Genomic DNA, 115343 nt, shown 5'->3' on the forward strand with positions numbered 1-115343 from the left:
ACCCGCACCGTTTCATGTCGCCGAAGCGGTGGTCCATTTGCGTACAAAGAAGTTGCCTGATCCTGCCGTGATCGGCAACGCGGGCAGCTTCTTCAAAAACCCCATCGTCGATGCACCGCAAGGCGAAGCACTGAAGCGTGAACATGCGGGATTAGTCGCCTGGCCGGGCAACGATGCGCGCTGGAAGCTTTCCGCAGCATGGCTGATCGAAGCCGCGGGGTTCAAAGGTGAGCGAGACGGCGATGCCGGCATTTCCAATCGGCATGCCCTGGTGCTGGTCAATCACGGCAAAGCTACCGGCCAGGAACTGTGGACTTTCGCACAGCGCGTGATCGACGGTGTGCAGGCGCGCTTCGGTGTGCGGTTGGAGCCGGAGCCGATGGTGATCGGCCCTCGCTAACCCCATCAACGGCTACCCTCTTGATCGGGGCCGTTGTTGCCTTTACGGAATTCAAAGCCATGCTTTGCCAAGATCAGGGTTCTACCCTGGTCACGGAAGGTATTGCGTCATGAGCATCCATAATGTCGCCGATGTCCTGGTTGAAACCCTTGCTCAAGCCGGTGTGAAGCGCATACACGGTTTGGTCGGCGACAGCCTCAATGGCATTACCGAGTCGCTGCGGCAACGCAAGGATATGGAATGGATCCATTACCGACATGAAGAAGCCGCTGCTTTTGCCGCCGGAGCAGAAGCGCAGCTTACGGGTCAACTGGCTGTTTGTGCCGGGTCGTGTGGACCAGGCAACCTGCATTTGATCAATGGTCTCTACGACGCCCACCGTTCGCGCACACCGGTGCTGGCCATTGCGGCTCATATTCCCTCCTCCGAAATCGGTAGCGGCTATTTCCAGGAAACGCATCCGCAGAACCTGTTTCAGGAATGCAGCCACTATTGCGAACTGGTGAGCAGCCCTTCGCAGATCCACCGTGCCGTAGAAATTGCCATTCGCACGGCGGTCGGGCAGCGCGGTGTTTCCGTGCTGGTCATTCCTGGCGACGTTGCGCTGTCCGAGTCTAGCGGTCCGGTAGCATCGACCATCAGCTTGCTACCCCAAGCACCGAAAGTCGTGCCGGCGGATGCACAACTCGACCAATTAGCCGCCCTGCTCGGCAGCGGTCGCAAGGTCACGCTGTTCTGCGGACGTGGTTGCGCCGGTGCGCACGATGAAGTGATCAAACTGGCCGAAACGCTCAAGGCACCGGTTGTGCATGCGCTCGGTGGTAAGGAACATGTTGAATGGGATAACCCTTACGACGTCGGCATGACCGGTTTGATCGGTTTCAGCTCCGGCTACGAAGCCATGATGAATTGCGACACGCTATTGTTGCTCGGCACCGATTTCCCCTATCGCCAGTTCTTCCCCGACGACGCAAAGATCTGCCAGATCGACCTGCGCGCGGAAAACCTCGGACGCCGCTGTCGCCTCGACCTTGGCTTGGTCGGGGACGTCGGCGCCACACTCCATGCACTGCTGCCGCGCTTGAAGGCGGCTAGCGACGACAAGCATTTGAAGAGCAGTCTGGAGCGCTACAGCAAGGCGCGCGAAGGACTCAACGATCTCGCCGTCGGCAAAGCGGGCAGCAAGCCGATCCATCCACAATACGTGGCCAAAGTGGTCAGCGATGTCGCCAGCGAGGATGCCGTATTCACCTGCGACGTCGGTACACCCACCATCTGGGCTGCACGCTATCTGCATATGAACGGCAAGCGACGCCTGCTTGGCTCCTTCGTCCACGGCTCAATGGCCAATGCCATGCCGCAAGCCATCGGTGCACAGACCGCGTATCCCGGCCGGCAAATTGTCAGCCTGTCCGGCGATGGCGGCTTTGCCATGCTGATGGGTGACCTGCTGACCCTGGTGCAGCATCAGTTGCCGGTGAAAATCGTGGTGTTCAATAACGGCACGCTTGGCTTTGTGGAGCTGGAGATGAAGGCATCCGGATTCCTGCCAACCGGTGTCACGCTGGACAACCCCGATTTCTCGGCGGTTGCCCGCGCGTCAGGTATCTATGGCGTACGCGTGGAAGATCCGGCTGATCTGGAGAAAGCGGTGCGCGAAGCCTTTGCGCACAATGGGCCCGCATTGGTTGACGTCGTAACCAACCGACAGGAGCTGTCCATGCCGCCGAAGATCCAGCTGGAGCAGATGAAAGGCTTCAGCCTGTGGGCGCTTCGCACAGTGATGAATGGGCGTGGCGATGAGTTGGTTGAATTGGCGCGGAGCAATTTGCGGCGTTGAACCACATAACCTCTCATCTTGTCGCACCGTCATTCCGGCGAAGGCCGGAATCCACGCTTCGCACTGACCATGGATTCCGGCCTTCGCCGGAATGACGGCGTGGTGGCTACGTAGGCTGCGCCAGCCAAACTACGTGATCACTCACCGATCAGCCGATGCCAACGCGTCGCAAAAATTTCCCCAGCACGTCCACACAAACCTTGATGCGCAGCGCATAGGTCATCCCGAAATAAGCGATGCCATAGGTTGACAGCACAAACATCGCCGTAACGATCGGTCCACGTAGCGGCAAATAATGCTCGACCACGCAAGCTGCCAGCGCGGCAAAACCCGCAGCTCCCCACAACTTCATCATCATCACTGCCGACACGCCGGTGACGCCGATACGTTTGTTCAATTTTTGGCGCAGCAGATGGAACTCGATCCAGCCCGCCACACCTGCCGAAGCAGTAAGCCCCACCGCACCCCACTGCGGCGAAATGCCCAGCATTCCAGGCAACAGCAAAGCGCTAGCCAAACCGAGCACCGCGGTAAAAAACAAACGGACGATGGCGAAGCGCAGCGGCGTGCGCGTATCGCGCATGGCGTAATAGGTCGAGGCGTAAAGCCGACCAAAGGTCGATGCCAGCAAACCCACGCCGGAGCCGGCCAGGATTGCCCATACATAATACGAATCCTTGCTGGTAAATGCGCCGGACTGATACAGCGCCGCCACCACCACGTTACCGAGTGCAAAGAACGCCATCGACGAGGGCACGATAAAGAACGCAATGCGTTCCAGACCGTTGTTCAATCGTGTGGACAGCTTTGCGGCGACGTCTTCATCGACGTCTTCGCCAACCATGCGCGATAGCGTGGGCAATTCCGATGCGGAAATCGCCATGCCAAACAGGCTAACCGGCAGCAGGTTGATCGATGATGCGGTGGTCATGCCGGCAATCGCGCCGCTGCCCAACAAAGTGGAAATGGCCTGATCGACAAACGCGCTGATCTGTACGACACCACGCCCAATCGCCACGCCAAGAAAACTGCCACCTACCTGCCGTACGTGCATGCTGCGCAGATCAAGCTTCAGCCGCATGTTCGGCGCCAGCTTCAATACCGGCCCCAGCTGTACCAGGAACTGCAACAGGCAACCCAGCACCGTACCCCACGCCAGATACACGATCAGATGATTGGCATCCAGGTGACGAAAGAACAGCATGGTCAGGATCATGGAGAGATTCCAGACCACTGGCGCTGCATAGGAAAGGAAGAACTTATGATGGCTGTTGAGTATTCCGAGACACCACGCCGACCACACCAGGATGCCGGTGCCCGGAAATAGAATCCGCACGATCAGAATCGTCAGTTCGCGCTTCTCGCCGGTATAGCCTGGTGCGATCAGCCATAGCAAATAGGGCGTCGCCAGCACACCCAGCGCCACGATCACGGAGATGATCAGCGCCAGAGCAGCAGCAATAGCGCCCGCCAGGCGATCCGCTTCTTCCTGCTTGTGCTGGGCCAGCAACCGGGCATACACCGGGATAAAGGAGGCCGAAAGCACGCCTTCCCCGAACAGGTTCTGCAGGAAGTTCGGCACGCGTAGTGCGGCGCTGAAGATATCCGCCGCATCGGAAAGACCGAAATAATGCGAAAACACCCGTTGCCGGGCCAGGCCGAACAGGCGGCTGCAAAGGATACCCGCGCCTACCAGCAAGGCATGTCCGCGGCCTGCCTCTTTCGTCATACCTGCTCTATGCGCCGGAAAAACGGCAAGGGTAGCATTTTGCCTGCGTATTGCCCCTCTCCCCTTTTGGGGAGAGGGGAAAAACCACTTAGCGGCGAGCCTTGGACAGCAGGCGCAGCAATTCCATGTACAGCCAGACCAGGGTGACCATCAACGCAAACGCCCCGTACCACTCCATGTACTTGGGTGCACCTTGCGCGGCGGCGCGGTCGATCATGTCGAAATCCAGCACGAGGTTCAGCGCGGCAAGGCCGACCACCAGCAGGCTGAAGCCGATGCCCATGGCGCCGGTTTCATGGATGAAAGGAATCTGGATATGGGTGAAGGCGCGCAGCGCGATATCCACGATGTACAGCAGCGCAATGCCGCCAGTTGCGGCGACCACACCCATGCGGAACTTGTCAGTCACCTTGATCCAGCCGGAACGGTATGCCATCAGCATCACTGCCAGCACACCCACCGTGAGCATCACAGCCTGCAGCACGATGCCAGGGAAACGCAGATTCATCACTGCTGAAATGCCACCGAGCGCGAAGCCTTCGGCAATGGCATAAAGCGGCGCGGTGATGCCCGACCAGCGTTGCGCGAAGCTGGTCACCAGCGCCAGCACAAAGCCAACCAGCAAACCGCCCCACATGAAGGGACTGATGGCGGCAAGAGCTGCCGACATATCGCCGCCTGCGGCGATGTCCGCAAAGCGCTGCCAGGTCCAACCTCCCGTGATCACCGCAAGCACCAGCAACAGGGCCGTGCGCACGATCGTGCCGTTCATGGTCATGCGTTCGCCCGTGACGGGCAGTCCCTGGAACGCTTTTGCGCGCAATACCGGATTACCTGATGGCATGGTTATTCCTTTCCTTGTGGTGGTTCAAATACGCATGGATCGAAGCAACGATCCTACCCAATAGACCGATAGCGGTTCGTTAACGCGGCCTGACCTGATCGTCGATCACGATGTAGTGGCGCTCACCACGCAGCGGATCGAAATACACCGCCGTCAGCTGCCCACTGCCGGGGTCGACAAAACGCTCCCCCGTGTCCTTCCAACGCGGATCCGGCCCGGTACGCAGCAAGGGCTTGTAGCGCCAGCGTTCAATCGCCAGCCCCACCACCAAAAGCAGGCCACCGAACAGCAGTTGCGGCAACAACGCCACCATCACCCCGGTCAACGCGGCAACGAGCGCTCCGAGCAACAGCAAGCCGCCCAATGCGTACAGAATAATTGGCAACATGAAGAGGCGGCTCACGTGGGAGGATCGAGCACAACCGCCGTGCCGTAAGCTACGATTTCACTCATGGTCTGGCCGATTTCGGCCGAATCGAAGCGCATCATCACCACCGCGTTGGCCCCCATCACCTTCGCATTGGAAACCAGCCGATCCAGCGCATGGCGGCGCGCTTCTTCCAGCATCTGGGTGTATTCATGGATCTCGCCGCCGACGAGTGAGCGGATGCCCGCCATCATGTTGCCGCCGATACCGCGGCTGCGCACCACCACGCCAAACACCTGGCCCTTGACCTGCACGACCTGATGTCCAGGCACGTTTTCGGTTGTCACCACCAACATGATTGTGTTCCTCCCCCAAGCTATTTAGACGTTTCGTCCACGATACCCCCCACCCGAGTCAACCGGTAGTTGCACCGCACCAGCTTCCGACACGTACGCCGGCACCGGGCACTATGGCACCATCGGGCGGTCTACTGTTGTCCACATAAGGAACCCGAAATCATGTCGAGACCCTTCAAGACATTGGCATGGAGCGTGATGCTTGGCATGGGGCTGGTCGCCACCAGTCTTCCGGCCCTGGCCGATGCCCCCGCATCGCAAACCGTTGCCAATAGTGATGGAAAGGTTCTACACGCCACCCTGGACAACGGCCTGCGCGTGGTGATCGTGCGCGAAACGCTCTCACCCATGGTCACTACCCAGATCACCTATCTGGCAGGCGGGTATCACACACCTGATGGTTTTCCCGGTACCGCGCACGCGCTGGAACACATGATGTTCCGCGACAGCCAGGGCATGACCGGCGCGCAGCTCAATGAAATGACCGGCAAGATGGGCGCGGAAAACAACGCCTTCACCACCAACGACGCCACGCAATTCTACTTTGTGGCGCCATCGAACTATCTCGACATCCTGCTGCATATCGAATCTACCCGTATGGAAGGTGCGCTGCTGACCCAGAAGGATTGGGAGCGTGAGCGCGGTGCGATCGAGCAGGAAGTCTCGCGCGATATTTCCGATCCGGGCTATCTCGCCTTCCAGAAGGCCGAGCGTATTCTCTATGCCGGTACTGGCTACGCCGAAGACGCACTCGGTACCCGTCCGTCCTTCGACAAAACCACCGCTACAGACCTGCAAACGTTCTACAAGGACTGGTACGCGCCGAACAACGCGCTGCTGGTCATCGTGGGTGATGTCGATCCGCAGAGCACGCTTGCGAAAGTGAAGGATCTCTTTGGCAAGATTCCGCAGCGCAAGCTGCCCGAACCCGCTCCGCTGAAACTGCAGCCAATCAAGCCGGAAACGATTGCCACCACCACGCCACAAGGCACCGGTTCTGTGCAGTTCCTCTATCGCATGCCCGGCATGAAGGAAAAGGACAACGCCGCAGCACAGGTTCTGCTGGATGTGCTCAACAACGCGCGCAGTTCGCTCAACGCGCTAGCCGTGCAAGGCAAAGTACTGAGCGCCGATGCACAGTTGCAACCCTTCAGCCAGGGTGGCGTTGGTGTGATCGAAGTCGGCTTTCCCAAGGGTGGCGATGCAAAGCAGGCGCAGGCCGATCTGGATGGCGTGATCAACGCTATTCTGAAAAATGGCGTACCGGCGGATCTGGTCGAAGCTTCCAAGCAATCGGAAATCGCCCAAGCCGAGTTCAACAAGAACAGTGCCGTATCGCTGGCCAGCGCGTGGTCGCAGGCCATCGCGTGGATGGGCCTGGGTTCGCCGGAAGAGGCCGAAGCACAGATTCGCCAAGTGACCGTGGACGACGTCAATCGCGTCGCACGTGAATATCTAAAGCCTGACCAGCGCGTCACCGTCGTACTCACCTCCGACAACAACGGCCAACGCCCGTCGGATAGCGCCGGTTTTGGTGGCTCCGAATCCTTCGCCGGCAATGACAAGCTCGACGCACCGCTGCCGGCATGGGCTGCGGAAAAACTCAGCAAGCTGGAAATGCCGCGGTGGACGCTGGCGCCAGTGCAGATGACGCTGGATAACGGCATCCATCTCATCGTGCAGCCGGAAACGATCAGCAAGACGGTCACCGTGCTGGGTCATGTCGACAACAACGCCAAACTGCAGGAGCCCGCCGGGCAGGAAGGCGCGGCTCGCCTGCTGACTACACTGTTCGATTACGGCTCGACCACACTTGATCGTGATGCCTACCACAAGGCACTGGACGATATTGCCGCCACCGAGAGCGGCGGCACCGATTTCGGCGTCGCCGTGCTGAGCGAACATTTTGATCGCGGCGTGCAATTGCTGGCCGACAACGAACTGCATCCCGCCCTGCCCCAGCAAGGCTTTGGTGTGCAGCAGGAAACGCTCGCGCGTACGCTGGCCGGCGAAATGCAATCGCCGCAGTACAAAATGATGAAGTCCCTGATGGAAGGCTTGCTACCTAAGGGCGATGCGGAACTGCGCCGCGCCACGCCTGACACGGTCAACAAGCTGACCCTGCAGAACGTCAAGGATTACTACGCGAAAACCTACCGCCCGGATCTCACCACCATCGTGGTGGTCGGCAACGTCACACCGGAGCAAGCCAAGGCCACGGTCGAGCGCTATTTCGGTCAGTGGAAAGCGGTGGGACCGAAGCCGGATGTGATCTCCAAACCGGTGCCTACCAATCCGGCCGGTTATACCGTGGTCGAAAACCCCTACGCATCGCAGGATCAGGTGCTGATGGGCCAGATGCTTGAGCTCAACATGCACAACCCGGATCGCTATGCGCTGCAGTTGGGCAATGATGTGCTTGGCGGCAACGGCTTTGCCTCGCGCCTGATGACCGATATCCGCGTAAAGCATGGTTACGCCTACGGTGCAGGTTCGGGCATGCGCTTCGACCGTTCGCGTTCGATCTTCTTCGTGCAGTACGGCAGCGATCCGGACAAAGTCGCCGCCGTTGACGGACTGGTACGTCAGAACCTGATCGACATGCAGACCACGCCGGTCAAGGACGAAGAACTGACTAACGCGCGCCAATATGAAATTCGCTCGATCCCGGTCAGCGTCGCCAGCATCGACAGCATCGGGCGTTCGTTGCTGAATTGGGCTTGGCACGGCGAGCCGCTCGACCAGCCGATGGTGGCGGCCGAGCACTTCCTGACGATGACGCCTGAGCAGGTGCAGGCGGCGTTCAAGAAATACCTCAAGCCGCAAAACCTGACACAGGTGGTGCAAGGACCCGCGCCAGCGAAACACTAAGTTGAAAAGAAAACGGCCCGCAGATGCGGGCCGTTTTTCTCTATGCCTTGGCAAGCTTTCGTGCCGGTCGTTCCAGATTCGGCAAGAACACCGCCAGTACGCCAATCAACGGCAAGTACGCGCACAGCGAATACACATAGTCGATGCCATGCGCATCGGCGACACGCCCAAGCACCGCGGCGCCTATGCCACCCATGCCGAACGCAAAACCGAAGAACAACCCGGACACCATGCCGACACGTCCTGGAATCAGCTCCTGCGCATAAACCAGAATCGCGGAGAATGCCGAGGAAAGGATCAGACCGATCACCACCGTCAGCACACCGGTCCAGAACAGGTTGGCGTGTGGCAGCGCCAGCGTGAACGGTGCCACGCCCAGGATCGACACCCAGATCACCCACTTGCGCCCGATCCGGTCACCCACCGGACCGCCGATCAGCGAACCGGCCGCTACCGCGAACAAGAACACGAACAAATGCATCTGCGCGTTCTGCACTGACACACCGAAGGTATGCATCAGGTAGAACGTGAAATAGCTGCTGATGCTGGCGAGATAGAAATACTTGGAGAAGATCAGCAAGCCGAGGATGGACATACACATCACCACCTTGCCGCGGCTGAGCGCTTCACTGGCCACATGACGCACCACTTTGCTGCGGCTGACATGGTGCAGGCGATACCAGCGCCCCACCTGCAGCAGCACCACCATCGCCAACAGTGCCGCGAGCGAGAACCACGCCACGCTGCCACGGCCATGCGGCACGATGATCCAAGCCGCCAGCAGCGGCCCCAGCGACGACCCCGTATTGCCGCCAACCTGGAACAGCGATTGCGCCAGACCATGCTGACCGCCCGAGGCCAGGCGCGCCACACGCGAAGATTCCGGATGGAATACCGACGAGCCGGTGCCGACCAGTCCGGCAGCCAACAGCAGCACCGGAAAGTTCGGCGCCACGGCCAGCAACAGCAGACCGCACAAGGTGAAGCCCATGCCGACAGGCAACGAATACGGCATCGGCTTGCGATCCGTGACCATGCCAACCAGCGGCTGCAACAACGATGCCGTCACTTGGTACGTCAGTGTGATCAGGCCCACCTGGCCGAAGCTCAAGTTGAAGCCGCTTTTGAGAAGCGGGTAAATGGCCAGAATCAACGACTGGATCATGTCGTTGAGCAAATGGGAAAAACTGATCGCACCCAGGATGGTGAAATCCGTGCGTTGCGCGGGGACGCTGGGCTGCGCACCCGACGGCAGAGAAACCGATTCGGCAGAATTGGACATACGTACTCGGGATGGGGACACGGGCGAGATTGCCTCGCTGATGAGGCCACCTTAAAGTAGCCGTCTTCGGCCTGCATACACTATTGGGTCAACTTCTGTAGAAATCGGGCCAAACGAAGGTGCCGCCATCGTGCGAAATACCCGCGTTTCCACCTACGAAGACACGCCGCGCGACGTGCTCGCCACCGGCAACGAGTACGTTTCCGGCACGCTGCTGCCCAGCCACACGCACAAGCGCGGCCAATGCCTGTATCCCACCGCCGGCGTGCTGACCATTACCACGACCGAGGGCAGCTGGGTCGTGCCGCCCCGCCGCGCCCTGTGGATCCCACCCGGCATACCGCATACCGTGCAGATGGGCGGGCCCACCTCACTGCTCAGCGCCTACCTGCTGCCTGAGGTAGCGGCCAAAGCCACCTTACCGGAGCACTGCACGGTGATCAGCGTATCGCCCCTGCTCCACGCTTTGCTGTCCGAGGCCGTGGATCTGCCCGCCGAATATGCGCTGGGCAGCCGTGACGAACGCCTGATGCACCTGCTGGTGGATGAAATCGCCGGCATGCCCGCCCTGCCCTTGAGCACCCCGTTGCCGCAGGATCCCCGTCTGGCGCGCTTGTGCCGGGCATTGATGCAGGCGCCATCGCTGGAAATCGATATCGACACCATGGCGCACAAGGCCGGTATGAGCCGCCGCAACTTCACGCGCCTATTCCGCGAGCAGACCGGCATGAGCTTCAGTAGCTGGCGGCAGCAGGCCTGCCTTCTCGCGGCGCTATCGCGGCTCGGGCGCGGCCAATCCGTCACCCAGGTGGCGATCGAATTGGGCTACAGCAGCACGAGCGCTTTTACTGCAGCATTTCGGCGTACGCTGGGAGCTGCGCCAAGTCATTACCTGCTTCCCCAGGATGCTGCATGATGGGCTCACATTGAGGAGTCCAGATGTCACACCCGCGTCAACGCATTGCGGCAACATGTCAAAGCAGTGACCCGGCCGCACGGATACCGCGTCGCCGCCCACTGCCCGTCACCCGGATAGTGCACCGATGAGCAAACGCAACGATCAAGACGCCATGTCCGCAGCCAGCGCCACCGCACCGGAAATCACCGCAACGCCTGCCGTCGACCTCAGTGACAAGGCGTATTACATCCATCGCGAACTGTCCCAGTTGCAGTTCAACAACCGCGTGCTGGAACAGGCGCTGGATGAACGCACGCCATTGCTGGAAAGGTTGAAGTTCCTGCTGATCTTCTCCAGCAACATGGATGAATTCTTCGAGATCCGTGTGGCGGGCCTGAAGGGACAGCTAGCATACGGGCATGAGATCGTCGGGCCTGATGGCATCACGCCGAAACAAGCGTTGGTCGAGATCAGCGATATCGCGCATCGCCAGATCGCGCGCCAATACGCGATACTCAACGAACGCCTGCTGCCGGAACTAGACCAGCATGGCATCCGCATCGTCCGTCGCGAAAGCTGGACGGTGGTGCAGAAGCGCTGGGTGCAGCGCTACTTCCGCCAGGAAGTGGCACCGATGATGACGCCGATCGGCCTGGACCCTACCCACCCCTTCCCGCTGCTGGTCAACAAAAGCCTCAACTTCATCGTAGAGTTGGAAGGTGTAGACGCTTTCGGCCGCGATTCGGGCTTGGCCATTCTGCCGGCGCCGCGCGTGCTCCCGCGCATCATCCGTCTGCCGGAGGATGTGTGTGAAGGCGGCGAGAACTACGTACTGCTCTCTTCCATCATCCATGCACACGCCGAGGAACTGTTCCCTGGCATGGAAGTGCGCGGCTGCTACCAGTTCCGCTTGACTCGCAACGCGGACCTGACCATCGATCCGGAAGAAATGGATGACCTTGCCCGCGCACTGCGCGGCGAGCTGTCTTCACGCCGCTTCGGTGATGCGGTGCGCCTGGAGGTGGCAGACAACTGCCCCAAACTGCTGACCGACTATCTGCTCAAGCAATTCGGCCTGACCGAAGCGGAGCTGTACGAAGTGAACGGGCCGGTGAATCTCACGCGCCTGTTCGGTATCGTCAGCCGTAGCGTGAATCCGCAATTGCAATATCCACCTTTCGCGCCAGCCATTCCGAAAGCCTTGAAGAAGGCCGAGGATCTGTTCCAGGTGATCAGCAAGCAGGACGTGTTGCTGATGCATCCCTACGAATCTTTCGCGCCGGTGGTCGATCTGGTGCGCCAGGCCGCCAAAGATCCGGCCGTGCTCACCATCGAACAGACGCTGTATCGCACCGGTGCCAACTCCGAGATCGTCGACGCGCTGGTCGAGGCTGCACGAGCGGGCAAAGAAGTGATCACCGTGGTCGAACTGCGTGCTCGCTTCGATGAAGAATCCAATCTCAGCCTGGCCACACGCCTGCAGCAAGCTGGCGCCGTGGTGATCTACGGCGTGGTCGACGTGAAAACGCACGCCAAGCTGATGCTGATCCAACGCCGTGAAGGCGACAAGCTACAGCGCTATGCGCACCTGGGAACCGGCAACTACCACAGCGGCAATGCGCGTCTGTATACCGATTACAGCCTGCTGACTTCCGACGCCGGCCTGTGCGAAGACGTGCACAAACTCTTCAGTCAGCTCACCGGCATGGGCAAGCTGCTGAAGATGAAGAAGCTGCTGCACGCACCGTTTACCTTGAAAAAATCGTTGCTGGAGTTGATTGCCCGCGAGCAGGCGCATGCCGAAGCGGGCAAGCCCGCGCACATGATCATCAAGGTCAATGCGCTTACCGATGCCAAGATGATCCGCGCGCTATACAAAGCCAGCGGCGCCGGTGTGAAGATCGACCTGCTGATACGCGGCACCTGCTGCTTGCGCCCGGATATTCCCGGCGTTTCGCAAAACATCACCGTTCGTTCGATCGTTGGCCGCTTCCTTGAACACAGCCGCGTGTACTGGTTCGCCAACGACGGGGACGAACGCATGTATCTGGCCAGTGCCGACTTCATGGAGCGTAATCTGGATCGCCGCGTCGAAACTGCCTTCCCGATCGAAGACCGCAAGCTGCGCCTGCGCATCCGCAAGGAGCTGGACCTGTATCTGACCGACAACACCACGGCATGGCAGCTCCAGGCAGATGGCAACTACGCGCGGCTGCAGCCCGTTGATGGCCAAGCGCCACATGATGTGCAGCGGCAGTTGCTGGAGAAATATTGCGGGATTGGTGTCGCTGCGGTGCGTTAGAGCACCTTTTGCTTATTGCCGCCTGCGCAAGCTGCTCATTCCCTCAGGCCGTCATTCCCGCGAAAGCGGAAATGACGGCTATTGGAAAGTGTCGGCCACAAATTGGGGAAAGCGCTACTGCCCCACGAAACGGCGCACCCACGCCACATAGCGATCAACAAAGCCCTGCAGGAATTTCCAGGTACCTTCCACGCTGATATGTCCTTCTGCGTCGATCAGGCCCTCGGTGAATTTCAGGAACACTTCGGGCTGTCCAAGCAAAGGTACATCCAGATAAGCCAGCACATTGCGCAAATGCTGCTGCGCCAGCGCCGTACCCGTGGCGCCGATCGAAGCCCCGAGGACTGCACCGGGCTTGCCAGCGAACGGACTGGTGCCATAGGGACGCGAGGCCACATCCAGCGCATTCTTCAGGACGCCCGGTATGGAGCGGTTGTATTCCGGCGTCACAAACAGCAGCGCGTCGGCCGCCTTGATCTGCTGCTTCAGTCCCTGGCACGCCGTCGGATAATCGTGATCGAAATCCTGGTCGTAGAGCGGCAGGTTATCGATCCGGACATGCTCGAAAGAAAAATCCGCTGGCGCCAGACGCTCTACGGCACGAGCCAGCCGACCGTTGCACGAATCCTTGCGAAGGCTGCCCACCAGTACCGCCACCTTGATACCTGCCATACATCCTCCTGAATGATGAACCTGACCTAGCCTGTCACACCCGGTCACGGCATGGCAAAAAGATGCACCGCCCGTGCGCAATTTCTTGTGATGCGCCTTTTTACAGCCTTGTGACGCGCTGGCACGCCCCCTGCATGTCGATGGAAATGCATGACAAAACATTCCACCACGCCTCCAGAGGTTCACAATGGCGGTGTCGTTGGTGATCAGGGGAGCCGGCGATCATGCGGACCGATGCAGGCAGCCGGGCAAGGGCTACGCCGTCTGTCATACGCAGACGCGGTGGCCACTTCAGGAAAAGGGGCTGAGGTGACTAGGGACGTTTTGCTATTGAAAGGCTGGCGCGAACGCCGATGGCTGGCAGCCATCTTGCCGGTGGCTTGGCTGCTGTGGTTCTCGCTATTGCATGCCAGTACCGGTTCACCGCTGCATGGCGCCTGGCGCGAGGCAACGCGCGGTGACACACCGGCACAGATCCTCAACGCCTTCAAACATGGCGCACTGAAATCCTTCAATCCGTCGATGCTCCAACTTTTCCCGCGCGATGCGCTGGGCAGCTGGGTGGTACTGCAACCGGAGCCACCCAACACCAATGAAGAACGCGTGCTGTCGATCTACCCCGCGCCAATGGGTTCGGTCACCTTGTTCGATGCCAACGGTACTACCCGCACGCTGGCGCTTGATGACTTCACCGCCCCGTTGCATGGGCACGGGCGGCTCGCTTTTCGCTTGAACGTCGATCCCGGACAGGTGGAGCCCATCTTGCTCAAGTTCGAGCCCAGCGGCACCCTTTCGGCGCCGGAACGCTTCGAATTGCAGGACCTGGACGATTACCTGCAAGCAGACGCCGATTGGTTGACCTTCGCCACCGCGTGTTTTGCGGTAATGGTCGCCATGGCGGTGATGGCTCTGTGCTTCGCCGTCATGCTGCGCGACATGACCTTCGCCTGGTATACGGGTTACATGCTTTGCTACGTCATCGTACAAAGCATCCAGACGGGCTTCCTGTTCCATCCGCTGGGGCTCAGCTGGCTGGCTGGATCGGAATTGCTCGTCGGCGCATCGGCGACTGCACTTTCCGTGTCGTTTGCATCACTGTTCGTCAGCCGCTTCTGCGACCTGCCCCGCTACGCTCCGGTGCTGCGCACGCCCGTCGTTGGGCTGGGCATCGCCATGCCGTTGATCGTGCTATTGCGTTGCAGCCAGATTCCCGAGCTGATGGAGATGGCCAGGACGCTGGTCAATCCGGTACTGATTCTCGGCGCAATCTTGCTGCTGTTCACGGCGGTGATTACGGCGATGCGCGGGTCACGCCCGGCCTGGTTTTTTCTGCTTGGCTGGACGCCGTTGCTGGTGTTGACGGCCATGACCAGCGCACAGATTACCGGCGCCCTGCCCAAACTGGATTGGCTCAATGACGCCAGCATCGCGATGGGAGCCTTTGAAGCCATCGTGCTCTCGTTGGGTCTGGCCGATCGCGCGCTGACCATGCGCCGCGATCGCGACAATGTGCGAGTCCTCGCCGACCGCGATGCACTGACCAATCTGCTCAACCGTCGCGCGTGGACCGAGGCCGCCAACAGCATGCTGGACGATGCCATGGCACAGAACCAGCCGATTGCGCTGCTGTTTCTGGATCTGGATCACTTCAAGATGCTCAACGATCGCCAGGGCCATGCCGCCGGCGATCGCGCGTTGACTGCAGTCTCGGAAGTATTGAGCAGCGAACTGCGTCCCAGCGATCTGCTGGGTCGGTACGGTGGTGAGGAATTCGTTGCCATGCTGTACGGCGTGACCCAGGAACACGCCATGCAAGTCGCGACGCGCCTGTGCCGCCGCGTCCATCGCCTGGAAATCGCGGTCGACCAGAAGGACCTGGTGCTCAGCGTCAGCATCGGCCTGGCCATGCGCAGTTTGGGCGATACGCTGGAGTCGTTGATCGAGCGGGCCGATCAGGCGATGTATTACGTGAAGCTCAACGGGCGCAATCACGCGCATGCGTTCGAGCGGCGTGCGGAGATGAGCGGCACGTATCGGCGGCCGCATTCGACGCACGAGAGGGAACGCTGACGCAACCTGCATTCAGTGGCTTTGTCGATGCGCCATTGCGCTTCGCCGTCACTCCCGCTTTCACGGGAATGACGGCGAAGCAAAAACCGGCGTTACGCCATGTTGAATGGCTTATGCTTTTTTGACCGTCAGTTTCTTCGCCGCAGCAACCACTTCCGCATCGCCCGGCAGCACCAGGAATGCTGCACCCGCCAGCGGTGTATAGGTATCGGAGCCCACGACGCGCTCCAGCGGCGTGCTACCCAAACCGGCTTCAACGATAGCGGTAATCACGCCTTCGCCAACGCCTGCGCTCTTGCGCCCTTCATCCAGCACCAGAATGCGCTTGGCGTGCTTGGCCTGCTCCGCAATGAACGCATCATTGAGCGGTGCAAGCCAGCGCAGATCGACCACGCGGACTTTCCAGCCCAAATCCTTTTCAATGGTCTTCGCTGCGCGCAACGCCATAGGCACGCCGTTGCCGAAGGTGAAAATGACCAGATCGTTCGCGTCGTCGTGGTAGACACGCCCTTCACCCAACGTCATCGCTTCGCCCGGCGCCGGATACGCGAACTGCCATTGGCCATCGCCGGCTTCGTAGAGGTCTTTGGTCATGTACAGCGCGATGGGTTCCAGATACGCGCAGACACGGCCATCGACTTTGGCCAGCGCAGTGAGCGTGCGCAGCATGGTCGCCGCGTCATCGCCGCGGCTCGGGCAACCGACAACCAGACCCGGAATATCGCGCAGGGGAGCAATCGAATTGTCGTTATGGAAGTGGCCGCCGAAACCACGCTGGTAACCCAGCGAAGCCACGCGCATCACCAGCGGATTGCGGTACTGGTTGTTGGAGAAGAACTGCAGCGACGCCGCCTCGCCACGAATCTGGTCGCAGGCGTTGTGGAAATACGCCAGATACTGGATTTCCGGCAGCGGCAGCATGCCCATGTTGGCGTAGCCCTGAGCCAGACCAAGGATCATGGTTTCGTCGAGCAACGTGTTGAACACACGATTGCCCTTGAACGCCTTGAACAAGCCCTTGGTGACCGTATACACGCCACCCTTCTGCGCGACGTCTTCGCCGAACAGCAGGGTTTCCGGATACTTGGCCATCACATCGTGCAGCGCCTGGTTGATCTGGATCGCCAAGTGGCGTGGCGGCTGCTTTTCCGGCAATTTTTCTTCACCGCCGAACACAGCGATGCGCTTGTCTTGATAATCGGTGCGCTCCGCTTCGGCCTTCACCTTCTCCGGGGTATAGGGCGCCAGCGGCGTCATCACATCATCAAGACGATCAAGCTTGGGACGGCTGTCGGCTTCTTCCGCCGCAGCAAAGCAGCGCTTGCGGATGGTTTCGTTGAGCGCCAGCAACTCATCCTTGCTGTACAAGCCCGATTGCAACGCGATAGCGGCCGAGCGCAGCAGTGGATCGGAGGATTCCACCGTGACCAGCTCTTCGATGCTGCGCCATTCGATTTCAAAATCGGTACCCGCGTGTCCCATGATGCGGGTGGTCTTCAAGTGCAGGAATGTCGGGCGACGCGTGCTGCGGCAGTGTTCCACCGCGCGCTGCACCTGCGCGTAGCCTTCGGCCAGATCCAGGCCGTCCGCGAAGAAGTAATCAAGATCCGGGCGATGCTGGAAGTTGTTCGCCACCCAGCCGCTAGGCGTCTTCACCGAAATGCCGATGCCGTTGTCTTCGCACACGAACAGCACCGGTGCAGGCAACTTCTGATAAGCCGTCCACGCGGCAGCATTGAACGAAGTTTGCGCGGTGGCGTGATTGCTGGAAGCGTCGCCGAACGAGCAGATCGCGATGGAGTCTTCCGGGATCGGAAGCTGATGACCGATGCGGCGGCCTTGTTCAATCGCAATCGCCGTGCCCAGTGCTTTCGGCAGGTGCGAAGCGATGGTCGACGTTTGCGGCAACACCCAAAGCGGCTTGCTGCCCCACACCTTATGACGGCCGCCGGAGGCCGGATCATCCTTGCTAGCCGCAAAGGACAGCGCCGAATCCATTACCGGATCCATGCCCGGCAACTTGCGGAAACGCTCCGCCATGAAGCCGCCGGAACGATAGTGCAGGAACGCTGGATCCGTGTGGCGTGTGAGGCGTGCCACCATCGCGTTGCCTTCGTGGCCGGAGCTGCCGATGGTGTAGAACACTTTGTTCTGCACGCGCAGAACGCGCGCCATCAGGTCGAGGTGGCGCGAGATCAGCTGCGATTCCAGTAGCTCGCGAAAACCCTGCGCATCGAGTGCGCTGCCCGGCAGGATGGGATCGTCCTCGTGCGGCTTGGCGCGTACCTCCCCTTGCCAAAGCTGCACGAACTCGGTGAAGTTCTGATCGACGATCTCGGCGCGGTTGAAGCCCTTGTGGCGGGCGGCGATAGGCGTGGCGGACATGATGGCGAAGTTCTCGGTGAAAGACGTGCCGCGCTAAAGCGCGGAATGGGAAATTATCGAGGGCGGCAGCTGACTGCTGCCCGTGTGGCCGGCGGCGGTTTTATAACGCACGTAACAACTCCGCGCGCTGCAGGTCCTTGGGGCGGCCAAAACGCTCCAGAATGTGGATTTGTTCGGCAGCCGCGGGGATCGGCACCGGAATACCCGCGCAGTTGACATGAACGATCTCGTCGACGCGTATCGGTTGCCATCCGGCGGTCTCACGCAACTCCAGACCGCCCATCACCTCGACAGGCATGCCGGGAAAACGGAATCGCGCGAAACGCGAGCGGAAACGATCACCGGCAGCAGGCTCGTAAACGCCATCCAGACGCTCGTGCCACAGGGCAATCAGCCCTTCGGCGTCATCGACGCTGGTCAGCAGATCCAGGTCGCCCACTTCGACGTTTGCGCCAGCCAGGGCCGCGGCGGCACTGCCAATAACCACCCAGGCATCGCGGCAGTGCTCATGCAGCAGCGGCACGGCGGCCGCAATCGCCTGATCCAATGCCGGCATGCGCAGGTTCACTTGCGCTGCATCCACTGCTCGCGCGTTTGTGCCCAGATGCCAACCGTGATGTTTTCATACGGCGGCGGCAATTGCGCTGGACCACGCAACTGCGAGCCAAGACGCTTGGCCAACTCCTGCGAGGCATAGTTGTCCGTGTTGATGGAATGAATCACTTCACGCCAGCCAAGATGCTCGAAAGCCCAGTCGATGGCCGCGACCGAACCTTCGTAGGCGTAGCCTTTGCCCCACGCTTCGCGCACTAGCCCCCAGCCTACTTCGGTGCCGGGCCACCCTTCCGGATGCCAGGGGCCGAGACGGCCGATCCAGCGCCCGCTGGCTTTTTCGATCACGGAGAACATCGAAAAACCCTGGATCATCCAGGCGCCAGCCAGCGAGAGAAAACCGCGCCAAGCCACAGCGCGCGTTTGCGGGCCACCGATGAAATGCGACGCTTCATGGTCAGCCATGTTGGCGGCGTAGGCGTTGAAGTCTTCCTGGATGGGCGGACGCAGGATCAGACGTTCGGTTTCGATGCGGATATCGGGAATCGACAAGGCTTGATTCCTAGGCCTATGCCAGCTTGAGAAATCGGAACGGTGCTGCATTGCCTCTTCTCCTATGGCGGGAGGAGAGGCCAATGGCAGCACCCTTTATCAGAACGCGTTGATGCCGGTCAGTTCACGGCCCACCACCAGCTGATGCACCGTCTCAGTGCCTTCATAGGTGATAACCGATTCCAGGTTCAATGCGTGGCGAATCGCGGAGTGTTCGACCGTGATGCCAGCGCCGCCGAGGATGTCGCGGCATTCGCGCGCGATATCGATGGCCGTGCGGCAATTGTTCCACTTGGCCAGCGACACCTGCGTGGGCTCCATCTTGCCCGCATCCTTCAAGCGGCCGAGCTGCAGCGACAGCAACTGCGCCGTGGTGATGCGGCGGGCCATGTCGGCCATCTTCAGCTGAACGGCCTGGTTGGCGGCCAACGGGCGGCCGAACAGGATGCGTTCCTGGGTGTAATCCAGCACTTCCTTCAGGCAGGCCTGAGCAGCACCGATGGGGCCCCAGGTGATGCCGTAACGAGCCTGCGTCAGGCAGCCGAGCGGGCCCTTGAGACCTTTTACGTTCGGCAGGCGGTTCGCATCGGGCACACGCACGTTGTCGAAGAACAGCGCGGAAGTCACCGACGCGCGCAAGCTCATCTTTTTATGCACTTCCTGCGCGGTGAATCCCTTGGTATCGGTGGGGACGATAAAGCCCTGAATACCGTCTTCGGTCTGCGCCCACACGATCGCAATCTGCGCGATGTTGCCGTTGGTGATCCACATCTTGGCGCCATTGATCACCCAATCGCTGCCATCTTTCTTGGCATGGGTCTTCATGTTGGCCGGATCGGAGCCGCCATGGGGTTCGGTCAGACCGAAGCAGCCGATCACCTCGCCCGCCGCCATTTTCGGCAGGTAGTGCATCTTCTGCTCTTCGTTGCCGTAGGCGTAGATCGGGTACATGCAGAGCGAGCTCTGCACCGAAGCGAAACTGCGCAGGCCGGAATCGCCGCGCTCCAGTTCCTGGCAGATCAGACCGTAGCTGACGCCGTTCATGCCGGCGCAGCCGTACTTTTCAGGGATGGTGGCGCCCAGCAGGCCCAGGCTTGCTACGTCCGGAATCAGTTCCTTGGGAAAACGGCCCTGGTCGAAACAGTCGCCGATGATCGGCAGCACTTTTTCATCGACGAAACGGCCCACGGTGTCCTGCACCATGCGCTCTTCATCGGTGAGAAGGGAACGGACGTCATACAGGTCGAGCGGGTTCAAGCGGGCTGCCATAGAAGTTCCGGAAACGATCGGGGAGCCCGGCATTGTAGCTGGGGCCCCATATTCCGGTCATGCCGGGCTGCAGCAGCCGTCAGGCTGGAGCCAGCCCGGCTGTGGGCGCGGGCTTAATCCGCTTGCGGGACGGAGACTTACGCCTTTTCCCTGAGAATCAGCGAGGCGCCCTTTTCCGCCACCATCATGGTGGCCGCGTTAATGTTGCCCGAGGTGATATTGGGGAAGATCGAGGCGTCGACCACACGCAGGCCCCGCAGGCCGTGGACCTTAAGGTGCTTGTCGACCACCGATTTTCGCGGATCGCTGCCCATCGCCGCCGAACCGCACAGGTGATAGATCGACCCGCAGTTTTCCCGGAAATAACTGAGCATGGCTTGATCATCCTGCACGCTTGGCCCTGGCAGCGTTTCCTCCACGGTGACGGCATCCAGCGCCTTGGTCGCCATGATGCGGCGGATCAGCCTGCTGCCCTGAATGGCCTCGACAATATCTTTGTCGGTGCTGAGGTAGTTAGGATCGATCAGCGGCGCATCTTCCGCACACTTGGATGCAATGCGCACGCTACCGCGGCTGGTCGGGCGGCAGGGGTTGAAGCACAACAGGAAGCCCGGATACGGCTCCGGCTTGATCGTGGCCTTGCTGCTTTTGGGAATCTGGTACGACAGCGGATTGAAGTACAACTGGAGATTGGGATGTTGTTGCGCGTCGTCGCCCCGGAAGAATCCGCCCGACTGATTAACGCTCATCGCCAGCGGACCGCTGCGGTTTAGGTAGTACTGCAATCCCACCTTCATCTGCCCGAACCAGGAACGCAGCTCATCGTTGAGTGTGGGAACGTTAGCCTTGTAGTAATAACTGACGCACAGATGATCCTGCAGATGTGCACCCACTGCGGGCAGGTTATGAACGGTGGGAATACTGTGCTGATCAAGCAGCAGCTTGTCGCCAACACCCGACAGCTGCAGGATCTTGGGGGTGCCGACAGCGCCGGCGGCGAGAATCACTTCACGATTGGCGCTGAAATCCTGCTGCTGACCTTGCTGCGTCGCACGCACGCCCATGGCGCGGCCTTCGGCGTCAAACAGCACGCGTTCGACTAATACCTCTGTTTCAACACGCACATTGCTGCGCTTCATCGCCGGATGCAGGCAGGCGAAGCTGCTGGAACTGCGTTCGCCGTGACGGGTGTTGAGATCGTAGATCCCGGAGCCTTCAAACTGCGCACCATTGAAGTCCCGGCTGCGCGGATAGCCAAGCTCATCGCAGGCGGCGAGGAAGGTATCGCAGATCGGGTGTGTCTTGCCGCGCATCGAGCTGATGTGGATCGGGCCGTGCCCACCGTGGTACTCGCTATCGCCTTCCGGGTGGGTTTCCAACTGGCGAAAATACGGCAGCACATCGCGCCATGCCCAACCGTCATTGCCACCGGCGGCCCAATCGTCGAAGTCATGCGCCTGACCGCGCACATAGATCATCGCGTTGATCGAACCCGAGCCACCCAGCGCCTTGCCGCGCGGCGCATACAGCTTACGGCCGCCAAGCTGAGGCTGTGGTTCGGAGTAGTACATGTAGTTGTACTGTGAGTTGTAGTACAGCTTGACAAAGCCGCCCGGCATTTTGATCCACGGGGAGTTGTCCTTGCCGCCAGCCTCCAGCACCAACACTGAGTATCGGCCCGACTCACTGAGCCGATTGGCAAGGATACAACCGGCAGAACCGGCACCAACAATGATGTAGTCGTATGTCATGGATGAAAATGCCGGAAACGTTTGAGGGAACACTCAGCCGCGGGCGGGCGAGTGATCTTTGACATCAGCAGGATTTGGCGCCATCTGCAGATGCAGGCGTTCACCGTTGTAAGGCGAGTGCTTGCGCACGACGTCCATATTCAGCTCGACGCCCAGACCCGGCTCTGTCGAGGGAATGATGTAACCGTCCTCCCACTGCAACGGCTTCTTGAGCACTTCGGCATGGAAACCGTCCCAGGTGCCAATGCTTTCCTGGATCAGGAAGTTCGGCGTGCAGGCTGCGAGCTGGAAACTGGCGGCAGCACCAACAGGACCGTTGTAGAGATGTGGCGCGATCTGCGCGTAGTACACCTCGGCCATGCTGGCGATCTTCTTCGCTTCGAGCAGGCCGCCGCAGCGGCCAACATTCATCTGCAGAATCGATGCGCCGCCGGCCTGCAACAACTTGAAGAATTCGTACTTGGTGGTGAGGCGCTCGCCAGTCGCAATTGGAATCGAGGTCTTGGTTGCAACTTGCGCGATGGCCTCTTCCTGGCCCGGAGGTACGGGCTCTTCGAACCATAGCGGGTCGTACTTCTCCAACCGCTTGGCCAGACGAATCGCGGAAGATGGCACCATCTGACCGTGCGTGCCGAACAGCAAATCACAGCGATTACCCACCGCATCACGAATCTTGCGACAGAATGTTTCGCAACGCTCAAGCACATCGAGCGAGATCTGGTGACCGGAATACGCGGTGTACGGGCCAGCGGGATCGAACTTCACCGCAGTGAAGCCCTGCTCCATCGCACGCACTGCGTATTCCGCGGCCAGATCCGGATCGCTGTAGTCGTACTCGCCTTTGCTGTTGACCGGATACAGGTAGGTATAAGAGCGCAGGCGCTCGTTCACCTTGCCACCCAGCAATTCGTAAACCGGTTTGTTGGCGGCCTTGCCGATGATGTCCCAGCAGGCCATCTCCAGGCCGCTGACCACACCCATCATGGTGAGATCGGGACGCTGGGTGAAACCGCTTGAATACGCCTGGCGGAAGAAACGTTCGACGTGATGGGGATCGTGATCGAGCAGATAGCGTTCGAACACATCCTCGATGATCGGCACCATGGCCTTGGGATGGAAGGTGGCGGCGTAGATTTCGCCCACGCCCTCGATACCATCGTCCGTTCTCAGCCTCACGAAAAGCCAATACATGCCACCGATATGCGGCGGCGGCACGGCAACAACGTGTGTTTCCAGAGCAACGATTTTCATGCGGACTCCCTTCGATTGATGCGCTTTTGCAGAGTGCAAGCGGCGATGACGCCGAGCACGCCCACCACGGCGATGTACGAGTAATAGAGTTGGTAGCCGAGTGCGCCACCGAAATGCTGAGTCAACCATCCATTGAGAAGCGGAACGTAGGTATCCGGTGAATAGCCGATGACCGACACGATGCCGATGGCCAGGCCGGTCACACGAACCGGCACGTTGCATACATCGAGAATGGCCCAGTACAGGCCTCGTATCGCGTACGCCATCAAACCCACGAATATCACGAAGCCTGCTGCGACCACCCCACTCTTCAACATGGGCGCTGCCACCAAACCGATGACCCCCAGGGTCGCCAGAGCGATCGCGACGGTAAGCACGCGCAGGTTGGTAAACAAATCACCCAGCCAACCGCCGCCAATGCCTCCGAACGGCCTTGTCCAGAGTTTGATCGTGGTGATACCCGCTGCGGCAGCCGCGGCGAATCCGAAACCGTCCAGCTCCAGATAGGCCGAAAAACTGTAGGTCACCACAAACAGGTGATAACCACAGAAGATGATCGCTGCCATCAGCCACAATTCCGGGATCTTGCTGAGCATCGCCAGATCACTCAGCAGGTTGCCGCGCTTGGTCTGCGCGACTTCGTCGAGCTGCCTTGGCGCAGAGGGACTCGGCAGAATGGCCACAATCAAACCCAGTGTCAGGCACAAATACGCGTACACATGGATGACGTGCTGGAATCCTTCCCCGAGTGTCTGACCTTCAACTTTCGTGTAATGGGTAAACAGCTTGTAGACAAGCGTCGCCAGCGTCGCCTCGACCAAGCCTCGACCACCGTCCAGAAAGCCAAAGAAGCGCCCCTGCTCTTCCTTGGTCGCAAGACTTTTGAGCCGCTTCAGCAAAGCAGCCCAGAACGTGAGTCCTGTGGTGAGTCCAAATCCGATAAAGATCAACAGCAGATAACGAAAGCTTGGAAATGTCGCGTACCACAAAGCAAGCGCGCCGGTGCCAAGGAGCGAAAATGAAATCAGCACTTTTGCAGGCACCCGGTCGGCAAGCCAGCCACTGGGGATATAGCTCAGCACTAAAGCCCAGCCCAACCCTGAGTACAGGTATCCGAGCTGCATATCGTCAATGCCAAGCCCCACCAGCATGCTGCTCTGATAAAGCTGACGCAGATACAGCACGGGATAGATGGCGCCCGCCGCGATCACCAGCAGTGCAAGCTGGCTATAGCGATAAAGCTTGCTGCCCTGGCCCACCGAATCGACCTGTTCGGCCACGTTCTTTTTGATTTTTGCATCCATGATCAATACCTCATGACCACAAGGCGGGTCTGGGTGAACTCGAGCATCCCGTGCTTGCCGTCATCGCCGCCGAGACCGGAACGCTTCCAACCGGCGTGAAAACCCTGATACGGATCGGCCGGCGTGCGATTCACGTACAGTTCGCCCGCCTCAATGCGATTGGCAACCTTGAGCGCCGTGCGGTAGTTCTCGGTGTAGAGCACGGAAGAAAGACCGAACTGATGGTCGTTGGCCATCTGCAGGGCTTCATCCAGCGCGTCGTAACGAAGCACTGGCAAAACCGGTCCGAAGATCTCTTCCTGCACGATCTCCATATCCTGTCGGCAATGGCTCAACAGCGTGGCCGGGTAGAAAAAGCCACTGCCTTCCGGCATCACGCCACCAGCCTCAAGCGATGCACCTTCGGCTATGGCGCGCGTGACCTTTGCATGCACTTCACGTCGTGCGCGATCGCTGACCAGCGGCCCCATGCGCGAAGGATCTTCGGCGCGATCGCCGATACGGATCGCGGCAAACTTTTCGCGCAACAGTGCGAGAAAACGATCATGCACGCTGGTGTGCACATAGACGCGTTCAATGGCGGTGCACAGCTGGCCGCAGTGCGTGGCCTTGGAGGCCGCAATCGCACTGGCTGCTTGCTCCAGATCTGCATCCGGCTCGATGATGGCCGGCGTCTTGCCACCAAGTTCCAGCGAAGGCTTGGCGATATTTGCCTTGCAGTACTCCAACACCGCTCGGCCGACACCCACGCTGCCGGTAAGCGTAATCATGCCAACGGCTGGTTGCGTACAAAGCAACGCCGCCTTTTCATGCTGCATGGCTACGACGTTCACCACGCCCGGCGGCAAACCTGCCTGCTCAACAACCCGGGCGATTTCGAATGCGCACAGTGGTGTGTTGTTGCTGGGGCGTACGACCACGGTGTTACCGGTGATCAGTGCCGGCGCAATCTTGCGCATCAGCGTGTAAACGGGATAGTTGAACGGAATCAGGCAAGCAACGACACCGATCGGTTCGCGTTGCAGCAGGATCGTCTCGTCCGCGCTATCGCTGGGAATCACCTCACCTTCGATGCGGCGTGCCCATTCGGCGTGATAACGGGTAATTTCCGCTGCGTAGACAGCTTCGTTGCTGGCATCGGCAAGACTCTTGCCTGATTCACTGGCCAATGCCGCTCCAATGGCTGAAGCATTGGTCACCATCGCATCTGCCAGCTTACGCAGATAGTTGGCGCGCTCAATGGCAGGCAGCCGGCCCCATTCGCGTTGCGCGCGTGCGGCAACGGCAACGGCATCCAGCACCTGCGTCGGGCTTGCCGCATCGATTTCGGCAATGCACGCGCCGGTAGCCGGGTTGTATACGGGGATCGGGGGTTCACCGCCCGCATCGACGAATACGCCGTCGATGAAATTTCGTTCGTTGCGCATAGATGTTTCCAACAAAAGTGGTCCAGCGATCGAGTCAGACAGACCCGCAGAGCGCGAGCTCAAGAAGTCGCGCCCAAACTCTTAAAAAGTGATGAATGGATAAGGCGTCTGTCTGCGGGCGATCGGCTTTCGAGAACCAAAGCGACAAGCGCCACAACTTCCGCCTTGTCACGTCAAAAGTAGTAGCCGATGTTCAAGTACAACTTGCCTCGCCAGCGGTTGAGTCCGCCCGCGGCAAGACTTTGTGTGTAGCTGCTGCCGCCGATATAGGGATCGTTGCGCCCGTTGATCCACTCAAGGTAGATGCTGAGCGGCTTGAGCGAGAACGACGTACCGAGGATGTAACGCTGCGAATTGTGGAAGGCTGGATTGGACTTCTCGTACAAACTGTAGGAGTTGTAGAACGTCAGGTTCTTGATCCAGCCACCCAGAAAACTGTCGGCAAAGGTGTAGCTAAAATTGCCGGCATAGAAGTTGCCGCGCGTCGCCAGATTGAAGGTACCGTCGTAGCCACCGACGGTGATGGTCTGCTCGCCGTTGGGATTCCTGGGTGCCATCTGCTGGCGGGCATATTGCAGCTTGGTGCCCCAGCCATTCTTCGTTGCGGCATAGTGAACGGCGTACGCGTTGCGCCGGCCGTAACGCTGCGTGTCGTAGTTATAGAGGCTGGAAGTGAGTAGCGAGAGACCTACCTCACCCTTCCAATTGCCGAGGCGCGTCTTGCGCGCCAAGCGTCCGACGAACACATCGCGCTCTACATTGTGAGTGCCGCCCGCTATTCCGGGATCGGCTGGTGTTACCACTACGGAATAGGTCGTACCCCGACTGGTTCCTTGTCCCGACCACGCCTGGCGTGCGTAGTAACCGACCTGCAGGTTCCAGTCATCCGTGTTCTGGGTGTATTTACCACCCAGCATATAGATGTCTTCCATGCCGACGAGATTGCCGAGCGTTTCATAGAATGTGCTGCTGTAGAGCGGCTGCAATCCGAATGGAACCTTGTTCAGGCCAAGCTCAACTTGATGCTGAGGATCGAAGCGATAGCCGATCCATGCATATTCGATGAAGCGGATATCGCCGAAATGGTGCACGTACTGATAGGGATACTCGGCCCCATAAAAACGATAGCGTGCTGCACCGATCCAACTGTCGGACGTATAGGTCGCGCGCAGCATGACGGTGTCTAGCCCTATGTTGTGGATGTTGCGCTGGGACTCCTGATCTGCTCGCACGCGGACGGCACCGCCAAGATCCCAGTTCTCATCCACTTTGACGGCCAGGGCGGGAGCGCTCAGGGCGAGTAGCGACGTAAACAGCAAGCCCGCGTAATGTCCCGGTAATCGTCCTTGGTGCATGGTGATGGCATCCGTTGCTTGGCTGAGACCGCCGCGACAGCGGGCGGTACCCTGTACTGTCGCCAGTCGGCATGTGCTGAGCCTCTCCCCCGGCAAAGCGCACATGAGCAACAAGACTCATGCTTTGCAGTGCAAATAGTCCGCTTCGGCAGGGCATTGGCTAATGCCTTTAGAGACTATCCATGCACATGAATGCGAAGCTATGGGACTATCCTTAAAATCCCCACTGCCCCTTTCGATACGCTCCTTGTTCAATGGACATGACGCCCCAACGCCTCAAGCTCCGATGCTTCATCGCGCCACATCATCACTTCCCGCCTCATCACTTCCCGTCGCGAGTCGGACTGGAACCCTCATGATTAAGGGTGTGCTGCTTGGCTTCGCCAGTTTTGCCGCGTACGCGATCAGCGACGCCTTCGTCAAATCGCTGCACGGCTCCATCCCGCCTTATGAATCGGTGTTCTTTGGTGCATTGTTCGGATTGACTGCGCTTCCCTTCATCATGAGCAAGGGCGATCGCTGGCGCGATGTGGTCGTGGCAAAGCGGCCATCCCTGTGGTGGGTGCGCGCGACGGCGGGGGCGATTGGCAATATTGCTTCCGTCACGGCCTTCACGCTGCTACCGATGGCGGAAGTGTTCACGATGATCTTTCTGATGCCGATCTTCGTGACGATCCTGTCCGTGCTCTTCTTGAAGGAACACGTTGGCTGGCGGCGCTGGCTCGCTGTGTTCGTCGGCTTTGCTGGTGTGCTGGTGGTGTTGCGCCCCGGCTTTCGCTCGCTCGGTGTGGGGGATATCGCGGGCTTGGTCTGCGGATTGTTCGCAGCCGCCTCAGTGGTAGCGCTGCGCGTCGCAGGGCCACATGAAAAGCGCATCAGCCTGTACGGCGCGGGTGTCATGGGGCCACTGATCATCGGCGGATTGCTGATGATTCCCCATTTCAGCTGGCCGAACTGGCACGAATGGGAATTGTTGGCCGGTTACGGATTGCTGGCCGCGCTGGCCGGCGTGCTGCTGATGTATGCCACGCTGATAGCACCTGCCAATCGGGTCGCGCCCACGCAATATAGCCAAATGCTCTGGGCTATCGGATTCGGTTATTGGCTGTTCGGTGACAAGCTTGACTACCCGATGCTGATAGGCATCGTGATGATTCTCGGCGCGGGTCTCTTTACTTTGGTCCGCGAAGAAAAGGTCACCTCATGGTGGAAACGCACCAAGATGGTTTGATATGACAGATCGCTTACGGGGCCCTACCCTCTCAAACAGCAGGCTGTTAAAAAACACGCACATCACAACTTCATTTGCAATATGTCTAATCGCAGTGCAGTCATTGCAGCCAGACCTTCAAGATAATAGGTTGGCCTGCTGTTTTTTTAAAAGCAGCCTGAATGCATTACGCAGCAATTAAGCGTGCCAAAAGCCGGAAATGGTCGAATTTGTGTCAACCGTGGAAGCCATTAAGCGTTGAAAACGACATTGACCGTCGTGCTGACGGCCTATTATCCGCTTGACGCGGAATGGTTTTGGACAACTGAAAGCGTTCCTGCAGACTCGGAGCGAACATCTGGAGATGGTTATGAGTGCCGACACCCAGCGAACAGCCGGCCACTTTCGCAAGAAGCGCGGCACCCTGATTGCCGTCGTGATTGTGGCAGCGATTATTCTGCTGATCCTTTTCCATCTCATTTTTGGAGGCAAACCCGCTCGTAACGGTAATCCTCCGCAGGTGGTCAGCGCCGCAACAGCCACGCTTGGCAGCATGCCGGTGATCCTGAACGAGCTCGGCACGGTCACCCCGACCGCCACCGTGACCGTATTGCCCCAGCTCAGCGGCTATCTGACGGAAGTGGGTTACCAGGAAGGCCAGGATGTAAAGAAAGGCCAGTTCCTCGCCCAGATCGATCCGCGCCAGTACGAGATCAACAAGCAGCAGGCCGAGGCCCAGTTGGCCAAGGACCAGGCAAGCCTGGACCAGGCGCGCGCCGACCTGGCCCGCTATGAACAACTGCATCAGCAGAAATCGATTGCCGAGCAGACCTATGTCGACCAGAAATTCCTGGTCGCGCAGGACGAAGCCGCCGTGAAGGCGGATCAGGCCGCCATCGCACAAGACGAGCTTGACCTGACCTACTGCCACATCACCGCACCGGTGGATGGCCGCATCGGCTTGCGCCTGGTCGATCCGGGCAACTACGTCACCGCGTCCAGCTCACCCGGCATCGCTGTCATCACCACGATGAAGCCGACCACGGTGGAATTCACCGTGCCGCAGAATTCACTGAGCCAGGTGCTGGAGCGCTTCAATTCGGGCTCCAAGCTGCCGGTGACGCTGTACAACAGCGATAACACCAAGCAGATTGCCGCCGGCACGCTGTACGCCATCAGCAACCAGATGGCCACCAGCACCGGTACGGTAACCCTGCGCGCGACGTTCCCGAACGACGATGAGTCGCTGTACCCGAACGAATTCGTCAACGCACGCTTGTTGGTCAATACCCTGCAGCAAGCTGTGCTCGTGCCCACGCCAGCGGTTCAGAGCGGCGCACCGGGCGATTACGTGTATCTGGTCAACGCCGATGACACCGTTTCGGTGCATAAGGTGACCCTCGGCCCCAGCGACGGCAAGAACACGGTCATCCTTTCGGGCCTGTCGACCGGGCAGACGGTGGTGACCGATGGCATGGATCGCCTGAACGACGGCGCCAAGATCAAGATTGCACAAGCGAAGCCATCGGAAGACGGTAGCGCGCCGGCTGCCGCCTCTTCGTCAGCATCGGCCGCACATCACAACGGTAAGCGGAAGCACACCTCCGATTCCGCTTCCTCGGCGTCGTAATCGGCGGGCCCGCATCCGATGAATATTTCCCGCCTGTTCGTACTCAGGCCGGTAGCCACCTCGCTGCTGATGATCGCCCTCGTACTGGTGGGCTTGGTCGCGATGCGTTTCCTGCCGGTTTCATCCCTGCCTGACGTCGATTACCCGACGATCCAGGTGCAGACCTTCTATCCGGGTGCCAGCCCCTCGGTGATGGCCACCACCGTTACGGCACCGCTGGAAGTACAGCTGGGTGAAATCCCCGGCCTGCAGCAGATGACGTCCAGCAGCTCGGCTGGCGCATCCATCATCACGCTGCAATTCGACCTGTCGCTCAATCTCGACGTGGCCGAACAGAATGTGCAGGAGGCGATCAACGCCGCCAACAGCCTGCTGCCAAGCGGCCTGCCGGCGCCGCCGACCTATGCCAAGGTGAATCCGGCCGATCAGCCGATTCTCACCTTGGCGGTCACCTCCGATTCGATGTCGCTGACCCAGCTGCAGGACATCGCCAATAACCGCCTCGGCACCAAGATCTCCGAAGTGCCCGGCGTGGGCCTGGTGACACCAGCCGGCGGCAATGTGCCGGCCGTGCGTGTGGAAGCCGATCCGCAGAAGCTGGCGGCCTACGGTCTCAATATCGACGACCTGCGCTCGCTGATCTCCAACGTCAACGTCAGCCAGCCCAAGGGCAACTTCGACGGTCCCAAGCTCGACTACACGATCAACGGCAACGATCAGATCCAGGATCCGAAGGATTATCTGGATACGGTGATCTCCTACCAGAACGGCGCGCCGGTCTATTTGAAGGACGTCGCGCGTGTCACGCAAGCCGCGCAGGACACCGAACAAGGTGCCTGGTACAACAAGACGCCAGCCATCGTGCTCAACGTGCAGCGCCAGCCCGGCGCAAACGTGATCGCCACGGTCGACCAGATCACCAAGGAATTGCCACAACTCGAATCCACCCTGCCCGCCGGCATGAAAGTACAGGTGGTTTCCGACAGCACCGGGGTGATCCGCTCGTCGGTTTCCGATGCCGCGTTTGAGCTGGTGCTCGCCGTGGTGCTGGTGGTGCTGGTGATCTTCGTGTTCCTGCGCAATCTGCCCGCTACCATCATCCCCAGCATCTCCGTGCCGGTCTCGCTGATCGGCACGCTGGCGATGATGTACGAGCTCAATTACTCGATCGACAACCTTTCGTTGATGGCGCTGATCATCGCCACCGGCTTCGTGGTCGACGACTCGATCGTGATGATCGAGAACATCGTGCGCTATCTGGAAGAAGGCGAGACGCCGCTGAACGCTGCGCTGATTGGCGCGGGTCAGATCGGCTTCACGATTCTGTCGCTGACCGTTTCGCTGATCGCCGTGCTGATCCCGCTGCTGTTCATGGGCGGCGTAATTGGACGCCTGTTCAGTGAATTTGCGGTCACACTCGCAGTGACCATCGTACTGTCCGGCGTGGTGTCACTGACCTTGGTACCGATGCTGTGCGCGCGTATTCTTCGTGCTGAATCGGATCGACATCCCAGCCGTTTCGAGAAGATCAGCGAGGGTTTGTTCAACAAGACCCTGGCGGCCTATGAACGCGGCCTGCGCGTCGTGATGAATCACCAGCGAATGACCCTGGTGGTATTCGTCATCACGGTAGCCATTACCGCCGCGCTGTACATCATCATCCCCAAGGGCTTGTTTCCCGTGCAGGACGTGGGCGTGATCCAGGGCATCAGTGTCGCCGACAACTCCGTGTCCTACACGACCATGGTTGAACGCCAGACCGCGCTGGCCGAAGCCATCCTCAAGGATAAGGATGTCGTCAACCTGACCTCCTATGTAGGCATCGACGGCACCAACACCACGCTCAACAACGGTCGCTACCTGATCAATCTGAAGTCACGTGACGATCGCTCCGAGACCGCCGAACAAATTGCCCGTCGCATCCAGACCGAAGTGGCGAATGTTCCGGGCATCAAGTTGTACCTGCAGCCGGAGCAGGACCTCACGCTGGATACCACCATCTCGCCCAACCAGTACCAGTTCGTGCTGCGTGGACCGAGCCAGCAGGCATTCCAGCAATACGTACCGGCCTTGATCGACAAGATGAAGCAGATCAAGTCGATCCGGGACGTCACCAGCGATCTGAACAACGACGGCCTGAGCGTCAATGTCGAAGTCAATCGCCAGTTGGCGGCGCGCTTCGGCATTACGGCGGCGACCATCGACAACGCGCTGTACGACGCGCTGGGCCAGCGCATCGTGTCCACCATCTTCGATCAATCCAGCCAGTATCGCGTGATCCTGGTGGCCAAGCCGGAAAAAATGCCGACGCTGCAATCGCTGGGCGAGCTATATCTGCCCAGCCAGACCAGTAGCACCGGCCAGGTGCCACTGAGTGCGATCGCCAAGATCGAAGTCACCAAATCACCGCTGGTGATCAGTCATCTGGCTCAGTTCCCGTCAGTGACCATTTCCTTCAACCTCGCCCAGGATGCGTCGCTGAGCAAAGCCGTAGATGAGGTCAATCAGGCCGAGAAGGCTGTGAATCTGCCATCGTCGATCACCTCGTCGTTCCAGGGTGCGGCGCAGGCGTTCCAGGATTCGCTGTCTAGCGAGGTCTATCTACTGATCGCTGCGCTGGTTGCCGTGTATATCGTGCTGGGCGTGCTGTACGAGAGCTTCATCCATCCAGTGACCATTCTCTCGACGCTGCCTTCCGCAGGTATCGGCGCGCTACTGGCGCTGATGGTGGCTGGTTCCGATCTGGACGTGATTGGCATCATCGGCATTGTGCTGCTGATCGGTATCGTGAAGAAAAACGCGATCATGATCGTGGACTTCGCGCTCGAGGCCGAACGCGAGCATGGCAAGCCGCCGGCTGAAGCCATCTTCGAAGCGTCGCTACTGCGTTTCCGCCCCATTCTGATGACCACCTTGGCGGCAATGCTCGGCGCACTGCCGATGTTGCTGGGCTCCGGCACCGGTTCTGAGCTGCGCCGGCCGCTGGGTCTGGCCATCATCGGCGGCCTGACGCTGAGCCAGATGCTGACACTGTTCACCACACCGGTGATCTATCTGTTCTTCGATCGGTTGGCGCAGCGCTTCCAGCGCAAGCCGTCGCTGGCGGCGGGAGATAGCACGCCATGATGGCTTGCATGCCATGCAGCCTGCCCCCTCTCCCTCCGCATGCTCCACAGGGGAGAGGGAGCCGAAGCATCATCGCTGGTGATGCGCCATGAACATCTCGGCGCTCTTCATCAAGCGGCCGGTGGCGACCACCCTGTTGGCGATCGCCATCCTGCTGTCGGGCTTGCTGGCATATTTCCATTTGCCGGTGGCGCCGCTGCCCAACGTCACCTATCCGGTCATCGTGGTGCAGGCCAATATGGCCGGCGCCAGCCCGGACATCATGGCGTCGACAGTGGCCGAGCCGCTGGAAAAGCGCCTCGGCGCGATTGCCAATGTGACCGAGCTGACTTCGCAAAGCTTCGTCGGCTCCACCCAGATCGTGATTCAGTTCGGCCTCAATCGCGATATCAACGGCGCCGCCCGCGACGTGCAGGCTGCCATCCAGGCCGCACGCGCCGACTTGCCGACCACGCTGCGCAATAACCCGAGCTATCGCGAGTACAACCCGGCGGATTCGCCGATCATGGTTCTCGCGCTGACATCAAAAACACTGACCCGCGCGCAGCTTTACGATTCGGCCGATTCGGTGATCCAGCAGCAGCTCTCGCAGGTCGATGGCGTGGGCCAGATCACTCTGGGCGGCAGCGCCCTGCCCTCCGTGCGCGTGGAATTGCAGCCTGACAAACTCAACAGCTACGGCATTGGTCTGGAAGACGTGCGCGCAGCCATCAGCGCCGCCAATGCTGACAGCGCCAAGGGTCATATCGATCAGGATGGTCAGCGCTACGAAGTCACCTCCAACGACCAAATCAACAAAGCCGCGCCTTACCGCGACCTCATCGTTGCCTATCGCGACAATTCGCCGGTACTGCTGCGTGACGTGGCGGATGTGCAGGACTCCGCGGAAAACATCCGCAACATGGGTCTGTACAACGGCCAGCCCGCCGTACTGGTGATCGTGTATCCGTTGCCTGGCGGCAACATCGTCAAGACCGTTGGGCAGATCCGCAACGTGCTTCCCTCGATTGAAGCCACGCTGCCGCGCAATGTGCATATCGGCATCGCCGTCGATCGCTCACAGTCCGTGAACGCGGCGGTAGGCGATACCGAACGCTCGCTGTTTATCGCGGTGCTGTTGGTGATCGGCGTGGTGTACGTGTTTCTGCAATCACCACGCGCCATCCTGATTCCCGCCGTGGCATTGCCGCTGGCCATCGTCGGCACCTTCGGGCCGATGTACCTGATGGGCTATAGCCTGGACAACCTCTCGCTGATGGCGCTCACCATCGGCACCGGCTTCGTGGTCGACGACGCGGTCGTGGTGCTGGAAAACATCGTGCGTCATGTCGAAGAAGGCATGGACGTGCGCGAGGCGGCACTTAAAGGCAGCGGCGAAGTCGGCTTCACCGTAATCTCGATGAGCATCTCGCTGATCGCGGTGTTCCTGCCGATTCTGTTGATGCCCGGCATCATCGGCCTACTGTTCCACGAATTCGCCGTCACCTTGTCGATTGCGATTCTGTTGTCGCTGCTGATCTCGCTCACAGTCACACCAACCATGGCCGCCTACCTGCTGCGCTCCGGTGCAGCCATGCACTCCAAGGCGCGTTGGGCGGTGTGGTACGAGAAACAGTTCGAGCGCTTCAAGCAAGCCTATTCGCGCTCGCTCAGCGCCGTGCTCAACAACGCGCTGATGATCGGCCTGATGCTGATCGGTCTGATTGTGCTCAATGTGTTCATGATCAAGCTGCTGCCTTCCACGTTCTTCCCGGAACAGGACAACGGCATTCTGATAGGACAGATCATTGCCGACCAGAGCATTTCCTTCCAGGCGATGGAGCAGAAGCTTGCGCAGCTGCAATCCATCGTGCAGAAGGACCCTGCTGTCGCCTCAGTGGCGGGCTTCACCGGCGGACGCGCATTGAATACGGCTAACGTGTTCGTGGAACTCAAGCCCCTTGCCGAGCGCAAGCTCTCGGCGGCGCAAGTGGTAGATCGGCTGCGCCCCAAGCTCAACGCCGTTTCCGGCGCCAAGCTGTTCATGCAGGCCGCGCAGGATCTGCATATTGGCGGACGATCGTCGGCGGCGGAATACCAGTACACACTGACCAGCGATGATCCCACGGCGCTCTACACCTGGGTGCCAAAACTGGTGGCGGAGCTGGGCAAATACCGCAGCCAAATGCAGGATGTAAATTCCGACCTGCAACAGAACGGCTTGCAGACCTATGTGAATTTCGACCGCGCCACCATGGCCCGCTACGGCTTTGCGCCGAACCAGATCGATGCCGTGCTTTACGACGCCTTCGGCCAGCGCACCGTTTCGACTGTCTACAACCAGCTCAACCAGTATTACGTGGTGATGGAAGTCGCGCCGAAATACTGGCAATACCCGCAGATGCTGGACCGTGTTTTCTTCAGCACCGCGGCGGGCAATCCCACGGGCACGCAGCAGACGCAGATGCCGGGTGGCACGGTTTCCGGTGTGACGGCGCATTCGGCGGTGACGGCGTCCAGTTCCGGTGCGTCGAGCACCAATTCGCTCAATGCAAACGCCCAGGCCAACCAGCTCACCAACGCGATTTCCAACTCCAAGGGCGGAACCTCCAGCGGCAGCGCGGACAGCACGGCTGCCGAAACGATGGTGCCGTTCCCGGCCATGCTCAGCTATACGAGCAATCACACGGCAACTCAGGTGAATCACCAGGATGGCCTGGTTGCCAGCACCATCTCGTTCAACCTGCCGCCGGGTGGCTCGCTGAGCAACGCGATCACCGCGATCAACCAGGCGATGCAGGCGCTTGGTATGCCGGCATCCATCCATGGTGCTACAGCGGGCGCGGCGCAGGTCTATTCGCAATCGATGTCGACCATGCCGCTGCTGATCCTGGCGGCACTGGCGGCGGTGTATATCGTGCTCGGCATTCTGTATGAGAACACCGTGCATCCGATCACCATTCTGTCCACTCTGCCCTCAGCGGGCATCGGCGCAACGCTGGCGCTGCTGATCTTCGGCACGCCGTTCTCGGTGATCGCGATGATCGGCATCATTCTGCTCATAGGCATCGTGAAGAAGAACGCGATCATGATGATCGACGTTGCCATCCATCTGCAGCGCGACGAAGGTTACGAACCCATGAAAGCCATCCATGACGCCGCTGTGATGCGTCTGCGGCCAATCATGATGACCACTGCCGCCGCCGTGCTGGGTGCGGTGCCGCTGGCTGTTGGCATCGGCCAAGGCGCATCGCTGCGCCAGCCACTAGGTATCACCGTGATGGGTGGCTTGCTTCTCAGCCAGGTCTTTACCCTGTACACGACACCGGTGATCTATCTTTTCCTCGACCGCCTGCGCGCAAGACTCGCCAGGTGGTCCGCCACCTTGCCGTGGAACCGATCGGACGCGAGTGCATCAACATGAAGATTTCCCATACCGCGTTGGCTATATCGCTGACACTGCTGCTCGGCGGCTGCATGGTCGGGCCTGACTATCATCGTCCGCAGGCGCCAGTGCCCACCCAGTACAAAGAGCTTTCTGGCTGGATGCAGGCCGCACCTTCCGACGAAGCGCCAAAGGGCGACTGGTGGACGACCTTCAACGATCCACTGCTCGACCAGCTGGAGCCGCAAGTATCGGTTTCCAACCAGACCGTGCGCCAAGCCTATGCCAACTACCAGGAAGCGCTGGCCGACGTGAAAGTGGCGCGCGCGTCGTTGTTCCCCACCATTGGCTTGAGTGGTTCGGGTACCAAACAGCGAACTACCAGCAGCAGCGCCAGCCTCAACCCGGATTTCCATCCGGTCAGCACGTCCGGCTCGGCCGAAGGCAATATCAGCTGGGCGCCTGATCTGTGGGGCAAGGTCCGCCGCACTATCGAGGAAAACAAAGCGACGGCGCAGGCCGACCAGGCCACGTTGGCCAACGCCACGTTGTCCGAGCAGACGGCCCTGGCTACGGCCGTGATCGAGCTGCGCGTGACCGATGCCAACACCGACTTGCTCCAGAAAACAGTGGACGCCTACACCGAATACCTGCGTGTCGTGGAGAACCAGGGCACGGCCGGTACCACGCCGCCTTCCGATGTCATTACCGCACGCACGCAACTGGAAAATGCCAAAGCGAGTCTGATCGCGCTGGGCGTTGCACGAGCCCAGTATGAGCACGCGATTGCGGTGCTGGTTGGCAAGAATCCGGAAGAACTCGATATTCCGCACAGCACAACGCTACCTACACTGCCCGACGTCCCGGTTGGCGTACCTTCGACCTTGCTGCAGCGTCGTCCAGACATCACGGTCGCAGAACGCCAGATGGCGGCACAGAACGCGGCGGTCGGCGTGGCGATTTCCGCGTATTACCCCAGCATTTCGCTGTCGGCAGCCGATGGTTTCTCGCAATCGCCGCTGGCAGGATTGCTGCATCTAGCCAATCACATATGGTCCGTTGGTGCAGATGTCGACGAAACCGTGTTCGATTTCGGCGCACGTCACGGTGAAGTGGCCGCTGCCAAAGCAGCCTACGAGGCTGCCGTCGCCAACTATCGCGGCACCGTGCTGACCGCCTTCCAAAACGTAGAAGATGATTTCTCCGGCCTGCGCATCCTTGCCCAGCAAGCCGACGTCCTGGATGCAGCCGTAAAGGATTCCACGCAAGGCGCGCAGATCGCTTTGAATGAATACCAGGCCGGTACCGTGGATTACACCACCGCCGCCACGGCGCAAGCTACGCAGCTGAGCACGGAAGAAAGCGCGTTGAGCGTGAAACAACAACGCCTGCTCGACACCGTGTCGCTGATCGGCGATCTGGGCGGTGGCTGGTCCGCCGATCAGCTGGGAGATTCGAAGCAGGCAGACAAGCAAGCCAATGCCGAGCACTGAACAGGCCTATCCACATGTTTGAACTCTCGCCAATCGTCGCCGGCCTTTGGCGTATCGTGGATTGGAAGCTCGACGTACAGGAACGTGTCCACTGGATCGAACAGGCGCTGGAGTTAGGCATCACCTCGTTCGATCATGCTGACATTTACGGTGATTACCGCGCCGAAAGCCTGTTTGGCGAGGCACTGAAAACCGCGTCTGCTTTGCGCCAGCGCATGCAGCTGATCACCAAGTGCGGGATTCGCCTGCGTTCGGCACAGCGCCCCTACCGCATCAACTACTACGACACCAGCGCCAGCTACGTGCGCGCCGAGGTCGAACAGTCGCTGCGTAACTTGCATACCGAACAACTCGATCTGGTGCTGATCCATCGCCCCGATTACCTGATGGATGCCGCAGCACTGGCTGACACTTTCGCCACGCTCACGCGCGAAGGCAAGGTCGCTCACTGGGGTGTTTCCAATCACACCACCAGCCAGTTTGCGCTGCTGCATCAACATTGCCCGCTGCAAACCAACCAGGTGGAGCTTTCTCCCCTGCAGATGGACGCACTGGACGACGGCACGCTCGATCAGGCGCAGCAACTTGGATTGCGCCCGATGATCTGGTCACCGCTCGCCGGTGGCCGCCTGTTCTCCGGCGATGACGAACAGGCCCATCGTGTCCGCGCCGAGATGTCCACCATCGCCGCACGCTATGGAATCAGCCTCACCACGCTCGCCTTTGCTTGGGTGCTGCGCCACCCTTCTCGCCCCTATCCCATCACCGGCACCGGCCGTCTCGAAGGCTTACGCGATGCCGTTGCCGCGCGCGACGTGCAACTCGACGCGGAAGATTGGTATGCCCTCTGGACAGCAAGCAAAGGGCACGGCGTACCCTGATCGTGGCGCACCGCGCGTAGCGAAGCTATTGAAGGTCGTATACGGACATCGTCTTCAACGCGTTAGCAATCGCATCGCGATTGGCATCGTTAGGTTCAATACGACCGTCGTTCGCAAAGTTCAATTTATGATCGGGTAATCGCATCGCCCGCATGAAAACAGCACGGTAGCGAAAATTCATCGTAAGGCTGACTAGCTGGCGTATCGTCAATACCTTGCCACCATTGTCCTGCACCGCTGCCTCCAGCATATCGTTCCAGCCTTGGATGAATCCCGAGGCGGTATTGCGGATCTGGAGCGCAATGGACTCCCGCATGAAATTATCTGCGTTGATCGGTTGCGAGGCCTGTCTGGCCGCTGCCACATTCTGAGCAAATTGTGCCTTCAGCACTTGTTCGGCCGCCTCAACATCCGGCGCAGCCTTGGTTCTGTAAGCAAGTTCACCCAGTGCAAAGACCATGTTGTTACCAAGCACATCGTCAGGCATCACTACATCGTAGTAGCGTGTCTTCGCCTGCTGCTGCACAAACGTCGGTGTGAATGCCCATGTCGTACCGCTGACATAGCCGCCAAATGGACCTCTTGTCGGTGGCAGCGTTGAACGCTCGCCCACTTTGAATGCTGTCAGCTGTCCAGACGACGCAAGCTCGTTCAACTGCGCGGTCAACGTTGGTGATGACTTGATGGCCACGTCAAAAAGCTGGTATTGCTCTGGCGGCACACTGGATTGCAGCGTCGAAAGAATGCCTTGCAATGGATTGTTTGCCGCGACCGTCTCCACAGACGCAAATGCAAATATCACGCTGACAATAGACGTCGCGACTAATTTCATCGCATCCCTCCCCTGTGCGAATGCATCGCCGATTCGATGTTCCAATGCTAATGCATCTCACGGATACAACTGCAAGAGGACAACGCCGCAAATAATTGCGTCAGCGATCAGCCGTTGCTGACGCCATGCGGCACATGCCCCGTTGCTACATGCTTGCGCGCAGACTCTACGTTAGCCGGTGAGTCGTCGAAAAAGATATCGGCGCCAAAAGCGTCCAGGAATGGGCCTTTGTCGCGGCCACCAAGGAACAAGGCCTCATCGATACGCACGCCCCAGCGGCGCAAAGTGAGAATCACGCGTTTATGTGCGGGGGCGGATCGCGCGGTGACCAACGCGGTGCGAATCGGCGAGTTTTCTGCGGGAAATGCAGCCTGTAGGCGATGCACGGCCGTGAGGAAACCACGAAATGGTCCAACGGACAGCGGCTCATCTGCAAGTTCGGTTTCACTGCGGTGAAAAGCTTCCAGGCCCTCTTCGCGCGAAACGCGCTCACCTTCGTCACCAAAGATCACCGCGTCGCCATCGAAGGCGATGCGCAATTGCTCGCTGGCTCGCGGCGGCGTAACGGAAGGCAGGATCGTGGCTGCGGCGACGCCGGCTTTCAGTGCGCGACCAACATCTTCGGCATTGGCGGAAAGAAACAGATCGGCCTTGAACGGTGCGATGTAATCAGAAGTCGGCGCGCCGCTGGTAAATGCGGCACGGCTGATCTCAAGACCGTAATGCTGGATGGCATTGAAAATGCGCAATCCGGTATCGCCGGAATTGCGCGACAACAGGATCACCTCGACCGGCGGCACGTCACCCGCGAGCTTGTTGAGGCCCAACAGCTTCTGCACCAGCGGAAAGGCCACCCCGGGCTTCAGGATTTCGTTTTCGTGTTCGATCTGGAAAGCCCTGTACGCGTCCAGACCATCCCGCTCGAACAACGTATGACTGTCACCAAGGTCGAACAGCGCCCGCGACGAAATGGCGACAACCAGGCGATTATCGTTGGCGGCGCCGGGATCGTGAGCGGTTTTGGTGGGGTTGGTCATGAGCGTCAATCTACCTCAACGCCGTAGATCGGGGTAAGCACCAGCATCCCCATCTACGAATTGAAGTCATCAATCCGCGGCAAACTGCTCATCCAGAATGCGCTGTTCCAGATTGTGCTCCGGATCGAACAGCAATCGCACACCCTGCTCCCGCGACTGATGGATTTCCACGGCGCGAACGTTGCGCACTTCCAGGAAATCGGCGGTCGCGCTGATCGGACGCTTGACTGGATCGAGCACACGCAGGCTGACCAGCGTGCGATGCGGCAGGATCGCGCCACGCCAACGACGCGGACGGAAGGGACTGATTGGCGTCAAGGCCAGCACGTTGGCATCGAGCGGCAGAATCGGACCGTGCGCAGAAAGGTTGTAGGCGGTAGAACCGGCTGGCGTGGAAACCAGGATGCCGTCGCAGACCAGCGTGGCCAACTTCACATCATCGTTGAGCTTCACTTCCAGGTGCGCGGCCTGGTTGGTCTGACGCAGCAGTGACACTTCATTGAAGGCGAGTGCGGTGCGCGTCTGACCATCCGCATCGGTCGCCTGCATTTCCAACGGGAACAATTCGGCGGTGTGTGCACGCTCGATGCGCTCGGGCAGCTCATCGATCCTGTGTTTGTTCATCAGGAAGCCGACACGGCCCAGCTTCATGCCGTAAACGGGCACGGCGATAGCACGGTGTGCGTGAAGGGTGCGTAGCATGAAGCCGTCACCGCCCAGTGCGACGATGACTTCCGCATTGGTGGCGGGCACATCGCCGTAACGTTCCACGAGTTTGCGACGTGCCTGCTGGGCAACGTTGGTTTCACTGGCGACGAAGGCGAAGCGCATGCGAGATCCATCTGAGTGCTTTCAGGTGATCGAGCTTACGATACAGAAGAAAGCGTGACCATGTCTCGGCTCAAGCTCCCTCCCCTACATACAGGGGAGGGAGCCATGTTCGGCCAGCATGAAGCTTTCGCTTATGCCACCGGCACCTGTGCCAGCTGCGCCAAGCGACGCACCGCCACCGAAGCGATCGGGTAATCCGCGTTCTGCGTGAGGATTTCCGACAGCATGCTGCGGGTGTACTTCAGCGTCGGATCGTCGCGATCCAGCCAAGCCTGCACCGGCGACACATCCTTGGTGCCGCCGTTCAGCGCAAGCACCTGCGTGGCGAGGGCGCGATGCTGGTGGTTGAGTTCATCCAGCAGAGAGCCGCGCGCCTGGGCGTGCCAGTGACCGTCCACCGGCAACGCTTCGATCTGACCGCGCAACCACTCCAGATCAAGCGCCTGGCCCAGTTCGTAGAACACATTGGCCACTTTGGCGATCGGCTGACCGGTCTGCTTGGCTACTTCGACCATGTCGAGCATGGAGCGCAGTTCCGGCAGCTTGGCCAGACGCAGGGCCAGTTCGATCGGGAAGTCCAGACCTTCCCACTTCTCCTGGCTGGTGGCGAAGTCGGCCTTGCCGGCCGGCGTCAACGCATCCGGCACAGTGGCGCTGAGTTCGGCTACCGCGGACTGGTAACGCTCGACGTTGGCGGCGATGTCCAGCGTGCCAGCCGGACGGTTCAGCAGCCAACGCGTGATGTGACGCAGCAGCGACCAGATCTGCAAGATCGCATCGATCTGCGTGCTCTCAGCCACTTTGCTGTCCTGCGCTTCGATCTGCGCCCACAGGTCGCGTGCGCCGAGGATTTCTCGTGCAGCGGTATAGGCCTTGGCGATCGCCGCCGGACCCTGCCCCGTATCTTCCTGCATGCGCATCATGAAGGTGGCGCCCATGCGGTTGATCGTGGAGTTGGTCACCGCAGTCGCGATAATTTCGCGCTTCAGGCGATGGCGCTGCATGTGCTCGGCATACTTGTCGTGCAGCGGCGCCGGGAAGTAGCGCACCAGCTCCTTGGACAGGTACGGATCTTCCGGCACATCCGAATCCAGCAGTTGCTGGTACAGGCGAATCTTGTCGTAGGACAGCAGCACCGACAGTTCCGGACGAGTCATGCCTTGGCCGCGCGTCTTGCGCTCGGTCAGCTCGGTTTCGCTCGGCAGATTTTCAACCTGGCGATCGAGCAGGCCTTCACCTTCCAGTGTGCGGATGAAGTGCGCCATCGAACCCAGGCGTTTGGCCGACTGATGTTCCATCAGCGTGATGGCCTGGTTCTGGCGATAGTTGTCCCACAGCACCAGTTCGCCCACTTCGTCGGTCATGGCGGCGAGCTGCTGATTACGGCCGTCGACGGTGATCTCGTTACGCTGCACGGCATCGTCGAGCAGGATCTTGATGTTCACCTCGTGGTCGGAGGTGTCCACACCGGCGGAGTTGTCGATGAAATCGGTATTGAGCAGCACGCCATGCTGCGCGGCTTCGATGCGGCCCTTCTGAGTGAAACCCAGGTTGCCGCCCTCGCCGATCACCTTGCAGCGCAGCTCCGCGCCGTTGATGCGCAGCGCGTTGTTGGCGCGATCGCCTACATCCGCATGCGTTTCGCTGGAGGCCTTCACATAGGTGCCGATGCCGCCGTTCCACAGCAGATCCACCGGCGCCTTGAGGATGGCGCTGAGCAGTTCGGTCGGCGACAGGTGCTGCACATCAGCCTTCAGGCTCAGCGCGGCACGTACTTCGGGCGAAATCGGAATCGACTTCACGCTGCGCGGCCACACGCCGCCACCGGCCGAGATCAGCGACTTGTCGTAGTCCTCCCAGCTCGAACGCGGCAGCTTGAACATGCGCTCGCGCTCGGCGAACGACTTGGCCGTATCCGGATTCGGGTCGAGGAAAATATGGCGATGATCGAACGCCGCCACCAGCAGGATGTGCTTCGACAACAGCATGCCATTGCCGAACACGTCGCCGGACATGTCGCCGATACCGGCGCAAGTGAAGTTCTGGCTTTGCGAATCGCGGCCCAAGGCGCGGAAGTGGCGCTTCACCGACTCCCATGCACCCTTGGCGGTGATACCCATGCCCTTGTGGTCGTAGCCGTTGGAACCGCCAGATGCGAACGCATCGCCCAGCCAGAAACCGTGTTCAATCGAGATCGCGTTGGCGATATCGGAGAACGTGGCCGTGCCCTTGTCGGCAGCAACCACCAGGTACGGATCGTCCTGATCGTGGCGCACGACATCATGCGGCGGAACGACCTTGCCTTCTACCAAGTTGTCGGTGATATCCAGCAGACCGTTGATGAACAGGCGATAGCATGCAATGCCCTCGGCCAGCTGCGCGTCGCGGTCGCCGCCTACCGGTGGGTGCTTGACGAAGAAGCCACCCTTCGAACCGACCGGCACGATCACGGTGTTCTTCACCATCTGCGCCTTCACCAGGCCCAGCACCTCCGTGCGGAAGTCTTCGCGGCGATCCGACCAACGCAGACCGCCACGCGCTACCGGCCCGAAGCGCAAGTGGATGCCTTCCACGCGCGGCGAGTACACGAAGATTTCGCGGTACGGCACCGGCTTGGGTGCATCCGGCACTTGCTTGGAGTCGAACTTGAAGCTGATGTAGTGACGGTGCGCACCATCCCACTTCTGGAAGAAGCTGGTGCGCAAGGTGGCACGGATGGTGTTCATGAAGCTCAACAGGATGCGCTCGTCGTCGAGGCTGGCCACATCATCCAGCAGCGACTTCAGCGACTCCCACAACACATGTACTTGCTGCTCGCGCGGCTGCGTCAGCACGTTGACGATGCCGTCGACCAGCTCGGGCTTGGCCTTCTGCGTATCGGCCGGGATCAGCGCATGCATTTCGCGGCGCAGGTCGGCCTTGGCCTGATCCAGTTCGGCGGTGCTGAGCTGCTCGCGGCGCGGATCGAACTTGGCGTTGAACAGCTCGACCAAGAGGCCGGCAATCGCCGGATAGCGATTGAGCGTCTCTTCCATGTAGCTCTGCGAGAACGCGATGCCCACTTGCTGCAGATATTTGCAGTAGCCGCGTAACACTGCCACCTGACGCCAGTCGGCTTGCGCCGTCAGCACGAGGTTGTTGAACCCGTCGCTTTCGGCCTGACCACGCCACAGTGCCTCGAAGCTGCGCTCGAAGCGCTCGCGCAGGTGAGGCAGTTCGAACACCAGCGGCGATTTCACCTTCAGCTCGAAATCGTGGATGGTCAGCGTGCGGCCTTCACTTTCCAGCGTATACACATGCTCGGCGAGCATGCGCACGCCCATGTTCTCAAGCATCGGCAGCGCATCGGACAGCGAGATCGGCGTACCAACATGGATCACCTTGAAGCGCAGACTCTGGTCGCGCGGATCCTCATAAAGATTGAGGTGGATCGAGTCGTCGCTCTTCAGGCTCGCCAGCGCCATCACATCGTGCGCAGCCACTTCCGGCGACACGTCTTCGATGTAACCGGCGGGCAGCGTCTTGCCGAAGCGGTTAAGCAGGGCCACACCCTGTGCTTCGCCGGCGTGACCGATCAGGCTGTCGCGCAGGCCATCGTGCCAATTGCGCACGATATGGGCCAGACGCGTTTCCAGTTCCTGCGCATCGTAAGACGGCTGGTCACCCGGATGCGGACGCACCGTGACGTGCAGGCGCGCCAGTGCGGATTCGCCCATCAGCACGTTGGAGTCCAGGCTTTCACCGTGGAATACCTCCCGCAGCATGTTTTCCACACGCTCACGTACCGTGGTGTTGAAGCGATCGCGCGGCACAAACACCAGGCAGGTGAAGAAACGACCGTAACGGTCGCGCCGCACGAACAGGCGCGCACGGGCGCGCTGCTGCAGTTCGAGAATGCCGGTAGCGGTGGTGAACAGTTCGTCTTCGCTGGCCTGGAACAGTTCTTCCTGCGGCAGAGTTTCCAGGATGTGACGCAGCGACTTGCCAGAATACGAATCGCGCTTCAGACCCGAACGCGCCAGCACGGCCTCTGCGCGCTGGCGTACCAGCGGCACATCCTGCGGACGGGTCATGTAAGCGTTGGAGGTGAACAGACCGAGGAAACGCTGCTCGGAAACCGGTGCGCCGTGGGCGTCGAACTTGAGCACACCGACGTAATCCATGTTGCCGGCGCGATGCACGTGCGAGCGTGCGTTGGTCTTGGTCAGGATAATCGCATCGTAGGAACCGGACTGCGGCAGATCGTGCGCCGCCAGCGTGCGCAGCGAACGCGGTGCCACGGAGCGTTCACGACCATGCAGGATGCCAAGGCCCGAATCTTCGATCGGGCGCAGCACCTCGTCGCCCTCGGCTTTGGCCACTTCGTATTCGCGGTAGCCGAGGAAGGTGAAATTGTCATCCGCCAGCCAGCGCAGAAACTCGCTGGCCTCATTGATGGATGCCGCATCCAGCTGCAGCTTGCGGTTCGGCAGATCGTCGGCGATGGCCAGCGCCTTGTCGCGCATCGCGCTCCAGTCGTGTACGGCGGCGCGCACGTCTTCCAGCGCTGCCTCGATCTGGGTTTCGATCTGCGATTTGGCGTCGGCGCCTTCAATATGGTCGACCTCGAAATGCATCACTGACTCGGGGAGACCCTGATCGTCGCCAATGCGCTGCAGTTGGCCGTTCGCATCACGGCTGACCTTCACCACGGGATGGATCACGGCGTGAATCGGCGAATGCGCGGCGAGCACCATGCTGACCGTGTCGATCAGGAACGGCATGTCGTCATTGACGATTTCAACCGCGCTGCGTCCTGCATGGCCCACGCCGACGATGCGCACCACCGCCCGGCCGGCCGGACGCTGCTGCATGAAGTCGATCAGCCCGGCAATCACCGTGGCCCATTCGGCCGGCGTGTGCAGATTGACGTCAGAGCTGACGATACGCGAGAAAAAGGTGCTGATAAAAAATTGCGCCTCATCAAGGCGCTTGGTCGGAAAACCGCTTTTCTTCAACTCTTCGAGCACAACAGACGCGAGGGGGATGTCGTTGGTCGCACGGATCGCATTCATGGCTTCTACTTACTTAAGAAGTGGAGATGGGTAAGACGTGAAAACGCTTGGGAATGGAGCGGAAAGCTTGAAAAGGATACGCCTCGCTTTGCATTGAATCCATCGGCAGCGCAACAACGCACGCTTTATCCGTGGGCATGAATCAGCGCGCAGTCATACAAGCGTCCTGCGCGCTCGCGCTGATTGTCACCACACCCCGGCTCGCTAGCACAAAGGGACCGGCCACCATCATCCGGACAACCGCAGCCCATGCCGAATCCGTGCGCATGCGAACGGCCCTATCACGCCACAAGACACACCTTGGGTGTATAAACGCTGCACCACACCCACTTTCCCAACGTCTTGAGTCGAACACATGACAAGTGGTTCGCCACGGAGGGCGCAAGGGGCCCGGTGTCTTAAGTCACTACTTGAAGGGGCTGGTTTTACACCGCGGATAAATTGTAAACTGGCCGGTATAGTGTTTCTGACGCCCTGTCGTTGGGGGACGAACGACACAGGACAAACTGGCAGTTATCCGATAAACGTAAGATTTTCCGGCATGTTGAGCCGGGCATACGAATGGCCGTTGCCCATCCCCCTACCCCGATTACGCTTTAGTCATGGAGTTCTCATGAAGTCGACGCCAATGCGCACACCGGTGCTGTGCCTGAGTCTGCTGGCGCTTGCCGCCTGTGGTAAGGAGCAAGGCCCGCCCAAGATGCCCACCCCGACCGTAGGCGTGGTCGAAGCACAGCCCCAGAACGCCCCGCTCAGCAAAGACCTCGTTGGTCGCCTGTCTGCCTATCGCAGCGGCGACGTGCGTGCCCGCGTATCGGGTCTGCTGCTCAAGCGCGTGTACACCGAAGGTACCGACGTGAAGCAGGGCCAGCTGATGTTCCAGATCGATCCGGCCCCCTACAAGGCAGCGCTAGCCGCCGCCCAGGCCGCACTGGCATCCGCCCAGGCCACCTATACCAATGCCCACATCGTGGCCAACCGCGATCGCCAGCTGGTACCGAAGGGTTATATCTCGCAGGCCCAGATGGATACCGACGAGGCCACCGAGCGCTCGTCCCTGGCCGCGGTCAAACAGGCCGAGGCCAATGTGCAGACGGCCCAGGTCAACCTCAACTACACCAACATCACCTCGCCCATCTCCGGCCGTGCCGGCGAGCAGCAGGTGACCGAAGGCGCCATCGTCGGCGCCAGCACCGCCGACAGCGGTTCCAGCTCTACCTTGCTGACCACGGTCGACCAGCTCGACCCGATGTACGTCAACTTCACCCTCAGCGCCGCCGATCTGGACACCCTGCAGCACGCCCAGCACGCCGGCAACGTGTCGTTGGCAGACCAGAACAAGACCACCGTGGAAATCACGCTGCCCAGCGGCAACAAGTATGAGCAGGTCGGCACGCTGGATTACTCCTCGGTGATCGTCAACCCGACCACCGGCGCAATCAACATGCGTGCGCTCGTACCCAATCCGCAGCAGCGCCTGCTGCCCGGCATGTACGTCACCCTGACCGCCAACATGGGTGAACTCAACAAGGTCTTCCTGATTCCGCAGGCCGGGATTCAGCGCGATCCTGCCGGTGCCTATGCCCTGGTCGTCGGCAAGGATGGCAACGTCGCCCAGAAGCGTGTAAGCGCTGACAACATGCGCGGCAATGACTGGGTGGTCACCAGCGGCCTGGAGACGGGTGATCAGGTGATCGTTTCGGGCATCCAGGTCGTCAAGCCGGGCGCGCCCGCCAAGGCCACCCCGTGGACGCCTGATCAGGCGCCTGCTGGTCAGGCCCCTGCCACCGCTGGCCATCAGTAAGGAGAACACTGATGCCGAGTTTCTTTATCGACCGCCCCATTTTCGCTTGGGTGGTCGCCATTCTCATCACCCTGGTCGGCACCATATCCGTGCTGAACATGGGTGTGGAGTCTTATCCGAACATTGCGCCACCGGAGGTCACGGTTACCGCGTCCTTCCCGGGTGCCAGTGCCCAGACCATGGAAGACACGGTCACCAAGGTCATCGAGCAGCAGCTCACCGGCGTGGACAACCTGCTGTATTTCAGTGCGGCCTCCAACTCCAACGGCACGGCCACGATCACCCTGAGCTTTGCCACCGGCACCAACCCTGACATCGCCCAGGTGCAGGTGCAGAACAAAGTGTCGCTGGCGCAGCCGCAGTTGCCGGCCGAGGTGGTGCAACAGGGCGTGGTGGTGGCCAAGGCCAACCCGGACTTCCTGATGTTCGTGGGCCTGATCTCCAACAATCCGGAGATCGACGGCAAGCGCCTCAATGACATCGTCGGCGCCCAGGTGATCAATCAGGTCGGCCGCATTCCCGGCGTAGGCAGCACCTTCCAGGTGGGTTCCGAGTACGCCATGCGTGTGTGGTTGAACCCGGACAAGATGCAGGGTTACGGCCTCTCCGCGACGCAAGTCGAGAATGCGATCTCCGCCCAGAACGTGCAGTTCGCAGCCGGCTCGCTGGGTGCCGATCCGTCGATCAATGGGCAGAGCTTCACCGCCACGGTATCGGCTGAGGGCCTGTTCTCCTCGCCCGAGCAGTTCGGTGACATCATTCTGCGCGCCAACTCCGATGGCACCGTGGTGCGCATGAGAGACATCGCGCGCATCGAATTCGGTCCGCAAACTTACGGCTTCGCCTCCACGTGGAGCGGTCAGCCGGTCGGTGGCTTCGGCGTCCAGTTGCTGCCGGGTGCTAACGCGCTGAATGTGGCCGAGTCGGTGCGTGCCAAGATGGACGAACTGGCCAAGGACTTCCCGCAGGGTGTCACCTGGTTCGCACCGTACGACAGCACGCCGTTCGTGCAAGTGTCGATCAAGGAAGTGCTGCACACGCTGATCGAGGCGATCATCCTCGTGTTCTTCGTGATGCTGATCTTCCTGCAGAACTTCCGCGCCACGATCATTCCGACCCTGGTGATTCCGGTCGCCCTGCTCGGCACCTTCATCGGCCTTTCACCGCTCGGCTTCACCATCAACCAGCTGACCTTGTTCGGCATGGTGCTGGCGATCGGTATCGTGGTGGACGACGCGATCGTGGTGATCGAGAACGTCGAGCGCATCATGACGGAGGAAAACCTGCCGCCGAAGGAAGCCACGCGCAAGGCGATGGGCCAGATCACGGGTGCCGTGGTGGCCATCACGGTGGTGCTGGCGGCGGTGTTTGTGCCGTCTGCGCTGCAGCCGGGTGCCACGGGCGTGATCTACAAGCAGTTCGCGTTGACCATTGCCGTGTCGATGGGCTTCTCCGCCTTCCTGGCGCTGTCGTTCACGCCGGCCTTGTGCGCCACCATCCTCAAGCCCACCCATGAGGAAAAGAAGAACTTCATCTACAAGTGGTTCAACACGACCTTTGACCGGGTGACGCACACTTACCACGGCCACATCGGCAGTGCGGTGCGCCATGCACCACGATGGATGATCGTGTTTGCGCTGATCACCATGCTGGCAGGCTTCCTCTATACCAAGCTGCCCACCGGCTTCGTGCCCAGCGAAGACCAGGGCTTTGCTCTGGCCATCGTCAGCCTGCCTCCGGGTGCAACGCTGGAGCGCTCAGAAGCGGTGATGAAGGAGATCCAGGACAAGCTCGGCTCGAGTCCATTGAAAGATGACTATGTGGGCATGTACCAGATCAGCGGTTTCAGCTTCGTAGGTAGCAGCGAAAACGCCGGCATGGTGTTCATCAAGCTCAAGGACTGGAGCGTACGTTCGATCACGGCGGATGATTTCATCCTCAAGGCCAACGGCGTCCTGCACGGTATCCGCGACGCGCAGATCTTTGTGGTGAACCTGCCTACGATCCGCGGCTTGAGCCAGTTCGGCGGCCTGGACATGTATCTGCAGGCACGTAGCGGCCAGTCGCGCGCCGAGCTTGGGCAAGCGCTGGGCATCCTGTTGGGCAAGGCTGCGCAAAGCCCCACGCTGTTCGGCACCCGCCCGAACGTGCTGCCTAATGCGCCGCAATACAACCTCACCGTGGATCGCGTACAAGCATCGGCGTTGGGCCTTTCGGTGAGTGATGTGTACACCGCCATCCAGCTCATGCTGGCGCCGGTGTATATCAACAACTTCATCTACGAGGGCCGCGTGAAGCGCGTCATGGTGCAGGCTGACGCACCGTACCGCATGGATACGGATTCGCTTAGCCACATCTACACGCCCAGCTCGCTCACCACGACGTCGACCACGTCGTCGAGCACCACCACGTCAGCCAACGGTCCGTACAGCATGATTCCGTTGTCCAGCGTGGTGCATTCCACCTGGGGCATGGGCGCTCCCTCGCTCACGCGCTACAACGGCTATCCGGCCATCGAAATCGTCGGCGATGCCAGCAAGGGCTTCTCCACTGGCCAGGCCATGGGAACGCTGCAGAACATCGTCGACAGCGATCTGCCCAAGGGCTTCGGTGCGGACTGGACGGGCCAGTCGTATCAAGAAGTGTTGGCGGGTAACTCGGCCACGCTGTTGATGATCCTGTCGATCGTCATCGTGTTCCTGTGCTTGTCGGCGCTGTACGAAAGCTGGTCGATTCCGGTCGCCGTGCTGCTGGTGGTACCGCTGGGCGTGCTGGGTCTGACCCTGGCGTGCATGCTGCGCGGCTTCCCCAACGACATGTACTTCAAGATCGGTATGGTGACGGTGATCGGTCTGGCTGCGAAGAACGCGATTCTGATCGTGGAGTTCGCGGTGGAACAACAGGCTGAAGGCAAGACGCTGTTCGACGCTGTACTTACCGCAGCTCGCCAACGTCTACGCCCGATCCTGATGACCTCGATGGCCTTCATCCTCGGCGTGCTGCCGCTGGTGATGTCCACCGGCGCCGGCGCCAACTCCCGCCACGAGATTGGTACGGGCGTGATCGGCGGCATGGTGTTCGCCACCTTCCTCGGCCTGCTGCTGATTCCAGTGTTCTACGTCAGCGTGCGCCGCATGCTGGGCGACAAGCTGGATGAAACAACGCACAAACTGGCGCGTCACGAACACACGTCACACTGAGGTTAAGAGTCATCCAAATAAAAGCCCCGGCAATGCCGGGGCTTTTTTTATGGCTTAAACATCAGGCGAAGCAAACACCTGCTTGATGCTGTTCCGCAGCCAGCGGTGAGCCCGATCAGCGTCGCGGTTTGACGCTCAGGAACGCTCGTTAAGTCACGCACAGATTCTGCAGCAGGATTGCCGCAGAACCTGCATCGATCAACGCAATCCAGTCTCGGCGCGCGCAATCACGATGCGCTGGATTTCGCTGGTGCCTTCATAGATTTCGGTGATCTTGGCATCGCGGAAATAGCGCTCCAGCGGCATTTCCTTCGAATAGCCCATGCCACCATGAATCTGCACAGCCTGGTGCGCAATCCACATCGCCGCTTCGGAAGCGACCAGCTTGGCCACCGAAGCTTCCGTACCAAAACGGCCGCCGTTCTTCTCCGCCTCACCCTTCGTCCACGCTGCACGCAGCGTCAGCAAAGTAGCTGCGTCGAGCTTGCACTTCATGTCGGCGATCTTGGCCTGTGTCATCTGGAAGGTGCCGATCGGTTGGCCGAAGGCCTTGCGATCGCGCGCCCACTGCAGCGTGGCTTCGTACGCGGCGCGGGCGATACCCACCGCCTGCGAGGCAATACCGATGCGGCCGGCATCCAGCACACCCATCGCAATGGAGAAGCCCTTACCCTCTTCGCCCAACAAATCGTCCTTTGAGCAAACGTAATCGTTGAACTCGATCTCACAGGTCGCCGAAGCGCGAATGCCAAGCTTCGGCTCCGTCTTGCCAGCATGGAAGCCCGGCTTCTGCGTATCGATGATGAAAGCCGACACACCCTTGGCGCCGATGCCCGGTGTGGTGATGGCGAACAGCACGATATAGCGCGCGACCGGGCCGGAGGTGATCCAGCTCTTCTTGCCGTTGATCACCCAATCACCCTCGACATTCTTCGAGGCGCGCGTGTGCATGGCCGACGCATCCGATCCCGACTGCGGCTCAGTCAGCGCGTAGGCGCCGATGCCGTCACCCTGCGCAATCGCGCGCACGTATTTCTGCTTCTGCTCTTCCGTACCGTGCTTGAGGATGCCGTTGCAGAACAACGAGTTGTTTACCGACATGACCGTGGACGTTGCCGCATCCGCCGCGGCGATTTCGATCATCGCCAGCACGTAGCCAACCGGATCCAGCCCCGCACCGCCGTACTCATGCGGCACTTCAATACCCATCAAGCCGAGTTGCCCCATCTCGCGGATGTTCTCCAACGGAAACTCGCCTTTGGTGTCGAGCTCGGCCGCTACCGGCACAATGCGCTTCTGTGCGAAATCGCGGGCGATGGCCTGGATGGCTAGCTGGTCTTCGGTGAAACGGAAATCCATAAGGGGCTCCGGGGGCGAACAGATAAGGGGAAGCCGCCCATTTTAGCTGGGCAACGGGACGGAGCCTTGTGCGGGTGCAGCAAGACCGCCCCACTGGTCATTCAGCCGAAGGCCGGAACGATGAGGGGCGAGCCCTTGACGGCCCGATGCAGCCCTCCTACTCTAATCATCTCTCTATCGCGATATAAGGATGCACGATGGATCTGGCTACCGCCTCCAGCGTGTTGCGCTTGCTGGCCGATCCCACTCGCGTGCGTTTGCTGGCTTTGCTGGAACGCGAGGAATTGACCGTGGCGGAACTGGCCGCGGTATTGCATTTGGCGCAGCCGCGCGTGTCGACCCATCTGGCCAAGCTCAAGGAAGCCGAGCTGGTTCGTGACCGCCGTGCCGGCGTCTCCGCCTATTACCGCGCCAATAGCGAAGGCGATGAGCATCAGCATGCGCTGATCCGCTCGCTGCGCGAGAGCATCGACGATGCCCTGCTGCGTGAAGACGCCGCACGCCTGCCTAGCGTGCTTGCCCAGCGCGCCCGCGAAGAAGGCTGGGCCGACAGTGTCGCCGGCGATATGGAGCGCCACTACTCGCCGGGCCGCACCTGGGAAACGCTCAGTCGCTCGCTGCTGCAGTTGCTGGAAACCGGCGATGTGCTGGATATCGCCTCCGGCGACGGTGTCACCGCCGAATTGCTGGCTCCGCATGCGCGCTCGATCGTCTGCGTGGATGCCAGCGAACGGGTGGTGGAAGCCGCTGCGAAACGCCTTGCCAGTTTCGACAACGTGGAAGTCCGCCACGGCGACATGCATGCACTGTCGCTGGAAGCCAATCGTTTTGATCTGGTCCTGATGCTGCATGCACTCACCTACTCCGAACAACCATCCAAGGCGGTCGCCGAGGCAGCGCGAGTGCTTCGACCGGGCGGCAAGCTGCTCGCCGTCTCCCTCGGTCAACACGATCACCGTGCGGTGGTCGAACCGTTCGATCATCGCAATCTCGGCTTCAGCCAAAGCGATCTGACCCAGCTGGCCACCGACGCCAAGCTTGAGGTGATCAGCTGCAACCGCCTCAGCCGTGAACGCAAGGCACCGCATTTTGAGGTGATCAACCTGCTCGCGCGCAAGCCGTAAAGGAGTTTCTTTATGAGCGCTCTTCCCTGGCTCCACCCTGATCGCGTTGCATCACTCGAAGCGGCGCTGCGCGAACGCATCCTCATTCTCGACGGCGGCATGGGCACCATGCTGCAAGGTCATCAGCTGGACGAAGCCGGCTTTCGCGGTGAACGCTTCGTACACGGCCACGACAGCAATCACGCGCACGCGCATAGCCACGACCATCCTGGCAGTTGCGACCTGAAAGGCAACAACGACCTGCTCACGCTGACCAAGCCAGACATCATCCGCGGCGTCCATGAGGCCTATCTGGAAGCCGGTGCCGACCTGGTTGAAACCAACACCTTCAACTCCACACGCATCAGCCAGGCCGATTACCACCTGGAACATCTCGCCTATGAGCTGAACCGCGAAGGCGCTGCGCTGGCGCGAGCCGCCTGCGATACGTACACAGCGAAGAATCCGGCCAAGCCGCGCTTCGTCATCGGCGTACTTGGTCCTACCAGCCGCACGGCTTCACTGTCGCCAGACGTCAACGACCCGGGCTTTCGCAACGTCACGTTCGAAGAATTGGTCGACAATTACAACGAATCGGCCAGCGGACTGATCGACGGCGGCGCCGACATCATCATGGTCGAAACCATCTTCGACACGCTCAATGCAAAAGCGGCCTTGTTCTCGCTGAGCGAATTATTCCGCGCACGCGGGCAACGCCTGCCGGTGATGATCTCCGGCACCATTACCGACCGCTCGGGCCGTACGCTCTCAGGTCAAACAGCCGAAGCGTTCTACTACTCCGTCAAACACATTCGTCCGCTGTCGGTAGGACTGAACTGCGCACTCGGCGCCGCTGACCTGCGCCCACACGTGCAGACGCTAGCCAACGTGGCCGACAGCTATGTCAGCACGCATCCCAACGCGGGACTGCCCAATGCGTTCGGCGAATACGACGAAACGCCGGCGCAAATGGCCTCCGTCATCGGCGGCTTTGCACGCGATGGGTTGCTCAACATGGTGGGCGGATGCTGCGGCACGACGCCAGCGCATATCAAGGCGATTGCGGAAGCAGTGAGTCGTTATGCGCCGCGGAAATTGCCCACTGAAATTGAAGAAGCCGCATGAAAACACCACGCTCTACGCTCTCCCTCTCCCCGCTGGTGAGAGGGAGTAAAGGTTGCCGCTGTTGATGAACGCTATCCGCTACACTCGTCTGTCCGGCCTCGAACCGCTGGTTATCACGCCAGACCTGCTCTTCGTCAACGTCGGCGAGCGCACCAACGTTACCGGCTCAGCACAGTTCAAGAAGCTGATCAAAGAAGACCGCTACGAAGAAGCGGTGGAAGTCGCGCGCCAGCAGGTTGCCAACGGCGCGCAGATCGTCGACGTGAACATGGACGAAGGCCTGATCGATTCGGAGGCCGCCATGACGCGCTTCCTGAACCTGATTGCCGCCGAGCCGGATATCGCACGCGTGCCAGTGATGGTCGACTCCTCCAAATGGAGCGTGATCGAAGCCGGCCTGCGCTGCCTGCAAGGCAAGGGCGTGGTCAATTCGATCTCGATGAAGGAAGGCGAAGAGCTATTCCTGGAACACGCCCGCAAAGTGCTCGAATACGGCGCAGCCGTGGTGGTCATGGCCTTCGACGAACAAGGCCAGGCCGATACCTGCGAGCGCAAGGTCGAAATCTGCACGCGAGCCTTCAAACTCCTGACTGAAAAGCTCGACTTCCCACCGGAAGACATCATCTTCGACCCCAACATCTTCGCCATTGCCACCGGCATCGAAGAACACAACAACTACGCCGTGGATTTCATCGAAGCCACGCGCGAACTCAAGAAGCGCTTCCCGCTGAGCCATATTTCCGGCGGCGTATCCAACGTATCCTTCTCGTTCCGCGGCAACAACACCGTGCGCGAAGCGATTCACTCCGTGTTCCTGTATCACGCCATCAAGGCGGGCATGGACATGGGCATCGTCAACGCCGGTGCGTTGATGATCTACGACGATGTTCCTGCAGAATTGCGCGAACGCGTCGAAGACGTCGTGCTCAACCGCCGCGCTGACGCCACCGAGCGCCTGCTGGAAGTCGCCGAGCGGTACAAAGCCAAGAAAGGCGAGGTCGTCGTCGAGAACCTGGCCTGGCGTGAAAAGCCCGTGCACGAGCGTCTTGCCCACGCCTTGGTGCATGGTATCGACCAGTTCGTTGAGGAAGACACCGAGGAAGCACGCCAGCAATCGAGCCGTCCGCTGGATGTGATCGAAGGTCCGCTGATGGCCGGCATGAACATCGTGGGCGACCTGTTCGGCGCCGGCAAGATGTTTCTGCCGCAGGTCGTAAAATCCGCCCGCGTAATGAAAAAAGCCGTGGCCTACCTGCTGCCCTATATCGAAGAGGAAAAGCTGCGTACCGGCGACGCAGGCAAAAACAACGGCACCATCGTGATGGCCACCGTCAAAGGTGACGTGCACGATATCGGCAAGAACATCGTCGGCGTGGTGCTTCGTTGCAACAACTTCGAGGTGATCGATCTCGGCGTGATGGTGCCAACGCAAAAAATCCTGGACACCGCACGCGAGCACAAGGCCGACATCATCGGTCTTTCCGGCCTGATCACACCTTCGCTGGAAGAAATGAGTCAGGTCGCACGCGAAATGCAGCGGCAGGATTTTCAGATCCCGTTGCTGATCGGCGGCGCGACCACCTCGCGCGCTCATACCGCGCTGAAAATCGAACCGCATTACAAATCACCCACCGTATGGGTGAAGGACGCTTCGCGCGCTGTCGGCGTTGCGCAATCGCTGGTCAGCAAGGATCTGGTCGACAACTTCATGGCCAAGATCCGCACTGAATACGCGGACATCCGCGAACGCCACAAAAACCGCGGCACCGCCAAGACGCTCGTGCCGCTGGAACACGCCCGCAATCAGCGCTTCCGTGGCGATTGGGCCAACTACACGCCACCGCAGCCCAAACAACCAGGGCTGACTGTCTTCGACGACTACGACCTCGCCGAGCTGCGCAAATACATCGACTGGACACCGTTCTTCCAGGCCTGGGAACTGGCTGGCCGCTATCCCGCCATCCTCAAAGACGAGATCGTCGGCAAGCAGGCCACTGAGCTGTTTGCCGATGCACAAGCCATGCTCGACAAGATCATCGCCGAGCGTTGGCTCACGGCCCGTGGCGTGATCGGTTTCTGGGCGGCGCACAGCGTTGGCGACGATATCGACATCACTGTGACAGAAAGCGGCGCTCCCTCCCGCAAGGGGATACGTCTGCACCATCTCCGCCAGCAAGCGGAAAAACCGGCCGAACGCCCTGACTTCTGCCTCTCGGATTTCATCGCACCCAAGGAAGCCGATAAGCAGGATTGGCTGGGCGGCTTCGCTGTCACCGCAGGCATCGGCATCGAAGAGCACGTCGCCCGCTTCGAAGCGGGCCATGACGATTACTCCGCCATTTTGCTCAAAGCGCTTGCCGATCGTCTGGCCGAAGCCTTCGCCGAACGCATGCACGAACGCGTGCGGCGTGAATTCTGGGGCTATCAGCCGGACGAGAAACTCGATAACGAGGCGCTGATCGAAGAAAAATACTGCGGTATCCGCCCAGCCCCTGGCTATCCTGCCTGCCCGGACCACACTGAAAAAGCCGCGCTGTTCAATTTGCTCGACGCCACCAACAATGCCGGTATCCAGCTCACCGACAGCTTCGCGATGTATCCGACCGCCGCTGTTTCAGGCTGGTATTTCTCGCACCCCAACAGCCAGTACTTCGTGGTGGGCCGCGTCACGCGTGAGCAAGTCGAGGATTACGCCAAGCGCAAAGGCTGGACGCGCGAAGAAGCCGAGCGCTGGTTGGCACCAAATCTCGATTACGATCCGGAATAGATCGATACGTAATGGGTTCCCCCCGGATCACACCCGGGGTAACTCAACTTACGCTGGCAAACCCGGCCAATGCTCAAGCCGTGTTATCGCCAGTGAGGTTGTTCTTCTGGTGCCGCATATGCACCACCAGGTTGTAGACCGACACGAACACCGGGAAAAAGTTGGAAAGAATACCCACCGAGTCGTTCTTGCCAAACACAAAATAGGCCAGCAACAAAGCACTGCCCGTCACCGACATCCACCAGAACGAAAGCGGCATCACCACCCGCTTGTGTTTGCGCGTGTAATACATCTGCACAAACCAGCGGCCGGTGAACATCAGTGTGCCCAGGTAACCGACCACCTTCCACGGCGTCAGATGGAAATGCTGCAAAGACTGCAGGATGTGCGAAAGGTCAACGTGCATGGGAGGGACTACTTGGCCGGGGAATGGGATATCTTAGCTGCCCGTCCTTGGGACTGGCCTAGGAAACGGCCAACAGCCCGGAAAGGTTGACCTCCCTACCCGTTATCCGTATAGTGGCGCGTTCCCGGCGGGCGGTTAGCTCAGCGGTAGAGCACTGCCTTCACACGGCAGGTGTCACAAGTTCGATCCTTGTACCGCCCACCAACGATTTCAATGACTTAGGCCACCCAAACGGGTGGCCTAAGTCGTTGTACGGATCGCGGTACGGATATACGTTTTCAGATCACCTATCAGGTAATCGCACGCCAAACCGCACGGTTGGCGAACTTCTCAGCCACACGCGGCGGCATACGCGCAATCATGGCGGCGATGCTATCTAGGTCATCCACCTGAACTTTGAATTCGACCTCAGTGAATCGCTGCACTGCCAAACGTGCAGCGGCGACCGCCATGTCCGGTGACATGCATCTAAGAAGCTCGTCGGTGCTCTTGATGTCATATGGGTCAACAGAAAATGTGGCTGCGTTGTTGGGCTGCATCGTCATACCGGGTGGTTCCTTTGCAAGGGTCATGAAAAAACACCGCGCTCGGTGTAAGAGCGCGGCGTGAATCATTGCATGCAGAAATCAGGATGAAGGTTGATGAAAGTAGATGACGCTTATCTACTTTAGAGTTACGTTCAGCTATCCAATAGAGCCAATCGAGCGGCGGCGACGAACTTTGGATGGAGGAATGCCGTGAGCGCGTGCAATGCGTCGAACATGGCGTTCGGTAATACCCCATAACCCAGCGATGACCGCGTAACGCCTGCCTTCGCGAATCATGTCGGCGATGTGCGCGTGTTGTTTTGGAATATCGGCAGCGAGAATGTTGGAAAACTCAAACGTCTCACCGCCAAGAGCCGCGATCAGTTTGCGTGCCGTCGACTCGCCCACAATTTTCGCGAGGCGACAATCTGGACTGAACCCGCTTGGTACATAGATGATACCCCGGTCGGTAATTAGCGACCCGCGACTCCGCGAAGGCGGCCGGCACTCTTGATGCACAAGAAGTCCAACGCGGATCGCTTCATCCCAGCCAACCACTTTCGCAAAATCGTGATAGGCCTGCCCAAGCAGCAGCCTATAGGGATCGTTATCCCATAAGCCCTTTGGTGGCGCGTCAGAAGCGTGTTGCATGTTGAACATCTTGCAAGGTTGGGGTATCCAGGCGGCAGACGTTTTTGCTTAGTCGCCGCTTGGCCTTGATTCGTTGTGCGTTTAAACGGCTCGTGCTCTTGACGCTGTGCCAAGCTATGCCGACGTGTAGCGCATGCTCTACTTCGTCATTACCCGCCAATCGTGCGCGATCGCTGGCGATCAACTCGCGTGCATCCGCATCATCCATGTCGATCAGGTCACCCACGTTACGCACTTCTCCGTCGATCATCACAGGACGCAGAATACTAACGATGCAGCGGACGATCAATTTACCGTTCTTTGCTTTAATCTCGTGGCGCATGCCTGATTCTCAGCTATCGACTAAAAAATGTGTTGTCGGGAGAGTTGCCCATCCAGCGCGAAACCCATGAGGACTTGCTTCGCTCGGGCATGGGGCCTTTGGAGCGCGCAGTTAGCCGAACGCGCGAATCAAGGTAACGAACCAATTGCGTCACTTGTTTAGGCTCAAGGTCGGGCCATCGCTTGAGAATGCGGCGTGCCGCTTCTTCGTGATCGAACACGAATGATCCCAAGGCAGCGCCAGTGACGATAGCTCGCACACCATCCTCGGTACGTTCACGGATAGATACATGGCAGGACTGAACCGCAGTGGCAGCCATGTCCCGCTGTAGATCGGTTGCAGCGCGAGGCGCAGCGATGAGTTCGCTGCGCTTGGAGCTGAAAAAGTCGAAGATGCTCATGATTAATTGGCCTTGGCGGACCAGAACTTAGATACATCCGGTACGCAAGGTACAAACGATGCCCAGCAGGTCACATTCACGCTGCCTGCTGTGTCGAGGCGATGGGCAATAAGGTCAATGCGCTCATGCACAACGATGGCTGCGCGACTAAAGGCACCAACAAATGTGCCTTTGTTGTCGGCTGTCAGTTCAGCCGGAACGCCAGCGACGCGCAGAACGCCGGACTGGTCTACAACAGCGCCGTCACCGCCAGCTAAAGCGCGAAGCTCGCCAAACTCTAGCCCTTGCGCTGCGGCTTCGGACAAAGAGAAAGCGGACGGATTCCCCGCAGCGATGGCTCTTAGCAGCACTTCATCTGCGGCTCGGGCAAGGCCAAGCGTTAGGGCCAATGCAAGATCAGCGGCCAAAATATCTACCGGCGTTTCCTTCCAAGACGAACGCTTTACCGTGACGGAAATGCCCTTAGAAATCGCATCGCCAAAGTTGATCGGCGCAGACGAAACCGGCATCGCAACAATCGGAGCATCGGTTTCTGGGCCATCCCCTTCGGACACCGTGTCAAAAATTGCTGCTTCGATGGTGCGGAAACTTCCCGGCTTCTTCACCAGAACGATGTCGCCTGTCAGTCCAGTTGGAAGTGCCTCAGTCGATTCGGGCATTACGATCAATTGTGCGCCAGCTTGCGCAACGCGCGAATTAGCGATGATCGCGGCATCTAGGCGCGTCGACTGCCCGGCGCTCACGCCAGCGGGTACGCGAGTGATCCTCCCATCTTTATCGATCAGATCAGGGAGGAAAGAAGACCCCAGCAACGCCGACATAGCTGTGGCTGCTGGCTGGGAAATTCGATGCGTTGGCTCATACATGCCGGCCGGGATGTGATCGCGGAACGGCATCGCGCTTGATGCGTCGCGTATTAGCTGCGCCAGATCGGCGTTGAAATAGCGGGTATCGGGTGCTGGGCTATAAGCAGGGGCGGATTTGGCGCGGGCAAGTAGTTGATTCAAGTTAGACATGCGGGTTGTGCTTTCCTCAGTGGTTTGGTCGCGAAGCCAGTGTTGCGGGCAGGTCCGGTTTGCGTAACTGCGGAGATGTCCGCCTAGCTCTGCGGGCACATCATCCGGCTTAGCGATCGGCGTCCCCATTGCGGGGATGTTCCTTTGCTACGGACATAAAGCTGTCCGCAATCGCTGTTTTATGTTCGTTTTACGAACAATGCGCGCAAAATCATAGGCTTTGTCGCCTTGAGGTAAACAAAAAACTAAATTTCGAAGGGCACGCACACTGCAAAATCCGGGGTGTCGAGGACCCCGCCCTATGTGCCCCCGTAGGAAGGACCCGGCGAAATGGTACGAAGTCGCAGCCCGCCACACCGCCCGGAACATGGGGCGATGGCGGTCGCCGACAGCGATGCCGGGGGCGATGAATGACCCCTTGCACCCTGTATCCGTTCGGATACAATACGCGCATGGACATCAAGACGACCGCAACATTTGACACATGGCTGGCCGGTTTGCGGGATCGCAAGGCGGCGGCCATCATCACGGCCCGCATCGTCCGCGTTGCGGGCGGCTTGTTGGGCGATGTGAAGTCGGTGGGCGGCCCGGTGAACGAACTCCGTATCGACTACGGTCCGGGGTATCGGGTTTACTTCATCAAGCAAGGCAAAACCGTGATCGTCCTACTCTGCGGCGGCGACAAGTCAACGCAACAGCACGACATTAAGCAGGCGCAAAAGCTGGCACTGAATCCGTGAGGCACCAATGAAAGCCGAACAAATCCGAAACCTGAAGACCTTCGACCCCGCCGAATACCTCAACACTGACGAGGCTATCGCGGCGTTCCTCGAAGACGCGATCGAGTCGGGCGACAACCGCGTGTTTCAGGAAGCCCTAAGCATCGCGGCCCGTGCGCGCGGCATGGCCGAAATTGCCAAGGCCGCCGGGCTTGGCCGCGAAAGTCTATACAAGGCGCTGCGCCCGGACGCGAACCCGCGATTCGACACGGTGCAGCGGGTACTTGCCGCGCTCGGCGTGCGCCTCTCAGTATCGGCCGCCCCTTGAAAACCCCGCGTGGCGCCATAGTAAACGTCAACTGCCGCCGTCGCGCGGTTCAATGGGGAATTTTTAATGAGTACGTTTCCAGCAATCGTGTCCGAAGGTGAAAACGGCCCGTATTACAAGGTGAAGCTTGCCGCCCTTCCCGGCAAGGGCGACCGCATTAGGCTTACTTCGTTCGTCGACACGGCGAACCACCACGACGCGCTTCACCTATATGAAGTGCAGGGAGTTATGCACGAATTGCACGACGTGCCGGACGATGATCCGCGTCATGCTAACGGTTATCACGCGATCCAGATTCTCGTTAAGCGCTTGCGCTAATCGTTCCCGGCGACGGTGCAGTCCGCAAGCTGCGGGCTGCCCATGACCGTGTCACCGTCAGCACAAGGCAGGTAGTGACCAGTGACGGTTGGTGACTCACCCGGCCAGGACCGTCACCAACATAAAAATCTTATAAGTCATAAGGCTACGTAGTCAGTGACAGTAGTGACCCGAAATTTAGAAGAACTTTTAGGAAACATAAATGTAGACATCACATCGGGGGCGCGATATGGCTTGTCGAAAGTCTTAGAAATACTGTCACCCCGTCACTCTTATCTAAAAAAGGAAGCTTCATCAGTGATTTGGGGGCGTGACCCGCACTCGTGACTCACGCCCCTCCCGTCACAACGGACTATCGCCGGAACGAATGCATGGCACCATGAAATACCGAGTCTTGTTCGTTCGCTTGGCTTCGCCAAACAACGCGCGCAAGGCCTTGGCTGCTTCGTTGAGATTGGCTTGTGTTGGCCGCTCAAATCCGATTTCAAGCAACACGTCGGTGGCAGTCATCCGTCTGCGCGGTAAAGCGGCAAGTGCATCGCCATATGTAGTGACGATTAGCTCACCAATCGGACTAGCCACTTGATGCTGCCCGTTTAAACGCTCCAATCGCTTTTCTTCGTCGCTATCGAGCCACCAGCGTTCACCAGCTTCGTACCACGTAGCAACTTCCGCCCAAAGCTGCTGCATGTCGATGTCGTGGCCGTAATTGATCCTTGCAATGGGAACGGTCCACCAGCGCACGTTGCCGGTATCGTCAGCAAGAAATTGTTCCGGGTTCACGCTCGCGAAAAACACAGTGCGGCGCGGCGCCTTGTCTTCAGCGCGGCCATAAGGCCGGCGGAACTGGTCGCAATCTTGGCTGATGAAACCCTTCAATCTGGCGATATCGGCACGACGCAGCGTCCCGTCCAGTTCGCCAAGCTCAACAAGCCAATGACTGATGGCAGAAATCACAGTGTCTTTGTTCTGCGGGTCGATCATCGCATCAACCTTGATAAGGTCGCGCATCTCGGCCGGCACCAGCGAACGGAACCAAGACGTCTTGCCCACGGACTGCGCACCCTGAAATACCAGAACGCCCTTAGACATGAAGCCCGACGGCTTCAGGGCGGCGGCTACGGCTGAAATCAGCCAGCGACGCAGCAAAATCTCCCATAGATCGAGGTCATAGTCGCTTCGTGGCTCCACAGTCGCGAGCAAATCGCTAAACCGAGACCGCCCATCCCACGGTCGCGATCGAATGAAGTCTGCAACTGGGTTCCACAGATTTTCGGGCATGTTGCTAATGTGGATTAGGTGTTCGGCCGCGTCTTGCTTCGGCAGGCTATTTTTAGCGCACAAGCTGCGCACGGTCGCCAAGGCAACGCTTTGCTGATTCTCGACCATCGCCGTCATGCCGGGATAGTTGATGTCAATGCGCTTGCGGATCACGTCATAGCGCACCGTAAAATCGTAATGGCTCAACATGTGCTGCATGTTGGTGACGGTATCCTGAGGACGGCCTTGCGTGCTCACGTCGGGCCAACTGGTGAGGCTGACGGCTGGCATCCTATGAACGTCGACCTGTCTACGCTGAATGGTGGATATGTCTGCGGGCACGGTCAGCAACCCTCGTAAGGCTTGGATGCCATGTTCTGCCGCGTAATCGTTCCAGTCTTGCCCCATCGCGGGCGGCACAACCCAAGGCAGCCCCGTGGCTTCGGCAGCCTTTTGCCCTGTTCCGCTTTCGTCATTGTCGGCTGCCACACCCAATAACTTCCCGCGCAGTAAGTCAGCGACCGGCTTCAGGCTCCCAGCATCGAACGCAACTACAACAGGCTGCCCGGTCGCTGCATGCACGCTGGCGCCGGTGACGTAGCCTTCGACAAGCCATGCCGGCCCGTCACCGCCAAAACGGTAGAAGCAACCACGTTTTTCGCCTCCTACCAGATAAAACTTGGCGCCGCTATTGGTAACGCGCTGTAGGCTCACTATTTCTGCGCGAGCGTTGTGGATAGGGATCAGCAAATCGCCAGCACGGGTGCCGTGGCCGTCAAAGCGTGCAACGCGCAGGCCATACGACTGCACGCCCTTTGCGCGCAAATAAGCGTGATCGGTGGCCGGCTCCGCAGCTTCCCAGGCAGCGCGGGCGTTTTCCGCAGCCTCAGCGTGACGCAGTTGTTCGGCGCTCTTGCGCTCGATGCGGGACAGTTCTGCTCGATATTTGCGTTCGGCGCGTTCGGCAGGGGTCAGCTCGGATTCGTGCTTCGCACACCATGTGTGCGATTCGCCAGTCTTCCAGCTACCAAATTCACCAGCGGGGATACCATCACCGTACAAGACGGCCCAGCCATTTAAAGAGCCTTTGCTGTCACCGCTGACGTGAAAGCGAGTTAGCTTGCCATCTGGTGCCAATTCGCCGCGAGTGAATTCCGGCAGGATATTGGCTGCATGCATCGCCATTTGAAACTGACGGGCGACGTCAATGCTGCTATGGCTTTGTGCATTGCTCATGCGGCTCGCTCAGCCTGTGCAGCGACCCTCACCCCGTTCGCAGCGGCCACGCGATCGGCAACGTATCGCTGTAACTCAGCCTCGGCGATCAGAGTCCGATGACCGATCTTGATTGTTTTGATGGCGCCCTCTCCCATCAAACGGTACAAAGTTGCTCGGGAGATACCCAAGCGGGCGGAAGTAATAAGGATGGAACTAGCAAGCGGGTTTTGCACAATGTCTTTCATGCCTTCGTGTCTCTGTGGTTGTGATTGAACACGAGGCAAGTTTCTCAACGCGTCTCATATTGTGTTATTGCGCCGATGTCCGCTTAGCACGCGACGATCCATGCCCACATCGCGTTTAAACGCATCGGAGAAATGGACCACCTAAGCACGGAAAAAAAACCCCGCCGGGTGGCGGGGTTCTCAACACTGAGGAATTTCACACGTATGAAAGAGCATCGGCCGCGACGCCAGATGCAGCTTCAAAGTATCAGGGCGGTTCGCATTTGCTCACTGCGCCGATGTCCGCCTATATCATGTTCAGCGCCGCCAATCGCTTGCGTGCTGCGTCCTGCACAAGATGGCCATAGTGCTTATCAATCATTGCTAGCGACGTCCCCACTAGGCGCGCGACATCAAGCAGCGACATCCCGGCTGTGATTGCCTCGGTGATGAAGCTGTGCCGCAACGTGTAAAGCACTACCCCGCTCGGCAGCCCGGCCGCCTGCGCAGCCTCATGCACCGCCTCATTCCATGCCCACCGATCCCACTGTTTGCCGCCTTTAGTGAGCAACCATGCTTCTGGCAGCTTGTCCCTCGCGGCCTGCTTGAACAGATCAATGGCAGCGGGCGCGAGCGGTACGGCACGCGGCCCGGTCTTCCCATCAAGCGTCACGGTGCCGGTGCGCGCATCGAAGTGCTTGCGCTGGATGCTGGCGAGTTCACCGCCACGCGCACCAGTAAGGGCAGCCGCCTCAATGAATCGCCGCGCATCGCCCGTCAGTTCGCCCAGCAGCGCGCGGCGCTGAGCAAGATCAAGGAACAGATCACGACGATTGCCGGCCTTCATTGGCTTGACTAGCGACCATTCAATCGTGCGATCAGCGGCCACATATCGGCGCGCAACGGCAAAATTCAGGGCCGCCTTCAACGCAGTGAGCGTGCGATTCATGCTCGCTGGCGCCAAACCGTTGTGGCCCTCCCTTGGTTCAGATAAGGCATTTCGCCATTTCTCAACGTGGCGTTGAGTCATCTTTGCCAAGGGCAATGCGCCGATGGGGTCGCTATAGACGGTGCGCTTGAACCTTTGCTCTGCATCGGTAGCAGATTGAGCGCCCTTCATTATCTGACGATCTTCAACGTAGGCCCGGCAAGCGTCAGCGACAGTTTTAACCTCGTTCGTCTTGACGCCCGCGTGCATTTGGCGGCGCCATTCCAGCGCGGCCTTGCGGGCAGCCTCGTAATCCAGCACCGGGGAGACGGTTCCAAGGCTTTGGTAACGGTGATTCTTGTCGTCGCCCAGCAGACGTGCGATCCAAGTCCCCCCGCCTGAGTCGATGCGTCGGAAGCCGACAAATAAATTTTGCGCGATTGGCGCCCCCCAATAGGGCTCCCGGCGCGGCTCTAGTTTCGCCCTGACAGTCGCCTTGTCGATGCTTATTCGTCCCATGCATTCCAGTCCGTACGGATTTCGTACGGATATACTACCTGAAATATCATGAGACAGTAAACGACTAAATCCTTATAAAACAATGCACTTATGAGGCGGCATGATACGGATTGAGACTGTTTTAACTGCCTTCACACGGCAGGTGTCACAAGTTCGATCCTTGTACCGCCCACCAACTTATTCAAAGACTTAGGCCACCCTCTCGGGTGGCCTTTTTCGTTATGGTTCAATAGCGCGACGGCGCGCCATCTTGCAAACGATTCGGAGCAGTGCCGTCCATCCACGGACAAGCAACATCCTTACTCAGCCACAGGGGCGTGATGATGAGAAAGGTAAAGGAATTAACGATCACTGCAGTCGTTTCGTGGGCGCTATCACCCGTGCTGATGGCATCACCGCCAAACGTGAGCGATGAGCAGATCATCGGTGGCATGCAGATCGCGCAACTGGTTCCCAATACCCCCACCTATGACATGTGGGCGCAGTGGATCCGTCGACAGATCGCGCACGATGCCGCCAACTACCACGATTTCCGGAATGGACAGTTCGTCCCCAAGACGATCCACCAAGATCTGGATCTGATCACCATCCGAACGGACTATCACGTTACAGATGCAGTAAACGCGTTGCCTTGGCATGAGCACGCATCATCCGACGAAACACCCGTTTCGCTGCCGGTGGATGGAGAACCGGGCGAACACATCACCATCATTTCTCAGACATCGGAAACCTATCTCTCCTGGACCTATGTCTGGAAAAAAGATACCAGCAGCGATCGCGACGGATGGCAGCTCACTGCCAATGCGTTTCATGATTGCCAACACATGACAAGCCGTTCTGCAGATTTTCGCTGCCATAAACCTGCAGCTTCTGCGATGTAGCAACAGATGAAACGGATCAGGAAACTACCGCTTGCCTGTTCTCGCTGATCGCTGCAAGTAACGCCTGACGGTCGAAGGGTTTGGGCAGATACGTCATCCATGACAGCCATCCCTGCTCTGGCGGCTCGGCATCGCCGGACATCACGATGACCGGGCATTTCAAGCCGTCATCGCGCATAGCCATGCCCAATTCAATGCCATTCATGCCTTCGCGGAGATTCAGATCAGTGATGACAACACCGATATCCGCGCGCACCGACGCGACCTGCTGAGCCTGATCGGAATTGGCGGCGGCGACCACGTCGAAGCCAGCGTCTTGGAGCATGTACGCGGTGGAGACGAGGACATCACGGTTGTCCTCGACGAGCAGAACAGTCTTCATGCCATCCTCACTCGAAACGTATGCCGGTCCAGGCATTGCCCCGCACGTTAGGGGTAGATGGCACAACAGATAGTGAATATCGTTTCCACCACTTGGCGACAAACCCGAACGGCTTGCCCATATCGTGAAGACGGAGTGAAAACAACTTTCAGCAGCTGTAAAACACAGCTACTGCAAAACTGCCGTCAGCATCGCGGCCGACGGCAGCCGCGTCACACCAGATCAGTGACCGGAAGACGTCGACGATGAAGCCGGTGCCTGAGCGGTACTGCTGGACGGCGGTGTCATCGCGGTGTGAGAAGACGCCGGAGCGCTGGCGGTTGAAGGCGCTGCGGGCGGCGGCGTGGACGGCTGCGACGAACCTTCCCCGCCTGCTGCCGGTGGCGCGCCACCACCGCTGCTATTGGGGTTCTGGCACCCGCCGATAGCCAAACCGATACTGGCGACTGCCAAGCCAATGACCATGCGATTCATGAGATTTCTCCTGAAGTGGCGACATGATGTTTTACGTTGTGCAAGCAATGCCGATCAAGCACAACTTGTGAATCGGCTTCCCTGCCAGACGCGCTCAACGATCACGGTGTTACCGTGGCTCACTTGTATGCAAGGCTTTGTGTACTAAATGTAAACATCTCCTTGCGAACTAAGACAAGTGTCTGCCCCGGCATCGCTTTTGCTTGGGAAACATCCATCAATAAGCGCTTTTTTCTCGGCAAATCCTGCACTTTCATCCGTCCATCGTATGCTGAATGCCAGCAAGCTGCCCTAGCTCACTATTCATATCCCTGTCATCACTCGGATGAAAGATCAGCGGACAGGGATCCGGGATGCCGCGCCATGATGGATAGTGGTCATGCATGTATTGGTAGTCGATAACGATCGCGATAATAGCGACTTGGTTTATCACGCATTGAATAACGCAGGTTATGACGTGTTCCAGGCTTGGGATGTCGCCGATGCCTTGCAACTGTCGCGTCAGCATCCGGACATTGGTGTCGTCATCACCGATATGCGCCTGGATCATCAGGTCACTGGCCTTGAAATGGCTGAAAAAATGCGACAACGCCTTCGCAATGGCTACTACATACTCACGTCCGGTGATTGGGATGCACTGATCCCTGGCTGTCCGCGCGACATGAGCATCCTGCGCAAACCTTACGGAAAAGCCGACTTGCTTTGCGCTGTGCGACACGGTGCCACGCGGCGCCTTGGCTACGTCACTCATGCCCTTTCAGCCGCCAAACGTCGGCAGGAAACCGCACTGCTACTGGCCTAGCCTCGCATTTAACAAAACAGATTTTGTGCACAAACGGCATGCCATAAGCATGAATGGTCCGTACAGACAGCCGTGATCTACGCACAACGCTCACATCTCTTTGCCTTGTTCTTGACGAACGTCGTTGCATGTTGACGTCGCGGAGCGCGGAGCGAGCCCTCGCGCATTCCGCATGCAGACTGCCCGAATGCTCATGGCGCAACGCTATACAGATCTTCTTCCACAACATACACCGACCAACGCAGCCATGATGCGTGACTCATGTTCGCCAGGAGATTTTCATGACACCTCTGGATAAACCGTTGAAGCGCCAGATCGACATCGATGGACAGTCTTTCACGCTGACTTTGGACGCCACCGGCATCAAGATCACCAAAAAAGCCCATCGCAATGGCATCGAGGTTCACTGGGCTGACCTGATCAAAGACGATCCGTCCATGGCGGCCGAGACCACCTCGCACATTGCATCCCACGGCTGACCTTCACAAGCGCGGCACACGCCACACCCCAGCGCTACTGCCGCGCTTACTGCCGCGCCTCGATGCGCATGCCGCGTGGCGTCAGCCAGCGCTCCACGCCTTCGAACAGCCCTTGCACGGCCAGCGCCATCAAAGCAGCAGGAATGGCGCCTTCGAGAATCAGGCCGGTATCGTCCAGCCGGATGCCGGTGACAATCGGCTGGCCGTAGCCACCCGCGCCGATCAAGGCACCCAGTGTGGCGGTCCCTACATTGATAACCGCAGCGGTCTTTACGCCGGCCAGAATCGAACGCGTCGCCATCGGTAATTCCACGCGGCGAAGCCGTACGCCGCGCGGCAAGCCCAGCGCAGCGGCGGATTCGCGCAAGTCAGGTGGAATGCCTGTCAGACCGGCATAGGTGTTACGCACGATCGGCAGCAGGCTGTAGAGAAACAGCGCCGCGATCGCAGGCCAGGTGCCGATGCCGAAGAGGGGAATCATGAACACGAACATGGCCAGCGATGGAATCGTCTGCAGCACGCCGCTGATTGCCATCACCACATGCCCCAATCGCCTTGAGTGTGCCGCGAGCACACCCAGTGGTACGGCGAACAAGACTGCCGCCATCAGCGATATCAACACCAGCCGCAAATGCTCCACCGTTCGCTGCAACAGGCGCGATGCAAAACCCGCTCCATCGCCATCAGCTTGCACGCCGATAAAACCTGCGGCGACAGCGGTTTCGCTCTCGCCATGAAGTTTTACCATCGCATTCATGTTGCGCATGGCGTCTTCAGGAATATGGCCGGCCAGTTTTCTCAGCACAGCAACAAAAGCCGGTGAACTCTGCTCCAGCGACAGGCGATAGAGAAAAACCGCTTCGTAGTGCGGGAAGTAATGTTTGTCGTCATCCAGCACGCGCAGATGGTAGTAAGGAATCTCTGCATCGGTACTGTATAAATCGATGGCATCCACGGCCTTATCGACCAGCGCCCGATACGACAGCACGTGATCGAGGCCACGCACCTGCGTCTGCGGCAATGCATAACGCTGCCGCAGCCCCGGCCAGCCATCGGCGCGGTCCATGAACTCATTGGAGAATCCGAAGCGCAGCTGCAGATGCCCTGTCAGATCAGACAACCGCTGGATACCTAGTTGAGCCGCAACATCCTCGCGCATGCCAATGGCATAGCTATCGTTGAAGCCAAGCGAATCGGTAATGCCGATACCGAGCGGCTGGAGCGCCGCACGCAAAGTAGCGATGTCTGCGTCAGCGGGGACGTTCTTCAACAACTCTTGTGTCAGCGTGCCGGTGTATTCCGGATAGGCATCGATATCACCGTGCTGCAAAGCGCGCCAGAGAATGCTGGTGCCGCCAAGTTCACGCTGATGTTGCGCATCAATGCCCTCACGCTGTGCTGCCAGGCGCGCCACTTCGCCCAGAATTACCGACTCGGTAAATTGCTTGGAACCAATGCGCACCGTCGTCGCGTACAGCGACGGTGCGACCGACAGCAAGATCAGTAATACGATCCATCGCCCGCTCATGCTGGCGACTCCCCCAACGTCCGCTGTGCTTCGACAAAACGCGTCACGAAAGGATCAGCCGGACGCAGGCGCAGATCGTCCAGGCAGCCATCCTGCACAACCCGCCCTTGCCGCATGAGCACGATGCGATCGGCAAACCACGCCGCTTCGGCGATGTCATGCGTCACTACGATCACGGTTTTACCGAGCTGATCGAAAATATGCTTGAGCTCATCCTGCAATTCGTGACGCACGATCGGATCGAGCGCACCCAGAGGCTCATCCAACAACAGCGCGCCTGGATCGAGCATCAGACCACGCATCAACGCCACACGCTGCCGCTGCCCGCCGGACAGTTCGGCCGGATAACGATCCAATGCGCTTGGCGGCAAATGTGTCAACGCAACCAGCTCTTCAGCGCGAGCCCGGATGCGGTCCCTGCCCCACCCCAGATGGTGCGGAAGCAAGGCCAGATTGCCCAAGGCAGTGAGGTGTGGAAACAGGCCGCCGTCCTGGATCACATAGCCCACCCGGCGACGCAGCTCCAGCACCTGCGTTCGCTCCAGCACATGGCCATCAACCTTCACATGACCCTGATCCGGCCACTCCAGACCAAGCAATACGCGCAGCAAAGTCGACTTGCCGGAACCGCTGCTACCGATGAGCGCGGTCGCGCTTCCGGCCGGAAATCCCAGACTGACCTGGTCGAGCGCGGCCAGGCTGCCATAGCGCTTGCTCACGTCATGAAGCTCGAACGCTTCGGGGGAGGCGTTTGGGTTGATCGGCATTCCCGGATCGACGCGGCCGTGAAGGCTTGAGCCTAGCCGATACGCTTCAGTGTGTCCGCTTATGGATGTTCTGACGCCCAGCTCGCACATATGTGGGAACCTGCCTCGCCACCATTGACCTGCTTCGGGAAGGGATCGCGCGCACCGAAGCAAAGGCCCTAAGAACGCGCTATATTGTGCACCGCACCATCTCGTGCTTGCCCCATGCCCTCTCACGCCTCCCTCATCCACCACTGGCAACGCCTGCGCGGCTCCGACCGCGTCGCCGAATGCTTGCGGGTGCTGATCGCCCTGTGCGGTGTGATCCTGTATTGCCTGACGACTCACCATGCCAGCGCGATGATTCCCGCCATGCTGGGTGTCATCGCCTGCGCGTTGGCCGAAACCGAAGATCACTGGCGCAGCCGCCTCAGCACCCTGTTGATTACGCTGATCTGCTTTGCCGGCGTGGCGTTTACCGTCGAATGGCTGCTGCCCTATCCGTTGGTGTTCGCGTTCGCTTTGGCCTTGATGACTTTTGTGCTGGTGATGCTGGGCGCCATCAGCGCACGCTACGCAACCGTCGCGGGTGGCACGCTGATCCTGGCCGTGTACACCATGATCGGGACCGACCAGCTCAATCCCTCTGCCGATTTGTTGAGCGAACCCGCGCCATTGTTGGCAGGCGCCGTCTGGTACGGGCTGCTATCCCTGCTTTGGGCGATGCTGTCACCGCAGCTCGCGGTGCGTCACGCGCTGGCTCGGGTCTTCGATACGCTGGCCGATTACCTGGAAAACAAGGCCGCGCTGTTCACACCCGTCCACGGCGTGGACCGGGACGCGCTGGCGCTGACCCTGGCCATGCAGAACGAGCGTGTCGTGGAAGCACTCAACGACACCCGCATCGTGCTCATCGACCGCATCGGCATGCGCCGCCCGCGCGGTGCAACCGCAGCGCGCCTGCAGCTTTATTTCAAGGCTCAGGATATCCATGAACGCATCAGCTCTTCGCATTATCCCTACGCGGCGCTGGCTGAAGCGTTCTATCACAGCGACATATTGTTCCGCTGCGAACATCTGCTGCGTTTGCAGGCACGCCACTGCCGTCAACATGCTGATGCGCTGCGACTGCGCCGCGCGCCCATCGGCGGAACGGACATGCCCGCAGCGCTTTCCGATCTGCGCGCTGCACTGGATGCCTTACGCAAGGACACCCTGGTACCTCCCCACCAGTTACTGCGTTCGCTCGATGCACTAGGGCGCAACATCTCCGCCATTCAGTCCTTGCTTGAAAACGAAGCGCCACCCATGGCTCACGCCGAAGGGGAGGACAGCACGCTGCAGAACCCGGGACCACAATCGCTGCGCGAAGCATGGCAGCGCATCAGCATCCAGCTCACGCCGCACTCCTCACGCTTCCGTCACGCGATCCGTCTTGCGCTTGCGCTGATGTCTGGATATGGCGTGCTGCACCTGATCCATACCCGGCATGGCTACTGGATTCTGTTGACCACCTTGTTGATCTGCCAACCCAGTTACGGCGCCACCCTCGCGCGCATGCTGCAGAGAGTGCTTGGGACCGTCATGGGCGTGATCATCGGCTGGGCCACCTTGCGCCTGTTGCCGACAGCTCCCTGGCAACTGCTGTTGATTGTGTTGTCGGGCGTGACATTCTTCGCCGCGCGCCTGCGGCGCTATACCATCGCCACGGCCGCCATCACCCTGTTCGTGGTGCTGTGCTTCAACCAAGCCGGCAACGGCTACGAGGTGATGTGGCCACGTCTGCTGGATACCCTGATCGGCGCCGGCATTGCAGCACTGTCCATCTACCTTGTTCTGCCCGACTGGCAGGGGCGCCAGCTCGACCAGATACTGTCCAACACCCTGCGCAACGACGCGCGCTACCTGCAGCAGATCATTGCGCAATATATCCACGGCAAGCGCGACGACCTGGCCTATCGCATCGCCCGGCGCGAAGCCCATAACGCCGACGCCGCCCTCAGCGGCATACTGGCCAACATGCTGCGCGAACCGGGTCGGCAACGGCGTGGCAACGAAGATCTGCTGAGATTCCTGACCATCGCGCACACCATGCTTGGGCATATTTCCGCATTGGGTGCACACCGGCAGGCCATCGACTGCAAGCAAGCCCGCGATACCGTCACCCTGGCTGGCAATCTCGCCGTCGCCAAGCTGGAACACCTCGCCGACACGCTGACCACCCCTACACCCGCCCCATCCGCCGCCCCTGAGACGGAACAAAGCATGACGCCGCACACGGATGGTGTTAACGATGAAACCGCCCGCCTGGTGCTCGGCCAGTTGGCCCTGATCCTGGCACACCGTGACCGGCTGGCCAGCGTGATCCGCGATATCCAGGCAGGTTGATGCGGGCTGCCAACGGCTCAAATCATGGTTGTTCAGCCCCTAGACGCATCTATTGGATCTCCGGATAGTTACACTTACAGGCGTACCCACAACTCCGAGGCGTCCGGCCTGCGGTTCCCACAAGGAATACGGCTTGACGTCCGTGATCCGAAAGATCACCAGGGTGAACACGGAAACGCGTTTGCCTCCCGGCTTGGAAAGGAGCACAGACCATGTCCCCGCTGGCTGATCGCTACGGCCGCAGGTTTCCGTATTTGCGATTGTCGGTGATTCCCGCGTGCAATTTCCGTTGCACGTATTGCCTGCCGCATGGATACCACGCCGATCCCAAGGCTGCCGGGCCGTTGTCGCTGGACGAGATCACCCGCCTGCTGCGCGGGTTCACCGAACTGGGCATGCACAAGCTGCGCATTACCGGCGGCGAACCCAGTGTGCGGAACGACCTTGCTGACATCCTGCGTGTGGCCGCCGCCGTACCGGGCGTCACCAAGCTGGCGATGACCACCAACGGCACCCTGCTCAGCCGCCGCCTTGGCGAATGGATGGATGCTGGCCTCAATGCGATCAACGTCAGCGTAGACAGTCTCGATCGCACGACATTCACACGCATCACCGGCCATGACCGTCTCGAGGACATCCTGCACGGCGTGGACATGGCGCTTGCCACAGACATGCCCTCGGTCAAACTCAACGCCGTGCTGCTGCGCGATGTCAACGACCGCGAACTGCCAACCTGGCTCGATTATCTGCGAGACCGTCGCATCGGCCTGCGCTTTATTGAACTGATGCAGACCGGCGACAATCTCCCGTTCTTCCGCGATCACCACGTCCGCGCCGAAACCTTGGAAACGCAGTTACTGGAATCGGGCTGGCAGGCTCTGCCACGCGCGGCGGATGCGGGCCCGGCACGCGAATACCGTCACGCGGATTACGCCGGCCGCATCGGCATCATCGCGCCGTATTCGAAGGACTTCTGCACCGGCTGCAACCGCCTGCGCGTCACCGCCACCGGCGACCTGCGCCTGTGCCTGTTCGGCGAGTTCGGCATACCGCTGCGTCGCTTCCTGCAGGCCGACGAACAACTGGAAGAACTGGTACAGGCCATCGGCGGTCAGATCGGCCGCAAGGAACAGGGCCATTTCCTGCACGAAGGCCGCACCGGCATCACCCCTCATCTCGCATCCACCGGAGGCTGATACATGCAAGAGCGCGAGGAAGGCGCCCATTTCCATATGGCGGATGTGCGCCACAAGCGCGTTACCGCACGCCGAGCGGTAGCCATCGGAGAATTGAGTGCCGGCGCCGACGCCTTTACGCAAATCGTCGAACGCCGCCTGCCCAAAGGCGATGCGATGACCATGGCCGAGATCGCGGGCTTGCAAGGTGCGAAAAACGCTTCACAGCTGATGCCGCTGTGTCATCCGCTACCACTGGAATACATTGACGTGCGTTGCGAGCCGGTCGGCGAGCGTCACGCCATCCGTGTCTATTGCGAGGTAGCCACCTTCGCGCGCACCGGCGTGGAAATGGAAGCACTGGCCGGCGCGAGTGCAGCATTGCTTACCTTGTACGATCTCACCAAACCGGTGGAGCCAGCGTTATCGTTCGGCGGCGTGCGCCTGCTGTTCAAGGAAGGCGGCAAGCGAGGCCTGTGGCTGCATCCGGAAGGCATGACGGATGCAGAACGCGAGCGTTATAAACCGCGCACCATCGCGCAGCTGGACACTATCCATGCCGCCGTCATCACGCTCAGCGACCGTGCAAGCCGCGGCGACTACACCGATATCTCTGGCCCTCTGCTGGTACAACGCCTGCGCGAACTCGGCGCTAACGTGACCGATGCCGAAGTGCTTGCCGACGAACCGGTGCAGCTCGCCGAACGCCTGCGGCAACTGGCATCCCACGGCGTGCGCCTGATTCTTTGTACCGGCGGCACCGGGCTGGGACCACGCGACCGCACACCCGAAGCCCTGGCGATGGTGGCCGATCGCCATGTCGACGGCATCGGCGAATTGTTTCGCACCGAAAGCAGCCAGCACACGCCGATGGCGTGGCTCAGCCGTGCTCACGCCGTGCTCATCGGCACTACGCTGGTGATTGCCTTACCCGGCAGCGCCAAGGCAGTCGCGCAAGGCATGGATATTCTCGCGCCAGTGCTATCGCACGCCTTGAGCATGGCCGCTGGCGGAGGGCACGCATGAGCCAGGACACGCTCGCTTACGAAGACGCGCTGCGCATCGTTCTGGCAGCCAGGACACGCTTGCCCGCGCAAGCGTGTCCGACAACGGCCTGCTTGGGTCGCGTCCTCGCCGAGCCACTGGTGAGCAAGGTGGATCTACCACCCTTCGACAACTCCGCGATGGATGGCTTCGCGCTGCGCGGCGATGCAGTGGTTCCTGCAGGCGCCGAACGGGATGTCGAAGGTGAACAAGCCGCTGGCGACGGCATTGCCCATGCACGTCACGGCGCGTGGGAAATCATGACCGGCGCACGCCTGCCGGATGGATTGGACCGCGTCATTCCCGTTGAACAAACCGAGCGGCTGTCATCGTCGCGCATTCGGCTGCTTGCCGACGTGACGCCGGGACAGAACGTGCGTCATGCCGGTTCGGATGTACGGCGCGGCCAAACCGTACTCGCTGCCGGAACCACACTGGCACCGCAACATCTGATGCTGCTGGCGTCACTGGGCCTGGGCGACGTATCCGTGATCGAGCGTCCCCGCGTCGCGGTGCTGTGCACCGGCCGCGAGCTGGTCGATGATCCGGCACAAACGCTCTCGCCCGGGCAGATCCGCAACTCCAACGGCCCCTTCCTCGCTGCGCGCCTGCCGCTGGCCGGTGCAGACGTGGTGCATGTGGAAACGGTCGGTGATGACGCCGTAGCCTTCGAAGCCGCGCTACGCCGCGCCCTTGATGCAGGCGCGCAACTGATCATCTCCAGCGGTGCCGTATCGATGGGCCGCTACGATTTCGTACCACAGGCGTTGGAACACATCGGCGCGGAAACCCTGTTCCACAAAGTCGCCATCCGCCCCGGCAAGCCGCTGCTATGTGCGCGTTTACCCGGCAACGCCCTGCTGTTTGGCCTGCCCGGCAATCCGATCGCCGTAGCGGTGGGGCTGCGCTTCTTCGTCGAACCCGCCCTGCGCGTGATGCTCGGTCTGCCGCAGGAGATGCCGCGCCGCGTTCCTTTGTTCAACGCGTACAGCAAAAAGCCGCGCCTACGCTTTCATCTGAAAAGCCGCCTGCGCATTGATGGCGAAGGGCGCTTGGCGATAGAGGTACTTGGCGGACAGGAGTCCTACCGCATCCAGCCACTGGCCGACGCGAATGCGTGGGCCGTCGTTCCCGCCGATATCGATGCTCTGGCTGCTGGCAGCCTGGTCGACGTCTACGGACCCGGTCATCTTGAATTTCCTCTGCCCTGCGAGAGCCCTATATGAAGCGGCGCATCACCTTGTTCGGCGCCCTGCGCGATGCCGATGCACGTGGCTTCATCGAAATCGATGTCGCAGATGGCAGCACGGTTGCTGAGCTGCGCGATGTCGTGCAGCACTATCTGCGGGAACACGCGCCGGGCATTAGCCCGAACCTGATCCAGCGCTCCGCGTTCGCCAGCCAGGACGAGATCCTGCACAACCACCGCAGCGTGCCGGAAAATGGCGAGCTGGCCATCTTGCCGCCGGTGAGTGGGGGTTAATCTTATGACCGACATTTACACGGCCGTTGTCGATATCGTCCATGCGCCGTTGAATCCCTCTGCTGCGCTCGATTTCGTCTCCGATCCGCGCTTTGGCGGCATCACCACATTCATCGGTCGCGTGCGCCAGCACAATCTGGGGCGCGTCGTTACCGGCGTCAGCTACGACCTGTTCGAACCGCTGGCGCTGCGCACCTTCCAGGCGATTGCCGACCGCGCTCGCCAGGAAGTCGGTGGCCCGATGAAGCTCTACATCGCGCACGCCAAAGGTGATCTGCGCATCGGCGATCTGGCTGTTGTCGTTGCGGCAGCCACACCGCATCGCGATGAAGCATTCCGCGCGTGCCGACTGGCAATCGAGGCAGTCAAACACGAAGCACCGATCTGGAAGCAGGAACACTACGTCGACGGCGACAGCGCATGGAGCGAAGGCTGCTCGCTGTGCGAAGAGCACCGGGCCGCGGAATTGGCTGCGGTCAAGCGGGCCGGTGACACGCATGGGCATGGGCACTGAACCCATGCATCGCATCGGCGTGGTACTCGCCGGCGGGCTTTCCTCGCGCATGGGGCGCGACAAAGCGATGCTTTCGTGGCACGGACGCCCCTTGATTGAACATCAGATCGCCATGCTGCAAGCGGCAGGCGTCGATACAGTCCACGTCAGCGGCGATCGCCCCGATTACCAGGGCATTGCCGATCCTGTGGCGCATGCCGGACCGCTCGGCGGCATCGCCGGTATTGCGGCTAACTGCAGCGATGGCGATCTGCTGATCGTTCCAGTCGATATGCCGCGGCTGCAATCTGCTTTGCTTCGGCAACTGCTTGAGGCATCCACGCCATCCGGCAGCACACACTTTACCGGTCATGTGCTGCCCATGCGTTTGCGACTGGATGACACCTGCCGCACAGCATTGAAGGCGTTGATGGCCGCGAACGACCATCGCATGCGCTCACTGCGTGCCTTGCAGGAGCGCGTTGGCGTCAGTGTCATCCCGTTGAATGCCGAAGATGAAATGCAATTGATCGACTGCAATACGGAAGAAACCTGGCGCGAGGTCTGTGAATGAGAGTGCAACTGGAAGGTCAGACACTACGGCTACGCGTCGATGAAGCCGAGCTTGCGCTATTACTGGCCGGTGGCGTAGCCGAAAACCGCACGCACCTGCCGGATGGCCGCGTGGAAGTGCAACAGGTCCGATTGGCGGCACAACTCGATTGGCGGCGCGACGAGGCCAACTGGCATATCGGGCTGCCTGAGCCCGAAGTCCGCGCATTAAGCATGCGCTTGCCATCACGCGATGGATTGAGTTTCGACATCCCCACCCCTGGCGACGCCCCTCTGCAATTGCTGTTCGATGTCGATGTGCGGGATAGCGCACGCAAACGCCTGCATAAACCTTCCGAAGGAGACGCATCATGAATGTCATACGACGTTGCCGGACAGCATTCGTTTGCGCACTGGTCATGTTTTGCATCGCCGCCACGGCAGCCGATACCCCTGTACTACGTGTGGCCTACGCGGGCTCCATGGGCGTGGTGATGGACAACGCCGCCGGCCCGGCTTTCGCCAAAACGCATAACGCGACCTACCAAGGTACCGGCCAGGGATCCTACGCGCTGGCGCATCTGCTAGCCGCACACCAGATGCAGGCCGATGTCTTCGTCACCATCACGCCCGGCCCCATGCAAGTGCTTAAGCAAGCAGGCATGGTGACGCAAGCCGTACCCGTCGCCAGCACGCAGATGGTGATCAGCTACAGCCCGCATAGCCGTTTCGCAGCCGATTTCGCCGCAGCAGCCCAAGGCAAGAAGAATTGGTATGACGTACTGAGCGAGCCCGGGTTACATCTGGGTCGTACCGACCCTGCGATCGATCCGCAAGGCGCCAATGCGCTGTTGACCCTGCAACTGGCCGCGGACTATTACCATCGCCCCGATATGCTGCAGAAGATTGCAGGTGACCCGCAGAACACCGCTCAAATCTTTACCGAGCCATCGCTGATGTCGCGCCTGGAAGCGGGACAAATCGATGCGGCCATCAGTTATCTCAGCGCGGCGCAATCGCATCACCTGCCAACCATCAACCTGCCTGACGAAATCAACCTGGGTAACCCGGCGATGCAGGCACCGTGGTACGACCGTGCGTCCATCACGCTGAGCAACGGCAAGACCCTGAAAGTGCAACCGCTGGTCTTTTATGCCGCGGTGCTTAGCAATGCGCAGCAACCGCAACTGGCACGCGATTTCGTCACCTTTCTGCAGAGCCCGGAAGGACAGACGATGTTCCGCGACCATGGCTATAGTGCGCCACGCGGATCCGCTCTGTGACTTGTGCGCGATCGCAAATCTCGCCACACCGTCATCTCCGCGAAAGCGGGAATGACCGCTAGGATGTGATGCATGAGCGCAAGTACGTATCACTCACGCCTACCTGTGATGGCAAGCGCTGTCACGCTATTGCTTCTGGCAGCACCTTTCGTAGGTCTTGCACTTGCGACCCATTGGAGCGACTTCCGTTTTGCCGATGGCGACGGCAGCGCCGTCGTGGTGTCACTGGTCTACAGTCTGCTTGCGCTGATCCTGATCATCGCGCTGGGTACGCCACTGGCTTGGTGGTTGGCGCGCTATCCGATGCGCGGCAAATGGCTGATCGATGCCTTACTGCTGCTCGCACTCCTGACACCGCCGCTGGCATTAGGTTTATTGCTGGCCTCCATGTACGGACCTTACGGTCCTGCCGGTAACTTGCTGGAACGGGCCGGACTGGTGCTTACCAATTCCGCACCAGCCTTCGTCATGGCGCAGTTCTACAGTGCGCTGCCCTATTACGTAATCGCAGCACGCGCTGCCTTCGAAAGCGTGCCGCGCGAACTGGAACAGATGGCCCTTACCCTTGGCCATTCACCCTGGCGCAGTTTTCTGCATGTCAGTTTGCCGCTCGCGAGGTTGGGGCTTGCCGCTGCCGTTGCGCTGGCGTGGGTGCGGGCACTGGGTGAATTCGGCGCTGTGCTGATCGTGGCCTATTACCCACAGGGGATTCCAGTGAAGCTGTGGGTGAATCTACAAAATGTGGGCCTCAGTGCGGTCTATCCGCTGCTATGGGTGTTTTTTCTCGTAGCCATGCCGATGCCGCTGATCCTTGGCCTTGCAGCCCGCCGGCGGCATCTGATCTGATGCACATCAACTACGCCATCCAGCATCCCATTGCGCTGCATGCAGCTTTCGATGTCGAAGGATTCACCGTGCTGCTGGGTGTCAGCGGTGAAGGCAAATCACTGCTGTTGCGCGCCATCGCCGGTCTTGTTCCTGCGCAGGGCGAACCGTTTGGAGGTTTGGCCGCGCAGCATCGCGCGGTCGGTTATCTGCCCCAAGGCTACGCGCTGTTTCCGCATTTGAATGCGTGGCAGAACGTCGCTTTCGCCTTGCGCGGCACGCAACGCAAACAACAGGCCATGCAACTGCTGGAGCGCGTACACATGGCCGAATTCGCCGAGCGCTATGCGGCGACGCTGTCGGGGGGACAGCAGCAGCGCGTCGCACTGGCGCGCGCCATCGCACGCCGTCCGCAATTGCTGCTGTTGGATGAACCCACTTCGGCGCTTGATCCGGTCACCCGCGACGACGTCATCGCCGAGTTGATCGCCGAGGTGCATGAATTTGGCATTCCCACGCTGGCTGTCAGCCATGACCCGCACCTGGCTGCGGTAGCTGACCGACTGGTGCTGATGCACCAACGCAACATCATCCAGATCGGCACACCGGAAGCGGTCTATGCCAAACCGGTCAACGGTGCCGCTGCGCGTTTGCTCGGTTATCGCAATGTGCACTACGGGCACATCGATGGTGCACCGGGTGCATGGCGGTTAGTCTGGCCGGAGGGCGGCATGGCGCTTCCGATCGATGAGCAGCTCAAGCCTGGAACCAGCGTCGAATGGACGATCGATCCAGCGGCCATTCGGATCATGGATGCGCAACATGCGCCGCGCCACGCCATTCCGGCGCTGATCGAGGTTCGGCATGTCGATAGCCACATCACTCAGCTGGGCGTGCGCTGCGGCCAAGGCCGGCTTTGGGTCTCGGTGCCTCGCGATATGTCCATACCGGAAACGCCGATGATCCATCTGCCTTCCGAGGCGATTCATTACTGGCCGCGATAAGTCCCATCCCATCGTCCCAACACGAGCTACGATGACGAGCGTGTTATTCGCGACCCGCCACGATTGTCTTGCGATCCAGTTCCTCTAATCGCTGCACCCCCAACTTCGCCAACGGTTCCAAACCTTCACCGCCGCTCTCAAGGTGCGCCACGATCTGTTTGCGCATGCCAGGTTCCCAGAAGCGCTTGAGATGATCGGCAATGCCCGCCACCGCCGCAGCCTGATCCGGCTCGGCCCCGAAGTAACGGCTGATATCGTTGGCCATCGCAACCAGGCGCTCGACGTTCATGCCCGGACTCCGGCTGTGTGCAGCAACCGCTGTGGATGCGTGTAGACAACATAGTGGCCGGGTCGTGCGAAACCCACCAGGGTCAGGTGAGTGCTCTCGGCCAGATGAATGGCCAAGGCGGTAGGTGCCGAAATCGCAGCCATGAAAGTGATACCCGCGCTGGCGGCCTTGGTTACCATCTCGTAACTGGCGCGGCTGGTCACCACCAAAAAGCCCTGCTCGGGGTCGACATTCGCCTTGACCATGGCTCCGATCAGCTTATCTAGCGCGTTGTGCCGGCCAACATCTTCGCGGACCATCGCAATGCCGCCATCGATGCAGCACCACGCAGCGGCGTGCACCGAACCGGTGGCTGCATTGACCGGCTGCGCGGCACGCAGCGCATCCAGTGCGCGCTCCAGCGCCGCGGATTCGATACGGCGTCCCTCGCCCACCGCCGCCGGATGGCGCACGGCATCTTCCAGCATGCGTGCGCCGCATAATCCGCAACCGCTGCGTCCTGGCAACAAACGTTCACCGCCGCTGCCAGCGCGCTGCTCGATGGTGCCGGATACGACCTGCATGGCCAGCTCGACGCCTTCCAGACGAGGACGCACTTCGATCGACTTCAGCTCCGCTTGCGTTCCGACCAAGCCTTCACTCAGCGAAAAACCCAGCGCAAAGTCCTCCAGATCCAGCGGCGTCACCATCATGACCGCAAACGGCACATCGTTATAGACCATCGCCACCGGCACTTCTTCGGTGATTGCATCGCTCACCTGCTCGTGCTCGCCACGGCGATAACGATCGACACGGCGAGTCACGTAGCCATGACCGATGGCGGAGGTTTCAGGGCGTTTCGGCAGCATCCAGCAGCGCCTGTTGTTCGTGAGAGAAAACCTTATAACGCTTCTGCCACTCCGAAGGTTGGCTGACGCGTGTGACTTGCACCGCCGTCACTTTGTACTCGGGGCAGTTGGTGGCCCAATCGGAGTTTTCCGTGGTGATGACATTGGCGCCCGACCCCGGGAAATGGAACGTGGTGTAGACCACACCGGGCTGCATACGCTCCGATATCCGTGCCCGCAGCACGGTCTGTCCGGCTCGGCTCTCGATGCCAACCCAGTCATTGTCCTGGATACCGCGCTCTTCGGCATCGTGCGGATGAATTTCCAGACGATCCTCGTCATGCCACATCACATTGGCAGTGCGGCGCGTCTGCGCACCGACATTGTATTGGCTGAGAATGCGACCGGTGGTCAGGATCAGCGGATGTTCCGCGTTGACTTTTTCGGACGTCGGTACGTATTCGGTCAGCATGAACCGGCCTTTGCCGCGCACGAATTCCTCAACATGCATGACAGGTGTGCCTTCCGGATGCTGCGCGTTACACGGCCACTGGATCGAACCGAGCTGATCGATCTTATCGAAACTGACACCGTTGAAGGTTGGGGTAAGCCGTGCAATTTCGTCCATGATCTCGGACGGATGTTTGTAATGCATGGGATAACCCATGGCATTGGCCAGCAGCTGTGTGACCTCCCAGTCGGCATAGCGCCCCTTGGGTTCCATGACCTTGCGCACGCGCGATATACGGCGCTCAGCATTGGTGAACGTGCCGTCTTTTTCGAGGAACGAACAACCGGGCAGGAAGACGTGCGCGAACTTGGCCGTTTCATTGAGAAACAGATCCTGCACCACCACGCATTCCAACGCTTCCAATGCTGCTGTGACATGCTGTGTGTTCGGATCGGACTGCGCGATATCTTCGCCCTCGATATAGAGCCCCTTGAAGCTCCCATCCAGCGCGGCCTCGAACATATTAGGAATGCGCAGACCCGGCTCGTCGTACAGCGACACACCCCAAGCTTCTTCGAATGAAGCGCGCACTTTGGCGTCGCCTACATGCCGATAGCCGGGAAATTCATGCGGAAAGGAACCCATGTCGCAGGAGCCCTGCACATTGTTCTGCCCACGCAGCGGATTCACCCCCACACCTTCGCGGCCGATGTTGCCCGTTGCCATTGCGAGGTTCGCAATCGCCATTACCGCGGTGGAACCTTGCGAGTGCTCCGTAACACCAAGCCCGTAGTAAATCGCCGCATTGCCGCCAGTCGCGTACAACCGTGCAGCGCGGCGCACCAGCTCGGCAGGCACGCCGGTGTCGGCCTCCATCGCCTCTGGACTGTATTTGTCCTGCGCCACGAACGTGCGCCATTTTTCAAACGCGTCATGCTCACAGCGCGCGGCGACGAAGTCCTCATTCACCAGGCCTTCGGTGACAATCACATGAGCCAGGGTATCGAGCACCGCAACGTTGGTGCCCGGCTTGAGCTTGAGATGGTAATCCGCCTGGATGTGCGGCGTGCGCACCAGATCGATACGACGCGGATCGATCACGATCAGCCTGGCGCCAGCACGCAGACGACGTTTCATCTGAGAACCAAAGACTGGATGCGCGTCCGTCGGATTGGCGCCGATCACCAGCACCACATCGGTCTGCTCAATGGAGTCGAAATCCTGTGTTCCGGCCGACTCACCCAACGTAGCCTTCAGGCCGTAGCCGGTTGGTGAGTGGCAGACACGAGCGCAGGTATCTACATTGTTGTTGCCGAAACCGGCACGAACCAGTTTCTGCACCAGGTAAGTCTCCTCGTTAGTGCAACGCGAAGACGTAATGCCGCCAATGGAGAACTTGCCGTACGTCGCTTGTAGCCGCTTGAACTCGCTGGCGACGTGCGCAATGGCTTCATCCCAGCTCACGATCCGCCATGGATCGCTGATTTTCTGCCGAATCATTGGCGTATTGATGCGATCCGGGTGGGTGGCATAGCCGATGGCAAAACGACCCTTGACGCAGGAATGGCCATGATTGGCATGGCCATCCTTGTTCGGCACCATGCGGACAATTTCCTCGCCTTTCATCTCGGCACGGAAACTGCAACCGACGCCACAATAGGCGCAGGTAGTGATCACGCTATGCTCCGCTTGGCCGCGGTCGATCAGCGACTTTTCCGAAAGTGTCGCCGTAGGACATGCCTGCACGCAGGCGCCGCAGGATACGCATTCGGAATCCAGGAAGCGATCGTTCTGGCTGGCCGAAACCTTCGACTCGAAACCGCGCCCCTGAATGGTCAATGCGAAGGTGCCTTGCACCTCCTCGCAGGCACGTACGCAGCGTGAGCAGACGATGCACTTAGAAGGATCGAAGGTGAAGTACGGATTCGATTCGTCCTTCGGGGCAAAGTGAGGATTCGCCTCGCCTTGACGGCCCTTTGCGAACACGTGATTCGCGCCGTCATAGCCGTAACGCACTTCGCGCAACCCTACCACCCCGGCCATATCCTGCAGTTCGCAATGACCGTTTGCGGGACAGGTGAGGCAATCCAGCGGATGATCGGAGATATACAACTCCATCACGCCGCGGCGAATCTCGGCCAGCTTCGGCGTCTGCGTACTGACCTTCATCCCTTCGATCACTGGCGTGGTGCATGAGGCCGGGTAGCCTTTTCGTCCCTCGATCTCCACCAGGCAAAGGCGGCAGGAACCGAACGCTTCCAGCATGTCGGTCGCGCATAGCTTGGGAATGTTGATGCCAGCCTGCGCAGCGGCACGCATGACCGAGGTACCTTCTGGCACGTTGATACTTCGACCGTCGATCTCCAGCGTCACCAGCGTGTCAGATTTTACGGCGGGTGTACCGCGATCGATTTCGACAATGGACAACATGACGAACTACCTCCTCGAACCTCTGCGACGACGGCATTAACCCTCCGTCCTTCAACGGCGAGAGCTAAGTCTTCGCGCCTTCAAAATCTTCATGAAAATGATCGATAGCACTCAGCACCGGAAACGGCGCCATGCCGCCCAGTGCACAAAGCGAACCGGCCAGCATGGTCTGACATAGATCCCGCAGCAGCACTTCGTTGCGCTCACGCTCCGCCGCATCGCCGGCGATGATCCGATCAATCACCTCCACGCCGCGGGTGGAACCGATACGGCATGGCGTGCACTTGCCGCAAGACTCGATCGCGCAAAACTCCATCGCAAAACGGGCTTGCCTGGCCATGTCGACCGTATCGTCGAACACCACTACGCCTCCGTGGCCGACCATGCCGCTGATGGCAGCAAACGCTTCATAGTCAATCGGCGTGTCCAGTCTCGACTCGGGGATGTAGGCACCCAACGGTCCTCCAACCTGCACCGCGCGGATGCGGCGGCCGCTGGCGGTGCCACCACCGTAATCTTCGATCAGTTCGCGCAGGGTCAAACCGAACGCACACTCAACGAGTCCCGGCCGTTTAACGTTGCCTGCCAGTTGCAACGGCAAGGTACCGCGCGAGCGCCCGCTGCCGTAGTCGCGATAGAACGTGGCGCCGCGCTCCAGAATGATGGGCACGCTCGCCAGCGTGATCACGTTGTTGATCACAGTGGGCTTGCCGAACAAGCCCTGGACAGCGGGCAAAGGCGGCTTGAAACGCACCTGCCCGCGCCTGCCTTCCAGGCTTTCGAGCAATGAGGTTTCTTCGCCACAGATATAAGCACCGGCTGCCATACGCACTTCGAGGTGAAAGGCCTTGCCGCTGCCGCAGATATCATCGCCAAGATAGCCGCTGGCTCTGGCCGCTTCGATCGCCGCTTCCAGTGCACGTTGCGCATGCGGATACTCGATGCGCAGATAGATATAGCCCTGCGTAGCGCCGACAGCGAGCGCAGCAATGGTCATCCCTTCGAGCAACGCGAAGGGATCGCCTTCCATCAGCATGCGGTCGGCGAATGTGCCTGAGTCGCCTTCATCCGCGTTGCAGACGATGTATTTCCGATCCGCTTCCGCATCAAGGCAGGTTTTCCACTTGATGCCCGTGGGAAATGCCGCGCCACCACGGCCACGAAGGCCCGAGTCAGTGACGGTTTGCACCATCGCCACCGGCCCCATCTGTAACGCGGATGCGAGTCCGCGATAACCGCCATGCGCACGGTAATCATCGAGGCTGCGCGGATCGATGACGCCCACCCGCGCAAACGTGAGACGCTGCTGGTTCTTCAACCACGGCATCTCCTCGGTCAGCCCTAGCGCGAGTACGTCTTCACCGCCCTGCAGGAAACCGGCGTCGAACAGTGCTGAAACGTCATCCGCCTGCACCGGTCCGTAAGCGATCCGCCCCTTATCCGTCTGCACCTCGACCATCGGTTCCAGCCAGTACAGACCACGCGAGCCATTACGCACGATGCGCACGTCGACATGGCGAAGCTCCGCCTCGGCGGCGATAGCGATCGCGACCTCTTCGGCCCCCAGTGACAACGCACTGGCATCGCGCGGTACATAGACGGTGACGCTCATGTCGCCTCCGCTTTCAGCCATGCGTCGAAACTCGCCGGCGTAACTCGCCCCTTCAAGGCGTCATCAACCATCATCGCTGGCGAGCAGGCGCAATTACCGAGGCAATACACCGGCTCGAGTGTGAACACGCCGTCGGCGGTCGTTTCATGGAAATCCACACCCAGCCGATGCTTCACGTGCTTTTCCAGCGCTGCGGCACCCATCGCCTGGCACGACTCCGCGCGGCATAGATAAATGACGCGTTTGCCCGCCGGTCGCGTGCGAAAGAAGTGATAAAACGACACCACGCCATGCACATCGGCGCGTGAGAGATTCATCTCGCGTGCAATCAGCGGGATCGACTCCTCGGGTATATAACCTACCGACGCCTGTATGCCGTGTAGCACGGGCAGCAGCGCACCCGGCTGGTCTTTCAGCCGGGTGGTGATTTGCAGAATCGCGTCACGGAGCTTGTCATCGATGGGCGGCAGCGCGGCGACGTTCTTGACAGGCTTCATGAATGACATCGACCTCAAAACAATGCGGCGGCCTTGCTGAGCGCAATCCATACACCGATCAGGAAGGGAATGCCCACCAGCGCCCAGGCAACGATGCCCATCGCGCCAAAACCACCGCGCGCCGCCTGGCTGGCGTTGGCCGTGACGTGAGGCGCCTCATGCTGCAATGAGCGTTCGCGCTCCAGCTCCTCATCGGTCATATGGTGCGCTTCATTGACCGGCTTGACCAGCAGATTGGCGATCAGGCCGATGAACAGCAAACCGGCCAGGATGTAGAGCGTGCGGTCGTAAACCAGGCTTTTGGCTACACCGGCATCCAACTGCGCTTGCCGTACCGCCGCGATCAGGAACGGCCCGGCAATGCCTGCCACCGACCACGCCGTCAGCAGCCGCCCGTGGATCGCGCCAACCATTTGTGTACCGAAAATGTCGGACAGGTAAGCCGGCACCGTGGCGAAGCCACCGCCATACATGGAGATAATGACGCACACGGCAATCACGAACATGCCAGCCAGCCCCAGGTGCCCCAGCGTAGGCAGGCTGCAATACAGCAGGATGCCAAGCACGAAGAACACGACATAGGTGTTCTTGCGACCGATGAAGTCGGAGGTGGAGGCCCAGAAAATGCGCCCCAGGCTGTTGAACAAGCTGATCAGGCCAACCAGACCCGCCGCTGATGCCGCGATCGCTGCCTTCTGCGCAGTTGTCAGAACACCGCCGCCATCCAGTCCGAGCAGGCGACCGCCGAACACGTCCTGCAGCATGGGGCTGGCCATGGAAATCACGCCGATGCCGGCAGTGACGTTCATGCACAGCACGATCCAGATCATCCAGAACTGCGGCGTTTTCCAGGCGCGGTTCAAATGTACGTGATTGCGGGTAATGAGCTTACTGGCCGAAGCCGGCGGCGTCCAGCCGGCGGGCAGCCAACCGTTAGGCGGCACGCGAAAACCGAATGCACCAGCCGACATCGCGACGAAATACAGGATGCCCATCACGATCAAGGTGCTGGCGACGCCAGGAATCTCGCCGTGGGCGAAACGCGCCATCAGCGCAACAGCAATAGGCGCACCAATCATCGCGCCGCCACCATAGCCCATGATCGCGAAGCCCGTGGCCAAGCCGCGGCGATCCGGAAACCACTTGATCAGCGTGGACACAGGGGTGATGTAACCCAGCCCTTGTCCTATTCCGCCAAGCACACCACAACCCAGAAACGTCAGCCAGAGCTGATGCATCGATACGCCGATGCCGCCAATGACCAATCCGCCACCCCAGCACAAGGCTGCAATGAAACCGGCCTTGCGCGGACCTGCGTGCTCAAGCCAACCGCCCCAAATGGCGGCCGAAATGCCGAGCATGGCAATAAAGGTTTCGAAAATATGCGTGACGGCCGGCACCGTCCAATTGCATGACGTGGCGAAAAGCTGCGCAAAAAAACCGGCACTTCCGCAACTCGGCGCGCCCGGCACCAATTTGCTCATCGGTAGCCAGAACACCGAAAAACCATAGGCCATGCCGATGCATAAATGGATGGCCAAAGCTGCCGGCGGCACCAGCCAGCGATTGAAACGCGGACCGGCAATGATGCGTTCCCTCGCTAACAATCCCGGCGTCTTTCCCCCAGACGCCGTTACAGCCTCAGGCACGACAGTCATGATCGTCTCCCAAAGTCAGCATGGGACAACTGATGCATCGCGTTGGCGACATGGGTGACTGTAGCCTAAGCCGCATGCAAAAAGTCTACGCGTCAAAAACCCTGTTTACTGCTACGCAGCATGTCATGTGCAACGCTGCAGCCTGTCATATTTCAAGCACTGAAATGCACGCACATTTTTGATGCACGAACTATTTCAGATGTTCGTGCGGTGCAATATTCACCCTGCCTCGCTCATGCTGGCAAAGCTTGTCACGCGTAAGGACGGATCGGGGAACAGTACAAAAAACCATCAGCGCACGGCGAGCCGCGCTTGTACTTCGGCATAGATCCGCGCGCGCTTGGCCGAAAACCAGCTCAGCACACCGGTGACCGGCATCGGCAGCAAACCCTTGAAACGCGTTGCTGCGGCGATCCGCTGCAAGTGTGCGCTATGAAAATCAGCAAAAGCTTCAGCAAGTTCCGGGGTGACGAATGGCGTTTCCACATATTCATCCAGCAAGGCGCCGAGCAGCGCTGCTGCACGACGGGCTATTTCCTTGTTTGCCTGCGTCACCGTCGTATCGCCTTGCGGAACGTCGTAGGCAACTTCGATGGCCTTGACCAGTTGCCTGAACTCGGTGGCATGCAAGGGGCGGCATGTAATGGGCGCCTTGGACCGCATCGACAACCAAGCCTGATCGTTACGCCCAAGCGCACCGGAATGGCGCGTCGCTATGTCAACGGCATCGACATAGCTGTACGCATATTCGCCCATCAACTCGATCGCCAATTCCTCGCGCACCATCGGTACATCACGACGCACGCCATCGCGGCCGTACCAGCGGATGTATTCGGGCGTGATGTGATTGAAACTGCCACGCGGCGGCCGCTGGAAAAGACGTTCTTCCGCATCGCCCCACAAAAAGGGATGCACCGATTTCATGCCGGCTGCTCGTGCCGCAAGCACACGATCCAGCAACACTTCCGCGGTGACTAGTTCGTGGTGGTATTCGCCGAAGAGACTGTCGTCATCGGCATGCGCGAAATAGACAAAACGAATTTGGCGCGTCACGCGTGCCGCACGCCGAGCTCGCTTGGCCGGATCATTCAAGCGGCGTTTCCAGACACGCAGACGATAGCCAAGCCCGGAAGATTCCGTGACTGGCTGCGGCGCCTGTGCGCCATGGGCTGACGGCATATTGCTGAGCAGAGCAGTCACTTCACGATTGGATACGTTGGTGACATCCATGGCTTGATCGCCATCGAATGCCTGCGCGGAAGCTTCCGAATCACACATAACGACACCCTCAAACAACAAGCCCGCGTGGCAATGTCCATCGCCATTCGCAGTGCATTGAAGAATTGCCTTCACATTCCATGGCACAGAGAGAGCACGCCTCGGCAGCGCGAAACCTTTTCCGGTCGTCATGGCCGCACGAAACCGCACGCACTGGAGCAACAAGCTCCAACGCGTCACGGACAACGTCGCGAATACCTTCGCCGTGAACGGATTTACCGGAGGGGAAGCCGGCGCATCCGCAAAACTCCTGCTTCCGTCAGGAACAGCCGGATCAGTCCGGTGCACACCTCATGCGTGTGTGCACGGAATCCGCGTGTTCATTCAAAAAAGCAAAAAAGCTGTCGTGAAGTCCGACACGAATACCGAGGGGGAAATCGTTCGCGGGACTGCACACGCTTGCATGTCTCGTTCGCCTGCCCGGCGATCTGCACACAAGCGTCCTGGGGATCGCCCATTATAACGAGTCACAGGTCACAAAAGTTAAATTCGTGACTAATGACACATGCTTTTTTTCGAACGAAGGTTTGAAAGATTTGCGTTCCAAATGCCCCATTCCGTCGTCCCGGCGAAGCTGTCAAAGTGCGGGCGGCCCCTTGAGTTCAACCATGTTGCCTTGCGGATCAAATAGATAAATCGACGGCCCCTCACCCTTGGCCCCGTAGCGGCTGCCGATATCGCCGACATGGACGCCATGCGCCTTGAGGTGGGCAATGATGGCCGCCTCGTCATACCCATCCACGCTCAGGCATAGATGGTCCATGTTGTGCCCTTCCGTCCCCGGTCCAGCCCCGCCATGGCACCCCAGCTTGCTGCCGATGCTTACCAGGTCGATCAGAGAATGGCCCGCACGCAGTTGCACGAGCCCAATCTCTTCCTGGCGGCGCTCCACCGTGCAGCCGAGCACGTCGCAGTAGAAGGCTTGCATGATAGGAACGTCGTAGACGCGCAGGACCACGTGATCGATCTGTTCGATGCGGAAAGGGGGCTTGTTCATGATGTTCAGCTCTCGCCGATGGTTACACCCTCTCCCCTCCGGGGAGAGGGTTGGGGTGAGGGGCCACGCTTGCGGTAGTGCCTGTTAACACTGAGGACCGCTGCCTTAACTGTTGCGGGCTTCGTAAAAATTTCAAGGCAAGATTGCCCCCCTCACCCCAGCCCTCTCCCCAAAGGGGAGAGGGAGCCATGCATCCTGGCGCGAGGTATAATTGCGGCCTTGATGTACATGGTGGGAGAAGCGGGTCAGCCCCGCTGCCGAAGGCGCAACGCCCGTAATCGCTCAGGCCCCATACCGCCGTGGACCAAGACTCTGGAGAGACCGGTTGAATCCGGCGCCGAAGGGGCACGAAGCGGATGTTCCCCGCTTCCAAACTCTCAGGCAAAAGGACAGAGGGGCGCCCCGCGTGCGGCCTGCACGCGATTTTCGGACGCCTTTGCCATGAGTCAGAATCACACCCCTTCGCTGCGCGAACTAGAGCACCATCACGCCTTTATCGAGCGCCATATCGGCCCCAACGATGCCGAGATCGCGCAGATGCTGCACGTGATTGGCCACGCATCGCTGGAAGCGATGACCGACGCCATCGTGCCCGGCCAGATCAAATCGCAGCAGCCGCTGGCGCTGGCTCCCAGCGTCACGGAAGAAGAGGCGCTGGCCAAGATCCGCGCGATCGCGCGCAAGAACAAGGTGTTCAAAAATTTCATCGGCCAGGGTTACTACGGCACGCTCACGCCGAACGTTATCCTGCGCAACATCCTGGAGAACCCGGCGTGGTACACCGCGTATACGCCGTACCAGGCAGAGATCTCGCAAGGTCGCATGGAAGCGCTGATCAACTTCCAGACCATGGTCGCCGATCTCACCGGCATGGATATTTCCAACGCCTCGCTGCTGGACGAAGCCACTGCGGCTGGCGAAGCCATGACGCTGGCCAAGCGCTCGGCCAAGTCCAAGTCGAACGTGTTCTTCGTCGCCAACGATGTGAACCCCCAGACGCTGGAAGTGCTGCATACCCGCGCTGATGGCGTCGGCATCGCGTTGCACGTGGGCGAACCGTCGGAAGCGTCGAGTGTCGACAGCTTCGGTGTGCTGCTGCAGTACCCCAACACCTACGGCCAGATTCAAGATTACGCAGCCGTGGCTGACGCGGTGCACGCGCGTGGTGGCATCGTCGCCGTCGCGACCGATCTGCTGGCGCTGACGCTGATCGCTTCGCCCGGCTCGTGGGGCGCGGACATCGTGATTGGCAACAGCCAGCGTTTCGGCGTGCCGTTCGGCTTTGGTGGCCCGCATGCGGCTTACCTCGCCTGCCGCGATGCATATAAGCGTTCGATGCCGGGCCGCCTGATCGGCGTCTCTGTGGATGCAGAAGGCAAGCCCGCTTATCGCCTCACTCTGCAGACGCGCGAACAGCACATCCGTCGCGAGAAGGCCACCTCCAACATCTGCACCGCGCAGGTGCTACTCGCCGTGATGGCCAGCATGTACGCCGTGTATCACGGCCCGGAAGGCCTGCAACGCATTGCGCGTCGCACCCATCGCCTCACGGCGATTCTTGCTGCCGCATTGCGTAGCGCCGGCATGACGGTCGGCGGCAACTTCTTCGACACCTTGCACATCACCCATGTCGATGCCGACGCTATCCATGCCAAGGCCGTCAGCAAGGGCCTGAACCTGCGTCAGATCCATGGTCAGGCTGTCGGTATCAGTCTGGACGAAACCACCACGCGCGCCGATGTGCAGGCGCTGGCCGAGCTGTTCGGCGCCGACCTCGGTGATATCGACGAAGCCGATGCCAACACGCCGGACGCCCTGCCCGCCGCGCTGCTGCGCAAGACGCCGTTCCTGCAACATCCGGTATTCAACACGCACCACAGCGAACACGAACTGCTGCGCTACATGCGTTCGCTGGCCGACAAGGATCTGGCGATGGATCGCACCATGATCCCGCTGGGCAGCTGCACCATGAAGCTCAACGCCACCGCCGAGATGATTCCGGTGACGTGGCCGGAATTCGGCCAGATCCACCCGCTGGCGCCCGCTGATCAGACGCAGGGTTACAAGCAGCTGATCGACGAGTTGGAAGCGATGCTGGTGGAATGTACCGGCTACGATGCGGTCAGCCTGCAGCCGAACTCCGGTGCGCAAGGCGAATATGCCGGTCTGCTGGCGATCCGCGCCTATCACCGCTCGCGCGGCGAAGAACATCGCGACATCTGCCTGATCCCCGAATCCGCCCATGGCACCAATCCGGCTTCTGCACAGATGTGCGGCATGACCGTGGTCGTGACCAAGTGCGACAACAACGGCAACGTCGATGTGGAAGACATCCGCGCCAAGGCCGAGAAGTATTCCGATCGCCTCGCTGCGCTGATGATCACTTACCCCTCCACGCACGGCGTGTTCGAGGAAGACGTGGTGCGCATCTGCGAAATCGTCCATCAGCACGGCGGCCAGGTCTACACCGATGGCGCCAACATGAATGCGCTGGTCGGCTTGGCCAAGCCCGGCAAGTGGGGCTCGGACGTCTCGCACCTGAATTTGCACAAGACCTTCTGCATTCCGCACGGCGGCGGCGGCCCGGGCGTGGGTCCGTGCGCGGTGAAGTCGCATCTCGCTCCGTTCCTGCCGCGCACACTCGGCGGTGAAGGCACGGTCGGCATGGTGAGCGCGGCCAGCTTCGGCAGCGCCAGCATCCTGCCGATCAGCTGGATGTACATCACGCTGATGGGCCAGGAAGGTCTGCGCAAGGCCACCCAGGTGGCACTGCTCAACGCCAACTACATCGCCAAGCGCCTCGCCCCGCACTACGAGACGCTGTACACCGGCCGCAATGGCCTGGTGGCACACGAGTGCATCCTCGATCTGCGTCCGCTCAAGGACAGCACCGGCATCAGCGCCGAAGACGTGGCCAAGCGCCTGATCGATTTCGGCTTCCATGCGCCGACGCTCAGCTTCCCGGTCGCCGGCACTTTGATGGTGGAGCCGACCGAAAGCGAATCGCAGCACGAACTGGATCGCTTCATCGACGCGATGATCCAGATCCGCGACGAAATCCGCGCCGTAGAAGATGGCCGCCTGGATCGTGAGGACAATCCTCTCAAGAACGCGCCACACACTGCGACGATGGTGACTGGCACCGAGTGGACGCACACCTATCCGCGCGAACTCGCCGCCTTCCCGCTGCCCAGCCTGCGTCTGCAGAAGTACTGGTCGCCGGTAGCGCGTGTGGACAACGTCTATGGCGACAAGAATGTGATGTGTGCGTGCATTCCGATCGATGCGTACAAGGAAGAGGCTGAGGCGTAAGCGGCTTCTGCATAACTTGAAAAGGACCCCGCTCAAGGCGGGGTCTTTTTTTGCCGCACGTCGGGTTAAAACCCAAACCGCAAACCCTCAACCTTACCGTCGTCCCGGCGAAGGCCGGGACCCAGTGTCTTTCGCCGTGATGCCCAGAAAGTCGCCAGGTCCCGGCCTTCGCCGGGACGACGGTGCATTTGCAGTCTGCAGAAATGAAGGTTTCAATCATTCCCATTGCCAATAAAAAAGGCCCCGCCGAAGCGGGGCCTTTCATCATCTCCAACCCATCACCCGTTCTTCTTCAACCACGCATCGAGTTCAGGGACGCGATCCTTACGCACACCGATACGGTATTGGATATTCGCAACGGCCGTATCCGCCCCACGGCGTGATGTCGGTGCAATGTTGGCCTGGGCAAACGCACGCATCTTGTCGATCGAGGTGGGATCCAGCGACGAATTGACCAGGCGCGGGTAATACTCGCTACGTGACGTCGAATCGATCAGTTGATTCATCTGATCGTGATGCGCAACCGCGAAATCAAAGGCCAGTTCCGGGTGACTACGCGACACCGTGGAAATCATGTTGGAACTGTTGGTCGCACCCGGCTCGTTGGTCAGCGCCAGATCAAGTGCACGTTTGGCGAGGCTCTCATCCTTGGCCGTCGCCAGCAAGGTGTACAAGGTGTCCTTCACCAATGGCGTTTTCTCGGTCTGTGCATGCGTACGCAGCTGATCCCATGTGGTTGCATCGGCGTTATAAGCCACCACTGCCGTGATGGTCTTGCGCAGCGGGCCAGGTACCGCAGACGGATCGGTTGCCTGAGCGGCATAGCGGCGTTGCGCTTCCTTGATCACATTCGGATCGCCCAGATCGCTCAACGTACTGATCAGATGATTGCGCAGGATCGCCACCGTCGCCGCTTCGCCCGCCTTTGCCTCCCAACCCACCTGGTTGAAGACAGGCTCCAACTTGGCGATGGCAAACGCGCGGAAGGCAGCCTGGCCCGGATCACCATCGCGGTAGTAGCGATTCAAGCTGCCAAGCACGCCCGCGATGTTCTCCCATAGAACCGGATTGGCATCGGTTGGCGTCGCCTTGACCAAATCCAGCACGGACGAAGCAGGCTCCAGTCCTGCAAGCCCCAATGCGTAGGTGTCATCGAGCAGCCCAAGCTGATCGATCGGGGCGAGCTTGGCGTAATTCGCGCTCAGCGCAGCGAATGCTTCCGGCGCGTACAGGGTACGGTAATAACCAGCCTGCCCCGCATTGACCACGACTGGGCCACAGCCCGGCACCACCAACGACGTATTGCCATTCACCAGCGTGCTCGCCGGCGCGTTGCCCACCGTCTGTGCAATCACCGGCACGTGCCAGTGCCGCATCATGCGGTTCGAAATACCCTTGCTGAACTGCCCTTGGGTCAGCTCAAGCGTGGTATTGCCGTTCTTGCAGGTTTCCGAGGCCACCCGGATCAGCGGCACGCCGGGCTGCAAAGTGAAGTCGTGGGCAATGGTGGTAACCGGTTTGTCGGTCACCGTTTCCATCGCCTTCCACAGATCATCGGAAACTGTGTTGCCGTACGCGTGATCCTTGATGTAGCGGCGCACACCATCGCGCCACACATCCGGTCCGAGATAGTTTTCCAACATGCGGATCACCGATTCGCCTTTGGAATAGGTGATGGCGTCAAAAGCCTGATTGGCCTGCTCCACCGTTTCCACATGCTGCACGATCGGATGGGATGTGTTGACCGCATCGAGATTCATCGCTGCTTCGCGAATATCTACCGTATCCAATTCAGCGTGCCATTCCGGATGCAGCTTGACCGTGGTGCGTGTCGCCATCCATGAAGCGAAACCTTCGTTGAGCCACAGGTCATCCCACCAGCGCATGGTGACCAGATCACCGAACCACTGGTGCGCCATCTCGTGCGCCTCGTCGCCGAATACTTCTTCCTTGTCCGCCTGGGTGGAGATCGACGGATCGAGCAACATGGCGTATTCGAAGGTGAAGATGGCACCCCAGTTCTCCATCGCGGAGAAGAACTGGCTGCTGCCCGGCGAGGCGATGTTATCCAGCTTGGGCAGTGGATACGGCGTGCCGAAATAATCGTTGTATTCGTGCAGGATGGTCTTGGCTGAGTCCAGCGCGAAGCCAGCCTGCGAGGAAAGCCCCTTCTGAGTGACCACACCAATCTCTGTACCATCGGAGCTGGTGGTCACCCGGTCGAAATCACCGGTACCAAAGAACAGCAGGTAGGTCGACATCTTGGGCGACTGCTGGAACTGCACGCGAGTAAGGCCGTTGCCAAGATCCGTCTTGTTCGCCACCGGCATATTGTTCACGGCCATCTGGCCGGTAGGCACCGTCGCCGTCAGGCTGAACGTCGCCTTGTAAGCGGGCTCGTCCCAGGAGGGAATAAAGCGACGTGCATCGGAATTCTCGAACTGAGTATACAACGCATGCTTCTGACCGGCCTTGGTGTCGTAATCGATCACAAACAGACCGTTGGCCTGGGTGTCGATCTTGCCGGTGTAATCCATGCTCAGGCGATAGCCGCCAACCGGAAGCGGCTTGGCGAAGGTAAAAGTGGCCGTCTGCGTATTCGCGTCCACTGAAACTTTCGGTGCGCTGAAGCTTGCCTGGCCTGAAACAGCCTGCAGGCTGACTTTGGAAAACTTCAGGTCGATCGCATTGAGCGTGATGCTCGCCGTCGGCTTCAGCACATCGACCGCCACGGTGACCTTGCCGTCGAAACTCAAGGAGCCAACGTGCGGCGTTACCTCGACATCGTAATGCGAGGGCCGCACATCGCGCGGCAATTGGGTGGTGCCGATAACCTCGGCCGGTGCACTCGACTGCGCCATGACGGGCTGACCGGCACCAGCGCCAGCCAGAGCCACGGCAATCGCGGAAAACAAGATACGGCGCATGACGTTCCCCTATCCAAATACCAACCTTGGATAGTGCGGTCTCGATGCAGGGTTTAGACAGCGCCAGAAGTCATGCCGGCAGGTTGGTTTATCCAGGCTCGGGGTAAACCAACCTTTCCAGGCAGCTACGCTGTCGATTCAGTTCGACGTTTTCGCAGGCGTGGCCACTTGTTGCAACGCACCGACGCTGACGTGCCCTGCCCAGCCTTCGAAGACGGTCGCCGCCTTGTTATCGACGACAGTCGCCATTTGCTGGACCGTCGGGCAGGCGACGGCGTTGGCCACCGGACGATCCAGCGTTCCCATGCCTTCCATGCAGTATTGATTGCCACCGCTGTTCATGCGCGCCAGCCATTTCATGCCTTCGGTATAACGCTCCTGTGCGCGCACGGCCGCCGTGGCATCGCCGTAAATGGGACGCATCTTTTCCAACAATTCGTCGGCAGCTCGGTGTTCGGCCCTGGTCGAAGCCTTGTACACCTCATCGTAGGGTGCCTTGAAACGCGAATCGGGACGCTCCGATGCCAACGCAAACCACGCCAGCGCCAATGCGCGATTTTTTGGCTGATGGTCGCCATTCAAGGCCATGACACCCAGCACATACTGCGCCGGCTTACTGGCCCAACCGGCCGCGGTAGTGAAGAAACGCAACGATTCGTTGTAATTGTGCTGGCCGTAAGTAAGGCCGCCAAGGCAATAGTAATAATCACCTGGCAGAAAGCGCTCCTCGCCGATCACGCAATGTGCGGCCGCGAGATCGGCATCGCTGGGAACGTAATCGCTGGAGCTGGACGAGGCCGGGGCTTGAGGCTCTGCCGCGCCAGCCCAAGAGACCGCTGCAAAGGAAAGGCCAAACAAAAGACCGGACGCCTTCAAAAACAACCTTGACATGCAAACGCTCCCTGTAATTCGCCAATGACATGGTGGAAGGAGATATCAGCGTAAACGCAGCACGGGTCATGTCGATGACATGACCCAACGATATTCCGTCCGTATTTCACAATGTTTTCGGCCTCGTCGCGAGTGACTGATGGCACGTTATCCCCGTATAAACGAGCAAGGGCACGCGTGGCGTGCCCTTGCTTTGGTATCAACCTCATGGAGGTCCTGGCTTGCCGGTACCGATCGTTCCGATCAGCCTCCGCGCAGCCTCAGCACAAGATGAAGTGTGGATTCCTTCTGGATGTTGTAATCACTCAGCGTCCTGCCATCTTCCAATTGCTTTCCAGCAAAAATGAGTCGCTGCTGATCGGGCGGGATGCCTTCCTTGTCTTGAATGACGGCTTTGACATTTTCGATGGTGTCACTGGGCTCAACTTCCAAGGTGATGGTCTTGCCAGTAAGCGTCTTGACGAAAATCTGCATTGCCATTGCCGAGATGGGAAAGCCAGAGGCTGTCACCACCAGCAGCGCGAGCAAGCACGACATCCAGCGAGCACGATATTTTCGGGTATTCATGGCTATGCTCCGGTATGAAGAAGTAACTACTGCGCCACGGTTATGCCACTCGGTTCACTGCCGAGCGCACCCTGGCTAGCGCTTCCGAAATCGCTAAAGACCTGACACTGGCCGTTTGCCGGATTGACGGTAAAGACCGCGCCATCGCCGTTCGTTCCCGCGTCGCTATCGGATACACCAATCAGGCCGCTGGGCAGCCATGCCAGTTCATACGGCGCCACGCCAGTTACCGTAGCTCCCGCACTATTTGTGCAACTCAAGCTGCTGACCAACGTACGGTTACCCGTTGAGGGATCGACTTGTATGACAGCGCCACCACCGCCGGCACTGAGCTCCTGCACCAGTACGAAGATCTGCTCCGTGGGACTCACTATCACGCCGTATGGCGTCGATTGCGGATTGGCATCGACCCAGCCTTGAGCGCTATTGCCAAAGTCGCTGAGCACTGCGCGAACACCGGTGGCTGGATTCACCGAAAAAAGTTCGCCCTGACCGTTGGTCCCGGCACTGCCATCGGCAACCAGCACCGTTGTACCAAGCAAGCCGAGCAGCCCGGGGTAATAGGCCAGGCTATCAGGATACTGTCCCTGCGGACCGGTGCTGTCCCCAAAATCGGTAAGCACCGTGCGATTGCCAGATGCGTCCACCGAGAAAATGGCACCCTGGCCGTTGGTGCCAGCAAACGGATCCACTGCCAGGACAATGCCCGAATTCAAAAGGCCAGGAATGACCGGAATGGGCAAAACAGCTACCGGGTCCTCGCCAAGCGTCCCTTGTGCGCTATTGCCAAAATCACTCAACAAGGTTCTGTTACCTGTCGTAGGGTCGATTTGGAAAAGCGCGCCTTGCTGTCCTGTACCAGCGCTGCCATCAGTCACCAGCACCGAAGCCGGGCTCAACAAGCCCAGCAACTGTCCCGGCAACCACGCTATACCAGCAGGATCAACGCCCGTCGCACCCTGGCTGCTGTTGCCAAAATCACTGAACAGCGTGCGGGTGCCAGCGTTTTGATCGACGACAAAAAGCGCTCCTTGCGCATTGGTGCCTGCTTCCTGGTCGATAACGAGCACATTGCCTGTACTGATGGAATCGGCCGAAGCGGCTCCGGCAAACCCCATCAATAGCATCAAGGTAAGAAGCTTTCGTTTCATGTCAGCCACCTGTATGCGTGGAATGTCGATAAATGCATGCCGTCCACAGACGTGTCACGTCCGCGGGTAGTGTTCCAAGCGATAAGCCGTCGAAATTCGAATCGCCTAAGCAAGGCGAGCGCGTTACGCGAAAGACCGCGTCATAGCCAATAAATTAACGGGGACAGAGTCGAAACACGCGCACCCGGCGCGTAGATACGCTCGCTGCTGTCAATGGCCGGTGAAGTAAAAAGATTTCATCAGCATCGTTTCGCATATGTCAGGAACAATCTGCTTAAGCCACGTGCTAAGAGACGAAATCCAGCACTTGAACCATCATGGACAATGATGCTTCTGTTCGCACTTACGTGAGAGTTCCACGCTTTTTGTCCATGCCATTCGAAGCAGGTGGAGGATCATTGGTGACAAGACCCACCACTTCCACGCGATTTCTTCCCTTGCGCTTGGCGACATAAAGCGCGCGGTCAGCCGCATCGAGCAAATCCATAGGATCCATCGGCATATCAGGCGTCTGTGTAGCAACACCAATGCTCACTGTCACCCGTCCATGAGGACCGTCCGGATGCACGATTTGCAGGCGCTCGATGGCGGCCATCAATCGCCGCGCAACATCCAGCGCCGTCTCGGCAGGCGTGTCGACAAGCACCACTACAAACTCTTCGCCGCCATAGCGGGCGACCAGATCCCGAGCCCGTACCTGGCTGCCACTGAGGGCGCAGGCGACCTTGACCAGGCAGGCATCGCCGGAAATATGGCCAAGGCTGTCGTTGTACTGCTTGAAGAAATCGATATCGATCATCAACACGGAACAGTAACTGCCATCGCGCTTGCCTTCCTCCAATGCTTCACGCAAGCGCGTGTCCAGCGTCACCCGGTTGGCGATGCCCGTAAGCGGATCCCGTCCTACCTGCTGCTCAAGACGCAAAGCACTGAGATCAACAGCTCGCTGCATATCCATATGGCGGCTTTGGATGAATGCGACACGCAGCCCATAGAACAGCACGGACGCACACGCCACCAGCAGGCCAGGCAGGAAGCTGATGCGCGATGCGCTGACCCCCAGCATCACCACCATCATCGACAGGATGATCGGCGCAAACGAGGCAATGGTTTGCGACACGGTCAGCGACGGGTGAAATGCGCGCAACCAGCGTGGTGGCTGGCGCATGGCCACCAGCACCAGCAACGCATGCGGGATATCGATCAATGAACCCGCCCACCAGGGAAGGCCGTGCAATTCGACGCGGTTGTAGATAGTGGCGACGATAGCATTGACCAACAGATACGAAGCGGCTGCGTAATAGAAGAAACGCCACCGAAAGCTGCGCGTGCCAAAGAACCGCAGGATCGCCATGAACGCCATCGAAAAATCAATCGCATCCGCGAGATAGATCACCACGTAAATGCTGGATGGATTGGACGCCAGCGGACCGCTGAGCAGCTTGGTGAAGAACTGGTACACCAGCACCGCCACCATGCATGACAAGGCCAGATCCAGCATCGCCACCGTACGTGGTTCGTTCCGCACGAACGAGCGCGTCACCATGAACATGCACGGGATCACGTAGAGGCCGGAGAAAACGGTCGCCATCGCGGCGAGATATCCGCTCTTGTCGCCCCAGATCAGCGCAAGCACGTTGGTGCCAGCCCAGAGCATCTGCATGAGGACCATTAGCGCGAGCAGCAGCCAAGGCAGTCGAATGAGTGCGGGACTGCGACGGAATCGCATCGACACCGCCCAAAGGGCCGTGCACTGCACCGCCACGAGCATCACCTGAGGCCATACGTCCTGCGCGTGGCCGCTCCGGTTCGCCAGAACCAGATGGGCGATCAGCAGTAGAACGAGTATCCAAATAACGCGCAAAGCAATGTCTCTCTATAAATCCTGACCGGGTCGTAGCGAGGTATCTATGGACCAAAAGCGTCACACCAGCAGCCACGCCGCCCTGGCCCCTGCCCTTGGCATAACCCCCTCGACCAGAACGCAGTTCACGCCCCATTCCTCCACCTGCGGCGGAACTTTGGCAAGTGCTCAATGTACGCCAAGCAAGTTACGAGCCTGCGGCCTTCAGATAGACGCCCCGTCATTCGCCTTCCATTCGCCCGACGAAGACGGCAACGTCCGGGTGGTTTCACTCGCCACCACCACGCAGTTCCTGCCGCTACTCTTCGCTGCGTACAGCGCGCGGTCGGCTTCCTCCAATAGAGTAAGAGCATCCGCACGCATATTGGCGGTTTGCGTGCCGATTCCGATGCTCACCGTGATCCGTCCCTGGGGGCAACTGGCATGCACAATCTGCAAGCGCTCAATGGACGCCATCAGCCGCCGCGCCACTTCCAACGCCGTTTCCACAGGCGTGTTGGCCAGCACGACGACAAACTCCTCGCCGCCGTAGCGCGCAACCAGATCGCCGGGGCGCAGCTGGCTGCTGCTTAGTGCACAAGCCACCTTGACCAGGCAGGCATCGCCTGCCACGTGACCGAGGCTATCGTTGTACTGTTTGAAGAAATCGATATCGATCATCAGCAACGAGCAATAGCCGCCGCTGCGCCGACCGTCTTCCAGCGCCTCATGCAAGCGAGTGTCCAATGCGGCACGATTGGCGATGCCGGTGAGTGGATCGCGTCCGACCTGTTGCTCCAGTCGCCACGCGCTCTGGTCGACGGCGCGCTGCATATCCATGTGCTGGCTCTGGATAACCGCCACACGCAGCCCATAGAACAAGACGGATGCACAAGCTGTCACCAGGCCGGCTAAAAAACTGATCCGCGACATGCTGATGCCGAGCATCACCACCATCATCGACAAGATCATCGGCGCAAATGACGCGATCGTTTGCGATACCGAAAGCGTGGGGTGGTAGGCGCGCAACCAGCGCGGCGGCTGACGGAGAGTCACCAGCATAAGCAACGCATACGAAATGTCGACCATCGAGCCGATCCACCATGGCAGACCGCGCAATTCGAGGCGATTGTAAATGTACGCCACGATCGCATTGGCCAACAAATAGGTACTGGCCGCGTAGTAGAAAAAACGCCAACGGAAACTACGCGCGCCAAACATGCGCAGTATCACCATCGCTGACAGCGAAAAGTCGACCGCATCGGCGTGATGGATCACCAGATAGATACTGGAAGGATCGGACGCCAGCGGACCGCTCGCCAATTGCGTGATGAATCGGTACAACAACACCGCCACCACGCACGACAGAGTCAGGTCCAGCATCGCGATAGAACGCGGCTCATGCTGGCCAAAGGAGCGCGTTATCATGAACATGCAAGGGATCATGTACAGGGCGGAAAACACGATACCGATGGCAGTGAGATAGCCGCCTTTGTCGCCCAGGATCGTCGTGAGCAGGTTGATGATCGCCCACAGCACCTGCATGAGGGCTGCAAGAGCCAGCAATAGCCATGGCAGCCGGATCAGCGGTGGACTGCGCTGGTAGCGGGTAAACACGCACCATACCGCCGTCCCTTGCACCGCGATCATGGTCAGTTGCGGCAACACATCCTGCGCATGGCCGCTCCAGTAGGCGAGCACCGGATGCAGGATCAGCAACAGAACCATTAGCCAGACAACGCGCAAACGAATGTCCCCCTTAAATCCGGACGAGAGCGACAACAAGGTAGCCATGGACCAAAAGCGTCACATCGATGCCACCCGTCATGCCCATGCCCCTTCCCCATGGCATGGTTACATCGTCGATCAGGACGATGGTCAAGCTCAATCCCTGCCTCTCAGGCAAGAGCACTGGCAAGCCCTTGCGTACACCAAGCAAGTTACAGGCCTTTCCCCCAGGTAAGCCATCTGCCACGCTGCACTCGCTTGGCCACGGACGGGCACGGCCATTGCATGCCTGTCAGGGTTTGACGGCAGCCAACGTGGCCAGGGACGTTCATGGGACACTAGCGCTACCGTGTCCGCGGACCCGTGGCTGAAGCCGTTTTGCACCACAATGAATCAGGGGGATTCATGTCGTCGACGCAAGCACTGGACCATGCCCGAGCCATCCTGGCGACGGCCGATGCAAAGCTGGACAAGCTACGGGCTATCGAGCCCTATTTGATTGACCTTTCATTGCGCGAAAATCCGGTCGGCTCCAATGTCGGCCAGACCCTGCGCGACAAGCTGGGCATTCTGCCCAAGCTGCGCGAATTCGGTTTCCAGAACATCTCGTTGGGCACGCTCGATTACGCCATCCCTGACGAGCTGGAAGTCGATGACGACTTCATGATGTATCTGCGTGACAACCACGTGGACTTGACCGGCTGCTTTGCATTTACCGCAATGGGTATCGCGGCAACCGATGGGAGCTTTACGCCCGACCCCTCCCAGCTGAAGCTGAAAGCCTACGGCGTGCCCAACACCGTGCATGAGATCTATCTCAGCAAGCAAGGCATGCAGGGCGTTTACGACTTTGAGACGCTGCGGCGCAGCCTGCCCGTCAGCATCCGCTGGCTGCACGACAATCTGCGCGGCGATCATGGCGGCCCGCCTCGTATCCTGATCAACATCGTCGACGGCTGCGATGCGTTCTCCAGCAACCTGGAGCAGACCTGCGAGATCCTTGCTCTGCTTGCCCAGCTCCCGATCGAAGGCATGACCTTCGAGGATGATCGCGGCACCTTCCTGCCCTTTCAGGTGGGCGCTTATGTGGCCGTTGCACGAAGCCTACTTCCACCACCGTTCAAGATCCTGGTGCATATCCACGGTGGTGGCGGCTTCGAGAATGCGTCGGTGATCGAGGCTCTGCTCAGCGGCGCGGACGGTATCTGGGGTGGTTTACCTAAGCGTGCCGCGATCATCGGCCATGCCTCCATCGGCGAACTGCTGGCGAACCTGTCACGCATCGGCAACCCGCATGTGCAGCGCTACCAGATGGGCGAACTGCTGCCACTCGCCACCGCGTTTCAGTGGCTGGACGAAAAGGGCCCGGTGCCCGACGACTTGCCTGTGCTGGGTCACAACGCCTACCGCATGACCTTCAGCGGATTTCAGCAACGCAGGGACCGCTTCATGGATCTGCCACCGGAGGCTATCGGTGGTCGCTATGGTTATCGTGTCTGTGCGTTGATCAGCGATCCACCAGTGATCGCCGGCCGCCTCGCGGAAGTCACCGGATTACCCACGGACGATTTTCCCGACGATGTCCTGCAGCAGATGATTCGTCTGATGCGTCGCGATCTGCGCACCGGGCGACGGATCGACTATGACAAGCCCGATGTGCTGTTGGAACTCTATGCGCGAGCCAAGGTGTTCTGCGGACACCATCGCCCGCATACGCACGCAACCCATCACGCGATCGCTGATGCCTCAACCGAGGCCAAGTGAGCTTCGCTCGACCACCTCATCCAACCGTTTAACCATGGAATCCGTACGATGACCGCGATCGACACCAAGCTCGAACTGGATGGCGACACCTACAAGACCCTGCTCGAATCGACCCGTGCTATTCCTTGGAAGATCGACTGGAGCACCATGCAGTTCGCCTATATCGGCCCGCAAATCGAAGAACTGCTGGGCTGGGCACCGGAGAGCTGGCAAACCGTACAGGACTGGGCCGACCGCATCCACATCGAAGACCGCGATTGGGCCGTGAACTTCTGCGTCGCGCAATCCAAGGCGGGCGTCGACCACGAAGCTGACTACCGCGCGATCAAAAAGAATGGCGAATACGTATGGATCCGCGACGTGGTGCATGTCGTTCGCAAGGACAATGGCGAAGTCGATTCGCTGGTCGGTTTCATGTTCGATATCAGCGAACGCAAGCGCACCGAAGAACAGCTCGCCGCGCTACGCCGCGAACTGGAAGAACTGTCTTTCAAGGATGGCCTGACCGGCGTCGCCAACCGCCGCCGCTTCGATACCGTGATGGAAACCGAGTGGAGCAACGCCTGCCGTTCCAAGCAGCCGATCTCCCTGCTGATGCTGGATATCGATTGCTTCAAGCAATACAACGACCACTACGGCCACCTGGAAGGCGACCAATGTCTGAAACGCGTAGCCAAACTGGTGAGCTTGGCCGCCATGCGCCCGCGTGACTTTGCAGCTCGCTTCGGCGGCGAAGAATTCATCTTGCTGCTGCCCGATACCAACGAAAGCGGCGCATACAAAATCGCCTCACGTTGCCGCGATTTGATCGCCGGCGAACACATTCCGCACGAAGGCTCCGACGTCAGCAAATACCTCACCGTGAGCATCGGTCTTTGCACGGCCACACCCGATTGCGGTGATGAAGTGCGCGCGTTTATCGAGATGGCGGACAGGCGGATGTATCAGGCCAAGCAACGGGGCAAGAATACGATTACGAATGATTGATATCCCGATGCTTTTTCAAAGCCCACAAGAGCGATGTAAAGAAATAATCCGAACCTGCAGTGGATCTAAAGTTTCTTCGAACGACTATCTGGATACCATCGCAAATAAAGCTCGAGACATTGAGCTAACCATCGCTCCCCAGCCAACTGCCTTGAATAGCATTCGAAGTTCGCTCCAGCTCTGATGAGCCGTATAACAATCTTTCGGATTCAACCAACAACGATCATAAAAAAGGGCCCTCAAAAGAGGGCCCTTTTCGCAATGATTATTCAATACCTGAAACTCAGGCAAACGGATCATCCAACACAATCGTGTCGTCACGATCTGCACCGGTAGCCACGATGGCCAGGCTACAACCGGACAGTTCTTCCACCGCACGCAGATAGGCGCGTGCGGCCGGCGGGAGCTTGTTCCAGTCGCGGATGCCGGCGGTGGATTCTTCCCAACCCGGGAATTCCAGATAGACCGGCTTACACTCGGCCCAACCGTCGGCGTCGAGCGGAGCGAGTTCGCGGCGCTTGCCACGGTATTCGTAAGCGATACAGACCTTGATGGTCTCCAGGCCGTCGAGCACGTCGAGCTTGGTGATAGCCAGGCCGTTGATACCGTTGATCTGCACAGCGCGCTTCAACGCAACAAGGTCGATCCAGCCACAGCGGCGCGGACGGCCGGTGCTGGCGCCGAATTCGTTGCCGACCTTGCGCAGGCGCTCGCCCATTTCGTCGTTGAGTTCTGTGGGGAACGGACCGCCACCGACGCGAGTTGCGTAGGCCTTGCAGATGCCAAGCACGTAATCGATGTCGCCCGCGCCCACGCCGGTACCGGCCAACGCGCCACCAACGGTGGTGTTGCTGGAGGTCACGTAGGGATAAGTGCCGTGATCGATATCGAGCAGTGCGCCCTGCGCGCCTTCATACAAGATGTTGCCGCCTTCCTTGCGTACGTCGTGCAGGATGGTGGCGACATCGTCGACCATCGGGCGGATGAATTCGCCGTAAGCCAGCGCGTCATCAAGCACCTTCTGGTAGTCGACCGGCTCGGCCTTGAGCCACTGGGTGAGGATGAAGTTGTGGTATTCGACGGCGGCCTTGATCTTCTCCGGCAGCTCATGCGGGTACATCAGGTCGGCAACGCGCACGCTGCGGCGGGCCACCTTGTCTTCATATGCCGGGCCGATGCCGCGGCCGGTGGTGCCGATGGCCTTGGCGCCGGAGGCGATTTCGCGGGCCTTATCCACGGCGATGTGGTACGGCATGATCAGCGGGGTGGCCGGGCTGATCTTGAGGCGCGGACGCACATTGACGCCCTGGGCTTCCAGTTCTTCGATTTCCTGCTTGAGCGCGGCGGGCGACAACACCACGCCGTTGCCGATCAGGCATAGCGCGTCGTCGCGCAGAATGCCGGACGGAATCAGATGCAGCACGGTCTTCTTGCCCTTGATGACAAGGGTATGGCCGGCGTTGTGACCGCCCTGGAAGCGCGCCACGGCGCCTACGCGTTCGGTCAACAGGTCGACGATCTTGCCTTTGCCTTCGTCGCCCCACTGTGCTCCAAGAATTACGACTGACTTACCCATGGTACTTCTCGCTCTAAGACGTTCCGATCGGCGGAACGGGAAAACTATCGCGCGCGATGATGACCGCGCGGTGAAAGTGTCAGTGAATCCAGTGCAAGGTGACCAGACCTAAGCCGATCGCCAACGCGCCAAACAGGCGCAAGGTGCGTGGATCCAGTTTCAAAGCCTCGCGCATCATCGCCTGCCAGCCATGCGGTACGGCGAATAGCACAAGGCCCTCGATCACCAGCACCAGACATAGCGCGGCGTAAAATTCGCGTGGCATGGCGCCGGCTTAATGCCGCGCCGGCGCAGGCGCCGGGTTGCCGAAGTAACGCAGGAATTCGGAATCGGGCTTGAGGATGATGGTGCCCTTGCCGTCGCCAAAAGCCTTCTTGTAAGCATCGAGGCTGCGATAGAAGGCGAAGAAATCCGGATCTTGCGCATAGGCCTGCGCGTAGATCTGCGCGGCTTGTGCGTCGCCCTCGCCCTTCGCCTTGTCGGCATCGCTTTCGGCATTAGCGCGGATCACCTGCGCCTGGCGGTCGGCATCGGCCTTGATGGCTTCGGCCTCCTGCTTACCGTCCGCGCGGATGGCCGCGGCCTGTTGCTGACGCTCGGTCTGCATACGCTTGTAGACCGCGGCCTTGATGTCGTCGGGGAATTCGATACCGGTAATGCGCACGTCCACTACCGAAATACCCAGCGTCTTCTGCGCTTGCTCGTTGGATTGCTGCACCGTGCCGGCGGTGAGGTCGCCCGGGTTGCCGGCAATCAGCTGCTGCAGACTGCGTGTATCGACGATGCCGCGCAGCGCGTTGCTGATGATCGGACTGAGGCGCTGGCCGGCCTGCAATTCGTCACCACCCGTCGCGCGGTAGTAATCAGCGGGATTGGCAATGCGCCATTTCACGTAGAAATCGACGTTGACGCTCTGTTTGTCGGACGTGGCGTAACGCTCCGGTTGCCCGTCGAACGACAGGATGCGATCGTCCAGGGTCAGCGCCTGTTGCAACAACGGCACCTTCACGTGCAGGCCAGGCTGCTTGTCGGTGCGCAGGATCTTGCCGAACTGCAGCACCAGCGCGCTTTGCCCTTCGCCTACGGTGTAAAGGCTGTTGAAGCCGAGCAGCAGCGCCAGAACGATGATGATGGCAGCAGTGGTCTTCATGGCTGCTTCCCCTTGTCGGCATCGTCGCCCAAGGCATTGGCCGGCTGCGCTACGGTACCCACGCCCGGCAGATTGGTGGCGGGCTGGCTGTCGGCATGATCGTTGGTGATGTTGATGACGCTGCGGCCATCGGAACCGTCGATCACCTTGTTGCTGGCGTGCAGGATGTCTTCCATGGTCTCCAGCCACAGGCGGCGGCGGGTGACGTCCGGCGCGGCCTTGTATTCCTTGAGGATCAGGTTGAAGCGCTCGGCATCACCTTGCGCACGCGCAACGCGTTCGGATTTGTAGGCGTCGGCTTCCGCAGCCAAGCGCTTGGCATCGCCGTTGGCGAGCGGCACTTCCTGGCTGGTGTTGGCATGTGCCTGATCGATCATGCCCTGACGATCCTGGCGCGCCGCATTCACATCGTCGAAAGCGTCTTTCACTTCCTGCGGCGGCGTGATGGCCTGGAAACTTACGTCAGTGACGCGCAAACCGCAGTCATAGGCATCCAGTGTGTGCTGCAACTGATCACGCACTTGCTGCTGCAAGGCGGTCAACGCAGGTGCCGGCGCATTGCCGTCACCCTGGCTGGTGAGGATGTCGTCCATTTGCTGCGCGCCGATCACCGCGCTTACTGCGGCTTGTGCGGCTTCGTTGAGCGTGCCGTCCGGATCGCGAGCATTGAACAGGTATTTCTGCGGATCGGTGACCTGATACTGCACATTGAAATCGACCGCCACGATGTCCTCGTCGCGGGTCAGCATGCGGATCTGGTCGGACATGGCGCGTACGCGCGAGGTCGCCACCGGTTGCACGGTCTCGACCGGCAGCGGGAGCTTGAGATGGAAGCCGGGACCGACCGTGCGCGCATAGGCGCCGAAGCGCTGCACCACGCCGACCTGGCCGGGGCCGATCACGGTATAGCTGGTCATCAGCAGCCAGGCCAGGATGAACACGCCCACGATGGTGAACAGGCCACCCGGACCACCAAGTTTGCCAAAGCGCTTGGAAAGATCCTTGAGGGTAGCCTCAAGGCCCGATTTGCCACCGGCGCTACGCTTGTTCTTGTTCCATGGGTCGCGTTGCCCGTTACCGGGTTCGTTCCAGGCCATGGTCAGTCTCCTTGGGGCCGCTGGGAGGCCGGCAACAACGGCCGGAAAACGCTCTGTGCAAGATGGGACATGGTGACAGGTTATGGGACGTGCAAGTGCCCGGAAGGCTGCGCGCACAAACGGTCGCATTCTAGCAGAGACGGGTCGAGGGAGCCGCAATGACGGCAGAAATACCCCCTACCCCTAGGGGGCGCGGGATGAAGGGGGGCCGTCTCGCAGCCCAGGGGCATTCAAAGCGGGCTTTGATGAAACGAGACCCCTCGCCTCACTGCTCAAAGCCGAGCCTATTCGTGGCGATGCCAACATGGCGGTCAACGCAACGCCATCGATCCTTCATGATCTACATCCTGACGTGTAAGCCAACCACTCTTCGTTGACGCCACCGCTAGTGGCACACCCGGGCAATTGCTACAACGCGAGCTTGCCCGTGGCTATCGCGAAGGATGATGGCATGGTTGTGCTCTCCACCCAGCTGGTGTGTCCCGACGGGCTCTGTCTCAGCGACTTGCCACACATCGAAAGTCCCTTTATGGCGACCAGTGACATGCGCCGGCTATCCGAAGATGCCTATTACCGGGTGATCCGGCAGATGCCCTACGGCTTTGGACACTTGCACCCTTCGTGGATTACGGTCGAGCGTATCCGCGATGAACTGGCCAAGGCTCTGGAAGATGGCAAGATATTCCTGCTCAAGCCCACACCATTTATGCCGGCGGTGCGACGAGTGGTTACCACCGACCCCACCCAAAACCAATGGGAATACTGCGGTGACGAATACGCTCTGTTCTTTCGCAGCGCGGTGAAGCGACAGATATATCGCTTATCAAACCCCTGGCGGGGCGGCGGCACGCCGACATGCGCCGTCGCCGCACCACCCTTCGACGCGTCCCTAGAAGGCCCCCCTCGCACCACCACCTATGCCGCGCGCCGCACCCTGGAAGAAGCGCAGTTCCGCCGCACACCGGATTTGCCCATCATGCCACCACCCTTCGTTACCGGGCTTGGCAGCGAAGTGGATGCCATCGCCGCAAAGTCGCCGACGTTGCAGGGGCAGTTGAAGCATCTCAAGGAACAAAAATGGGGCTTTGTCTATGGCGAAGCCCCACCTAGCAATACAAATTATCCACAAAAAATCATTGAGATCAGTCCCGATTTGCAAAACCGGCCAGAGGCCGTGGTGCAACAGCTCTCGCACGAAGTAGGCCATGCCATGCACCCCACCCAGTGGAACACTAGCTCCCGCGCTGCCTATATCGACAGCGCCCTGGACGGCGAGGGCTGGGCCACGCTCAACAACGTGACGGTAGAGCACGAGATATTTTTCGCAAGCGGGCCGGACATCGGTATCGCCAGCGCCAACCCTTCCTTGCTGGTGCCGCAGTACCAAGCGATCTATCAGCAATACGTCCTCAGTGGCGACGCCAACACTGCCGTCAACGCCATCGGCAAGCTCTACGGTCAACACGAAATCACCGGCGGCGTGCCTTATACCGACTACTACGGAGGCGACTATGACCGCCGTTTCAGTCACTAAACACGCTGCCCTCGCCTTTGCTCTGCTGCTAACTGGAGCCGCCATGTCCGCCGACGTCCCTCAACCACTGCCCTATACCTTGCAAGAACTCGCACGCTCCCTGCCAGCACCCATGCCAACCACAAAAGAAGTGGTGCAAGCATTTCTGCGCACATCGCTGCACTTGCGTCAAGCCGATGAATACATGCGTGAGTACAACATTGCCACCCCGCTGATCACCCGCGATGGCTACATCATCAAACGAGTCTATGCACGCGAGAACCCACCTGGAGCAAATGGCTGGCGCACGGACGATAAGAACTTCTTTGCACTAGATCTAACGTTCGCAAGTACTCCGTGTGTGCCAGTGGAGTCGCTGCGTCAGATATTGAACTTACCCCAGCGTCCCATTGACATAACGGGACCAGAACCCGGCAATTATATCGTGTTTGGTCGATACCAAGCATGGGGAGGGGTATTTATCTCAGTCAGGAATGCGCAGCCAAACTGTGCAGCCAGTCTAAGCATCAACGTCTTCCCGCCACCGCCACGCGAACCCTGAGTGCGTGCATGTTTAGCGCCACGCGTGACAGGGCCTTGGCCACACTCAACAACGTCAAAGCGCAGCAAGAAATTCTCGTCGCTGGTGGGCTGGACATAGGCATTTCCAGCGCCAACCCTTCCTTGCTGGTGCCGCAGTACCAGGCCATCTGTCAGCAATACGTCCTCAGTGGCGACGCCAACACTGCCGTCAACGCCATCGGCAAGCTCTACGGTCAACACGAAATCACCGGCGGCGGCGTGCCTTATACCGACTACTGCGGAGGCGACTATGACCGCCGTTTCGGTCACTAAACGCGTTGTCCTCGCCTTTGCCTTTGTTTCCCTGCTGACAGGAGCCACCATATCCACCGGCGTCCCGCAACCGCTGCCCTACACATTGCAAGAAATCGCACGCTCCCTGCCAGCACCCATGCCCATTACACGTGAAGCGGTAGAGGTGTTCCTGCATACCCCCTTGCGCCATCTGCGGGATACACCCTCCATGCGCCTGTACGACGTCGCAACACCATTGATGACCCGTGATGGCTACATCATCAAGGAGATCGATGTGCGCGAGGCCAAATCAGGCTCAGAGGGATGGCGTACAGACGGACGTAATTTCATTGCGTTGCACCTGACATTTGCCGCCACACCCTGCGCATCGGTCAATCTGTTGCAACAGTTACTGGATCTGCCACGCTCCCCAACCGATCTGACCGGACCGGAACCCGGTGACTTTGTGATCTTTGGGCGATATACCTCTTGGGGGAGATATTCATCGACGCCAGGAATGCGCAGCCGGATTGCGTGGTGGATATGGGCACCAGCGTTAACCCACCTCCGCCGCACAAATCCTGAGAGGTAAAGACAGGCTGACACCTAACACTAGTAACGATGGCGCACGAGATGCTCGCCGCAGGCGAGCTGGACATCGGCATCACCAGCACTCCCCTTCGCCCGCGGCGGGTGCGAAAAGGCCCCCAGCCTAGTCGACGTGGAGATCACGGACAGATCTTAGATAGCTGGATCCGGGCTGCCCAGGAGCCCTCGCAACAACTCGATCTCTGCACCCTGCCCGCCAGCCATCGGCGCCAGCACGCTGCGGGGGGCATCGATGCGCAGACGCCAGCCCTCCTCATCGATGGCTTCTTCGGCAATCGCACCTGCAGCGCGAAGTTTGGCGTGCAGCCGGCCGGCAGACAGCGGCAGGCGCAGTTCGGATTGCACCCGCTCACCGCCGAGCAATTCGCCCAGCGCCTGTCGCAGCAAGTCCAGACCTTCGCCGCTATGCGCGGACAGCCACACCTGCTGCGGCACGCCTTCAGCATCGCGCACGATGCGTGGCTCACCGCCGGTGAGGTCGATTTTGTTCATCACGTGCAACTGCGGCATATCGCCGGCGTCGATTTCTTCCAGCACCTGATCGACCACTTGATGCAGGCGCTCGCGTTCTTCGTCGGCGGCATCGCTCACGTGCAACAGAAGATCGGCGTCGCGAGCCTCCGCCAGGGTGCCGCGGAAGGCGGCGACCAGATCATGCGGAAGTTCGCGGATGAAGCCGACGGTATCGGCCAACACGGCTGGTCC

The 115343-nt window shown here is 59.8% G+C and carries 93 protein-coding genes, 1 tRNA gene and 3 riboswitches (2 of these 97 cut by a window edge); of the genes, 42 read left to right on the forward strand and 52 right to left on the reverse strand.

Features of this window, described 5'->3' with window-relative positions; translation table 11 throughout:
- On the forward strand, positions 1-400 hold the final stretch of the coding sequence (gene murB, locus ISN74_RS12365) for a UDP-N-acetylmuramate dehydrogenase (protein ID WP_188801223.1). It extends 629 nt beyond the left edge of the window; the window shows 400 of its 1029 coding nt (coding positions 630-1029); its start codon lies off the left edge, out of view; the stop codon is at positions 398-400.
- A 109-nt stretch (positions 401-509) separates the two neighbouring features.
- Positions 510-2240, forward strand: a complete 1731-nt coding sequence (gene poxB / locus ISN74_RS12370; RefSeq protein ID WP_188801050.1) for a ubiquinone-dependent pyruvate dehydrogenase — start codon at positions 510-512, stop codon at positions 2238-2240.
- Positions 2241-2388: 148 nt separating this feature from the next.
- Here the strand turns inward: poxB and murJ are convergent, their stop codons facing one another.
- From murJ to ISN74_RS12390, 4 genes are all read right to left on the reverse strand, one after another.
- On the reverse strand, positions 2389-3969 hold the full coding sequence (murJ, locus tag ISN74_RS12375; protein ID WP_188801052.1) for a murein biosynthesis integral membrane protein MurJ: 1581 nt from the start codon (positions 3967-3969) through the stop codon (positions 2389-2391).
- Between the two features lie 88 nt (positions 3970-4057).
- Positions 4058-4813 carry a Bax inhibitor-1/YccA family protein gene (locus tag ISN74_RS12380; protein WP_188801054.1) on the reverse strand — a complete coding sequence of 252 codons (756 nt, stop codon included), beginning with the start codon at positions 4811-4813 and terminating at the stop codon, positions 4058-4060.
- 79 nt (positions 4814-4892) lie between these two features.
- Entirely contained in the window at positions 4893-5201 is a 309-nt protein-coding gene (locus tag ISN74_RS12385) for a hypothetical protein (RefSeq protein ID WP_188801056.1), read from the reverse strand.
- 11 nt (positions 5202-5212) lie between these two features.
- A complete protein-coding gene (locus ISN74_RS12390; RefSeq protein ID WP_188801058.1) occupies positions 5213-5536 on the reverse strand; it encodes a YbjQ family protein in 324 nt (107 codons plus the stop codon).
- 162 nt (positions 5537-5698) lie between these two features.
- Between ISN74_RS12390 and ISN74_RS12395 the strand changes: the two genes are divergently transcribed.
- Complete coding sequence (locus ISN74_RS12395; protein ID WP_188801060.1) at positions 5699-8407, forward strand: M16 family metallopeptidase; 2709 nt, start codon at positions 5699-5701, stop codon at positions 8405-8407.
- Between the two features lie 40 nt (positions 8408-8447).
- On the opposite strand, the gene ISN74_RS12400 is transcribed toward ISN74_RS12395, so the two are convergent.
- Complete coding sequence (locus ISN74_RS12400; RefSeq protein WP_188801062.1) at positions 8448-9689, reverse strand: MFS transporter; 1242 nt, start codon at positions 9687-9689, stop codon at positions 8448-8450.
- Between the two features lie 130 nt (positions 9690-9819).
- Between ISN74_RS12400 and ISN74_RS12405 the strand changes: the two genes are divergently transcribed.
- Entirely contained in the window at positions 9820-10605 is a 786-nt protein-coding gene (locus ISN74_RS12405; RefSeq protein WP_188801063.1) for an AraC family transcriptional regulator, read from the forward strand.
- Positions 10606-10759: 154 nt separating this feature from the next.
- Positions 10760-12889, forward strand: a complete 2130-nt coding sequence (ppk1, locus tag ISN74_RS12410) for a polyphosphate kinase 1 (RefSeq protein WP_425488857.1) — start codon at positions 10760-10762, stop codon at positions 12887-12889.
- Between the two features lie 114 nt (positions 12890-13003).
- Here the strand turns inward: ppk1 and ISN74_RS12415 are convergent, their stop codons facing one another.
- Positions 13004-13561 carry an NADPH-dependent FMN reductase gene (locus tag ISN74_RS12415; RefSeq protein WP_188801065.1) on the reverse strand — a complete coding sequence of 186 codons (558 nt, stop codon included), beginning with the start codon at positions 13559-13561 and terminating at the stop codon, positions 13004-13006.
- Between the two features lie 309 nt (positions 13562-13870).
- On the opposite strand from ISN74_RS12415, the gene ISN74_RS12420 reads away from it, so the two are divergent.
- Positions 13871-15631: a GGDEF domain-containing protein gene (locus tag ISN74_RS12420; protein ID WP_229679398.1), complete on the forward strand. Its 1761-nt coding sequence runs from the start codon at positions 13871-13873 to the stop codon at positions 15629-15631.
- A 111-nt stretch (positions 15632-15742) separates the two neighbouring features.
- Here the strand turns inward: ISN74_RS12420 and ISN74_RS12425 are convergent, their stop codons facing one another.
- The 9 genes from ISN74_RS12425 to ISN74_RS12465 form a co-directional block, all read right to left on the reverse strand.
- Positions 15743-18016 carry a thiamine pyrophosphate-dependent enzyme gene (locus tag ISN74_RS12425; protein ID WP_188801066.1) on the reverse strand — a complete coding sequence of 758 codons (2274 nt, stop codon included), beginning with the start codon at positions 18014-18016 and terminating at the stop codon, positions 15743-15745.
- A 100-nt stretch (positions 18017-18116) separates the two neighbouring features.
- A complete protein-coding gene (locus ISN74_RS12430) occupies positions 18117-18584 on the reverse strand; it encodes a hypothetical protein (RefSeq protein WP_229679399.1) in 468 nt (155 codons plus the stop codon).
- On the reverse strand, positions 18581-19120 hold the full coding sequence (locus ISN74_RS12435; protein WP_188801067.1) for a GNAT family N-acetyltransferase: 540 nt from the start codon (positions 19118-19120) through the stop codon (positions 18581-18583). Before ISN74_RS12435 ends, ISN74_RS12430 begins: the two co-directional genes overlap by 4 nt.
- 99 nt (positions 19121-19219) lie before the next feature.
- Positions 19220-20389 (reverse strand): acyl-CoA dehydrogenase family protein, encoded by a 1170-nt coding sequence (locus tag ISN74_RS12440; RefSeq protein ID WP_188801068.1) that lies wholly within the window; start codon positions 20387-20389, stop codon positions 19220-19222.
- A 137-nt stretch (positions 20390-20526) separates the two neighbouring features.
- The gene (locus tag ISN74_RS12445; protein ID WP_188801069.1) at positions 20527-22140 is read right to left on the reverse strand and encodes a GMC family oxidoreductase; all 1614 of its coding nucleotides are present in this window, start codon (positions 22138-22140) and stop codon (positions 20527-20529) included.
- Positions 22141-22173: 33 nt separating this feature from the next.
- A complete protein-coding gene (locus ISN74_RS12450) occupies positions 22174-23391 on the reverse strand; it encodes a mandelate racemase/muconate lactonizing enzyme family protein (RefSeq protein WP_188801070.1) in 1218 nt (405 codons plus the stop codon).
- A complete protein-coding gene (locus ISN74_RS12455) occupies positions 23388-24695 on the reverse strand; it encodes an MFS transporter (RefSeq protein ID WP_188801072.1) in 1308 nt (435 codons plus the stop codon). Before ISN74_RS12455 ends, ISN74_RS12450 begins: the two co-directional genes overlap by 4 nt.
- Before the next feature lie 2 nt (positions 24696-24697).
- Positions 24698-26122, reverse strand: coding sequence for an aldehyde dehydrogenase (aldA, locus tag ISN74_RS12460; protein WP_188801074.1), 1425 nt, complete (start codon positions 26120-26122; stop codon positions 24698-24700).
- Positions 26123-26295: 173 nt separating this feature from the next.
- Positions 26296-27477 (reverse strand): porin family protein, encoded by a 1182-nt coding sequence (locus ISN74_RS12465; RefSeq protein ID WP_188801075.1) that lies wholly within the window; start codon positions 27475-27477, stop codon positions 26296-26298.
- A gap of 355 nt (positions 27478-27832) precedes the next feature.
- On the opposite strand from ISN74_RS12465, the gene ISN74_RS12470 reads away from it, so the two are divergent.
- The 6 genes from ISN74_RS12470 to ISN74_RS12495 all read left to right on the forward strand — a co-directional run bounded on the left by ISN74_RS12470 (position 27833) and on the right by ISN74_RS12495 (position 39181).
- Entirely contained in the window at positions 27833-28708 is an 876-nt protein-coding gene (locus tag ISN74_RS12470) for a DMT family transporter (protein WP_188801077.1), read from the forward strand.
- Between the two features lie 349 nt (positions 28709-29057).
- Positions 29058-30317 (forward strand): efflux RND transporter periplasmic adaptor subunit, encoded by a 1260-nt coding sequence (locus tag ISN74_RS12475; protein ID WP_188801080.1) that lies wholly within the window; start codon positions 29058-29060, stop codon positions 30315-30317.
- Between the two features lie 18 nt (positions 30318-30335).
- Positions 30336-33443 (forward strand): efflux RND transporter permease subunit, encoded by a 3108-nt coding sequence (locus ISN74_RS12480; protein WP_188801082.1) that lies wholly within the window; start codon positions 30336-30338, stop codon positions 33441-33443.
- 88 nt (positions 33444-33531) lie between these two features.
- Positions 33532-36846 (forward strand): efflux RND transporter permease subunit, encoded by a 3315-nt coding sequence (locus ISN74_RS12485; protein WP_188801083.1) that lies wholly within the window; start codon positions 33532-33534, stop codon positions 36844-36846.
- Positions 36843-38300 carry an efflux transporter outer membrane subunit gene (locus ISN74_RS12490; RefSeq protein ID WP_188801084.1) on the forward strand — a complete coding sequence of 486 codons (1458 nt, stop codon included), beginning with the start codon at positions 36843-36845 and terminating at the stop codon, positions 38298-38300. Before ISN74_RS12485 ends, ISN74_RS12490 begins: the two co-directional genes overlap by 4 nt.
- Before the next feature lie 14 nt (positions 38301-38314).
- Positions 38315-39181, forward strand: coding sequence for an aldo/keto reductase (locus tag ISN74_RS12495; RefSeq protein ID WP_188801085.1), 867 nt, complete (start codon positions 38315-38317; stop codon positions 39179-39181).
- Between the two features lie 25 nt (positions 39182-39206).
- Here ISN74_RS12495 and ISN74_RS12500 read toward each other — a convergent pair whose 3' ends face one another.
- The 4 genes from ISN74_RS12500 to ISN74_RS12515 all read right to left on the reverse strand — a co-directional run bounded on the left by ISN74_RS12500 (position 39207) and on the right by ISN74_RS12515 (position 46935).
- Positions 39207-40013: a hypothetical protein gene (locus ISN74_RS12500; protein WP_188801086.1), complete on the reverse strand. Its 807-nt coding sequence runs from the start codon at positions 40011-40013 to the stop codon at positions 39207-39209.
- A gap of 107 nt (positions 40014-40120) precedes the next feature.
- Entirely contained in the window at positions 40121-41050 is a 930-nt protein-coding gene (locus ISN74_RS12505) for a 5'-nucleotidase (RefSeq protein ID WP_188801087.1), read from the reverse strand.
- A gap of 69 nt (positions 41051-41119) precedes the next feature.
- Complete coding sequence (locus ISN74_RS12510; protein ID WP_188801088.1) at positions 41120-41881, reverse strand: NAD kinase; 762 nt, start codon at positions 41879-41881, stop codon at positions 41120-41122.
- A 131-nt stretch (positions 41882-42012) separates the two neighbouring features.
- Positions 42013-46935 (reverse strand): NAD-glutamate dehydrogenase, encoded by a 4923-nt coding sequence (locus ISN74_RS12515; protein ID WP_188801089.1) that lies wholly within the window; start codon positions 46933-46935, stop codon positions 42013-42015.
- A gap of 613 nt (positions 46936-47548) precedes the next feature.
- Between ISN74_RS12515 and ISN74_RS12520 the strand changes: the two genes are divergently transcribed.
- Both ISN74_RS12520 and ISN74_RS12525 read left to right on the forward strand, forming a co-directional pair.
- Positions 47549-48739 carry an efflux RND transporter periplasmic adaptor subunit gene (locus ISN74_RS12520; RefSeq protein ID WP_188801091.1) on the forward strand — a complete coding sequence of 397 codons (1191 nt, stop codon included), beginning with the start codon at positions 47549-47551 and terminating at the stop codon, positions 48737-48739.
- Positions 48740-48750: 11 nt separating this feature from the next.
- Entirely contained in the window at positions 48751-51939 is a 3189-nt protein-coding gene (locus ISN74_RS12525) for a multidrug efflux RND transporter permease subunit (protein ID WP_188801093.1), read from the forward strand.
- A gap of 198 nt (positions 51940-52137) precedes the next feature.
- On the opposite strand, the gene ISN74_RS12530 is transcribed toward ISN74_RS12525, so the two are convergent.
- Positions 52138-53298 carry an acyl-CoA dehydrogenase family protein gene (locus ISN74_RS12530; protein WP_188801095.1) on the reverse strand — a complete coding sequence of 387 codons (1161 nt, stop codon included), beginning with the start codon at positions 53296-53298 and terminating at the stop codon, positions 52138-52140.
- A 197-nt stretch (positions 53299-53495) separates the two neighbouring features.
- Here ISN74_RS12530 and ISN74_RS12535 point away from each other — a divergent pair, with 197 nt between their 5' ends.
- From ISN74_RS12535 to metH, 3 genes are all read left to right on the forward strand, one after another.
- Positions 53496-54422 (forward strand): ArsR/SmtB family transcription factor, encoded by a 927-nt coding sequence (locus ISN74_RS12535; RefSeq protein ID WP_188801097.1) that lies wholly within the window; start codon positions 53496-53498, stop codon positions 54420-54422.
- A 12-nt stretch (positions 54423-54434) separates the two neighbouring features.
- A complete protein-coding gene (locus ISN74_RS12540) occupies positions 54435-55526 on the forward strand; it encodes a homocysteine S-methyltransferase family protein (protein WP_188801099.1) in 1092 nt (363 codons plus the stop codon).
- Positions 55527-55590: 64 nt separating this feature from the next.
- Complete coding sequence (metH, locus tag ISN74_RS12545) at positions 55591-58293, forward strand: methionine synthase (protein WP_188801226.1); 2703 nt, start codon at positions 55591-55593, stop codon at positions 58291-58293.
- Between the two features lie 73 nt (positions 58294-58366).
- On the opposite strand, the gene ISN74_RS12550 is transcribed toward metH, so the two are convergent.
- The gene (locus tag ISN74_RS12550; RefSeq protein ID WP_188801101.1) at positions 58367-58699 is read right to left on the reverse strand and encodes a lipid-A-disaccharide synthase N-terminal domain-containing protein; all 333 of its coding nucleotides are present in this window, start codon (positions 58697-58699) and stop codon (positions 58367-58369) included.
- 129 nt (positions 58700-58828) lie between these two features.
- Between ISN74_RS12550 and ISN74_RS12555 the strand changes: the two genes are divergently transcribed.
- Positions 58829-58903, forward strand: a tRNA-Val gene (locus ISN74_RS12555).
- Positions 58904-58989: 86 nt separating this feature from the next.
- Here ISN74_RS12555 and ISN74_RS12560 read toward each other — a convergent pair.
- The 5 genes from ISN74_RS12560 to ISN74_RS12580 all read right to left on the reverse strand — a co-directional run bounded on the left by ISN74_RS12560 (position 58990) and on the right by ISN74_RS12580 (position 61615).
- Positions 58990-59271 carry a hypothetical protein gene (locus ISN74_RS12560; protein WP_203546604.1) on the reverse strand — a complete coding sequence of 94 codons (282 nt, stop codon included), beginning with the start codon at positions 59269-59271 and terminating at the stop codon, positions 58990-58992.
- Positions 59272-59382: 111 nt separating this feature from the next.
- On the reverse strand, positions 59383-59877 hold the full coding sequence (locus ISN74_RS12565; RefSeq protein WP_188801105.1) for a helix-turn-helix domain-containing protein: 495 nt from the start codon (positions 59875-59877) through the stop codon (positions 59383-59385).
- Positions 59861-60199 (reverse strand): hypothetical protein, encoded by a 339-nt coding sequence (locus ISN74_RS12570; RefSeq protein WP_188801107.1) that lies wholly within the window; start codon positions 60197-60199, stop codon positions 59861-59863. The genes ISN74_RS12565 and ISN74_RS12570 overlap by 17 nt, the downstream gene beginning before the upstream one ends.
- Before the next feature lie 13 nt (positions 60200-60212).
- Positions 60213-60599 (reverse strand): hypothetical protein, encoded by a 387-nt coding sequence (locus ISN74_RS12575; protein ID WP_188801109.1) that lies wholly within the window; start codon positions 60597-60599, stop codon positions 60213-60215.
- A gap of 2 nt (positions 60600-60601) precedes the next feature.
- Positions 60602-61615 (reverse strand): hypothetical protein, encoded by a 1014-nt coding sequence (locus ISN74_RS12580; RefSeq protein WP_188801111.1) that lies wholly within the window; start codon positions 61613-61615, stop codon positions 60602-60604.
- Positions 61616-62067: 452 nt separating this feature from the next.
- On the opposite strand from ISN74_RS12580, the gene ISN74_RS12585 reads away from it, so the two are divergent.
- The 3 genes from ISN74_RS12585 (at position 62068) to ISN74_RS12595 (ending at position 62980) form a co-directional block, all read left to right on the forward strand.
- Positions 62068-62355, forward strand: a complete 288-nt coding sequence (locus ISN74_RS12585) for a type II toxin-antitoxin system RelE/ParE family toxin (protein ID WP_188801113.1) — start codon at positions 62068-62070, stop codon at positions 62353-62355.
- Between the two features lie 7 nt (positions 62356-62362).
- On the forward strand, positions 62363-62662 hold the full coding sequence (locus ISN74_RS12590) for an addiction module antidote protein (protein WP_188801115.1): 300 nt from the start codon (positions 62363-62365) through the stop codon (positions 62660-62662).
- Positions 62663-62728: 66 nt separating this feature from the next.
- Positions 62729-62980, forward strand: a complete 252-nt coding sequence (locus ISN74_RS12595) for a hypothetical protein (RefSeq protein WP_188801117.1) — start codon at positions 62729-62731, stop codon at positions 62978-62980.
- Positions 62981-63322: 342 nt separating this feature from the next.
- Here the strand turns inward: ISN74_RS12595 and ISN74_RS12600 are convergent, their stop codons facing one another.
- From ISN74_RS12600 to ISN74_RS12610, 3 genes are all read right to left on the reverse strand, one after another.
- Positions 63323-65476: a VapE domain-containing protein gene (locus ISN74_RS12600; RefSeq protein WP_188801118.1), complete on the reverse strand. Its 2154-nt coding sequence runs from the start codon at positions 65474-65476 to the stop codon at positions 63323-63325.
- Complete coding sequence (locus ISN74_RS21340) at positions 65473-65703, reverse strand: helix-turn-helix transcriptional regulator (protein WP_188801121.1); 231 nt, start codon at positions 65701-65703, stop codon at positions 65473-65475. The genes ISN74_RS12600 and ISN74_RS21340 overlap by 4 nt, the downstream gene beginning before the upstream one ends.
- A 286-nt stretch (positions 65704-65989) precedes the next feature.
- Entirely contained in the window at positions 65990-67129 is a 1140-nt protein-coding gene (locus ISN74_RS12610) for a tyrosine-type recombinase/integrase (protein WP_188801122.1), read from the reverse strand.
- Positions 67130-67398: 269 nt separating this feature from the next.
- Between ISN74_RS12610 and ISN74_RS12615 the strand changes: the two genes are divergently transcribed.
- A complete protein-coding gene (locus ISN74_RS12615) occupies positions 67399-68010 on the forward strand; it encodes a hypothetical protein (protein ID WP_188801123.1) in 612 nt (203 codons plus the stop codon).
- A gap of 16 nt (positions 68011-68026) precedes the next feature.
- On the opposite strand, the gene ISN74_RS12620 is transcribed toward ISN74_RS12615, so the two are convergent.
- Both ISN74_RS12620 and ISN74_RS12625 read right to left on the reverse strand, forming a co-directional pair.
- Positions 68027-68392 (reverse strand): response regulator, encoded by a 366-nt coding sequence (locus ISN74_RS12620; protein ID WP_188801124.1) that lies wholly within the window; start codon positions 68390-68392, stop codon positions 68027-68029.
- A 222-nt stretch (positions 68393-68614) separates the two neighbouring features.
- A complete protein-coding gene (locus ISN74_RS12625; RefSeq protein ID WP_188801125.1) occupies positions 68615-68866 on the reverse strand; it encodes a hypothetical protein in 252 nt (83 codons plus the stop codon).
- Positions 68867-69245: 379 nt separating this feature from the next.
- Here ISN74_RS12625 and ISN74_RS12630 point away from each other — a divergent pair, with 379 nt between their 5' ends.
- Both ISN74_RS12630 and ISN74_RS12635 read left to right on the forward strand, forming a co-directional pair.
- Entirely contained in the window at positions 69246-69668 is a 423-nt protein-coding gene (locus tag ISN74_RS12630; protein WP_188801126.1) for a response regulator, read from the forward strand.
- Positions 69669-69949: 281 nt separating this feature from the next.
- Positions 69950-70147 (forward strand): hypothetical protein, encoded by a 198-nt coding sequence (locus tag ISN74_RS12635; protein WP_188801128.1) that lies wholly within the window; start codon positions 69950-69952, stop codon positions 70145-70147.
- Between the two features lie 46 nt (positions 70148-70193).
- On the opposite strand, the gene ISN74_RS12640 is transcribed toward ISN74_RS12635, so the two are convergent.
- Together ISN74_RS12640 and ISN74_RS12645 are read right to left on the reverse strand one after the other, a co-directional pair.
- Positions 70194-71675, reverse strand: coding sequence for an ABC transporter permease/substrate-binding protein (locus ISN74_RS12640; protein WP_188801129.1), 1482 nt, complete (start codon positions 71673-71675; stop codon positions 70194-70196).
- Complete coding sequence (locus ISN74_RS12645; RefSeq protein ID WP_188801131.1) at positions 71672-72442, reverse strand: ATP-binding cassette domain-containing protein; 771 nt, start codon at positions 72440-72442, stop codon at positions 71672-71674. The genes ISN74_RS12640 and ISN74_RS12645 overlap by 4 nt, the downstream gene beginning before the upstream one ends.
- A gap of 204 nt (positions 72443-72646) precedes the next feature.
- Between ISN74_RS12645 and yccS the strand changes: the two genes are divergently transcribed.
- From yccS to ISN74_RS12700, 11 genes are all read left to right on the forward strand, one after another.
- Positions 72647-74809, forward strand: a complete 2163-nt coding sequence (gene yccS, locus ISN74_RS12650) for a YccS family putative transporter (RefSeq protein ID WP_188801133.1) — start codon at positions 72647-72649, stop codon at positions 74807-74809.
- Positions 74810-74889: 80 nt separating this feature from the next.
- Positions 74890-75029, forward strand: a riboswitch (molybdenum cofactor riboswitch).
- Positions 75022-76005 carry a GTP 3',8-cyclase MoaA gene (gene moaA / locus ISN74_RS12655; RefSeq protein ID WP_188801134.1) on the forward strand — a complete coding sequence of 328 codons (984 nt, stop codon included), beginning with the start codon at positions 75022-75024 and terminating at the stop codon, positions 76003-76005. (Overlaps the previous riboswitch by 8 nt.)
- A 3-nt stretch (positions 76006-76008) precedes the next feature.
- The gene (gene moaCB / locus ISN74_RS12660) at positions 76009-77010 is read left to right on the forward strand and encodes a bifunctional molybdenum cofactor biosynthesis protein MoaC/MoaB (protein ID WP_188801136.1); all 1002 of its coding nucleotides are present in this window, start codon (positions 76009-76011) and stop codon (positions 77008-77010) included.
- Positions 77007-78254 carry a molybdopterin molybdotransferase MoeA gene (locus ISN74_RS12665; protein WP_188801138.1) on the forward strand — a complete coding sequence of 416 codons (1248 nt, stop codon included), beginning with the start codon at positions 77007-77009 and terminating at the stop codon, positions 78252-78254. Before moaCB ends, ISN74_RS12665 begins: the two co-directional genes overlap by 4 nt.
- Positions 78251-78511, forward strand: a complete 261-nt coding sequence (locus ISN74_RS12670; protein WP_188801140.1) for a MoaD/ThiS family protein — start codon at positions 78251-78253, stop codon at positions 78509-78511. The genes ISN74_RS12665 and ISN74_RS12670 overlap by 4 nt, the downstream gene beginning before the upstream one ends.
- Positions 78512-78515: 4 nt before the next feature.
- Positions 78516-79025, forward strand: coding sequence for a molybdenum cofactor biosynthesis protein MoaE (locus ISN74_RS12675; RefSeq protein ID WP_188801142.1), 510 nt, complete (start codon positions 78516-78518; stop codon positions 79023-79025).
- Positions 79009-79578, forward strand: coding sequence for a molybdenum cofactor guanylyltransferase (mobA, locus tag ISN74_RS12680; protein WP_229679400.1), 570 nt, complete (start codon positions 79009-79011; stop codon positions 79576-79578). Before ISN74_RS12675 ends, mobA begins: the two co-directional genes overlap by 17 nt.
- Complete coding sequence (locus ISN74_RS12685) at positions 79575-79931, forward strand: hypothetical protein (protein ID WP_188801144.1); 357 nt, start codon at positions 79575-79577, stop codon at positions 79929-79931. The genes mobA and ISN74_RS12685 overlap by 4 nt, the downstream gene beginning before the upstream one ends.
- On the forward strand, positions 79928-80839 hold the full coding sequence (locus tag ISN74_RS12690) for an extracellular solute-binding protein (protein WP_188801146.1): 912 nt from the start codon (positions 79928-79930) through the stop codon (positions 80837-80839). The genes ISN74_RS12685 and ISN74_RS12690 overlap by 4 nt, the downstream gene beginning before the upstream one ends.
- 72 nt (positions 80840-80911) lie before the next feature.
- On the forward strand, positions 80912-81685 hold the full coding sequence (locus ISN74_RS12695; RefSeq protein ID WP_188801147.1) for an ABC transporter permease subunit: 774 nt from the start codon (positions 80912-80914) through the stop codon (positions 81683-81685).
- The gene (locus ISN74_RS12700; protein WP_188801149.1) at positions 81685-82668 is read left to right on the forward strand and encodes an ABC transporter ATP-binding protein; all 984 of its coding nucleotides are present in this window, start codon (positions 81685-81687) and stop codon (positions 82666-82668) included. Before ISN74_RS12695 ends, ISN74_RS12700 begins: the two co-directional genes overlap by 1 nt.
- Positions 82669-82711: 43 nt before the next feature.
- Here ISN74_RS12700 and ISN74_RS12705 read toward each other — a convergent pair whose 3' ends face one another.
- From ISN74_RS12705 to ISN74_RS12740, 8 genes are all read right to left on the reverse strand, one after another.
- Positions 82712-82957, reverse strand: coding sequence for a formate dehydrogenase subunit delta (locus ISN74_RS12705; protein ID WP_188801151.1), 246 nt, complete (start codon positions 82955-82957; stop codon positions 82712-82714).
- Positions 82954-83805, reverse strand: a complete 852-nt coding sequence (gene fdhD, locus ISN74_RS12710) for a formate dehydrogenase accessory sulfurtransferase FdhD (RefSeq protein ID WP_188801153.1) — start codon at positions 83803-83805, stop codon at positions 82954-82956. Before fdhD ends, ISN74_RS12705 begins: the two co-directional genes overlap by 4 nt.
- Positions 83786-86665: a formate dehydrogenase subunit alpha gene (fdhF, locus tag ISN74_RS12715; RefSeq protein ID WP_188801155.1), complete on the reverse strand. Its 2880-nt coding sequence runs from the start codon at positions 86663-86665 to the stop codon at positions 83786-83788. The genes fdhD and fdhF overlap by 20 nt, the downstream gene beginning before the upstream one ends.
- 64 nt (positions 86666-86729) lie before the next feature.
- On the reverse strand, positions 86730-88277 hold the full coding sequence (locus ISN74_RS12720) for a formate dehydrogenase beta subunit (RefSeq protein ID WP_188801157.1): 1548 nt from the start codon (positions 88275-88277) through the stop codon (positions 86730-86732).
- Positions 88274-88774 (reverse strand): formate dehydrogenase subunit gamma, encoded by a 501-nt coding sequence (locus ISN74_RS12725; RefSeq protein ID WP_188801159.1) that lies wholly within the window; start codon positions 88772-88774, stop codon positions 88274-88276. Before ISN74_RS12725 ends, ISN74_RS12720 begins: the two co-directional genes overlap by 4 nt.
- Before the next feature lie 14 nt (positions 88775-88788).
- A complete protein-coding gene (locus ISN74_RS12730; RefSeq protein WP_188801161.1) occupies positions 88789-90432 on the reverse strand; it encodes an OFA family MFS transporter in 1644 nt (547 codons plus the stop codon).
- Positions 90433-90723: 291 nt separating this feature from the next.
- Complete coding sequence (locus ISN74_RS12735) at positions 90724-91710, reverse strand: hypothetical protein (RefSeq protein WP_188801163.1); 987 nt, start codon at positions 91708-91710, stop codon at positions 90724-90726.
- Positions 91711-92287: 577 nt separating this feature from the next.
- Complete coding sequence (locus ISN74_RS12740) at positions 92288-92707, reverse strand: VOC family protein (protein WP_188801165.1); 420 nt, start codon at positions 92705-92707, stop codon at positions 92288-92290.
- Positions 92708-92929: 222 nt separating this feature from the next.
- Positions 92930-93014: riboswitch (glycine riboswitch) on the forward strand.
- 3 nt (positions 93015-93017) lie between these two features.
- A riboswitch (glycine riboswitch) is annotated at positions 93018-93102 on the forward strand.
- Between the two features lie 46 nt (positions 93103-93148).
- Between ISN74_RS12740 and gcvP the strand changes: the two genes are divergently transcribed.
- Complete coding sequence (gcvP, locus tag ISN74_RS12745; protein ID WP_188801167.1) at positions 93149-96019, forward strand: aminomethyl-transferring glycine dehydrogenase; 2871 nt, start codon at positions 93149-93151, stop codon at positions 96017-96019.
- 278 nt (positions 96020-96297) lie between these two features.
- On the opposite strand, the gene ISN74_RS12750 is transcribed toward gcvP, so the two are convergent.
- The 6 genes from ISN74_RS12750 to ISN74_RS12775 form a co-directional block, all read right to left on the reverse strand.
- On the reverse strand, positions 96298-98946 hold the full coding sequence (locus ISN74_RS12750) for a M1 family metallopeptidase (RefSeq protein ID WP_188801168.1): 2649 nt from the start codon (positions 98944-98946) through the stop codon (positions 96298-96300).
- 138 nt (positions 98947-99084) lie between these two features.
- Positions 99085-99837 (reverse strand): hypothetical protein, encoded by a 753-nt coding sequence (locus ISN74_RS12755; protein ID WP_188801169.1) that lies wholly within the window; start codon positions 99835-99837, stop codon positions 99085-99087.
- 243 nt (positions 99838-100080) lie between these two features.
- A complete protein-coding gene (locus ISN74_RS12760) occupies positions 100081-100365 on the reverse strand; it encodes a ubiquitin family protein (protein ID WP_203546606.1) in 285 nt (94 codons plus the stop codon).
- Between the two features lie 65 nt (positions 100366-100430).
- Entirely contained in the window at positions 100431-101555 is a 1125-nt protein-coding gene (locus tag ISN74_RS12765) for a hypothetical protein (RefSeq protein WP_188801170.1), read from the reverse strand.
- Between the two features lie 343 nt (positions 101556-101898).
- On the reverse strand, positions 101899-103218 hold the full coding sequence (locus tag ISN74_RS12770; protein WP_188801171.1) for a GGDEF domain-containing protein: 1320 nt from the start codon (positions 103216-103218) through the stop codon (positions 101899-101901).
- Positions 103219-103623: 405 nt separating this feature from the next.
- On the reverse strand, positions 103624-105192 hold the full coding sequence (locus ISN74_RS12775; RefSeq protein ID WP_188801172.1) for a GGDEF domain-containing protein: 1569 nt from the start codon (positions 105190-105192) through the stop codon (positions 103624-103626).
- Positions 105193-105531: 339 nt separating this feature from the next.
- Here ISN74_RS12775 and ISN74_RS12780 point away from each other — a divergent pair, with 339 nt between their 5' ends.
- Together ISN74_RS12780 and ISN74_RS12785 are read left to right on the forward strand one after the other, a co-directional pair.
- Entirely contained in the window at positions 105532-106890 is a 1359-nt protein-coding gene (locus tag ISN74_RS12780) for a beta/alpha barrel domain-containing protein (protein WP_203546607.1), read from the forward strand.
- A gap of 48 nt (positions 106891-106938) precedes the next feature.
- Complete coding sequence (locus ISN74_RS12785; RefSeq protein ID WP_188801173.1) at positions 106939-107877, forward strand: GGDEF domain-containing protein; 939 nt, start codon at positions 106939-106941, stop codon at positions 107875-107877.
- Between the two features lie 283 nt (positions 107878-108160).
- Here ISN74_RS12785 and ISN74_RS12790 read toward each other — a convergent pair whose 3' ends face one another.
- The 4 genes from ISN74_RS12790 to hflK all read right to left on the reverse strand — a co-directional run bounded on the left by ISN74_RS12790 (position 108161) and on the right by hflK (position 111700).
- Positions 108161-109453: an adenylosuccinate synthase gene (locus ISN74_RS12790; protein ID WP_188801175.1), complete on the reverse strand. Its 1293-nt coding sequence runs from the start codon at positions 109451-109453 to the stop codon at positions 108161-108163.
- 79 nt (positions 109454-109532) lie between these two features.
- Entirely contained in the window at positions 109533-109718 is a 186-nt protein-coding gene (locus ISN74_RS12795) for a DUF2065 domain-containing protein (RefSeq protein WP_188801177.1), read from the reverse strand.
- Positions 109719-109727: 9 nt separating this feature from the next.
- Positions 109728-110603: a protease modulator HflC gene (gene hflC / locus ISN74_RS12800; protein ID WP_188801179.1), complete on the reverse strand. Its 876-nt coding sequence runs from the start codon at positions 110601-110603 to the stop codon at positions 109728-109730.
- Positions 110600-111700, reverse strand: a complete 1101-nt coding sequence (gene hflK, locus ISN74_RS12805; protein ID WP_188801181.1) for an FtsH protease activity modulator HflK — start codon at positions 111698-111700, stop codon at positions 110600-110602. The genes hflC and hflK overlap by 4 nt, the downstream gene beginning before the upstream one ends.
- A 451-nt stretch (positions 111701-112151) precedes the next feature.
- Here hflK and ISN74_RS12810 point away from each other — a divergent pair, with 451 nt between their 5' ends.
- The 4 genes from ISN74_RS12810 to ISN74_RS12825 are packed head-to-tail and all read left to right on the forward strand — an operon-like array spanning position 112152 to position 114621.
- Positions 112152-113234: a hypothetical protein gene (locus tag ISN74_RS12810; protein WP_188801183.1), complete on the forward strand. Its 1083-nt coding sequence runs from the start codon at positions 112152-112154 to the stop codon at positions 113232-113234.
- Positions 113235-113277: 43 nt separating this feature from the next.
- The gene (locus tag ISN74_RS12815; protein ID WP_188801185.1) at positions 113278-113775 is read left to right on the forward strand and encodes a hypothetical protein; all 498 of its coding nucleotides are present in this window, start codon (positions 113278-113280) and stop codon (positions 113773-113775) included.
- 8 nt (positions 113776-113783) lie between these two features.
- Entirely contained in the window at positions 113784-114068 is a 285-nt protein-coding gene (locus ISN74_RS12820) for a hypothetical protein (protein ID WP_188801186.1), read from the forward strand.
- The gene (locus ISN74_RS12825; RefSeq protein WP_188801188.1) at positions 114046-114621 is read left to right on the forward strand and encodes a hypothetical protein; all 576 of its coding nucleotides are present in this window, start codon (positions 114046-114048) and stop codon (positions 114619-114621) included. The genes ISN74_RS12820 and ISN74_RS12825 overlap by 23 nt, the downstream gene beginning before the upstream one ends.
- A 149-nt stretch (positions 114622-114770) precedes the next feature.
- Here the strand turns inward: ISN74_RS12825 and hflX are convergent, their stop codons facing one another.
- On the reverse strand, positions 114771-115343 hold the 3' portion of the coding sequence (gene hflX, locus ISN74_RS12830) for a ribosome rescue GTPase HflX (protein WP_188801228.1). 738 nt of this gene lie beyond the right edge of the window; 573 of the gene's 1311 nt are visible here — the last part of the coding sequence; the start codon falls outside the window, past its right edge; its stop codon occupies positions 114771-114773.

The organism is Dyella caseinilytica (assembly GCF_016865235.1).
Taxonomy (GTDB): domain Bacteria; phylum Pseudomonadota; class Gammaproteobacteria; order Xanthomonadales; family Rhodanobacteraceae; genus Dyella_B; species Dyella_B caseinilytica.

Bases quoted from the DNA above. Each gene is read 5' to 3' on its own strand.
- poxB (WP_188801050.1), top strand. From the start codon at position 510: ATGAGCATCCATAATGTCGCCGATGTCCTGGTTGAAACCCTTGCTCAA.
- murJ (WP_188801052.1), bottom strand. From the start codon at position 3,969: ATGACGAAAGAGGCAGGCCGCGGACATGCCTTGCTGGTAGGCGCGGGT.
- ISN74_RS12380 (WP_188801054.1), bottom strand. From the start codon at position 4,813: ATGCCATCAGGTAATCCGGTATTGCGCGCAAAAGCGTTCCAGGGACTG.
- ISN74_RS12385 (WP_188801056.1), bottom strand. From the start codon at position 5,201: ATGTTGCCAATTATTCTGTACGCATTGGGCGGCTTGCTGTTGCTCGGA.
- ISN74_RS12390 (WP_188801058.1), bottom strand. From the start codon at position 5,536: ATGTTGGTGGTGACAACCGAAAACGTGCCTGGACATCAGGTCGTGCAG.
- ISN74_RS12395 (WP_188801060.1), top strand. From the start codon at position 5,699: ATGTCGAGACCCTTCAAGACATTGGCATGGAGCGTGATGCTTGGCATG.
- ISN74_RS12400 (WP_188801062.1), bottom strand. From the start codon at position 9,689: ATGTCCAATTCTGCCGAATCGGTTTCTCTGCCGTCGGGTGCGCAGCCC.
- ppk1 (WP_425488857.1), top strand. From the start codon at position 10,760: ATGTCCGCAGCCAGCGCCACCGCACCGGAAATCACCGCAACGCCTGCC.
- ISN74_RS12415 (WP_188801065.1), bottom strand. From the start codon at position 13,561: ATGGCAGGTATCAAGGTGGCGGTACTGGTGGGCAGCCTTCGCAAGGAT.
- ISN74_RS12425 (WP_188801066.1), bottom strand. From the start codon at position 18,016: ATGTCCGCCACGCCTATCGCCGCCCGCCACAAGGGCTTCAACCGCGCC.
- ISN74_RS12440 (WP_188801068.1), bottom strand. From the start codon at position 20,389: ATGGCAGCCCGCTTGAACCCGCTCGACCTGTATGACGTCCGTTCCCTT.
- ISN74_RS12445 (WP_188801069.1), bottom strand. From the start codon at position 22,140: ATGACATACGACTACATCATTGTTGGTGCCGGTTCTGCCGGTTGTATC.
- ISN74_RS12450 (WP_188801070.1), bottom strand. From the start codon at position 23,391: ATGAAAATCGTTGCTCTGGAAACACACGTTGTTGCCGTGCCGCCGCCG.
- ISN74_RS12455 (WP_188801072.1), bottom strand. From the start codon at position 24,695: ATGGATGCAAAAATCAAAAAGAACGTGGCCGAACAGGTCGATTCGGTG.
- aldA (WP_188801074.1), bottom strand. From the start codon at position 26,122: ATGCGCAACGAACGAAATTTCATCGACGGCGTATTCGTCGATGCGGGC.
- ISN74_RS12465 (WP_188801075.1), bottom strand. From the start codon at position 27,477: ATGCACCAAGGACGATTACCGGGACATTACGCGGGCTTGCTGTTTACG.
- ISN74_RS12470 (WP_188801077.1), top strand. From the start codon at position 27,833: ATGATTAAGGGTGTGCTGCTTGGCTTCGCCAGTTTTGCCGCGTACGCG.
- ISN74_RS12475 (WP_188801080.1), top strand. From the start codon at position 29,058: ATGAGTGCCGACACCCAGCGAACAGCCGGCCACTTTCGCAAGAAGCGC.
- ISN74_RS12480 (WP_188801082.1), top strand. From the start codon at position 30,336: ATGAATATTTCCCGCCTGTTCGTACTCAGGCCGGTAGCCACCTCGCTG.
- ISN74_RS12485 (WP_188801083.1), top strand. From the start codon at position 33,532: ATGAACATCTCGGCGCTCTTCATCAAGCGGCCGGTGGCGACCACCCTG.
- ISN74_RS12490 (WP_188801084.1), top strand. From the start codon at position 36,843: ATGAAGATTTCCCATACCGCGTTGGCTATATCGCTGACACTGCTGCTC.
- ISN74_RS12495 (WP_188801085.1), top strand. From the start codon at position 38,315: ATGTTTGAACTCTCGCCAATCGTCGCCGGCCTTTGGCGTATCGTGGAT.
- ISN74_RS12500 (WP_188801086.1), bottom strand. From the start codon at position 40,013: ATGAAATTAGTCGCGACGTCTATTGTCAGCGTGATATTTGCATTTGCG.
- ISN74_RS12505 (WP_188801087.1), bottom strand. From the start codon at position 41,050: ATGACCAACCCCACCAAAACCGCTCACGATCCCGGCGCCGCCAACGAT.
- ISN74_RS12510 (WP_188801088.1), bottom strand. From the start codon at position 41,881: ATGCGCTTCGCCTTCGTCGCCAGTGAAACCAACGTTGCCCAGCAGGCA.
- ISN74_RS12515 (WP_188801089.1), bottom strand. From the start codon at position 46,935: ATGAATGCGATCCGTGCGACCAACGACATCCCCCTCGCGTCTGTTGTG.
- ISN74_RS12520 (WP_188801091.1), top strand. From the start codon at position 47,549: ATGAAGTCGACGCCAATGCGCACACCGGTGCTGTGCCTGAGTCTGCTG.
- ISN74_RS12525 (WP_188801093.1), top strand. From the start codon at position 48,751: ATGCCGAGTTTCTTTATCGACCGCCCCATTTTCGCTTGGGTGGTCGCC.
- ISN74_RS12530 (WP_188801095.1), bottom strand. From the start codon at position 53,298: ATGGATTTCCGTTTCACCGAAGACCAGCTAGCCATCCAGGCCATCGCC.
- ISN74_RS12535 (WP_188801097.1), top strand. From the start codon at position 53,496: ATGGATCTGGCTACCGCCTCCAGCGTGTTGCGCTTGCTGGCCGATCCC.
- ISN74_RS12540 (WP_188801099.1), top strand. From the start codon at position 54,435: ATGAGCGCTCTTCCCTGGCTCCACCCTGATCGCGTTGCATCACTCGAA.
- metH (WP_188801226.1), top strand. From the start codon at position 55,591: ATGAACGCTATCCGCTACACTCGTCTGTCCGGCCTCGAACCGCTGGTT.
- ISN74_RS12550 (WP_188801101.1), bottom strand. From the start codon at position 58,699: ATGCACGTTGACCTTTCGCACATCCTGCAGTCTTTGCAGCATTTCCAT.
- ISN74_RS12560 (WP_203546604.1), bottom strand. From the start codon at position 59,271: ATGACCCTTGCAAAGGAACCACCCGGTATGACGATGCAGCCCAACAAC.
- ISN74_RS12565 (WP_188801105.1), bottom strand. From the start codon at position 59,877: ATGCAACACGCTTCTGACGCGCCACCAAAGGGCTTATGGGATAACGAT.
- ISN74_RS12570 (WP_188801107.1), bottom strand. From the start codon at position 60,199: ATGCGCCACGAGATTAAAGCAAAGAACGGTAAATTGATCGTCCGCTGC.
- ISN74_RS12575 (WP_188801109.1), bottom strand. From the start codon at position 60,599: ATGAGCATCTTCGACTTTTTCAGCTCCAAGCGCAGCGAACTCATCGCT.
- ISN74_RS12580 (WP_188801111.1), bottom strand. From the start codon at position 61,615: ATGTCTAACTTGAATCAACTACTTGCCCGCGCCAAATCCGCCCCTGCT.
- ISN74_RS12585 (WP_188801113.1), top strand. From the start codon at position 62,068: ATGGACATCAAGACGACCGCAACATTTGACACATGGCTGGCCGGTTTG.
- ISN74_RS12590 (WP_188801115.1), top strand. From the start codon at position 62,363: ATGAAAGCCGAACAAATCCGAAACCTGAAGACCTTCGACCCCGCCGAA.
- ISN74_RS12595 (WP_188801117.1), top strand. From the start codon at position 62,729: ATGAGTACGTTTCCAGCAATCGTGTCCGAAGGTGAAAACGGCCCGTAT.
- ISN74_RS12600 (WP_188801118.1), bottom strand. From the start codon at position 65,476: ATGAGCAATGCACAAAGCCATAGCAGCATTGACGTCGCCCGTCAGTTT.
- ISN74_RS21340 (WP_188801121.1), bottom strand. From the start codon at position 65,703: ATGAAAGACATTGTGCAAAACCCGCTTGCTAGTTCCATCCTTATTACT.
- ISN74_RS12610 (WP_188801122.1), bottom strand. From the start codon at position 67,129: ATGGGACGAATAAGCATCGACAAGGCGACTGTCAGGGCGAAACTAGAG.
- ISN74_RS12620 (WP_188801124.1), bottom strand. From the start codon at position 68,392: ATGAAGACTGTTCTGCTCGTCGAGGACAACCGTGATGTCCTCGTCTCC.
- ISN74_RS12625 (WP_188801125.1), bottom strand. From the start codon at position 68,866: ATGAATCGCATGGTCATTGGCTTGGCAGTCGCCAGTATCGGTTTGGCT.
- ISN74_RS12630 (WP_188801126.1), top strand. From the start codon at position 69,246: ATGCATGTATTGGTAGTCGATAACGATCGCGATAATAGCGACTTGGTT.
- ISN74_RS12635 (WP_188801128.1), top strand. From the start codon at position 69,950: ATGACACCTCTGGATAAACCGTTGAAGCGCCAGATCGACATCGATGGA.
- ISN74_RS12640 (WP_188801129.1), bottom strand. From the start codon at position 71,675: ATGAGCGGGCGATGGATCGTATTACTGATCTTGCTGTCGGTCGCACCG.
- ISN74_RS12645 (WP_188801131.1), bottom strand. From the start codon at position 72,442: ATGCCGATCAACCCAAACGCCTCCCCCGAAGCGTTCGAGCTTCATGAC.
- yccS (WP_188801133.1), top strand. From the start codon at position 72,647: ATGCCCTCTCACGCCTCCCTCATCCACCACTGGCAACGCCTGCGCGGC.
- moaA (WP_188801134.1), top strand. From the start codon at position 75,022: ATGTCCCCGCTGGCTGATCGCTACGGCCGCAGGTTTCCGTATTTGCGA.
- moaCB (WP_188801136.1), top strand. From the start codon at position 76,009: ATGCAAGAGCGCGAGGAAGGCGCCCATTTCCATATGGCGGATGTGCGC.
- ISN74_RS12665 (WP_188801138.1), top strand. From the start codon at position 77,007: ATGAGCCAGGACACGCTCGCTTACGAAGACGCGCTGCGCATCGTTCTG.
- ISN74_RS12670 (WP_188801140.1), top strand. From the start codon at position 78,251: ATGAAGCGGCGCATCACCTTGTTCGGCGCCCTGCGCGATGCCGATGCA.
- ISN74_RS12675 (WP_188801142.1), top strand. From the start codon at position 78,516: ATGACCGACATTTACACGGCCGTTGTCGATATCGTCCATGCGCCGTTG.
- mobA (WP_229679400.1), top strand. From the start codon at position 79,009: ATGGGCATGGGCACTGAACCCATGCATCGCATCGGCGTGGTACTCGCC.
- ISN74_RS12685 (WP_188801144.1), top strand. From the start codon at position 79,575: ATGAGAGTGCAACTGGAAGGTCAGACACTACGGCTACGCGTCGATGAA.
- ISN74_RS12690 (WP_188801146.1), top strand. From the start codon at position 79,928: ATGAATGTCATACGACGTTGCCGGACAGCATTCGTTTGCGCACTGGTC.
- ISN74_RS12695 (WP_188801147.1), top strand. From the start codon at position 80,912: ATGAGCGCAAGTACGTATCACTCACGCCTACCTGTGATGGCAAGCGCT.
- ISN74_RS12700 (WP_188801149.1), top strand. From the start codon at position 81,685: ATGCACATCAACTACGCCATCCAGCATCCCATTGCGCTGCATGCAGCT.
- ISN74_RS12705 (WP_188801151.1), bottom strand. From the start codon at position 82,957: ATGAACGTCGAGCGCCTGGTTGCGATGGCCAACGATATCAGCCGTTAC.
- fdhD (WP_188801153.1), bottom strand. From the start codon at position 83,805: ATGCTGCCGAAACGCCCTGAAACCTCCGCCATCGGTCATGGCTACGTG.
- fdhF (WP_188801155.1), bottom strand. From the start codon at position 86,665: ATGTTGTCCATTGTCGAAATCGATCGCGGTACACCCGCCGTAAAATCT.
- ISN74_RS12720 (WP_188801157.1), bottom strand. From the start codon at position 88,277: ATGAGCGTCACCGTCTATGTACCGCGCGATGCCAGTGCGTTGTCACTG.
- ISN74_RS12725 (WP_188801159.1), bottom strand. From the start codon at position 88,774: ATGAAGCCTGTCAAGAACGTCGCCGCGCTGCCGCCCATCGATGACAAG.
- ISN74_RS12730 (WP_188801161.1), bottom strand. From the start codon at position 90,432: ATGACTGTCGTGCCTGAGGCTGTAACGGCGTCTGGGGGAAAGACGCCG.
- ISN74_RS12735 (WP_188801163.1), bottom strand. From the start codon at position 91,710: ATGTGTGATTCGGAAGCTTCCGCGCAGGCATTCGATGGCGATCAAGCC.
- ISN74_RS12740 (WP_188801165.1), bottom strand. From the start codon at position 92,707: ATGAACAAGCCCCCTTTCCGCATCGAACAGATCGATCACGTGGTCCTG.
- gcvP (WP_188801167.1), top strand. From the start codon at position 93,149: ATGAGTCAGAATCACACCCCTTCGCTGCGCGAACTAGAGCACCATCAC.
- ISN74_RS12750 (WP_188801168.1), bottom strand. From the start codon at position 98,946: ATGCGCCGTATCTTGTTTTCCGCGATTGCCGTGGCTCTGGCTGGCGCT.
- ISN74_RS12755 (WP_188801169.1), bottom strand. From the start codon at position 99,837: ATGTCAAGGTTGTTTTTGAAGGCGTCCGGTCTTTTGTTTGGCCTTTCC.
- ISN74_RS12765 (WP_188801170.1), bottom strand. From the start codon at position 101,555: ATGAAACGAAAGCTTCTTACCTTGATGCTATTGATGGGGTTTGCCGGA.
- ISN74_RS12770 (WP_188801171.1), bottom strand. From the start codon at position 103,218: ATGCAGATGCTCTGGGCTGGCACCAACGTGCTTGCGCTGATCTGGGGC.
- ISN74_RS12775 (WP_188801172.1), bottom strand. From the start codon at position 105,192: ATGGCTACCTTGTTGTCGCTCTCGTCCGGATTTAAGGGGGACATTCGT.
- ISN74_RS12780 (WP_203546607.1), top strand. From the start codon at position 105,532: ATGTCGTCGACGCAAGCACTGGACCATGCCCGAGCCATCCTGGCGACG.
- ISN74_RS12785 (WP_188801173.1), top strand. From the start codon at position 106,939: ATGACCGCGATCGACACCAAGCTCGAACTGGATGGCGACACCTACAAG.
- ISN74_RS12790 (WP_188801175.1), bottom strand. From the start codon at position 109,453: ATGGGTAAGTCAGTCGTAATTCTTGGAGCACAGTGGGGCGACGAAGGC.
- ISN74_RS12795 (WP_188801177.1), bottom strand. From the start codon at position 109,718: ATGCCACGCGAATTTTACGCCGCGCTATGTCTGGTGCTGGTGATCGAG.
- hflC (WP_188801179.1), bottom strand. From the start codon at position 110,603: ATGAAGACCACTGCTGCCATCATCATCGTTCTGGCGCTGCTGCTCGGC.
- hflK (WP_188801181.1), bottom strand. From the start codon at position 111,700: ATGGCCTGGAACGAACCCGGTAACGGGCAACGCGACCCATGGAACAAG.
- ISN74_RS12810 (WP_188801183.1), top strand. From the start codon at position 112,152: ATGGTTGTGCTCTCCACCCAGCTGGTGTGTCCCGACGGGCTCTGTCTC.
- ISN74_RS12815 (WP_188801185.1), top strand. From the start codon at position 113,278: ATGTCCGCCGACGTCCCTCAACCACTGCCCTATACCTTGCAAGAACTC.
- ISN74_RS12820 (WP_188801186.1), top strand. From the start codon at position 113,784: ATGTTTAGCGCCACGCGTGACAGGGCCTTGGCCACACTCAACAACGTC.
- ISN74_RS12825 (WP_188801188.1), top strand. From the start codon at position 114,046: ATGACCGCCGTTTCGGTCACTAAACGCGTTGTCCTCGCCTTTGCCTTT.